Source organism: Pseudarthrobacter sp. HLT1-7, from assembly GCF_059383435.1.
Genome location: NZ_JBWZCH010000009.1, coordinates 1 through 115,343, shown reverse-complemented (window position 1 = coordinate 115,343; position 115,343 = coordinate 1). Strand labels below are relative to the sequence as shown.

Annotated in this window: 98 protein-coding genes and 2 pseudogenes; 56 read left to right on the top strand and 44 right to left on the bottom strand. The window is 66.5% G+C overall.

The window, feature by feature from the left end; all coding sequences use genetic code 11:
* The first annotated feature begins 351 nt into the window (after positions 1 to 351).
* From AC50X6_RS10915 to AC50X6_RS10870, 10 genes are all read left to right on the top strand, one after another.
* Positions 352 to 807 carry a hypothetical protein gene (locus AC50X6_RS10915; protein WP_494966229.1) on the top strand — a complete coding sequence of 152 codons (456 nt, stop codon included), beginning with the start codon at positions 352 to 354 and terminating at the stop codon, positions 805 to 807.
* A gap of 232 nt (positions 808 to 1,039) precedes the next feature.
* Entirely contained in the window at positions 1,040 to 3,547 is a 2,508-nt protein-coding gene (locus AC50X6_RS10910; RefSeq protein WP_494966228.1) for a heavy metal translocating P-type ATPase, read from the top strand.
* A 51-nt stretch (positions 3,548 to 3,598) separates the two neighbouring features.
* Positions 3,599 to 6,031, top strand: a complete 2,433-nt coding sequence (locus AC50X6_RS10905; protein ID WP_494966227.1) for a phosphoketolase family protein — start codon at positions 3,599 to 3,601, stop codon at positions 6,029 to 6,031.
* Position 6,032: 1 nt separating this feature from the next.
* Positions 6,033 to 9,296, top strand: coding sequence for a beta-phosphoglucomutase family hydrolase (locus AC50X6_RS10900; protein ID WP_494966226.1), 3,264 nt, complete (start codon positions 6,033 to 6,035; stop codon positions 9,294 to 9,296).
* The gene (locus AC50X6_RS10895) at positions 9,289 to 10,353 is read left to right on the top strand and encodes a type II glyceraldehyde-3-phosphate dehydrogenase (RefSeq protein WP_494966225.1); all 1,065 of its coding nucleotides are present in this window, start codon (positions 9,289 to 9,291) and stop codon (positions 10,351 to 10,353) included. Before AC50X6_RS10900 ends, AC50X6_RS10895 begins: the two co-directional genes overlap by 8 nt.
* Positions 10,350 to 10,655 (top strand): DUF2933 domain-containing protein, encoded by a 306-nt coding sequence (locus AC50X6_RS10890; RefSeq protein ID WP_494966224.1) that lies wholly within the window; start codon positions 10,350 to 10,352, stop codon positions 10,653 to 10,655. The genes AC50X6_RS10895 and AC50X6_RS10890 overlap by 4 nt, the downstream gene beginning before the upstream one ends.
* Positions 10,645 to 11,292 carry a methyltransferase family protein gene (locus tag AC50X6_RS10885; protein ID WP_494966223.1) on the top strand — a complete coding sequence of 216 codons (648 nt, stop codon included), beginning with the start codon at positions 10,645 to 10,647 and terminating at the stop codon, positions 11,290 to 11,292. The genes AC50X6_RS10890 and AC50X6_RS10885 overlap by 11 nt, the downstream gene beginning before the upstream one ends.
* 44 nt (positions 11,293 to 11,336) lie before the next feature.
* Positions 11,337 to 12,197: a DMT family transporter gene (locus AC50X6_RS10880; protein WP_494966222.1), complete on the top strand. Its 861-nt coding sequence runs from the start codon at positions 11,337 to 11,339 to the stop codon at positions 12,195 to 12,197.
* A 100-nt stretch (positions 12,198 to 12,297) separates the two neighbouring features.
* Entirely contained in the window at positions 12,298 to 13,956 is a 1,659-nt protein-coding gene (locus tag AC50X6_RS10875; RefSeq protein WP_494966221.1) for an ABC1 kinase family protein, read from the top strand.
* Between the two features lie 175 nt (positions 13,957 to 14,131).
* Positions 14,132 to 14,578 carry a hypothetical protein gene (locus tag AC50X6_RS10870; RefSeq protein WP_494966220.1) on the top strand — a complete coding sequence of 149 codons (447 nt, stop codon included), beginning with the start codon at positions 14,132 to 14,134 and terminating at the stop codon, positions 14,576 to 14,578.
* A gap of 139 nt (positions 14,579 to 14,717) precedes the next feature.
* Here the strand turns inward: AC50X6_RS10870 and AC50X6_RS10865 are convergent, their stop codons facing one another.
* The 6 genes from AC50X6_RS10865 to merA form a co-directional block, all read right to left on the bottom strand.
* A complete protein-coding gene (locus tag AC50X6_RS10865) occupies positions 14,718 to 14,900 on the bottom strand; it encodes a hypothetical protein (RefSeq protein WP_494966219.1) in 183 nt (60 codons plus the stop codon).
* A gap of 44 nt (positions 14,901 to 14,944) precedes the next feature.
* Positions 14,945 to 15,823 carry a F510_1955 family glycosylhydrolase gene (locus AC50X6_RS10860; RefSeq protein WP_494966218.1) on the bottom strand — a complete coding sequence of 293 codons (879 nt, stop codon included), beginning with the start codon at positions 15,821 to 15,823 and terminating at the stop codon, positions 14,945 to 14,947.
* 68 nt (positions 15,824 to 15,891) lie between these two features.
* Positions 15,892 to 16,512 (bottom strand): DUF305 domain-containing protein, encoded by a 621-nt coding sequence (locus AC50X6_RS10855; RefSeq protein ID WP_494966217.1) that lies wholly within the window; start codon positions 16,510 to 16,512, stop codon positions 15,892 to 15,894.
* A 139-nt stretch (positions 16,513 to 16,651) separates the two neighbouring features.
* Positions 16,652 to 17,146: a hypothetical protein gene (locus AC50X6_RS10850; RefSeq protein WP_494966216.1), complete on the bottom strand. Its 495-nt coding sequence runs from the start codon at positions 17,144 to 17,146 to the stop codon at positions 16,652 to 16,654.
* Between the two features lie 102 nt (positions 17,147 to 17,248).
* On the bottom strand, positions 17,249 to 17,509 hold the full coding sequence (locus AC50X6_RS10845) for an SHOCT domain-containing protein (RefSeq protein ID WP_494966215.1): 261 nt from the start codon (positions 17,507 to 17,509) through the stop codon (positions 17,249 to 17,251).
* Between the two features lie 292 nt (positions 17,510 to 17,801).
* Positions 17,802 to 19,244 (bottom strand): mercury(II) reductase, encoded by a 1,443-nt coding sequence (gene merA / locus AC50X6_RS10840; protein ID WP_494966214.1) that lies wholly within the window; start codon positions 19,242 to 19,244, stop codon positions 17,802 to 17,804.
* 182 nt (positions 19,245 to 19,426) lie between these two features.
* Here merA and AC50X6_RS10835 point away from each other — a divergent pair, with 182 nt between their 5' ends.
* Positions 19,427 to 19,816: a heavy metal-responsive transcriptional regulator gene (locus AC50X6_RS10835; RefSeq protein ID WP_494966213.1), complete on the top strand. Its 390-nt coding sequence runs from the start codon at positions 19,427 to 19,429 to the stop codon at positions 19,814 to 19,816.
* Here AC50X6_RS10835 and AC50X6_RS10830 read toward each other — a convergent pair.
* Genes AC50X6_RS10830 through AC50X6_RS10820 form a run of 3 tightly spaced genes read right to left on the bottom strand, consistent with a single transcriptional unit; the run spans position 19,807 to position 20,751 of the window.
* Positions 19,807 to 20,169 carry an XdhC family protein gene (locus AC50X6_RS10830; RefSeq protein WP_494966212.1) on the bottom strand — a complete coding sequence of 121 codons (363 nt, stop codon included), beginning with the start codon at positions 20,167 to 20,169 and terminating at the stop codon, positions 19,807 to 19,809. The two genes, AC50X6_RS10835 and AC50X6_RS10830, sit on opposite strands and share 10 nt — an antisense overlap.
* Positions 20,166 to 20,552, bottom strand: a complete 387-nt coding sequence (locus AC50X6_RS10825) for an XdhC family protein (RefSeq protein WP_494966211.1) — start codon at positions 20,550 to 20,552, stop codon at positions 20,166 to 20,168. The genes AC50X6_RS10830 and AC50X6_RS10825 overlap by 4 nt, the downstream gene beginning before the upstream one ends.
* On the bottom strand, positions 20,545 to 20,751 hold the full coding sequence (locus tag AC50X6_RS10820; protein ID WP_494966210.1) for a hypothetical protein: 207 nt from the start codon (positions 20,749 to 20,751) through the stop codon (positions 20,545 to 20,547). Before AC50X6_RS10820 ends, AC50X6_RS10825 begins: the two co-directional genes overlap by 8 nt.
* On the opposite strand from AC50X6_RS10820, the gene AC50X6_RS10815 reads away from it, so the two are divergent.
* Together AC50X6_RS10815 and AC50X6_RS10810 are read left to right on the top strand one after the other, a co-directional pair.
* The gene (locus AC50X6_RS10815) at positions 20,728 to 21,207 is read left to right on the top strand and encodes a LysR substrate-binding domain-containing protein (protein ID WP_494966209.1); all 480 of its coding nucleotides are present in this window, start codon (positions 20,728 to 20,730) and stop codon (positions 21,205 to 21,207) included. The genes AC50X6_RS10820 and AC50X6_RS10815 overlap by 24 nt on opposite strands.
* Before the next feature lie 130 nt (positions 21,208 to 21,337).
* Positions 21,338 to 21,655 (top strand): DUF6457 domain-containing protein, encoded by a 318-nt coding sequence (locus AC50X6_RS10810; RefSeq protein ID WP_494966208.1) that lies wholly within the window; start codon positions 21,338 to 21,340, stop codon positions 21,653 to 21,655.
* 160 nt (positions 21,656 to 21,815) lie between these two features.
* On the opposite strand, the gene AC50X6_RS10805 is transcribed toward AC50X6_RS10810, so the two are convergent.
* On the bottom strand, positions 21,816 to 24,167 hold the full coding sequence (locus AC50X6_RS10805; RefSeq protein ID WP_494966207.1) for an FdhF/YdeP family oxidoreductase: 2,352 nt from the start codon (positions 24,165 to 24,167) through the stop codon (positions 21,816 to 21,818).
* A gap of 342 nt (positions 24,168 to 24,509) precedes the next feature.
* Here AC50X6_RS10805 and AC50X6_RS10800 point away from each other — a divergent pair, with 342 nt between their 5' ends.
* The 3 genes from AC50X6_RS10800 (at position 24,510) to AC50X6_RS10790 (ending at position 32,716) form a co-directional block, all read left to right on the top strand.
* Complete coding sequence (locus AC50X6_RS10800; protein WP_494966206.1) at positions 24,510 to 30,038, top strand: peroxidase family protein; 5,529 nt, start codon at positions 24,510 to 24,512, stop codon at positions 30,036 to 30,038.
* 121 nt (positions 30,039 to 30,159) lie between these two features.
* Positions 30,160 to 31,848: a multicopper oxidase family protein gene (locus tag AC50X6_RS10795; RefSeq protein WP_494966205.1), complete on the top strand. Its 1,689-nt coding sequence runs from the start codon at positions 30,160 to 30,162 to the stop codon at positions 31,846 to 31,848.
* Between the two features lies 1 nt (position 31,849).
* Positions 31,850 to 32,716, top strand: a complete 867-nt coding sequence (locus AC50X6_RS10790; RefSeq protein ID WP_494966204.1) for a hypothetical protein — start codon at positions 31,850 to 31,852, stop codon at positions 32,714 to 32,716.
* Positions 32,717 to 32,773: 57 nt separating this feature from the next.
* On the opposite strand, the gene AC50X6_RS10785 is transcribed toward AC50X6_RS10790, so the two are convergent.
* Positions 32,774 to 34,528, bottom strand: coding sequence for a long-chain-fatty-acid--CoA ligase (locus AC50X6_RS10785; protein ID WP_494966203.1), 1,755 nt, complete (start codon positions 34,526 to 34,528; stop codon positions 32,774 to 32,776).
* Positions 34,529 to 34,767: 239 nt separating this feature from the next.
* On the opposite strand from AC50X6_RS10785, the gene AC50X6_RS10780 reads away from it, so the two are divergent.
* The 4 genes from AC50X6_RS10780 to AC50X6_RS10765 all read left to right on the top strand — a co-directional run bounded on the left by AC50X6_RS10780 (position 34,768) and on the right by AC50X6_RS10765 (position 37,830).
* Positions 34,768 to 35,640: a universal stress protein gene (locus AC50X6_RS10780; protein ID WP_494966202.1), complete on the top strand. Its 873-nt coding sequence runs from the start codon at positions 34,768 to 34,770 to the stop codon at positions 35,638 to 35,640.
* Between the two features lie 101 nt (positions 35,641 to 35,741).
* Positions 35,742 to 36,434: a hypothetical protein gene (locus AC50X6_RS10775; RefSeq protein ID WP_494966201.1), complete on the top strand. Its 693-nt coding sequence runs from the start codon at positions 35,742 to 35,744 to the stop codon at positions 36,432 to 36,434.
* Positions 36,435 to 36,868: 434 nt separating this feature from the next.
* Complete coding sequence (locus AC50X6_RS10770) at positions 36,869 to 37,210, top strand: hypothetical protein (RefSeq protein ID WP_494966200.1); 342 nt, start codon at positions 36,869 to 36,871, stop codon at positions 37,208 to 37,210.
* 68 nt (positions 37,211 to 37,278) lie between these two features.
* Positions 37,279 to 37,830, top strand: a complete 552-nt coding sequence (locus AC50X6_RS10765) for a dihydrofolate reductase family protein (RefSeq protein ID WP_494966199.1) — start codon at positions 37,279 to 37,281, stop codon at positions 37,828 to 37,830.
* Positions 37,831 to 37,901: 71 nt separating this feature from the next.
* Here the strand turns inward: AC50X6_RS10765 and AC50X6_RS10760 are convergent, their stop codons facing one another.
* Positions 37,902 to 38,369 (bottom strand): hotdog fold thioesterase, encoded by a 468-nt coding sequence (locus AC50X6_RS10760; protein WP_494966198.1) that lies wholly within the window; start codon positions 38,367 to 38,369, stop codon positions 37,902 to 37,904.
* Between the two features lie 223 nt (positions 38,370 to 38,592).
* On the opposite strand from AC50X6_RS10760, the gene polA reads away from it, so the two are divergent.
* The 3 genes from polA (at position 38,593) to rpsA (ending at position 44,344) form a co-directional block, all read left to right on the top strand.
* The gene (polA, locus tag AC50X6_RS10755; protein ID WP_494966271.1) at positions 38,593 to 41,232 is read left to right on the top strand and encodes a DNA polymerase I; all 2,640 of its coding nucleotides are present in this window, start codon (positions 38,593 to 38,595) and stop codon (positions 41,230 to 41,232) included.
* Between the two features lie 111 nt (positions 41,233 to 41,343).
* A complete protein-coding gene (locus AC50X6_RS10750) occupies positions 41,344 to 42,633 on the top strand; it encodes a GNAT family N-acetyltransferase (RefSeq protein WP_494966197.1) in 1,290 nt (429 codons plus the stop codon).
* Between the two features lie 229 nt (positions 42,634 to 42,862).
* A complete protein-coding gene (gene rpsA, locus AC50X6_RS10745) occupies positions 42,863 to 44,344 on the top strand; it encodes a 30S ribosomal protein S1 (protein ID WP_326968263.1) in 1,482 nt (493 codons plus the stop codon).
* Positions 44,345 to 44,602: 258 nt separating this feature from the next.
* Here rpsA and AC50X6_RS10740 read toward each other — a convergent pair whose 3' ends face one another.
* Together AC50X6_RS10740 and AC50X6_RS10735 are read right to left on the bottom strand one after the other, a co-directional pair.
* Positions 44,603 to 45,157 carry a GNAT family N-acetyltransferase gene (locus tag AC50X6_RS10740; RefSeq protein WP_494966196.1) on the bottom strand — a complete coding sequence of 185 codons (555 nt, stop codon included), beginning with the start codon at positions 45,155 to 45,157 and terminating at the stop codon, positions 44,603 to 44,605.
* Positions 45,141 to 45,842 carry an IMPACT family protein gene (locus tag AC50X6_RS10735; protein ID WP_494966195.1) on the bottom strand — a complete coding sequence of 234 codons (702 nt, stop codon included), beginning with the start codon at positions 45,840 to 45,842 and terminating at the stop codon, positions 45,141 to 45,143. The genes AC50X6_RS10740 and AC50X6_RS10735 overlap by 17 nt, the downstream gene beginning before the upstream one ends.
* 22 nt (positions 45,843 to 45,864) lie before the next feature.
* Between AC50X6_RS10735 and coaE the strand changes: the two genes are divergently transcribed.
* From coaE to AC50X6_RS10720, 3 genes are all read left to right on the top strand, one after another.
* Entirely contained in the window at positions 45,865 to 47,133 is a 1,269-nt protein-coding gene (gene coaE, locus AC50X6_RS10730; protein WP_494966194.1) for a dephospho-CoA kinase, read from the top strand.
* A gap of 40 nt (positions 47,134 to 47,173) precedes the next feature.
* Positions 47,174 to 49,255, top strand: a complete 2,082-nt coding sequence (uvrB, locus tag AC50X6_RS10725; RefSeq protein WP_494966193.1) for an excinuclease ABC subunit UvrB — start codon at positions 47,174 to 47,176, stop codon at positions 49,253 to 49,255.
* A gap of 105 nt (positions 49,256 to 49,360) precedes the next feature.
* A complete protein-coding gene (locus AC50X6_RS10720; protein ID WP_494966192.1) occupies positions 49,361 to 50,764 on the top strand; it encodes an MFS transporter in 1,404 nt (467 codons plus the stop codon).
* Between the two features lie 67 nt (positions 50,765 to 50,831).
* Here the strand turns inward: AC50X6_RS10720 and AC50X6_RS10715 are convergent, their stop codons facing one another.
* The 8 genes from AC50X6_RS10715 to AC50X6_RS10680 all read right to left on the bottom strand — a co-directional run bounded on the left by AC50X6_RS10715 (position 50,832) and on the right by AC50X6_RS10680 (position 61,018).
* A complete protein-coding gene (locus AC50X6_RS10715; RefSeq protein ID WP_494966191.1) occupies positions 50,832 to 51,731 on the bottom strand; it encodes a hypothetical protein in 900 nt (299 codons plus the stop codon).
* 40 nt (positions 51,732 to 51,771) lie between these two features.
* Positions 51,772 to 53,103 carry a wax ester/triacylglycerol synthase domain-containing protein gene (locus tag AC50X6_RS10710; protein ID WP_494966190.1) on the bottom strand — a complete coding sequence of 444 codons (1,332 nt, stop codon included), beginning with the start codon at positions 53,101 to 53,103 and terminating at the stop codon, positions 51,772 to 51,774.
* A 144-nt stretch (positions 53,104 to 53,247) separates the two neighbouring features.
* Positions 53,248 to 53,928 carry a hypothetical protein gene (locus AC50X6_RS10705; protein ID WP_494966189.1) on the bottom strand — a complete coding sequence of 227 codons (681 nt, stop codon included), beginning with the start codon at positions 53,926 to 53,928 and terminating at the stop codon, positions 53,248 to 53,250.
* Complete coding sequence (locus AC50X6_RS10700; RefSeq protein ID WP_494966188.1) at positions 53,925 to 55,085, bottom strand: Acg family FMN-binding oxidoreductase; 1,161 nt, start codon at positions 55,083 to 55,085, stop codon at positions 53,925 to 53,927. Before AC50X6_RS10700 ends, AC50X6_RS10705 begins: the two co-directional genes overlap by 4 nt.
* A 90-nt stretch (positions 55,086 to 55,175) precedes the next feature.
* Positions 55,176 to 56,234, bottom strand: a complete 1,059-nt coding sequence (locus AC50X6_RS10695; protein ID WP_494966187.1) for an Acg family FMN-binding oxidoreductase — start codon at positions 56,232 to 56,234, stop codon at positions 55,176 to 55,178.
* A 345-nt stretch (positions 56,235 to 56,579) separates the two neighbouring features.
* Positions 56,580 to 57,932 (bottom strand): alpha/beta fold hydrolase, encoded by a 1,353-nt coding sequence (locus AC50X6_RS10690; RefSeq protein ID WP_494966270.1) that lies wholly within the window; start codon positions 57,930 to 57,932, stop codon positions 56,580 to 56,582.
* Between the two features lie 22 nt (positions 57,933 to 57,954).
* Positions 57,955 to 58,452 carry a GNAT family N-acetyltransferase gene (locus tag AC50X6_RS10685; RefSeq protein ID WP_494966186.1) on the bottom strand — a complete coding sequence of 166 codons (498 nt, stop codon included), beginning with the start codon at positions 58,450 to 58,452 and terminating at the stop codon, positions 57,955 to 57,957.
* Between the two features lie 19 nt (positions 58,453 to 58,471).
* Positions 58,472 to 61,018 (bottom strand): DEAD/DEAH box helicase, encoded by a 2,547-nt coding sequence (locus tag AC50X6_RS10680; RefSeq protein WP_494966185.1) that lies wholly within the window; start codon positions 61,016 to 61,018, stop codon positions 58,472 to 58,474.
* Between the two features lie 138 nt (positions 61,019 to 61,156).
* Between AC50X6_RS10680 and AC50X6_RS10675 the strand changes: the two genes are divergently transcribed.
* The 16 genes from AC50X6_RS10675 to secG all read left to right on the top strand — a co-directional run bounded on the left by AC50X6_RS10675 (position 61,157) and on the right by secG (position 80,566).
* On the top strand, positions 61,157 to 61,936 hold the full coding sequence (locus tag AC50X6_RS10675; protein ID WP_494966184.1) for a trans-aconitate 2-methyltransferase: 780 nt from the start codon (positions 61,157 to 61,159) through the stop codon (positions 61,934 to 61,936).
* A 164-nt stretch (positions 61,937 to 62,100) separates the two neighbouring features.
* A complete protein-coding gene (locus AC50X6_RS10670) occupies positions 62,101 to 63,882 on the top strand; it encodes an ABC transporter ATP-binding protein (protein WP_494966269.1) in 1,782 nt (593 codons plus the stop codon).
* A gap of 86 nt (positions 63,883 to 63,968) precedes the next feature.
* Entirely contained in the window at positions 63,969 to 65,873 is a 1,905-nt protein-coding gene (locus AC50X6_RS10665; protein WP_494966268.1) for an ABC transporter ATP-binding protein, read from the top strand.
* An 8-nt stretch (positions 65,874 to 65,881) separates the two neighbouring features.
* Complete coding sequence (locus AC50X6_RS10660; RefSeq protein WP_326968813.1) at positions 65,882 to 66,271, top strand: GntR family transcriptional regulator; 390 nt, start codon at positions 65,882 to 65,884, stop codon at positions 66,269 to 66,271.
* A gap of 225 nt (positions 66,272 to 66,496) precedes the next feature.
* Entirely contained in the window at positions 66,497 to 69,337 is a 2,841-nt protein-coding gene (gene uvrA, locus AC50X6_RS10655; RefSeq protein ID WP_494966267.1) for an excinuclease ABC subunit UvrA, read from the top strand.
* 77 nt (positions 69,338 to 69,414) lie between these two features.
* The gene (locus AC50X6_RS10650; RefSeq protein WP_494966183.1) at positions 69,415 to 70,170 is read left to right on the top strand and encodes an HAD hydrolase-like protein; all 756 of its coding nucleotides are present in this window, start codon (positions 69,415 to 69,417) and stop codon (positions 70,168 to 70,170) included.
* A complete protein-coding gene (locus AC50X6_RS10645) occupies positions 70,157 to 70,825 on the top strand; it encodes a lysophospholipid acyltransferase family protein (RefSeq protein WP_326968802.1) in 669 nt (222 codons plus the stop codon). Before AC50X6_RS10650 ends, AC50X6_RS10645 begins: the two co-directional genes overlap by 14 nt.
* 131 nt (positions 70,826 to 70,956) lie before the next feature.
* Positions 70,957 to 72,978 (top strand): excinuclease ABC subunit UvrC, encoded by a 2,022-nt coding sequence (gene uvrC, locus AC50X6_RS10640; RefSeq protein ID WP_494966182.1) that lies wholly within the window; start codon positions 70,957 to 70,959, stop codon positions 72,976 to 72,978.
* 134 nt (positions 72,979 to 73,112) lie between these two features.
* Positions 73,113 to 74,036, top strand: coding sequence for an RNase adapter RapZ (rapZ, locus tag AC50X6_RS10635; protein ID WP_494966181.1), 924 nt, complete (start codon positions 73,113 to 73,115; stop codon positions 74,034 to 74,036).
* The gene (locus AC50X6_RS10630; RefSeq protein ID WP_494966180.1) at positions 74,036 to 75,055 is read left to right on the top strand and encodes a gluconeogenesis factor YvcK family protein; all 1,020 of its coding nucleotides are present in this window, start codon (positions 74,036 to 74,038) and stop codon (positions 75,053 to 75,055) included. Before rapZ ends, AC50X6_RS10630 begins: the two co-directional genes overlap by 1 nt.
* 10 nt (positions 75,056 to 75,065) lie before the next feature.
* Positions 75,066 to 76,046, top strand: coding sequence for a DNA-binding protein WhiA (gene whiA, locus AC50X6_RS10625; RefSeq protein ID WP_326967345.1), 981 nt, complete (start codon positions 75,066 to 75,068; stop codon positions 76,044 to 76,046).
* Between the two features lie 172 nt (positions 76,047 to 76,218).
* Positions 76,219 to 76,842, top strand: coding sequence for a superoxide dismutase (locus AC50X6_RS10620; protein ID WP_326967344.1), 624 nt, complete (start codon positions 76,219 to 76,221; stop codon positions 76,840 to 76,842).
* Between the two features lie 275 nt (positions 76,843 to 77,117).
* Positions 77,118 to 78,128: a type I glyceraldehyde-3-phosphate dehydrogenase gene (gene gap, locus AC50X6_RS10615; protein ID WP_494966179.1), complete on the top strand. Its 1,011-nt coding sequence runs from the start codon at positions 77,118 to 77,120 to the stop codon at positions 78,126 to 78,128.
* 10 nt (positions 78,129 to 78,138) lie between these two features.
* Positions 78,139 to 79,365 carry a phosphoglycerate kinase gene (locus AC50X6_RS10610; RefSeq protein WP_494966178.1) on the top strand — a complete coding sequence of 409 codons (1,227 nt, stop codon included), beginning with the start codon at positions 78,139 to 78,141 and terminating at the stop codon, positions 79,363 to 79,365.
* 78 nt (positions 79,366 to 79,443) lie between these two features.
* On the top strand, positions 79,444 to 80,259 hold the full coding sequence (gene tpiA / locus AC50X6_RS10605; protein WP_326967341.1) for a triose-phosphate isomerase: 816 nt from the start codon (positions 79,444 to 79,446) through the stop codon (positions 80,257 to 80,259).
* A gap of 49 nt (positions 80,260 to 80,308) precedes the next feature.
* Positions 80,309 to 80,566, top strand: coding sequence for a preprotein translocase subunit SecG (gene secG, locus AC50X6_RS10600; protein WP_494966177.1), 258 nt, complete (start codon positions 80,309 to 80,311; stop codon positions 80,564 to 80,566).
* Positions 80,567 to 80,614: 48 nt separating this feature from the next.
* Here the strand turns inward: secG and AC50X6_RS10595 are convergent, their stop codons facing one another.
* Entirely contained in the window at positions 80,615 to 81,223 is a 609-nt protein-coding gene (locus tag AC50X6_RS10595) for a GNAT family N-acetyltransferase (RefSeq protein WP_494966176.1), read from the bottom strand.
* A gap of 225 nt (positions 81,224 to 81,448) precedes the next feature.
* Between AC50X6_RS10595 and AC50X6_RS10590 the strand changes: the two genes are divergently transcribed.
* Positions 81,449 to 81,826, top strand: a complete 378-nt coding sequence (locus tag AC50X6_RS10590) for an RNA polymerase-binding protein RbpA (protein ID WP_494966175.1) — start codon at positions 81,449 to 81,451, stop codon at positions 81,824 to 81,826.
* Between the two features lie 194 nt (positions 81,827 to 82,020).
* On the opposite strand, the pseudogene AC50X6_RS10585 reads toward AC50X6_RS10590, so the two are convergent.
* The 4 genes and pseudogenes from AC50X6_RS10585 to AC50X6_RS10570 form a co-directional block, all read right to left on the bottom strand.
* Positions 82,021 to 82,347, bottom strand: a pseudogene (locus AC50X6_RS10585) (transposase); the annotation flags it as partial.
* A 138-nt stretch (positions 82,348 to 82,485) separates the two neighbouring features.
* Positions 82,486 to 83,076, bottom strand: a complete 591-nt coding sequence (locus AC50X6_RS10580; protein WP_494966174.1) for an NADPH-dependent FMN reductase — start codon at positions 83,074 to 83,076, stop codon at positions 82,486 to 82,488.
* Positions 83,077 to 83,111: 35 nt separating this feature from the next.
* A complete protein-coding gene (locus tag AC50X6_RS10575; protein ID WP_494966173.1) occupies positions 83,112 to 83,531 on the bottom strand; it encodes a DsbA family protein in 420 nt (139 codons plus the stop codon).
* On the bottom strand, positions 83,531 to 84,754 hold the full coding sequence (locus tag AC50X6_RS10570; protein ID WP_494966172.1) for an MFS transporter: 1,224 nt from the start codon (positions 84,752 to 84,754) through the stop codon (positions 83,531 to 83,533). The genes AC50X6_RS10575 and AC50X6_RS10570 overlap by 1 nt, the downstream gene beginning before the upstream one ends.
* Positions 84,755 to 84,827: 73 nt before the next feature.
* On the opposite strand from AC50X6_RS10570, the gene AC50X6_RS10565 reads away from it, so the two are divergent.
* Both AC50X6_RS10565 and AC50X6_RS10560 read left to right on the top strand, forming a co-directional pair.
* Complete coding sequence (locus tag AC50X6_RS10565; RefSeq protein WP_494966171.1) at positions 84,828 to 85,184, top strand: MerR family transcriptional regulator; 357 nt, start codon at positions 84,828 to 84,830, stop codon at positions 85,182 to 85,184.
* Positions 85,185 to 85,321: 137 nt separating this feature from the next.
* Positions 85,322 to 85,618, top strand: a pseudogene (locus AC50X6_RS10560) (IS3 family transposase); the annotation flags it as partial.
* A gap of 424 nt (positions 85,619 to 86,042) precedes the next feature.
* Here AC50X6_RS10560 and pgl read toward each other — a convergent pair.
* From pgl to tkt, 6 genes are all read right to left on the bottom strand, one after another.
* Positions 86,043 to 86,849: a 6-phosphogluconolactonase gene (gene pgl, locus AC50X6_RS10555; protein WP_494966170.1), complete on the bottom strand. Its 807-nt coding sequence runs from the start codon at positions 86,847 to 86,849 to the stop codon at positions 86,043 to 86,045.
* On the bottom strand, positions 86,839 to 87,780 hold the full coding sequence (locus AC50X6_RS10550) for a glucose-6-phosphate dehydrogenase assembly protein OpcA (protein ID WP_494966169.1): 942 nt from the start codon (positions 87,778 to 87,780) through the stop codon (positions 86,839 to 86,841). Before AC50X6_RS10550 ends, pgl begins: the two co-directional genes overlap by 11 nt.
* The gene (gene zwf, locus AC50X6_RS10545) at positions 87,777 to 89,351 is read right to left on the bottom strand and encodes a glucose-6-phosphate dehydrogenase (RefSeq protein ID WP_494966168.1); all 1,575 of its coding nucleotides are present in this window, start codon (positions 89,349 to 89,351) and stop codon (positions 87,777 to 87,779) included. The genes AC50X6_RS10550 and zwf overlap by 4 nt, the downstream gene beginning before the upstream one ends.
* Positions 89,352 to 89,366: 15 nt before the next feature.
* A complete protein-coding gene (locus AC50X6_RS10540; protein WP_494966167.1) occupies positions 89,367 to 91,001 on the bottom strand; it encodes a glucose-6-phosphate isomerase in 1,635 nt (544 codons plus the stop codon).
* Between the two features lie 5 nt (positions 91,002 to 91,006).
* On the bottom strand, positions 91,007 to 92,125 hold the full coding sequence (gene tal, locus AC50X6_RS10535; protein ID WP_494966166.1) for a transaldolase: 1,119 nt from the start codon (positions 92,123 to 92,125) through the stop codon (positions 91,007 to 91,009).
* A gap of 70 nt (positions 92,126 to 92,195) precedes the next feature.
* Positions 92,196 to 94,313 (bottom strand): transketolase, encoded by a 2,118-nt coding sequence (tkt, locus tag AC50X6_RS10530; protein ID WP_494966165.1) that lies wholly within the window; start codon positions 94,311 to 94,313, stop codon positions 92,196 to 92,198.
* A 530-nt stretch (positions 94,314 to 94,843) separates the two neighbouring features.
* Here tkt and AC50X6_RS10525 point away from each other — a divergent pair.
* Positions 94,844 to 95,806, top strand: coding sequence for a heme o synthase (locus tag AC50X6_RS10525; protein WP_494966164.1), 963 nt, complete (start codon positions 94,844 to 94,846; stop codon positions 95,804 to 95,806).
* Between the two features lie 133 nt (positions 95,807 to 95,939).
* Here AC50X6_RS10525 and AC50X6_RS10520 read toward each other — a convergent pair whose 3' ends face one another.
* From AC50X6_RS10520 to AC50X6_RS10510, 3 genes are read right to left on the bottom strand one after another with little or no spacing between them, the layout of a single operon-like run.
* Positions 95,940 to 96,881, bottom strand: a complete 942-nt coding sequence (locus tag AC50X6_RS10520; protein WP_494966163.1) for a COX15/CtaA family protein — start codon at positions 96,879 to 96,881, stop codon at positions 95,940 to 95,942.
* A 7-nt stretch (positions 96,882 to 96,888) separates the two neighbouring features.
* On the bottom strand, positions 96,889 to 97,698 hold the full coding sequence (locus tag AC50X6_RS10515) for an ABC transporter permease (RefSeq protein ID WP_494966162.1): 810 nt from the start codon (positions 97,696 to 97,698) through the stop codon (positions 96,889 to 96,891).
* Positions 97,695 to 98,663, bottom strand: coding sequence for an ABC transporter ATP-binding protein (locus AC50X6_RS10510; RefSeq protein ID WP_494966161.1), 969 nt, complete (start codon positions 98,661 to 98,663; stop codon positions 97,695 to 97,697). The genes AC50X6_RS10515 and AC50X6_RS10510 overlap by 4 nt, the downstream gene beginning before the upstream one ends.
* 157 nt (positions 98,664 to 98,820) lie before the next feature.
* Between AC50X6_RS10510 and AC50X6_RS10505 the strand changes: the two genes are divergently transcribed.
* The 6 genes from AC50X6_RS10505 (at position 98,821) to AC50X6_RS10480 (ending at position 104,037) form a co-directional block, all read left to right on the top strand.
* Complete coding sequence (locus AC50X6_RS10505) at positions 98,821 to 99,657, top strand: helix-turn-helix transcriptional regulator (protein ID WP_494966160.1); 837 nt, start codon at positions 98,821 to 98,823, stop codon at positions 99,655 to 99,657.
* Positions 99,657 to 101,120 (top strand): Fe-S cluster assembly protein SufB, encoded by a 1,464-nt coding sequence (gene sufB / locus AC50X6_RS10500; protein WP_494966159.1) that lies wholly within the window; start codon positions 99,657 to 99,659, stop codon positions 101,118 to 101,120. The genes AC50X6_RS10505 and sufB overlap by 1 nt, the downstream gene beginning before the upstream one ends.
* Positions 101,120 to 102,406: a Fe-S cluster assembly protein SufD gene (sufD, locus tag AC50X6_RS10495; protein WP_494966158.1), complete on the top strand. Its 1,287-nt coding sequence runs from the start codon at positions 101,120 to 101,122 to the stop codon at positions 102,404 to 102,406. Before sufB ends, sufD begins: the two co-directional genes overlap by 1 nt.
* 31 nt (positions 102,407 to 102,437) lie before the next feature.
* Complete coding sequence (locus tag AC50X6_RS10490) at positions 102,438 to 102,797, top strand: non-heme iron oxygenase ferredoxin subunit (protein WP_494966157.1); 360 nt, start codon at positions 102,438 to 102,440, stop codon at positions 102,795 to 102,797.
* A gap of 96 nt (positions 102,798 to 102,893) precedes the next feature.
* Positions 102,894 to 103,691: a Fe-S cluster assembly ATPase SufC gene (sufC, locus tag AC50X6_RS10485; RefSeq protein ID WP_494966156.1), complete on the top strand. Its 798-nt coding sequence runs from the start codon at positions 102,894 to 102,896 to the stop codon at positions 103,689 to 103,691.
* Positions 103,692 to 103,704: 13 nt separating this feature from the next.
* The gene (locus tag AC50X6_RS10480; protein ID WP_459317961.1) at positions 103,705 to 104,037 is read left to right on the top strand and encodes a metal-sulfur cluster assembly factor; all 333 of its coding nucleotides are present in this window, start codon (positions 103,705 to 103,707) and stop codon (positions 104,035 to 104,037) included.
* Between the two features lie 123 nt (positions 104,038 to 104,160).
* Here the strand turns inward: AC50X6_RS10480 and ypfJ are convergent, their stop codons facing one another.
* On the bottom strand, positions 104,161 to 105,048 hold the full coding sequence (ypfJ, locus tag AC50X6_RS10475) for a KPN_02809 family neutral zinc metallopeptidase (protein ID WP_494966155.1): 888 nt from the start codon (positions 105,046 to 105,048) through the stop codon (positions 104,161 to 104,163).
* A gap of 58 nt (positions 105,049 to 105,106) precedes the next feature.
* On the opposite strand from ypfJ, the gene AC50X6_RS10470 reads away from it, so the two are divergent.
* Positions 105,107 to 106,549, top strand: coding sequence for a class I adenylate-forming enzyme family protein (locus AC50X6_RS10470; RefSeq protein ID WP_494966154.1), 1,443 nt, complete (start codon positions 105,107 to 105,109; stop codon positions 106,547 to 106,549).
* A complete protein-coding gene (locus tag AC50X6_RS10465) occupies positions 106,542 to 107,774 on the top strand; it encodes a thiolase family protein (RefSeq protein ID WP_494966153.1) in 1,233 nt (410 codons plus the stop codon). Before AC50X6_RS10470 ends, AC50X6_RS10465 begins: the two co-directional genes overlap by 8 nt.
* 44 nt (positions 107,775 to 107,818) lie before the next feature.
* Here the strand turns inward: AC50X6_RS10465 and AC50X6_RS10460 are convergent, their stop codons facing one another.
* Genes AC50X6_RS10460 through AC50X6_RS10450 form a run of 3 tightly spaced genes read right to left on the bottom strand, consistent with a single transcriptional unit; the run spans position 107,819 to position 109,850 of the window.
* On the bottom strand, positions 107,819 to 108,451 hold the full coding sequence (locus tag AC50X6_RS10460; protein ID WP_494966152.1) for an energy-coupling factor transporter transmembrane component T family protein: 633 nt from the start codon (positions 108,449 to 108,451) through the stop codon (positions 107,819 to 107,821).
* Positions 108,448 to 109,167, bottom strand: coding sequence for an energy-coupling factor ABC transporter ATP-binding protein (locus tag AC50X6_RS10455; RefSeq protein WP_494966151.1), 720 nt, complete (start codon positions 109,165 to 109,167; stop codon positions 108,448 to 108,450). Before AC50X6_RS10455 ends, AC50X6_RS10460 begins: the two co-directional genes overlap by 4 nt.
* Complete coding sequence (locus tag AC50X6_RS10450; protein WP_494966150.1) at positions 109,164 to 109,850, bottom strand: biotin transporter BioY; 687 nt, start codon at positions 109,848 to 109,850, stop codon at positions 109,164 to 109,166. Before AC50X6_RS10450 ends, AC50X6_RS10455 begins: the two co-directional genes overlap by 4 nt.
* A 276-nt stretch (positions 109,851 to 110,126) precedes the next feature.
* Between AC50X6_RS10450 and AC50X6_RS10445 the strand changes: the two genes are divergently transcribed.
* Complete coding sequence (locus AC50X6_RS10445; RefSeq protein WP_494966149.1) at positions 110,127 to 111,725, top strand: ABC-F family ATP-binding cassette domain-containing protein; 1,599 nt, start codon at positions 110,127 to 110,129, stop codon at positions 111,723 to 111,725.
* Between the two features lie 65 nt (positions 111,726 to 111,790).
* Here the strand turns inward: AC50X6_RS10445 and AC50X6_RS10440 are convergent, their stop codons facing one another.
* From AC50X6_RS10440 to AC50X6_RS10430, 3 genes are read right to left on the bottom strand one after another with little or no spacing between them, the layout of a single operon-like run.
* Positions 111,791 to 112,675: an SURF1 family cytochrome oxidase biogenesis protein gene (locus AC50X6_RS10440; RefSeq protein WP_494966148.1), complete on the bottom strand. Its 885-nt coding sequence runs from the start codon at positions 112,673 to 112,675 to the stop codon at positions 111,791 to 111,793.
* Positions 112,676 to 112,924: a hypothetical protein gene (locus tag AC50X6_RS10435; protein WP_494966147.1), complete on the bottom strand. Its 249-nt coding sequence runs from the start codon at positions 112,922 to 112,924 to the stop codon at positions 112,676 to 112,678.
* Positions 112,921 to 113,385, bottom strand: a complete 465-nt coding sequence (locus AC50X6_RS10430; RefSeq protein ID WP_494966146.1) for a DUF3099 domain-containing protein — start codon at positions 113,383 to 113,385, stop codon at positions 112,921 to 112,923. The genes AC50X6_RS10435 and AC50X6_RS10430 overlap by 4 nt, the downstream gene beginning before the upstream one ends.
* Positions 113,386 to 113,536: 151 nt before the next feature.
* Between AC50X6_RS10430 and fabG the strand changes: the two genes are divergently transcribed.
* On the top strand, positions 113,537 to 114,262 hold the full coding sequence (fabG, locus tag AC50X6_RS10425; RefSeq protein WP_494966145.1) for a 3-oxoacyl-ACP reductase FabG: 726 nt from the start codon (positions 113,537 to 113,539) through the stop codon (positions 114,260 to 114,262).
* 442 nt (positions 114,263 to 114,704) lie between these two features.
* Here the strand turns inward: fabG and AC50X6_RS10420 are convergent.
* Positions 114,705 to 115,343: HNH endonuclease signature motif containing protein (locus AC50X6_RS10420; protein WP_494966144.1), on the bottom strand; the 639-nt coding region annotated here is incomplete at its 5' end.

Genomic DNA, 115,343 nt, shown 5'->3' with positions numbered 1-115,343 from the left:
TGCGAGGCAGGGGGCGGCTGGGCCGGTGATCCCGTCGGAGCTGCCGGCGTACCGAGCGGCGTGCCACCCCCGATGCCGCCAAATCTCCAGGATAGCGAGTCCGGGCTACCGGTTCCGGCCGCACTGTTCCACTGTGTCTGATCGGCCTGATCTCAAGCTACCCCCGCGCACGCTCCTGGTCCTTCAGGGTCCGGGGCTTTAGTGCATGCAGAAAATCACGGCGATGACCCGGCTTCGTTTGACAAGTACTTTAGGTTCCCCGGCAGCCGGCCCGGTATGATCGCCGCAGTGGGCGAAATCCACTGGCACTATTCGCGATGAACACGGGGGTGGGGAAAAGTGCGGCATTCCATGCGATGGCAGCATGATTTTTCCTACCTGGCTGCATTCATCGCGGTTCTGTCGTTGTTTGTCGCAATGACGGGGTCACTTGACCTGCCGATGACGGCTGCCGAAGAAGCGTCACCCGCCTCTACAGGACGCATCCTCGATTCGTACGACACTGAGGGCGCTGAATTTGCCGGCCCCCGGCTTGCCCCTCCCGGCGACGAGGCTGTCGTCGCGGTTTCCGGCCCGGGGAACCAACCCCTCCCGTTCCTTCCTGAACATTGCCCCATGAACCTGGGCTTGTCGGTGACGTGCCCGGATGTGCTGTCGTCAGCAGTCCTTGCCACCTCAGTCCCGGGACCTCCAGGCAGCCTCCCCTCCACCGAGGCAGCAGAACAGCCGGCCGGGGCGCTGCCTGAGGCTCCCGGGGCGCCCCTCCACCCTGTATCGCTCATCCGGCTGTCGATCAGCCGCGTGTAGGAGTCCTCTGTCCTCCGGACTCTGATCCGCGGGGGACCGACGTCCCCACGGCGTCCACGCACCGCAGGCCATACGTACTCCGGCGACAGCTGGACCGTCGGGCCAGACAAAACTCATTTCCAGGCCCACCACACCTCTGTTGCGCCCGGTGTGTGCGCCCTAGGAGCGACGACCGGACACTTTTTCAACCAGCAACTTCAACTACTAACGAGTCCCGAGAGGAATTTCCGGCATGAGTAATAGGACACAAATCGCGGTCATGGAGGTGGCAGGTGTTCACTGGGCCTCGTCCAAGAGCGTCGCTGAAGCCACGCTGTCGCGCCGGCCAGGCGTGCTCAGCGTGGAAGCGAATCCGGTCTCGCAGACGGCGAACGTCACGTTCGACCCGGCCAAGACCTCCATCGCGGACCTCACTACTTGGGTGCGAGACTGCGGCTACCACTGTTCCGGTCAGTCCGTGCCCAACCACATCTGTGATCCGATGCACGAAAGCGGTTCCGTGCCGTCGGTACGCCCCGGCCGCGGTGCCGCCGAGCGCCATCCGCCTGCCCCCGAAGGCCGCACCGGACCCGGGCCCGAAGACCACTCAGGTCATGAGGGTCATGAGGGTCATGGTGGCGGGGATGACGGCCATACCGCTCACCCCCAGCGCGCCCCCAGGGATGCCCAGGAAGTCATGGGCCACGGCGGCCACGGCGGCGACGGAATGTCGATGGAGTCGATGATCCGGGACATGCGGAACCGATTCGTTGTGGCAGCCGCACTGTCGGTGCCGATTACTCTCTGGTCACCGATCGGCAGGGATGTCTTCGGGTTCACGGTCCCGGCACCCTTCGGGTTGCGGGACGACGTCTTTGCCTTGATTCTGTCCGTGCCGGTCATTTTCTATGCGGGCTGGATCTTCTTCGACGGCGCCTATCGGGCGCTGCGTGCCCGGACACTGGACATGATGGTCCTCGTCGCGGTGGGTGTCGGGGCTGGCTGGGTTTACAGCTTGGTCGTCACCGTGACCGGCGGCGGCGAAGTCTTCTACGAGGCCGCCACCGTTCTGGCCAGCTTCGTCCTATTGGGGCACTGGTTTGAGATGCGTGCACGGGGCGGGGCGAACGACGCGATCCGGACGCTGTTGGAACTGGCGCCGGCCAAGGCGGTGGTGATCCGGGACGGGGAACCGGTGGAAGTTCCCACCTCCGATATCGTGCCCGGGGACCTGCTGCTGGTGCGCCCGGGGTCCAAAATCCCCACAGACGGAACCGTTGAAGACGGCGAATCCGATATCGATGAATCTATGGTCACCGGAGAGAGTCTCCCCGTTGCCAAGACCGTTGGCTCCAAAGTCACCGGCGCCACCGTCAACACCACCGGAACCCTGAGGGTTCGCGCCACCAAGGTCGGCGCCGACACGGCACTGGCACAGATCGTCGCGCTGGTCCAGGAAGCCCAGAACTCCAAGGCTCCGGGGCAGCGGCTGGCTGACCGGGCGGCGTTCTGGCTCGTCTTTGTCGCGCTCATCGGCGGCAGTGCCACCTTCGCCGTGTGGCTGCTGACCGGCGCAAGCTTCCAGACGGCGCTGCTCTTTGCCATCACCGTGGTGGTTGTCACGTGCCCCGACGCGCTGGGCCTGGCCACACCCACGGCCATCATGGTCGGCACCGGTCTGGGGGCCAAGCGGGGCATTTTGTTCAAGAACGCCACGGCCCTGGAAACGGCTGCCCGTATCGAAGCCGTTGTCATGGACAAGACCGGCACCCTGACCCAGGGCAAGCCGGAAGTCACCGACTTCATCGCCGTCGGCATTGACGAGGATGAACTGCTGGCTCTCGTGGCCGCCGTGGAACGGGAGTCCGAGCATCCCCTCGCCGCCGCCGTTGTCAATTATGCGAAGAGCAGGGGTGTGCCCACCCTGGCTGCAACGGCGTTCCGCAATGTTCCCGGACACGGCGCCGGAGCGACGGTCCGGGGACGCCAGGTGTTTGTGGGCAACCGCAAGCTTTTGGCCGCCCAGGGCATTGACATCGGCCCTGTGGCCGACCAACGCCAGGAACTGGCGTCAACGGGGCGAACGGCGGTCCTGGTTGCCGTGGACGGCAGGGCGGCAGGAGTCATCGCCCTTGCCGACGCAGTCCGCGCGACGGCAGCTGCGGCGGTCGCGGCGATGCACGAAGCCGGCATCGAAGTCATCATGCTCACCGGGGACAATGAGGCAACCGCCCAGCGCATCGCCTCGCAATTGAACATCGACACGGTCATCGCCGAGGTGCTGCCCGGTGACAAGACAGCAAAGATCGCAGAACTGCAAGCCGCGGGCAAGCGGGTCGCCATGGTCGGGGACGGCGTCAACGACGCCCCTGCCCTGGCACAGGCTGACCTGGGCATCGCGATCGGCGCGGGAACAGATGTGGCGATCGAGACCGCCGACGTGGTCCTGATGCGCTCTGATCCGCTGGATGTTCCCGTCGCCCTGCGCATCGGCAAAGGCACCCTGCGCAAGATGCGCCAGAACCTGGGGTGGGCCATCGGCTACAACGTCATCGCCCTGCCCATCGCTGCCGGCGTCTTCTTCGCCTCACTGGGCATCAGGCTCAGCCCGGAAATAGCCGCGATCTCGATGTCCGGCTCCAGCGTCATTGTCGCCGTCAACGCCCTGCTGCTCAAGCGCCTGCGCCTTCCGGAGCCCGGCGAGGCCACCGGACGCACTGTCAAAACCGAACCCGCCCCGGAGCCAAGCGACGTCCGTTAAACGCCGCCCGGCGGCCCGTCCCCCTTACTCTCAAAGACAGACAGGACCTCCATGACAAACCATCAGCTGCCGCAGACCCGGGAACCCGCCCTCAGCCCGGACCAGCTGCACCGCGTCCATGCCTGGTGGCGGGCCGCAAACTACCTCTCCGTCGGTCAGATCTACCTCATGGACAACCCGCTTTTGCGCGAACCGCTCCTGCCGGAGCACATCAAGCCGCGGCTGCTGGGGCACTGGGGCACCACCCCGGGCCTGAATTTCATCTACGCCCATCTGAACCGGACCATCATGGAACGGGACCTGGACATGATCTACATCATGGGCCCCGGCCACGGCGGACCCGGTCCGGTGGCGTCGGCCTGGCTGGAAGGCACCTACAGCGAGACGTACCCAAATATTTCCCTGGACCTCCAGGGGATGAAGCGGCTGTTCCGCCAGTTCTCTTTTCCCGGCGGCATCCCCAGCCATGTGGCCCCGGAGACACCGGGGTCCATCCACGAGGGCGGGGAGCTCGGATACGCGCTCTCGCACGCCTACGGCGCAGCATTCGATAACCCGGGCCTCATCGTGGCGGCCATCATCGGTGATGGCGAAGCAGAGACGGGCCCGCTGGCCGCCAGCTGGCACTCCAACAAGTTCGTGAACCCCGGCCGGGACGGCACCGTCCTGCCGATCCTGCACCTGAACGGCTACAAAATCGCCAACCCCACGGTCCTGGACCGGATCAGCCATGGCGAACTGGACTCGCTGTTGCGCGGGTACGGCCACACACCGTACTACGTGGAAGGTTCCGACCCGGAACAGATGCACCAGGACTTCGCCCGGACCCTGGATACCTGCCTGGAGGAGATTCGCGAGATCAAGCGCAGCGCGCGTGAGGACGGCCGGACGGAACGGCCCCGCTGGCCCATGATCGTCCTGCGCTCCCCGAAGGGCTGGACTGGACCGGTTGAAGTGGACGGGTTGAAGGTGGAGGGAAGCTGGCGTTCGCACCAGGTGCCCTTCACCCAGGCCCGCGAAAACGACAGCCACCGTGCCGTGCTGGAACAGTGGCTGCGCAGCTACCGCCCCGAGGAACTCTTCGACGACGACGGGGTGCCGGTGGCCGCTGTCCGCGGGTTGCATCCGGTCGGGGAGCGGCGCATGAGCGCGAACCCGCACGCGAATGGCGGCCTGTTGCTGCGCGACCTGCGCATGCCCGAATTTGCCGACTATGCCGTGCCCGTCGCCTTTCCGGGCACCGGTGCCGTGGAATCCACCCGGGTGCTGGGGACGTTCCTTCGGGACATCATGGCAGCGAACATGGATAGTTTCCGGGTCTTCGCCCCGGACGAAAACAACTCCAACCGGCTGGGGGCTATATTCGATGCGACAGACCGGGCCTGGAATGCCCGGACCGTTCCAGAGGACGACCATCTGGCCCGCGACGGTCGGGTCATGGAAATCCTCTCCGAACACACCTGCCAGGGCTGGCTGGAAGGCTACCTGCTCTCCGGCCGGCATGGATTCTTTTCCTGCTACGAGGCGTTCATCCACATCGTCGACTCGATGTTCAACCAGCACGCCAAGTGGCTGACCACGACCAACGACATCCCGTGGCGCCGGCCGGTAGCTTCCCTGAATTACCTGCTGACCTCGCATGTGTGGCGGCAGGACAACAACGGGTTCTCGCACCAGGACCCGGGGTTCATCGACCATGTGATCAACAAGAAGACCGACGTCATCCGCGTCTATCTGCCACCGGACGCCAACACACTCCTGTCTGTGGCCGATCACTGCCTGCGCAGCCGCCAGTATGTCAATGTCATTGTCGCCGGCAAGCAGCCGCAACTGCAGTTCCTGGACATGGAGCAGGCGATCGTGCACTGCACCAAAGGCATCGGGATCTGGGACTGGGCCAGTTCGGATGCGGACGGGGAACCCGACGTGGTCATGGGTTGTGCCGGCGACGTGCCCACAATGGAGACCCTGGCCGCCGTCGACATCCTCCGCGGGCGATTCCCGGATCTGAGGATCCGGGTGGTTAACGTGGTTGACCTCATGCGCCTGCAGGATGACACGGAACATCCCCATGGCCTGTCCGGGCGGGACTTCGACGCCCTGTTCACCACGGATAAACCGGTGATCTTCGCCTACCACGGCTACCCGTGGCTGATCCACCGCCTCACGTACCGCCGGACCAACCACGGCAACATCCACGTCCGCGGCTACAAGGAGGAAGGCACCACCACCACGCCGTTCGATATGTGCGTGCTCAACCAGCTCGACCGGTTCACCTTGGCCATCGACGTCATCGACCGCGTGCCCCGGCTGAAGGACGTTTCAGCGCATGTCCGTGAGGAGCTCAAGAACAAGCTCATCGAGCACCGCCAGTACATCCGCACCCACGGCGAAGACATGCCGGAGATCCGGAACTGGGAGTGGACGTCCGGAGCCGGTACCGGTAACCAGCCTGCGGATGAGGCAACGAAGGAACCCGCTTAGCATGGCAAAGGTCCATACGGGCGGCAGCCGCCCCGTCAGTGTTTCCCGGCATGGCGCAGAACTGCCGTATCGGGCGGTGCTGTTCGACATGGACGGGGTTGTCACGCAGACCGCCGCCTTGCACGCGGCAGCCTGGAAGCAGCTCTTCGACTCCGTCCTTCAGGATCCCCGGCTCGCCGGGGGTCCAAGGACAGATCCGTTCGACGAGGATGCGGATTACCGGCGGTACGTCGACGGCCGGCAGCGCGAGGACGGAGTCACCGCATTCCTGGCCTCCCGCGGCACCCGGGTTCCAGCCGGGAGCCCCGACGACGGGCCGGACACCTGGTCCGTCCATGGACTCGGCGCCCGCAAGAATGCCCTGTTTCTGGAAGCCGTGGCCCGCAGCGGCATCCAGGCCTACCCGGGGACTACCGCCCTGCTGGTCCGTCTGCGTGCAGCAGGCATCCCCGTGGGCCTTGTCACCGCCAGCCGCAACGCCCGCGCCCTGCTGAAGGCTGCCGGCCTTGAGACCGAATTCGACGTCATCGTCGACGGGCAGACCGCCGCGGAACAAGGCCTTCGGGGCAAGCCCGACCCTGCCATGTTCCTTGAGGCGGCCCGCCGGCTCGGCGTGGCACCCCGGCAGGCCGCGGTGGTCGAGGACGCCGCCGCCGGTGTTCAGGCCGCATGCCGCGGCGGCTTCGGGCTGGTGGTCGGCATCGACCGCACGGGGCAACGGGAACAGCTGGAGCTAGCCGGCGCCGACATCGTCCTCGGCGACGTCGCTGAGTTGGATTTGGGGGTCTCACGTACCGACCCCTGGACGCTGGTCTACGCAGGGTTTGATTCTGCCCACGAAGGCCACCGGGAGGCGCTGACCGCTCTGGGCAACGGGTACATGGCCACCCGCGGTAGTCAGCCGGAGCACCGTGACGACGGCGTCCACTATCCCGGCACCTATCTGGCCGGGGTCTACAACCGGACGATAAACACTATTCACGGCCGCGACCTGGAGGAAGAGCATCTGGTCAACGTCCCTAATTGGTTGCCGGTGGACGTGCGCATCGGCGCCGGGCCGTGGTGGTCAACGGGGGAGATCCCTGTCAGCGATGAGCGAAGCGAGCTCGATCTGCGCCGGGGCGTGTTGACTCGCCGCGTTACCCTCGCGGGCCCGGACGGCGGGCAGCTCACCGTCGTGCAGCGGCGGCTGGTCTCCATGCACGATCCCCATCTCGCTGCGCTGGAGACGACCCTGACCGCCTCCGGTTTCAGCGGAACCGTGGGCATCCGGGAGGGCATCGATGCCGGGGTGGCCAACACCAATGTCCGCGACTATGCCGGAACCGGCCAGCGGCACCTGACCGATCCTGAATTCGCCGAGGTGGACGGCGGCACCGTGCTGTGCGTCGTCCAGACCAGCCAGAGCAGGATACGGATCGCCCTCGCTGTCCGGACGGTGTTCGACGGTGTCCCGGCGGTAACGCCCCGGCATGCCGAGAGCGACCGCAGACGGCACCGGCGGCAGTTCGAGCTCCGGCTGACCGACGGACAGCCGGTCACCGTCACTAGGACCGCGTCGATGGCAACGTCCCGCGACGTTGCCATCTCCTCGCCTGAGGCCGCGGCCCTGGCAAGGCTTTCCCGCGTTGACACGGGCTTCGCCGAACTGTTCAACGACCACGAGGCGGCCTGGCGGCGCTTATGGGAGCGGTTCGGGATCAGCCTCGGCGGTGACCAGCAGTCCCAGCTGGTGCTCAACCTGCATGTGTTCCACCTGCTGCAGACGATCTCCGTGCATACCGCAGCCCTGGACGCCGGAGTGCCGGCCCGGGGCCTGCACGGGGAAGGCTACCGCGGTCACGTCTTCTGGGACGAACTCTTCATCTTCCCCGTGATCGGGCTCCGCCTTCCTGACATCAGCCGGGCGCTCCTGGAGTACCGCTGGCGCAGGCTGGATGCTGCGCGGGGCGCCGCACGCGCGCAAGGCCTCCAGGGGGCGCTCTTCCCCTGGCAGAGTGGCAGCGACGGACGGGAGGAGACGCCCCGCCAGCTCTACAACGCCCGGTCCGCCCGGTGGATGCCGGACAACTCCAGCCGCCAGCGCCACGTCGGACTCGCCATTGCCTACAACGCCTGGCAGCACTTCCAGGCCACGGGGGACCGGGACTGGCTGACGGCCCGCGGCGGGGAACTGATCATCGAAGTGACCAGGACGTTCGCCTCGCTGGCCACCTATGATCCGGTGCAGGACAGGTTCCACCTGTCAGGGGTGATGGGGCCCGACGAGTACCACGACGGGTACCCGGACACGCCCGGGACCGGCCTGCGAGACAACGCGTACACGAACGTGCTTCTCTCCTGGCTGTGCCAGCGCGCCGCCGATGTGCTGCGGGAACTTAAGGGCCATCCCGGCGATGACCTCATTGACCGGCTGCAGGTCACCGACGATGAAATCAGCCACTGGTCCAGGATGAGCTGCAGGCTCGCCGTGCCGTTCCATGCCGACGGGGTTCTCAGCCAGTTCGACGGATACGAAGACCTGGCAGAACTGGATTGGCCGCACTACCGTGCGACATACGGCAACATCGGGCGGCTCGATCTGATCCTCGAAGCCGAAAACGATGCCACCAACTGCTACAAACTCGCCAAGCAGGCTGACGTCCTGATGCTGATCTACCTGCTGGGACCCGCTGGCGTGATCAGGCAGCTGCACCAGCTCGGCTATCAGTTCGCGGAGCCTGACCTGGAGCGCACCGTGGAGTACTATCTGGCGCGAACCGCCAACGGATCGACGCTCAGCCGCGTGGTGCATGCCTCGGTACTCGCCCGGATTGATGAATCCCGGGCCTGGCAGGTCTTCCGTGAGGCCCTGGTTACCGACCTGGACGATACCCAGGGAGGTACCACCCGGGAAGGCATCCATCTGGGCGCCATGTCCGGGACGGTCGACGCCGTCGTCCGGGCTTTTGCCGGACTGCAGACAGAGGCCGACGCGCTGACCTTTTCCCCCCGGCTCCCCGCCCCGCTGGGAAGTGCCGGGTTTCAGATCCGGTACCGGGGCCACCGCATCGATGTGTTCCTGAGCGTGGACACCCTCCGGATCCAGCTGCAGCCCTGCAGCGCACCGGCTGTGCGGATCGGTGTCGAAGGAATCTATGTGCAGCTCGCCGGCGGGGAAGACATGGACTTCCCCCTGGTACCGAAGACTCCAAAATCAATCGGGGCCGGGAACGGCCATCGAGAAAACAACGCAACCGCACGTGGGAGGCATACCAATGAGTAAGACCAGAGTGGCTGTCATCGGATACGGAGTCATCGGCAAGCGGGTAGCGGACGCGGTCCTGTTGCAGCCGGACATGGAACTGATCGGCGTCGCCGACATCGTCACCGACTGGCGGATCCGGTCGGTCGCGGGACGATTTCCGCTGTACGCATCCACCGCCGAAGCGCAGGACGCCATGCGGCAGGCGGGCCTGAGCATCGCCGGCGGCATGGACGAACTGCTGGCGCAGGTGGACGTCGTCGTCGATGCGACCCCCAAACATGTGGCGGCCGGCAACCTGCCCCGCTACCGGGCGGCAGGTGTGAAAGTCGTCCTGCAGGGCGGTGAATCCCATGACACCACAGGGCATTCATTCGTGGCACAGGCCAACTATGGCAGCGCACTGGGCCGGGACATGACCCGGGTCGTCTCGTGCAACACGACCAGCATTGTCAGAGTTCTCGGCGCGCTGCAGGACGCGGGCCTGCTGGCCAAGGCCCGCGGAGTCCTGATCCGCCGTGCCACCGACCCCTGGGAATCTCATCTCGGCGGGATCATGAACACGATGGTCCCGGAACCGAAAATACCGTCCCACCAGGGCCCTGATGCCCGGACCGTCCTGCCCGACCTCGACGTCGTCACGATCGCAGCCAAAGGTGCCCACACCCAGACGCATAACCATTACTGGACACTCCAGCTCACCCGTGCCGCCAGCCGGGAGGAGGTCCTGGCGGCCCTGCGGGCCGCACCGCGGATTGCGTTCATCCGGATGGCTGACGGGCTCGTCGCGCTGAACTCGACCATCGAACTGATGAAGGATCTCGGCCGGCCACGCGGGGACATGTGGGAGGTCGCAGTCTGGGAGGAACTGGTCACCGTCGAAGGTGACGAGGCCTTCCTGACCTACCAGGTCTACAACGAGGCAATCGTCGTGCCCGAAACCATCGACGCCATCCGCGCACTGACCGGGTCCGCCCCGGACGCAGCGACATCGATGGCAATGACCGACTCAACTCTGGGCATGAGGCAGGACTTCCTTGCCGAGCATCTGCCTGTCCGGCCGGGAGGGCAGCCATGAACCACAACGAACACCCGGGGGGCGGCAGCCAGGGAGTGCCGCATCCTCCCGAGCAGCACGTTACCGGCCGCAGTGCCCAGTATCTGCGTGGCGGGATGACGGTCCTGATTATCATCGCCGTGGTCTACCTGCTGACCAGCCACTGGCTGCATGTGCTGGATGCACTGCCCTACGTTTTCGTGGTGGGGATGCTCGCAATGCACCTGTTTGGTCATGGCGGTCATGGCGGTCATGGCGGACATGGCGGACATGGCGGCAGCCACGGTGGAACTGACGAACGGAGTGCGGCCATTGGCAAGTGACTACGGGTACAACCTTTGGTTCCTGGTGATTCTGAACTCCGCAATTTTCATTGTTTTCGCGTTCAGTTTCGTCAAACCCCGAACCAAACTGGACTGGCGGGCCTTCGGGGGGTTCTCCGCGTTCATCGTCGCGTTGTTCACGGAGATGTACGGGTTTCCGCTGACCATCTATTTCATCTCCGGCTGGCTGGGCAACCAATTCCCGAATCTGGGTCTCCTGACCCATAATTCCGGACACCTGTGGCAGGACCTGATGGGATGGCAGGGCGATCCGCATCTGAACCCCCTGCACCTGCTGAGCAATGTACTCATCGCGGCGGGCTTCATCCTGCTCTACCAGGCATGGAAGGTCCTGTATGCGGCGCAGAAAGAGCGCCGGCTGGCAGTCAGCGGTGTCTACGCCCGGCTCCGCCACCCGCAGTACCTGGGATTCCTGACGATCATGTTCGGGTTCCTGCTGCAGTGGCCAACCCTCCTGACCCTGATCATGTTCCCGATCCTGGTTGTGGTCTACCACCGCCTTGCCAAACATGAGGAGCAGAACATGACCGCCGAATTCGGGGAAACGTACCTCGACTACGCGGGAAGGGTTCCGGCCTTCATTCCGAAGCGCCGGAACAAACGTCCCGTGCCTTGAGCGCATCCGGACCATCCCCGCTGCGTCGCCCCAAGCCCCTGCGCATGTTATGGATCACATTCGCCTGGGGCTCCTGCTTTCTGGCGATCAGCGTGGGTCTACAGGATGCCCCGCTGTTGTGGTTCGCCGCCCTGCGAGCGCTCATAGCCGGCGGTGCACTCCTCACGGCAGCGGGTTTCCGGCGGGAACCGGTGCCGCGCGGGACACAGACCTGGATTTTGATAACAGTGATGGGAGTTGTCAATGTCTCAGTGGCATTTGCTGCCATGTTCGGTGGTCTGGCCGGTCTCTCGACAGGAGCCGCCTCAGTCCTGGCCAACGCCCAGCCGCTGCTCATAGTGCTTCCGGCCTGGTGGATATACAAGGAACGCATCTCGGCGCGGACGCTGGCCGCGCTGGTTGCAGGCTTCACCGGGCTGATGGCTGTGGCCCTGCCTGGCGGCACGGGCACGGGCGCATGGCTTTCTATCACCGCGGCTCTGGCGATCACCGCAGGAACTCTGATTTCGCGGCAGGTCAAGGCCGCTGTTTTGCCGGTGATTGGCTGGCATTTCCTGATTGGCGGCGTCATACTAGCCCTCGTTGCCGGGCTGACAGAGGGGGCGCCTGCAATCAACTGGAGTGCGCGTTTCATCGGCATTCTCCTGTACGTATCCCTCGTGGGCACCGCGGCAGCTTTTCTCGGTTGGTTCATGGAAGTCCGGGACTGCCGCCTGGACGCGGTCTCAGCATGGACGTTCCTGGTGCCGGTGTTCGGCATCCTGTTGTCGATAGTCGTCCTGGGGGAGCGCCAGACCTTCTGGAGCATGGCCGGCATGGCCCTGGTCGTCGTGGCCATGCTTGCCCTCGTGCTGCCGGGAAGAAAACGTATCGTGCAGGGACCCGGAAAATTCTCCAGACCTTAAACCACCGTCCGGGTGTATGCAATGCCCGATTCAGTGTCAGGACGCACACGGCGTGGGTCTTCGGAACGTCCATCCTTCAAGGAAAAGTCAGGAATATGCAATGAAGCTTCATGTCCACCGCTATCAGCAGATCAGCGAGGTACTGGCCCGGCACGGGCTGGGATTCCTGGTGGGTATCACTGGACTGGAGCGGTGGGTCCCGTTCCACCATGGGCTCATGGGCCATGAACGCAGGACCCAGCCCTACACGAATCCGGACCACCTGCGGTTGGCCCTCGAGGAGCTGGGACCAACGTTTATCAAACTCGGCCAGCTCCTATCCACCCGCCCTGACCTCTTGCCGCCCCCCTACCAGACGGAGCTGGCTAAACTCCAGGACGCTGCCCCGCCGGTGGCAGGGGCAACGATCCGTCGGCTGATCCGCGAAGAGCTCGGGGCCGAGCCGGACGAAGTGTTTGCGGACTTCACGCTCGAACCTTTGGCGAGTGCCTCGATCGGTCAGGCCCATGCAGCAACTCTCCACGACGGAACACCGGTCGTTGTCAAAGTCAGGCGGCCCGACGTCATTCCCACGATCGAGGCTGACCTGGACATTCTGCAGAACCTCGCCGTCCAGATCAGCCGCCGCTGGGACGCGGCGGCTGACTATAATCTCCCAGGCATAGCCGCGGAGTTCGCACAGACGCTGAGGGCTGAACTCGACTATCTGCAGGAAGGCCGCAATGCGGAGCGGTTCGCCCACAACTTTGCTGCCGATCGCGGTGTTCACATTCCACGCGTCTTTTGGGAGACCAGTACGTCCCGGGTCCTGACGCTGGAGCGAATCGTCGGGCTGAAAGTCAATGACCTCGAGGCGTTGGACCGTTCAGGGATTGACCGTGCGGCGCTGGCCGTCCGGTCCGCCGGGACGGCAGTCAAAATGGTCTTTGAGGATGGGTTCTTCCATGCGGATCCGCATCCCGGCAACCTGTTCATCGAACCCGGCGGTCGCATCGGTCTCATCGACTTCGGCATGGTTGGTGAGGTGAACGACGTGCTGCGCGGCCAGCTCGACGTCCTGCTGAGTGCAGTGGCCCGCAATGACCCGGACCGTCTCGGGTCCGCTTTGCTGAATCTTTCCGTGACGCGGCAGCCTGTGGACCGGAGCCTGCTGCGCGCGGACATGACCCGGTTTATTGCCCTTTACGAGGGCCGCCAGCTAAGTCAGATCGAGATCGGGCCGCTGATCGTCCAGGCCCTCGCGCTGATGCGCACCCACCATCTGCAGATGCCGCAGGAACTTGCGAAGCTGGTGAAGATGATGATCATGGCCGAAGGAATCGGGGTTGAATTGGACCCCCGCTTCACCCTGAGCGAGGTCCTGGCACCCCATGCGAAGAAGCTGTTGGTCAGCCGCTTCTCGCCGCAGGCACTGGCCAGGCGCATGGCCGCAGCCGGTGCTGACGCAGCAGAACTGGCCGTGGACCTGCCGGACGTACTCCGCCGGGTGGTGGATAACCTCGACACCGGCTTGGAAGTCCACTTACGGGCCGCGGAGCTTGAACCCTTGGTCGGGCGGATGGAACGCGTCGGTAACCGCCTGGTGGCAGGCATGATTTCGGCAGCCCTAATCGGAGGCGTGGGAGCACTGGCGGCGGGGGACAGGGACCGCTGGGGCAGCTGGGAGAAACCGTTGATGAGGGCCGGGCTCGGTGCAGGCGGTGCGCTTGGCGCGTATCTGATCTGGACGTCACGGCATACCGGGGGTTCACACCAATGAGCGGACAACACTTCATATGCCGCTGCCGCGCCGGCAACGGACCAATGCCCCCGGCGGTATCGGGCCGGACGGTTCCTTCGGCCAGCCGGCCCCTTCCAGTCCAGCAAATGGATGTTCTGAGCGGCCTTAGACTGGCCTCAAAGTTCACTACGGACGAGCGAACGGACTGGACAGCATGACGGATAATCATTCACATCATTTGCATGAGTCTGGCGTCTCGAACTCCGGCATTGATGCCGATCCGACGGAACAACGGACGTGGCGCGGTTCGCTGCAGGCCCTTTGGCATTCTGTCGTCGCAGTCATGGGATTCGTCGTCGGCCTCCTGCCGCACGTCCTGCATCACGTCGGGATTCTCGCCGGCACGGCGCTGGTCGCTGGTTCGGGCGGCACCGCATTGTTCGGCGCGCTGGGTCTACTCGGTTCAATCCCGCTGCTCCTGCGCCTGTACCGGCGCTTCGGGACGTGGGTCGCGCCCGCAATCGGGCTGTTGATCTTCTCCGCAATGTTCGCGCTGTCCGCATTCGTAGTCGGCCCAGCGATCAGTGGCACCGGGGGCGACCTGAGCCCCGGGCCGGTACCGGGCGTGGACCACCCAACTGATCACCCATCGGGTCACTAGTCGTTTCCTGGCCGCGCTACGGTCCTGCCCATGGACGTCACCCGTTACTCACCCTTGGGGCGGGACAGGCTTTGGTTCAGACCCTTTGTGCTGCCAGACGACGTCGCGGCCGCGAGCCTGGCCCTTCCGGTCATCTTTACTATGTAGAGGTCGTCTTCGATGCTGCCCGGCGGCCGCTGAAAGTCCGCACGCCGGACATGGTGGTGTCCGTGACCAGATACACGGCGGCAGTATCGATCTGGACATCGACGACGGCCCCGGTGACCGGGGTGACGACCAGAGATGATCGCTGCCTGCCAGGACCGTCGGGGATTGAGGTCATGGCGTGCGTCTGGTCGTTGGTGTCCCGACTCTCTGGTATCCGGATCAGCCTGGCCGATACTGCGAAAAGGTCGCTCCGCCGTCGGTGGATGCCTCGACGCCGTCCGCGGTGGCTGCCCAGATCCGGAGGGTGCCGTCGGCGCTCTTGACTGCCGCAATTGCCTGCACGCCGCCGCTGATCCGACCCATGGCGGACCACGTCTCCCCGCTGTCGGCGGACACATGCACGCTGCCGTCGGGCTGGACCCCGACGACGTCGTTGCTGCTGGCAAACGCCGCGAACTGGACTACCGGAGCTGCCGTGTTCAGGACCCAGGTGCTTCCGGCATCGGTGGATCGTTGCAGGCCCTGGGCCGTGGTTGCCAGGACAGTGTCGCTGAGCGCGTGCCCTGCCAAAGCCGCTGGCTTAAACCCTGCTGCTACCGCTTTCCAGTCTTTTCCGTCCGGGCTGGTCAGCAGCATTCCGTCGAAGGCGACGATGCCGCTTTTCGTCGCCGCAAGTGCGTGAAAATCGGACTCGCCCTGCCGCGACAGCTGCTGCCAGGTAGTGCCGCCGTCGTCTGATCTGATCAGGCCGAGCGGGTTTGGCAGTGTGGACCCTTGTCCGGGATGTCCCGAGGCGTAAAAAATGCCGTGGTCAGATCCGGAGGTGAAACCCATCAGATCATTGCTCGGGCCGAGTTTCGTGGCCGGTGTGCGCGAAATGTCGAACAGGCCCTCGTGAGTTGCCATCAGCAGCTGCCCGGTCTTCTCGTTTGCAGCCATGCCGTGGATGTGTGCGCTGGGCAGATCTGTCGGGGCATCTCGCCCGGCAGACCCCGAGACTTCCGCGGTTGTCGGCGTGCAAGCAGCAAGAGAGAGCAACACCCCAGCGGCGGCAAGGATGCTCGCGTCCCGGGCCCGGGACGTGGAAGAACGAAGCATGGGAACTCCTAGTATGAGTAATCCGGGTAGGCCCCGGTCCCCGCAGAGGACCGGGGCCAGGCAGTTGCCTAGAGGCCGGCGAGCAGGCCTTTCATCTCCTGGATCTCGGCTTCCTGGGACGTCACGATGGCTTTGCTGAGGTTGACGGCGTCGGGGTTCTTGCCCTGGCTGCTTTCCGTCTTGGCCATCATCACCGCCCCTTCATGGTGGGCGATCATCTGGCTCAGGAAAAGCTTGGCTGCGTCGGTTCCCTGCGCGGCGTCCAGCTTCTTCAGGTCATCGTCGCCCATCATTCCGTCTCCCATGCCGTGGCCGCTGGCCATTTGGTTGGGTTCATTCCAGCTCTTCAGCCATCCGGTCATTTGCTCAATTTCGGGCGCCTGGGCGGCTTTGATCTTGGTGGCGAGGGTAATGATCCGGGCGTCGAGTCCCTGCTTCTTGAGGATCATGTTGCTCATCTCGACGGCCTGGGTGTGGTGCGGGATCATGCCTTGGGTGAACATAGTGTCTGCCGCGTTGTGGTCGGCGGAGGCAGAGTTCGAGGACATGCCCATACTGCCTTGGTTCATGCCGGGCACGGTGTTGGTGGTCATGGTGTTTGTGGGCGTGGTGCCGGTGGTGCCGGCACAGCCTGCGAGGGCAATTGCGGCCGCGATGCCCACGGCAGAGAGTGTCAGGTTGTTCTTCATAAGATTCTCGGTCCTTAATCAGCGTTCCTGCCCGGCGTTCTCAAACGACGGCAGGGCGCCCATGCCGGTCGAACCGGCAAATGGGCATGGAAAAATGGAGTAAGTCGGGGCGCCGGGGACGGACACGGCCTGCCCCTTCTTACGTGCGGCTGATTGAGAGTTCCTCCGGTGAAGGACTGGCGGGAAGATACGGATAGGGCTCAGAAGTTCCGGCCGGAGGTGTTACCGGCGGGTCCGCTGAGAGTGCCGCGGTCCCGGCTGGGGGCGCAGCCAGCGACGCCGCCGCTGCCGACGGGATACAGACCGAATGCAATGACGCCACGTCCGTGCAGTTCGACCGGCATTCACAGCCTGCGGAAGGTGCAAGGGATGCGCCGGTGGCCGCGGGTTGGGCGACGGCGCCGGGTGCGGTGTGGCCGGCAGGATGCGGTGGGTTGATTTCCCGGTGGGTTGCGACGTACCCGGTGGCCGTCCGGAAGGTTTCCGCCGCGGACGAGGACGCCGTAGACGCGTGGGCGGCGTGCATCCCGGTAATGACGTGCATGCCAAGGAATCCGGCAATGATGGCGAGCAGCCCGGCCAGCAGGAGGCCACGGCGGAGGACAGTGACGGCATGTCCTGCAAAGGCGGCCAACGGTTTCCCTCCGTGATTTCGTTCGGAACTCGATGACAGTTTATGCCTTTTGTCTGGGGGTTTGCTGGCCGGGGGTTACGCAGCCGTTTGGGCGCGCACAAATCAGTGGTCCTCGCCGAGAACCCTTGACTGTTCGCGGTATTGGTCCACTGTGAGCTCACCCCGGGCGAAGCGTTCATCGAGGATCTGGCGGGCCCTGCCCTTCCCCCCGTACGGTCCGGGCGGCCCGTAACCGCCCCCATGGCTCCCCCCGCCCGGAAACAGGCGCACCGCTACCAGAACGAGCACCGCAATTCCAACGATCAGGAGCAGGCCCCACAGCCACATCCACCAGCCCATGTCCATCCCGTAACCCCACATCATGACAGGCCCCTTTCAGATAAGGCTGTTGTTGACTCGATTTTCAGCCGGGATTGGCCGGAGCGGTAGAGCCGGAAGTCCTCCAAAGCGCGTGCGGCGCCGGCGGGCGGTGATTCCTGGACTCGCCCAAAAAGATGGCTAACACACCTGCTGGCGCAGCCCTGGACAGCGGCACTGTCTGGCGAGGCTCACTGTCGTGGCTTCTCCGTAGCTTCATTCGTCATGATCGGCTCCCTCACGTTCGTCCTGGTATCAGACGCTGCGGTTTTGCCGGCTCGATTGCGCCGGGGTTGAGTCATGAGGCGCAGCAGGAAAGCCTGGAGACATCGGTGGTGAATGACTGGGCGGCAATTCTTATGCCCTCGGCCATGGTCAGGTAGGGGCTCCAAAGGCTCGCCACCTGTTCGACGGTCATGCCCGCTGCCAGGATGTACACGCCGGCGGCTGCGAGGTCACCGGCTTCCTTGCCGACGGCGGTGATTCCCACGATCTTTCCGGAGGCGTGTTCGGCGACGATTTTGATGAAGCCACGGGTGTCGCGGTTTACGACGGCGCGGGGAACGTGCTCAAGCGGCAGGACCCGGCATTCGCACCGGATACCGGCGTCCTTGGCTTCCTTGTGCGTCATACCGACCGATGCCAGGGCCGGGCTGGTGAACGTGACACGGGGCAGATGCCGGTAATCGACGTCACGCCCGGCGTCGTTGAAGGCGTTCTCTGCCATGAGAGATCCGTGGGCGGCGGCGACGTAGACGAATTCGCGGTGCCCGGTCACGTCTCCGGCGGCCCAGATCCTGGGGTTGGAACTGACGAGCGTGTCCTGGACCAGGATCTCTCCGCGGTCTCCGGTCTTGACCCCGACGGTGTCCAGGTTCAGGCCCGAGCTCACCGCGCGGCGCCCGGTGGCGACCAGCAGCTTCGAGGCACGGAATTCCTGCCGGCCTCCGGCGACGGCGGCGGTCACGATCACTTCTGCGGTATCGGGGTCGGTGCTGACGGAAGTCAGGACTGCGCGGCGGACCACATGGATGCCCTCGTCGGCGAAGACGCCCATCAGGGCACGGGAGGCTTCGGGCTCCTCGGCCGACGCGAGGCGGGAGCGGACCAGCATGGTCACGCCGGATCCGAGACGGGCGAAGAGTTGCGCCTGTTCGAGGGCCACGTATCCGCCGCCGACCACGAGCAGGGACTCCGGCACTTCTTTCAGTTCCATGGCGGTGGTGGAAGTCAGGTAGTCCGTGTTCTGCAGGCCTGGCACCGGGGGCGCCCACGGGGTTGAACCGGTCGCGACCAGATAGTGGGCGGCACGGATTACGCTGCGGGCACCGTCCGGGGCGGTGATCTCCAGAACGGGTTCCGCCGGGGTGCCGGCGAACGCTGCGTTGCCCTCCCGCAGGTCCCAGCCGTACTCCCCGATCAGGTCTACGTATTTGTCCGAGCGCATGGTCTCGACCAAGGATTGTTTGCTGGTGATGAGCTCCGTCATGTCGACCGGGCCGGCCGACGTGCTGATGCCGGGGAATCTGCTGGTGGCGTCGAGTGCCACGTGGCGGGCTTCGGCGGCGGCCAGCAGTGCCTTGGAGGGGATGCAGCCGGTGTTCACACACGTCCCGCCGACGGTGGAGCGTTCGATCATCACGACCCGTTTGCCCAGTTTGGTGGCGCGGATGGCAGCGGCGAAGGCGCCGCCGCCGGAGCCGATAACGGCCAGATCAAAATCCGTTGCTGCCTCAGGCATGGATCCTCCATCGAGTCTTGTGTCCGTGCGCACGGCATGCGCCTCGGCGTTCCAGTTCGGATGCTGGCTTCAGTCTGCACCTTCCCCTAGGGTGGAAGGTCAAGACACCAGGGCCCGTCCGAGGCCTTCCAGCAAGGGCAGACTGATCTTGAAGGCTTGTCCAACGACCTGAAGGATGCAAAGTGCGAATCGGTGAAGCTGCATCCGCCGCCGGTCTGACGGCAAAGACGATCAGGTTTTATGAGGGCCGAGGGCTGCTCCCGGCGGCTGAACGCGCGGCCAACGACTACCGGGACTACGCCCTCGACACCGTCAGCCGTCTTGACTTCATCCGCCGCAGCCGGATGGCCGGGCTGACCCTGGCACAGATCCGGGACATCCTGACGATCCGGGACGCCGGCTGCACTCCGTGCGCCCACGTGCGTGATGTCCTGGCACGGCAGCTGACGGACCTGGACGGCCAGATCGCCGAGCTCACAGCCCTTCGGACCACTGTTGCCCGCTACCATGCTGGCGCCGAGGCGGCTGATCCGGATTCCTGCGATCCGGAGCGGATTTGCAGCTACCTCTGAGGGACCGGTGCCGGGCGCGCGGGAGTGGCGAAGATCGCCCTGGCATCACACACCGTGACGCGGTAACCCAGGAACGTTCCCAACCGGGCCAGTGCCGAGGCGGAGTCGATCGCCCCGAAGACCAGCATCCGCGGCGGCGGGGCGTAGCTTGCGAAGAAGACGCGCATCCCGGAGTCCAGCCGTTCGCCGTCGAGCCCGTAGCTCAGGATCCCGGAGCGGCCGGCCGCGAGCAGCCCCTGGGTGTCATCGCCCACGGCATGGTTGGCCCGTTCTGAGCCGAGGTTGCCCTCGAAACCGTCCGGCCGCACGACGAGGTTACGGCCGAGCCGGCTGCTGTCCGCGTGCTCGATCACGGTGGCGACCCCCCCACCCGCCGTCCGGCGGCGACGTGGTCCCTCATGGCGTCCAGTTCCGCGAAACTCTGCCGGGAGACCGGCTCGACGAAGATGTCGATGATCCCGCCGCAGGTCAGGCCGACGGCGTAGGCATCATCGTCGCTGATCCCGTAGCGCACCAGGACCGGTGTGCCTTCCGCTTTGACCCGGGTGACCAGCTCGAGCACGGCGGCCTCGACGCAGCCGCCGGAAACCGAACCGACGGCTTCGCCCTCCGCGGTGACAAGCATGGCTGCCCCGGGGAATCGCGGGGCGGACTTGAACGTGCTCACAACGGTGGCCAGGCCGGCGGTGCTTCCCTTCTGCCAGCCCGGCATTATTGCCGCGAGCACATCACGCACTGGCGGCCCGAAGCTTCCCGTACATTTTGATCAACCGGAAAGCCGACCGCCGGCCGGCCCAATAGGCCACGCAGGCCACCACCGCCTCGATGGCCAGGACCTTCCCGGGGCTGGAGAGCTGGTCCGCCGCGATGCCTTTTGCGAGGCTCAGCGCGTCCAGGCTGCCGGCGGCGCCGTGGGTGCGCGGCCGACGGCGCACGCCACCACCGCCGTGGGTGTGTGGCCGACGGCGCCCGCCGGCACCGCCGTGGGTGTGCGGCCGTGGTTTGGCGGGCCGGCCGGGATCCAGAACAGCACCGAGGAGGGCCGCTGGCTGGCGTCGATGGCGGTGGCGCCGGACATTATCCGGCTCAGCAGCGAGACCGATGCACTTGCCGCCGTGCGGGCGGGGAAGGGCATCATGCTGGCGCTCGGCCACGTTGTCCGCGCAGAGATCCAGAGCGGTGCCCTGGTCCGGCTCCCCGTCGTCGGAACACCTGTCTCAGGCCTGTGGTGGGCCAGCACACTGGACCACCGCAGGGCCACCACAATGGCGCAGACGCTGAAGCGCTTCGTCGGTACCGCCGACGCGACTGCGGCCATGGTCGCCCCCGGAGGCTCGCGCGGTCTCGAGCGCCGGGGCTCGAAGTTCCACGTCGCGCTGTGGAGCAAGTGAGGGTATCTGTTTCCTTCCGCCGGGATGCCCGGTGCCGCGTTGTCCGGTGTCGCGTTGCAGAACGCCCGCGTCGGTGCTACCCCTTGAGTGATAGACGATCGAATAACGCCCCCTACGAAGAGGAATAGCAATGACTTTGCCCCGGGATGAAGACAGCTCGCTGCGGCTCTGGAGCAGCCGACTGATCCAGGCACTACAGCTTCTTGATCTGGAAGTCGACCACGAGAAGATCGTCCAGGTCGCGGAGGAATCTGTTAAGGCCGTCGGGCCGCACGCGGATGCCATCAGCGCGTTCATCGTCGGCTACGCCGCAGGCACCGCCTCCACGAACGGCCGCAAGGGCACCAAGGAAGCCGTTCACGCCGCGTCCAACAAGGTACTTGAGCTGTGCGAACACGGCGAATCCGGCGGCCCCGATGAAAAGGGCTGGGCCAAGCGGGCCCAGTAGCAGGCCACGCGGCGCCGGACCGGATCTCGCCGCCCGCACGTGGGACCCCGGGGGGACATGTCCTGCCCTTGGTCCCGGGGATGGACATGTTGGCATTATGTCCGCCGGCGGCGACCAGGACTGGACATGTCCCCCCCCGGGGTCTGCGCAGAAATGTGCACTACCGCAAGTGGGCCGCCCCTGAGGTTGCGGTTGCGGAGCCGTCCGGGGTCTGGTCCGGGCTGGCTTTCAGCCGGACAATGACCGCCTTGGAAATCGGGGTGTTGCTGCCTTCGGCCGTGTGGTTCAGCGGCACCAGCACGTTGGCCTCGGGGTAGTAGGCGGCCGCGCAGCCGCGGGCGGTCGGGTAGGAGACCACCCGGAACTTGCGGAGTACCCGCTCGACGCCGTCCTTGTACTCGCCGCGGATGTCCACGAACAAGCCGTCGGCCAGGCCCAGCTCTGCGATATCCTCCGGATTCACAAAGACCACGTGGCGGCCCTTCTTGATGCCCCGGTAGCGGTCGTTGTGGCCGTAGATGGTGGTGTTGAACTGGTCGTGGGAGCGCATGCTCTGCAGGATAAGCGTGCCCTCGGGCTTCTCCACATGCTCCAGTTCGTTGACGGTGAGCACGGCTTTGCCGGTGGGGGTCGGGAAAGTACGTGAGTCCCGGGGGCCGTTCGCAAGGATGAACCCCCCTTCCTGCCGGATCCGTTCGTTGTAGTTTTCACAGCCGCCCACAACCCGCGAGATATGGTCCCGGATGAGGTCGTAATTCTTCTCGTAGCCGTCCCAATCGGCCTTGATCCTGTTCCCGACTACGGCCTTGCCGAGGCGGCTGACGATCGCCGGCTCGGACAGCAGGTGGTGCGAGACAGGCTCAACGGTGCCCCGGGAGGGGTGGACGGCGCAGACCGTGTCCTCCACGGAGACGAATTGCTGCCCCGACTCCTGGATATCGATCTCGGTCCGGCCCATGGTGGGCAGGATCAGGGCTTCCGTGCCGGTCACCGTGTGGGACCGGTTGAGCTTCGTGGAGATCTGGACGGACAACTCGGTGTTCTGCATGGCGGCCTCGGTGGCGTTGGTGTCCGAGATGGCGCCGACGAAGTTGCCGCCAAGCGCCACGAACGCCTTGATCCCGCCGTCGCGCATTTTGTTGATGGTCTCCACCGCGTCGACGCCGTGTTCGCGGGGCGGCTCGAAGTCGAATTCCGCGCCGAGGGCCTCCATGAAGGACTGCGGCATCTGCTCCCAGATGCCCATGGTGCGGTCGCCCTGGACGTTGCTGTGGCCGCGGATGGGGGAGGCGCCCGCACCCGGCTTGCCGATGTTGCCGCGCAGCAGGAGCAGGTTGATGATCTCCTTGATGGTGGCCACGCCCTTTTTCTGCTGCGTGATGCCCATGGCCCAGGTGATGATCACCTTGTCGGCCTTAAGATAGCGGGCGGCGAGCTCATCGATGTCCTCGGCGCGCAGCCCCGTCGCTTTCAGCACTGCCTGTTCGTCCAGTTGGCTGAGGTGCTCCTTGAGCTCCGCCAGGCCCTCGCAGTGCTCGGCCAGAAAGGCGTGGTCCAGCACAGTCCCCGGGTTCCGGTCCTCGGCGTCGAACACGCGCTTGGAGAGGGCCTGCAGCAGGGCCATGTCACCGCCGATGCGGATGTGCAGGAACTGGTCTGCGATATCCGTGCCGCGGCCGATGATGCCCTTGACTTTTTGCGGGTTTTTGTAGCGGCGCAGGCCCGCCTCGGGGAGCGGATTGACGGCGACAATCTCCCCGCCGTTCTCCTTGCACGCCTCAAGCTCGGTGAGCATACGCGGGTGGTTGGTGCCGGGGTTCTGGCCCATGACAATAATCAGGTCGGCTTTGGCATAATCGTCAAAGGAGACGGTGGCCTTGCCGATGCCGATGGTCTGGCCCATCCCCCAGCCCGAGGACTCGTGGCACATATTGGAGCAGTCCGGGAGATTGTTGGTGCCGTAGCCGCGGACCAGCAGCTGGTACAGGAAGGCGGCCTCGTTTGAGGTCCTGCCGCTTGTGTAGAAGGCTGCCTCGTCGGGGGAGTCCAGGCCGGCGAGTTTGTCCGCGATAATGCGGATAGCCTCGTCCCAGCTGACCGGCTTGTAGTGGTCCTCGCCTGCGGGCTTGAAGACGGGCTCTGTGAGCCGGCCCTGCATGCCCAGCCAGTACTCGGAGCGGGCGCGCAGTTCCGTGACCGAATGCTCCGCCCAGAAAGCCGCGGGGACGAGGACCGGCGTCGCTTCCCAGGTGACGGCCTTGGCTCCGTTCTCGCAGAACTCGAACGCCTTGCGGTGGTCCGGGTCCGGCCACGCACAGCTGGGGCAGTCAAACCCGTCCTTCTGGTTCATCGCCAGGACGGTCTTGCGCGTGCGGTTCAGGCCCATCTGTTCGATCGCGGGCTTCATGGAGTGCAGGACCCCCGGGATGCCGGCGGCCCAGTCCTTTGGGCCGTCTCCAACCACGAGGTCTCTTTCGTCGTTTTCCTCAACCTGCGGATTCTTACGGGTCACGTGAACTTCCCTTCTGCGGACACACGGGGGATGGATTGTGCGCCTATCTGCCACTACGCACCTTACCGTCAGGCCTGATACAGGCCTATCAGCTCCGCCGGAGCGCCGCAAGGAAACCAGAGTCGGCGGCGCCGCCGGACCGCGGCCCGCGTAGGCAGCCACGGGGACGGCCCTGGGTGAGCGCCCGGCCCTCCCAGTTTTCCCGAAGTGCGGCCCTGCACTCTTGCAGCATCATTCACTTCAAGAGGCAGGTGCGTTATGAATGTGTTCGCATGCACGAAGGCGGAGGGCCAGAGACGTATCTTTAGCACTCCGACCCGCTTAGTCGCGGCAGGGACAGCAATGGCTCTGCTCAGTTTCCTTGGACTCACCACGACGGCGGTGACGGCCAACGCCGTCGTGGCCCCGACGGGCGCGGGGTTCACTGTTACAGCGTCAGACCTGGCGTTCATCCTCAAGCAGATCAAAATCTCGGAGGCGCACGTCGCCAACACCACCTCGTTCACGGGCCCGTGTGGTGCGCTCGTGGGTACCGGGCCCGACCAGATCGCGAGTCCCCTTGTTTCCCGGGGTTTGCGGACGGTGGACGGCTCCTGCAACAACCTCCAGCCCGGCCAGGAAACGTTCGGCGCTGCTGACCAGACGTTCCCGCGCCTGACCACCCCGGTATTCACCAGCGCCGAGAGCTCACCTCCCGGCTTCGGCCCGTCCCAGTCATCGTCGTATGCGCAAAAGAAGGGCCTGGTCTTCGACTCTGAGCCCCGCGTCGTCAGCAACCTGATCGTGGACCAGACCTCAACCAACCCTGCCGCCGTGGCAGCGGCCGGTAACCCGGTCAGGACCCAAGGCAACCCCGGCGTCGTCCCGTGCACTACGGATCCGCAGCCGTTGGCCACGCCGCCGGTGGCTGAAGTTCCTACGGGCTGCGTGCCCTCGCGTCAAACCCTGTTCATCCCTAACGTGACCACTGACGTCGGGCTCTCGCCGCCCTACAACTCACTGTTCACACTTTTCGGGCAGTTTTTTGATCATGGCGTGGACCAGACCGTCAAGGGCGGTGGCACGGTGTTCGTGCCGCTGAAAGCCGATGATCCGCTGATCGCGGGCCCGGACCATGTCCTCGGCAACGGCGACGACCTGCCGCCGCAGAATCGGTTCATGGTGCTGACCCGGGGCAAGAACCAGCCCGGTCCGGACGGCGTCGCTTGGGACAATCCGGCGACTCCTGCTGACGAAAGTGCCGACGATATCCAGAACGCGCTCAATACGGATTCGCCGTGGGTCGACCAGAGCCAGACTTACACCTCGCACCCGTCACACCAGGTCTTTCTGCGGGAGTACATCAACAACTCCGACAGCAAGCCGGTTTCAACGGGCAAGCTGCTCGGTGGCGTCGCCGGCCCCACCGCGAACGGCATGGCCACGTGGGCCACGGTCAAGTCTCAGGCCGCCATCTTCCTTGGCCTCAAGCTTGAGGACAAGGACGTCACGAACGTCCCGATGATCGCCGCCGACGCGTACGGCAAGTTCCTCCCCGGCCCCAACGGACTTCCTCAGTACGTCACCGCGACGGGCCTCGTGGAAGGCAATATTGCCCTCCCCGTGCCGGTGCCGGCCAACGTGCGGTACATCGACACTCCGTTCCTGACGGACATCGCGCATAACGCAGACCCGTCCCCGCAGGACACGGACAACAATCCGGCCACTCCACGGGTAGCGCCGGCTCCGGATTCTGACAACGCGGCCTCCGCCGACTTCGCCAGCCAGCCCGCAGGTACCTACGACGACGAGATGCTCAACGCGCACTTCGCCGCCGGCGACGGCCGGGTCAACGAGAACATCGGCCTGACGGCCATCCACCAGGTCTTCCACTCGGAACACGACCGGCTCGTTGGTGACATCAAGGCCACCCTCACGAACGATACTTCCGCGAGCGGTGTCGCCGCCCTCGCCGAATGGCAGTCGGCGTCCGGTGCCAACGGCTGGAACGGAGAGCGCCTTTTCCAGGCGGCACGGTTCATCACCGAGATGGAGTACCAGCATCTGGTGTTTGAGGAGTTCGCCCGCAAGATCCAGCCGGCGATCAACCCCTTCGAGCCGTTTGCCTTCACCCAGACCGAAATCAACCCTGCGGTCAAGGCGGAGTTCGCCCATGCCGTGTACCGCTTCGGTCACTCCATGCTGACCGAGACGATCTCCCGCAGGAACGAGGACCGCCCCGGGCCCGACAATGAGTTCGGCACGTCCGACGACATCAGGGGCAGTCAGAACGACATCTCCTTGCTTGACGGCTTCCTCAACCCGCCGGAGTACACCAATGGTGGCACCGCCGGCGCGCTGACCTCTGAGGAGGCTGCCGGCAGCATCGTCGCCGGCATGTCCGACCAGGTCGGCAATGAACTGGATGAGTTCGTGACGGACACCCTCCGCAACAACCTCCTGGGCCTGCCGCTGGACCTGGCAGCGATCAACATGACGCGGGCCCGGTCCGAGGGCGTCCCCCGGCTGAACCCGCTTCGCCGGCAGCTGTTCGGCTCAACAAATGACAGCCAACTGAAGCCCTACACCAACTGGATCGACTTCGGAGAAAACCTTAAGAACCCTGAGTCACTGGTCAACTTCGTCGCCGCCTACGGCCAGCACCCGACCATCCTCACGAACGCCGGTCCGGACGCCACCCTGGGTACACCCGACGACGGCCCGGCAACCCTGGCCTCCCGCCGGGCGGCCGCACGGGCGATTGTCAGCCCCAGTGTCGCTGCCGGAGACGTTGCTCCTGCTGATGCTCCTGAGTTTATGAACAGCACCGGCGCCTGGGCCAACAACGGCACCCAGTCCATCACCGGCCTCGACAACGTCGATCTCTGGATCGGCGGCCTCGCCGAGCGGACGAACCTCTTCGGCGGCCTGTTGGGCAGCACGTTCAACTACGTCTTCGAGAAGCAACTGACTGACCTTCAGAACGGCGACCGCCTCTACTACCTGGCGCGGACACCCGGCATGAACCTGAGGACGCAGCTTGAAGGCAACTCCTTCGCCGAAATGATGATGCGGAACACGAATGCCAAGTCCCTCAAGGCGGATGTGTTCGCCACCGCGGACTGCAAGTTCGAGCTGAAGAATCTGGCCGGCACCTCTGCAGGCTTTGCGTCCTTTGGCAACACGGTCGCGGATGATCCGGCATCGGACTGCAGCGAGCCGGATCTGCTGATCCGCATGCCTGACGGCACCATCAAATACCGGGCGAGGAACAGCGTGGATCCCGCCGGCATCAACGGCCAGAGCGTCTTCAACGGCACTGCCGGCGTCGACCGCATCTACGGCGGCGTTGACAACGACACCTTCTGGGGCGGCCTTGGCAATGACGTCATCGAGGGTGGTGACGGAGCCGACGTCGCACTGGGCGGAGAAGGCAACGACATCATCAGGGATCTCGCCGGCGACGACGTCCTCAAGGGCGGTCCAGGCAACGATGCCATCGATGCCGGCCCGGGTCTCGACATCGTGATGGGTGGCGACGGCAAGGACTTCACGAACGGCGGAGCCAACGCCAATACGACGTTCGCTGGAGCCGGCGATGACTTCGTGATCCTCGGCGAGGGCATCGACGGAGCGCTCGGAGATAGCGGTGATGACTGGATGGAAGGCGGTAACCAGCCCGACGGCATGCAGGGTGACAGCGCCAACCTGTTCTTCACGGACGACAACGCTCCGGGAGACGACATCATGATCGGCCAGGGCGGCGATGACGACTACGACATGGAAGGCGGAAACGACGTCGGTGTCGCAGGACCCGGGATCGAGAAAAACGTCGGCGCCGCCGGCTACGACTGGACCATCGGTCAGGGCGACCCGCAGCCGCAGGATTCCGATCTGACCCTCCCGCTCGCCCCGCTGGACATCCTCACAGTGGGAGTTCGTGACAAGTTCAACGAGACCGAGGCGCTGTCCGGCTGGAAATTCGATGACAAGATCCGCGGCGACAACCTGGTTCCAAGCGCAGTCGGGGGCGGTGGCTTCGTAGGCTGCGATGCACTCGACCAGGAGGGGCTCGACAAGATCGCCGGCCTCGACGCCCTCGTTCCGCCCCTCGCCACCCCGGTGGGGCCGATCGTGGCCGCGTCGGTGACCAGTGACTGTTCACTGGCTGGTCCGTTCGTCTGGGGCGATGGCAACATCCTCCTCGGCGGAGCCGGCAGCGACGTCCTGGAGGGACGTGGCGCCGACGACATCCTCGACGGCGACCAGTACCTCAGCGTCCGCCTGAGTGTTCGGACTGACGCGAACAACCCGGCGACGGAGATCGGCAGTGCCGGCATCGAGGGGCCAGGACAAAGCGCCATGGCCAGCCAGTACCTTCGGGACGGCGCCGGAAACCTTACCGGGCCGACACTCCAGGAAGCCGTCTTCGCCGGCAAGGTCAACCCCGGAAACATCGTGGCCGTCCGTGAGATCCTGACCGGCTCCGGCGGAACTGACAAGGCAGTCTTCTCCGATGTGCAGGCGAACTACACTGTCACCACGACCGGTGGAAACGGCACCCTGGGCTCGCCCGGATCCGTCACCACCGTAGTCCACAACGGAGCAGGCATCGATGGTACGGACACCCTCCGCAACATCGAATTCCTTCAGTTCTCCGACACCGTTCCCCCGAACACACCGGTTATCGGCGTAGCAACCGCCGGCAACGGGCAGGCAACGGTCAACTTCGCGGCTCCGACCATCGGAACGGCCGGCGGCTTCCTCGTGAGGGTGCTGGACGCGGCCGGCGCACAGGTCGGGGCACTGCGTCCCGCTCCTGCCGGTGCCACCAGCCTGGTGGTTACCGGCCTGACCAACGGTTCCGCCTTCCGGTTCCAGGTCCAGGCGACCAGCGCCCTCGGAGACAGCCAGTTCTCGGCTCTTTCGAACGCTGTGACCCCGGCTCCGGCTCCGGTGCTGACCGCTCCGGGTGCCCCGACTATCGGTACGGCAACGGCCGGGGCGGCTTCGGCAACCCTGACCTGGACCGCTCCCGCTTCCAACGGCGGATCCGCCATCACGGGTTACACCGTGCGGGCCTTCGCGGGTGCTACCCTGGCCCGCACCCAGGCGGTCACCGGAAACGTGGGAACCGTCGTCGTCACCGGGCTCACTAACGGGACTGCGTACACGTTTGACGTGGCCGCAATCAACGCGGTGGGTACGGGGGCAGCCTCGGCCCGCTCGGCGGCGGCAACTCCGGTCGCCGGCGACACCACTGCCCCGGCGGTGACGGCGAGGACTCCGCTGGCGGCTTCACGTTCCATCAGCCAGACGGCCAACCTGACGGCAACGTTCAACGAAACGGTCACGGGACTCAGCGGAACCAATTTCCAGCTCCGGCTGGGCACCACTCTGGTTCCCGCAAGTGTCTCCTACAACGCGCTGACCAGGGTTGCCACCCTGAATCCGAGCGTAACCCTGACGGCCGACCGGGTGTACACGGCCAGCCTGACGGGCGTCCGCGACGCTGCCGGCAACATTATGGCGACGAGCACCTGGTCATTCACCACCGGCCCCGCCCCGCGGATCACTGCCCAGACTCCCGCTGCGGGAGCCACCGCGGTACGCCGGAACGCCAACGTGACGGCCACGTTCAGTGAAGCCATCACCGGCTTCGCGGTGGTCGGCAAGGTCCGCATCCAGCAGGTCTCCACCGGAGCGGAGATCAGCTCAGTGGAGTCGTTCAGCACCACCACCCGGGTGCTGACGATCAACCCCAGAGCCAGCCTCGCCTCGAACACCCAGTACCGGGTCACCATCACCGGTGGCACCACTGGGGTCCGGGACCTGGCCGGTAACCCGCTGACCACCCGTACGTGGACCTTCACCACGGGATCAGCTCTGTAACACCGTCACGACGGGAATGCCGGCTGGCGGGTCCCACCAGGCCCGCCAGCCGGCTTTTTCCATCATCCCAAGGGTGTCCTTCGGCACAATATCCAATCCCATCGCCCATTTTGGAGGGGCCATGACTACACGACGAGAAATTCTGAAGCTGGGCGCCGTCAGCGCCCTCGGACTGGCCGGGATGAAAAAAGGGGCCGACGACGTCCCGGCGGCGACGCCGCCACTCACATCCAGCCTGCTGGCTCCCGGGAACATGCCAGTCCCTTACGCAGCAGTCTTCCGCCGCCCACCGGAGCTGGTGCCGTTTGAGTCGGGCTTCGACGACGGCGACCCGACACGGCCATATGAGCGCTACGCACTCACCCAGAAACTCGGCCAGGCGCAGTTCGTGCCGGGGCTGAGTACCACGGTGGCAGGCTACAACGGCATATTTCCCGGGCCCACCATCCGGGTCAGCCAGGGGACCCGGACCGAGGTACGGATTCGCAACGCCCTGCCCGCGACGTCATTTCTCCATCCGGGCGCCTTTAATACGGTAACCCACCTTCATGGTTCGGCGTCGCTGCCACAGTACGACGGGTATGCCAATGACTCCACGAAACCTGGAGAGGTCAAGAATTACCATTACCCCAACTGGCAGCCAGCCCGGACGATGTGGTACCACGATCACAACCACCTCGTTACGGCCCAGGGGGTTTATTCAGGTCTGGCCGGAATATACCCTTTGTCCGACGCCTACGAGCGGGCCCAGCTGCCACAGGGGGAGTACGACGTGCCGCTGCTGATCTCGGATGCCATGTTCAAAGCCGACGGCTCCCTGGGCTACAACGACAACGGCCACTCCGGATTGTGGGGCGACATCATTATGGTCAACGGAGTGCCCTGGCCGACAATGAAGGTCAAGCCCCGGATCTACCGGTTCCGGGTCCTGATCGGTTCAATCTCGCGTTCCTACCGCCCCACCCTTTCCACGGGCGAGCCAATATACGTCGTGGGAACCGATGCCGGCATGGTGCCGGTGGTGCAACCGGTTAAGTCGTGGCGGCAAGGAACCGCCGAACGATACGAAGTCCTGATCGACTTCCGAAAGTACCGGCCGGGGCAGAGTGTCGAGCTGCGCAACCTGAGCAATAAGAACAACGTGAGCTTTGCCAACACGAACAAAATCATGCGCTTCCAGGTCGTGGAGGATTCGGGTCCGGCAGCTACCTTCACCAGTATCCCCACTGCGCTCGACGACGGTGGAGCCCCAAACGCAGTCCGCGGCGGAATCCCCACCATGAAGCTGACAAGGGACATGGCGGTGGTGAAGCGAAACCTTAGGGTGATCCGCGAGAAAGGCGAATGGACCATCAACGGTGTCACCTGGGCGGACGTGGAACAATCCGGCTTCACCCGGCTGTTCGGCAACCCCCAGCCCTACCAGGTCGAAGAATGGACCATTACGAACGCATCCGGAGGCTGGTTCCATCCTGTGCACGTCCACCTGATTGATGGCAAGATCATTGGCCGGAACACTAACGGGGGCAAGCCCTTTGCCTGGGAGACCGGGCCGAAAGACGTCTTCTACGCGGGCGAAAATGAGTCCATCACCGTGCTGATGCAATTTGATACCGGGGCCCACTCCGGCGGCAGATACATGGTCCATTGCCATAACCTCGTGCACGAAGATCACGACATGATGGTGCAATTCTCAGTCGGCGACCTGAACAACAATGATCCCGTGACTTCTGCCAGGCCCGTCCTGGACACGACACCCCTGGGATCCCATCCGCCGGTGTACAGGCCGGGCCTTCCGGCGGGGAGCTGAGATGGGGCGCATCATCAGGACGGCGGCGGCCAGCCTGCTGGTGCTGGCTCTGGGAGCCTGCACGGGCGGGGTGCCGGAGCCGTCGGCACAGGCTGCGGCACCCCCGGCCGGAACCCAGGCCACCATCAAAGCGACGCCGGCAGCCGCGGGGGATGTGGTTGGCGGGGAGGCGGTGGCCCTCAAATCGGGTGCGGATGTGGGGAACGGCCGGCCGGCCAGCAGCCATGACGGGCTGATGGTGCGGCGACGGACCGTCATCGTCGTCCATCCGGCCGGGGAGTCCGATCCGGCTGCCCTGCGCCGGCAGCTTGACGAGGCTGCCTCCCAGCAGGGCATCGAGCTGACCGACATCTCGCCGATGGTCCTTGACGCACTGCTCCTGGACCACCTCGTTCCGGAAGTCATCGTGGCACTGCCGGCAGGCCGGAGCCAAGAGGACGCGGCCCGGCTCGCGGAACGGGCCGTCGGCCAGGAGGGCACTAACGCCGAGGTGGAACACCTGCACGTCGGGGAAGTTCTGGTCCATGATCTGCAGTTCACGGTCGCTGCAGCGGATCCCGCCGCGCTGGCGGCATCGATTGCCGCGGAAGGGATCCTCTCCGACGCACTCGGCAACTATGAGGAAGTGCCCGACGGCGGGGCGCTGACGATCGGCTACACCGGACCGCTGCTCAGCGACGCGCTGGTGGAGTCCGTCCGGGACGCCATGGCCCGCAGTGCCGGAAAGCAGCCCGCCGACGTCGGGCTGGCGCCACGCTCAACGAGCGGAGAGGGAGCGGACCTGTCCCGGGAACCGGCTCCCGACGAAGCGGACAGCGTGGACGACTCGGGGCACCACGCTCCGGGATCTGACGACCCGGGGCACTAACCCAAGCATTGGCGGCGCCCGCCAGCCGGCCTCTTTTGTGCGCGCCACGGTCCAGCCCTACCGGCCGGCGATCAGGGTGTCGCGAATTTCGCGGCGCAGGACCTTGCCGATCAGCGAGCGGGGCAACGAATCGAGGACCACCACCCGGCGCGGCACCTTGTAGGCAGCCAGGTGCTTCCGCGCAAATACCTGGAGCGAGTCCGGATCGATGGTGGTCCCCGGAAGAGCGACGACGGCGGCGACCACATCCTCGCCGCCTCCCGGCCGGGGCAAACCGACCACGGAAACGTCGCTGATGCCGGGGAACGTCGCGAGAACGTCTTCCACTTCGCTGGGGGAGACGTTGAATCCACCGGTGATGATCAGTTCCTTGATCCGGTCCCGGATGGTGACGAAGTGGTCACTGTCCACCGAGACGATGTCCCCGGTGCGGAACCAGCCGCCTTCCAGCAGTGCATCCTCGGTCTCCTGCGGCCGGTTCCAGTAGCCGGAAAACACCTGCGGCCCGCGGATGAGAAGTTCACCCTCTTCGCCCGGGGCCCGGTCGATCAGGACATCCTTGGGATCAACCACCCTGATGTCGGTCAGCGGGAACGGCACCCCCACGGTGCCCGGCTTGCGGCTTGGTCCGAAGGGGTTTCCTATGGCGATGGGGGAGGTCTCCGTCAGTCCGTAGCCCTCGATCAGGTACCCGCCGGTCGCCTTCTCCCACGTCTCCACGGTCGCCGTCGGCAGGTTCATGGCCCCCGAGATGGAGAAACGGATGCTCTCCAGCCCGATCCCGCGTTCCGCCGCCGCGGCGGCGATCCGGTCGTAGATCGGCGGGACGGCCGGCAGGAAGGTGGCCGGCGACTTCTTGAGCGCCTTCAGCACCAGATCGACGTCGAACTTGGGGAACAGCACCAGCTTCGCGCCGATGCTCAGGGCGAAGGTCATGCATAACGTCAGCCCGTAGGCGTGGAACATGGGCAGCACCGCGTACACGGTTTCCCGGCCCTCCTTGAGCCCCGGCACCCAGGCGCGGCCCTGGGCGGCGTTGGCCTGCAGATTGGCGTGGGTGAGCATGGCGCCCTTGGGCAGCCCCGTGGTGCCGGATGTGTACTGCAGGACGGCGAGGTCCTGCGCGGCAGGGCGGGGGTGCTTCTTCTTCAGTTCCCCCGCCTCGAGGAGCTCCCGCCACGGCCGCACCGTGCGGCGGGCAGGCGCCGTGTGGGGCCGGTGCCCGTGCTTGCCGGCGGACAGGGCCGCGCGTGCCGTGCGGGCCGCGGGCACCGGTAGCCGCAGCGCGATCCGCTGGAGCAGCGGCATGGCCGGGATCAGCTCCACCGAGACGAGGTGGCGCAGACCGACGTCGGCGGGCAGCTGGCGGACCTGCTCCACCACCTTGTCCCAGACGATCGCCACCGTGGCGCCGTGGTCCTCGAACTGGTGTCGCAGCTCCCGGTCGGTGTACAACGGGTTGTGTTCCACCACGACGGCGCCGAGGCGCAGCACGGCATGGAACGCAATGATGTGCTGCGGGCAGTTCGGCAGCACCAGCGCCACCCGGTCACCGGCCTTGACGCCCAGCCTCTGGAGCCCGGCGGCAGCCCGGCTGATGAGCATGCCCAGGTCCCGGTAGCTGGTGCGGGCCCCGAAGAACTCCAGTGCGGTCCTGGACCCGTAGCGCCGCACGGATGACTCCACGAGATCCACGAGAGTCCCGTTCGGCAACTTCAGGTCCGCAGGGACTCCCGGTCCGTAGGCGGCCGTCCACGGCCGGGCCGGGGCCTGAACCGTACCTTTGGCCGTCCGCTGGAATTTTTTGTTCATCGTCTGTCCTTGCCACTGGAATGCGCCGAGCACGTTTCGCGTGCTGAGAAGCCTGCAAGAAAAATCCTACCGGTGCGGCGGCGGGGGTTCCTGCGGGGGCTTAAGGCCCTAACCGGCGGACGGCGGACGGACCACACTGAACTGTCAGCTGCGGACCAACTGTCTGCGGGCTATCGGTGCGGCTGGTCGGATCGCTTGGTGCCGGGCCGGTCACGCCACGGAGAAGAACAGGGTTCAGCATGAACAAACCAATCGTCGTCGGATTCAACGGCTCTGCCGGCAGTGCGGCCGCACTGACATGGGCGCTGCAGCGGGCGTCCCGGCACAAGCTCCCGGTGATAGTCATCCATGCGGTCGATGATCGCTGGATGTCCCCGGATTTCGAGTACCACGAACTCATCCGGAAAGCGGGGACGGAGATGCTCGGGAAGGCGCAGGCCAGTGCTAGCGAGCAGGCGCCCGATGTTGAGGTCGAGGCGCGGCTCCGGCATGGCAGCGCGGGGCGGGCCCTTCGCGAGGCCTCGAAGGAAGCATCGATGGTGGTCGTCGGCGCCCATGACAAGCACTGGCTCGACGGCGGACCTCTCACAGACCGGGCCCTGCAGATTGTCGCCGCCTCGGACTGTCCGGCCGCCATCGTCCCGGAAAAGCAGGGAACGTCGGGCCGCGGTGTGGTAGTCGGTGTGGACGGCTCGGAGGAGTCGCTTCAGGCCGTCGCGGTCGCGGCCGCCGAAGCGGACCTGGGCGGGGACGAGTTGACCGTCGTATTGGCATTCCGGAGTCCGGCCCGGTGGGTCGAGAACCAGTTGCCGGCCAGCGGGCTCGCCGAAACCTTGGTCGAAGAGGACCGGATTGTGCTCGCCGAGTCGGTAGCCGGCCTCGGCGACAAATACCCGGACCTCGTGATCCATCAGCGCCTTGAAACCGCTACCGAGCCGGCGAAGGCCCTCGTGGAAACTGCGGCGGCGGCCAGGCTGCTGGTGATCGGCAGCCGCGGACGCGGAGGCTTCTCCCGGGCCGTGCTCGGCTCCACGGCCCACGCCGTACTGTTGAACGTGCCGTGCCCCACCATCGTCACCCGGGTGCATAAGGTCAAGCACAGCCAGGACTGACGCCAACAGCGCCGGGCCGGGGCGGACCGGAAATTCGGCAGCGCTGCCGTCCACCGGGGGTGGGCATTTCGCTGCCGACCACGGGGTGGGAGTATGGTGCCGTGCAGCCTTTCTTCGATTTCGTCAGCCACTACTGGTGGCTCATCTTTCCGCTGAGCGGACTGTTCGGCGGCTGGGCGCGGTCATGGTCCAAAGCCTCCGAACGCCGGCACCGGCGACGGGTGGAGCTCTACAAGCTGAAGAATCTTGCAGCCGACGTGGAGCAGACCAGCCGCTCCGATGTGCAGGCCCTGATGGAGGGCCACGACGCCGTGAACCGGCGCTGGCTGGACTACGAACTGGACGTGGGAAAGCTCATCGACTTCCCGGCCATGACGGATGTCCGTGAACCGCTCACGGTCGCGTTCCTGCGGGCCAAACGGGAGGCCGACGGGCTGCGTCCCGCCGCGTCCGGTGACATCACGACGGCGGCCCGGCTGGAGGAGTACCGCTCGGCGGTGCGCGGGTTCGAGCTTGCGTTCGATGTTGCCGAGCGGGAGGCGCAGCGCGTCAGGGACAGCAACTTCACCGGCCCGGAACGCGGGCGGCTCGCGACGGCCCGGAAGCTGCTCCGGATCGCCTCCGACGCCGCTGCCACCCCGGCCGAGCGGCAGACGGCGTACAGGCGTGCCCGACGCGAACTGGACGGGTTGATTGTGCTGCCCGATGCCACGCTTGCCGCGCTGGAGAAGAAGTTCGCGGGGATACTCGGCGCCGGGCCGGCCCCGGATCAGCCGGGGCTCCAGCACGGCTGATCCGGAACCTCTGGTCCGGACCGTTGGCTCCTCGTGTCAATGCCTCCGGGAATGTTGGTTCCTTGCCTCACCCAGTACGCTCCGGCTTGGGTGGCTGACGGGCGCGTTTATGCTGTCCGCCACATGAGGACCAAGTTCATGTCACGGACAGGCCTGAGAAATCCCAGGGGAAAGCAACCTTCACCGAGCGATCAGGGGACGCACTAATCGCCTTTGGAATCGGGCAGCTTTGTCCCTGGCGCTCGAGCCTTCCGTGCCCTCGAATTACGCGGTCCACAGAGGCTTCAGGCAGGAACCGAGTTCGGGGCAGTCTTTCGTTTTCCAGGATGTCTTGAGTTCGGCACCCGGCAGTGGGAGGGAGGCAGCCTGCACTTCCAGGCCGCGGCTGGCCCTGCTGTAGGCTCGACGCCAGCACAGACTGAGGGGGCAGATCGGTGGAGCAGCGCGAACGAAAGCCAAAAACGGCCGACGAGCGTCAGTCCGTCAAGGTCGGGGCATTCATCGGAATCGGCATCGCCGTCCTTGTTATGGTCCCTGCGGTGTATCGGCTATCGACCAATCTATTTCATGGGGTTGACGCCGCACTGGTCACGGTCGGCGTCGGCCTGGTTATCTTCCATATCGCCCGTTTGGTCCGCCTGAGTCGGGCACCATTAGCCGCTTGCGCCAAAGAAAAGGGGGTTGGTCCGGCGGCGCCGTCCTTGGAAGGTCACACCCGAATTCTCCCGGACACACTTCGTCACCGGCGCCCCAGGAGCCGGGCCGAACAGCAGTAACGTCAGCACAGCCCGGGCCGGGCCGCCCGCGGGTGGGCAGCCCGGTGCGGATTGGCTAGGCTGGGCCCATGTCGAGCATCCAGTACTTCGTGGCATCTTCCCTGGACGGATTCATCGCCACTGCCGATGACAAGCTGGACTGGCTGCTGCAGTTCGACGGCTTTGCCGGCGGCAAGGAAAGCTACGACGCCTTCATGGCCGACGTCGGCGCCATCGTGATGGGCGGCGAAACCTACGCCTGGCTGATGGAGCACGAACCCGGCAACTGGCCCTACCCCAGTACGCCGTGCTGGGTCTTCACACACCACGAGCTCCCGGCGCCGAAAGGATCCGATGTGACCTTCGTGCGCGGGCCGGTGGGGGAATTCGCCCAGGACCTCAGGGACAACGCGGCCGGCCGGAACGTCTGGATTGTCGGCGGGGGAATCCTGGCGGCCCAGTTCGCGGATGCAGGCCTGCTGGATGAGCTCATCATCTCCATCATTCCCGTGATGCTGGGCAGCGGCAAAGCGGTGCTTCCGCTGGCACGCCCGACGGCGCCGCTGGAGTTAATCTCGTCCCACACCATGGGCCGCGGCATCATGGAGCTGCGGTACCGTTTCGCCGGGAAACGCGCCTGACGCAGCCTGCTGCCGTGTAAAACTGCGGCCCTGCGGCCGTGCTGCTTTGCGAACGCCGAAGGCGCCGGCCGCTACTCGTCCGCGTTCTCGCGGATCAGGTTGGTAATGCGTGCGGTCGAAAGCCGGCGGCCCTGCCCGTCCGTGATCACGATCTCATGCGTGGTGAGGGTCCGGCCGAGGTGGATCGCCGTGCAGGTGCCCGTCACAGTGCCCTCGGAGATCGCTCGGTGATGCGTTGCCCCGACCTCGATGCCGAGGGCCTGGCGCCCGGGGCCGGCATGCATCCCGGCGGCGAAGGACCCCAGCGTTTCGGCGAGGACCACGTGCGCCCCGCCGTGCAGGATGCCCGCCACCTGGGTGTTGCCTTCCACCGGCATGGTGGCCACCGTGCGTTCCGGGCTCATCTCCAGGAACCGGATGCCCATCTTCACCACCAGGGCGCCCACGCCGTAGCGGCCGAGCCAATCATGCATTTCCTCGGGTACACCGGCAGCCGTCAGCTCGGCCGCGAACGGGCCGGGCGTGAAATTGTCCATCATGGGAACTAGGCTGGCACCTGTGAGCGAAACTACCAAACCGGCCCTTGCCCCCTCTGTAGATGACTCTGCAGCAGACATCTTCCCGGCACCTGAGACCGAATCCGGCACTGCGGCCGGGCCCTCCCTGAGCTCCAGCCGGGCCGCGGAGCCGGTTCCCGCCACCGGGGCCCCCGTGATTGCAAGCACCGGCCAGCCCCGGCTGATGGTCCTGGACGGCCACTCCATGGCGTTCCGCGCGTTCTTTGCGTTGCCGGCGGACAAGTTCTCCACCGCCACGGGGCAGCACACCAACGCCGTGCACGGCTTTACATCCATGCTGATCAACCTCATCAAGGAACAGAAGCCAACCCACGTCGCCGTGGCCTTCGACGTCTCGGATGACACCACCCACCGGAAAGCCGAATACAGCGACTACAAGGGCGGACGCAACGAGACCCCCCGGGAAATGAGCGGCCAGATCGACCTGATCGACAAGGTCATGGGCGCATGGGGCATTAAGACCATTAAGATGCCGGGCTATGAAGCAGACGACATCCTGGCCACCCTCGCCACCATGGGAGACAAAGCCGGGTTCGAGGTACTCCTGGTCTCGGGTGACCGTGATGCCTTCCAGCTGATCACGGACAACGTGTTTGTGCTCTATCCAAAGAAAGGCGTCAGCGACATTCCCCGGCTGGACGCCGCAGCCATCCAGGCGAAGTATTTCGTCAGTCCCGCGCAGTATTCGGACCTCGCCGCCCTCGTGGGGGAGACCGCGGACAACCTTCCCGGGGTCCCCGGCGTCGGGCCCAAAACGGCCGCCAAGTGGATCAACCTCTACGGCGGGCTGGAGGGGGTTCTGGCCAACCTCGACACGATCGGCGGGAAGGTAGGGGACGCCCTCCGCGAAAATGTTGAGGGTGTCCTGCGCAACCGGCGGTTGAACAGGCTCCACACGGACCTGGACCTCCCCGTGACGCTGGACGAACTTGCGGAACCGCAGCCGGACCAGGCGGCCCTCGAGGAGCTTTTCGACACCCTCGAATTCAAGACCATCCGCACCCGCCTCTTCGCCCTCTATGGCAGTTCGGTGGCGGAAACGGAGCGGGAAAGCCTCGAAACCCCGGACTTCGTGATCCCGGCCGGAGCGGCCGAGCTGGGCGCCTTCCTTGCGGCGGGTGCCGGCAAGCGGTCAGCCGTCGCCGTCGACCTCGTGCCGGGCCGGATCGGGGAGGATGCCGCCGCCGTGGCGATCGTCCGCGATGATGCCGCGGCCTACATCGACCTGGCAAGCCAGGACGCCGACGCCGAAAACGTCCTGGCAGCGTGGCTGCGGGACGCCCGCTCAGCGAAGGTGATGCACGGTTTCAAGGCTGCCCTGAAAGCGCTGAGCGGCCGCGGGTTGGAACTGGCCGGCGTGGTCGACGACACCTCGATTTCCGGCTACCTCATTCAGCCTGACCGCCGCAGCTACGAAATTGCGGAGTTGGCGCAGCATCACCTCAACGTCGCCGTCTCGACCGAGGCCGCCAAGGCCGGCCAGCTTGAGCTGGCGTTCGACGGCGACGATGCCGCTGCCGCGGGGGCACTGGTCCACGTTGCCGCCGTCGTCCAGGCCCTGAGCCGGTTCTTTGAAACGGAACTGACGGAGCGCAAAGCCCAGGACCTGCTCACCACCCTGGAGCTGCCAGTCAGCCGGGTCCTCGCGGACATGGAACTCGCGGGAATCGCCATTGACCTGCCCCGCATGGACGAGCAGCTGGCGGACCTGGCCAAGGTGATCGAGAACGCCCAGGAGCTTGCCTTCGCCGCGATCGGTCACGAGGTCAACCTGGGATCCCCCAAGCAGCTGCAGACCGTGCTGTTCGCGGACCTGGGCCTGCCGAAGACCAAGAAGATCAAGTCCGGCTACACCACCGACGCCGCGTCGCTCAAGAACCTGCTGGAAAAGACCGGACACGAATTCCTGGTCCAGCTCATGGCGCACCGCGAATCGTCGAAGCTGCGCCAGATGCTGGAGTCGCTCAAGAAGTCCGTCACGGACGACGGCCGGATCCACACCACCTACGCGCAGAATGTCGCAGCCACGGGCCGGATTTCCTCCAACAATCCCAACCTGCAGAACATCCCGATCCGCAGCGAGGAAGGCCGGCGCGTCCGCGGCATCTTCGTGGTCAGCAAAGGCTACGACTGCCTGCTCTCCGCGGACTACTCGCAGATCGAAATGCGCATCATGGCCCACCTTTCCGGGGACGCCGGCCTGATCCAGGCGTACAAGGACGGCGAAGACCTCCACCGGTTCGTGGGATCCAACATCTTCCACGTGCCCACAGACCAGGTCACCAGCGCCATGCGCTCCAAGGTGAAGGCGATGTCCTACGGCCTGGCGTATGGTCTGACCTCGTTCGGGCTCTCCAAGCAGCTGGAGATCTCCGTTGACGAGGCCCGGACCCTCATGAAGGACTACTTCGACCGGTTCGGCGCCGTCCGCGACTACCTCCGCGGCGTGGTGGAGCAGGCCCGGATCGACGGGTACACCGCCACCATCGAGGGGCGCCGCCGGTACCTCCCGGACCTCACCAGCACCGACCGCCAGCTGCGCGAGAACGCGGAACGCATCGCGCTGAACTCGCCGATCCAGGGATCGGCGGCTGACATCATAAAACGCGCCATGCTGGGCGTCTCCGGCGCGCTTGCGGAACAGGACCTCAAATCGCGGATGCTGCTGCAGGTCCATGACGAACTTGTTCTGGAGGTCGCCGCCGGGGAGCGCGAGGCCGTGGAGAGGCTTGTGACTGAGCAGATGGGAGCGGCCGCAGAGCTGACCGTTCCGCTCGATGTCCAGATCGGCGTCGGCTCCAGCTGGTACGAGGCCGGGCACTAGCTGTTCGGCGCCAGCACTTCGGCACCAGCATTTCGGCACTGAGTTCGATTCGGCACTAAATTTTCGGATTCCGGGGCCGCCGGGACCGCAGCGATTCAGGGGGAGAAACACGTGGCAGAAAAGTACCAGATCCGGCGGTTCCGGGCGGCCGAAAAGGATGAGCCTGACTATGCGCTGGGGGCCGCCTGGCTGCGCGGCGTGGGCGTCGGGTTCTACGACGAGCGGCACAAGGACGAGTTCGTTGACAAGGTCATGGCCACGTACCGCGCGGACAACCGCGAGCTGACGGGGGTTTACCAGACCGGTACCGTTGCCGCCCACTCCCTGCCGGCAGACATTCCCGTGGCGACCTTCGGGACCCTGCGCAAGGAGCTCAACGTCGGCTACGGCCGGCAGCTCGAAACGCAGCTGATTACCGCCGTGACTGTCCGCGGAACCCACCGGCGGCAGGGTCTTCTGCGCCGGATGATGACCGAGGACCTCAACGCGTCCAGGGCCGACGGCCTGGCGATGGCTGCCCTGACGGCGTCGGAAGCTTCGATCTACGGGCGGTTCGGCTTCGGCGTCGCCACCTTTGAACGCAGCATCAAGGTGGACACCGGGCCGCGGTTCCGCGTGCGGCACGTGCCCGGCGGGACGGTGGAGATCGCGGACCGGAAGGTCCTGCTGGAACTGGCCCCGGCCGTGTTCGACCGCGTCCACCGGGCCACCCCGGGATCGCTGGTACGGCAGGACGCGTACCGGCAGCGCAGCTCGGGAACCCTCGGGAAGGACGGCGCAGAGGACGACGCGATCAGGTGCGCCCTGCACTATGACGCTGCCGGGAGCGTGGACGGCTATGTCTCCTACAAGTTCTCCGGCTGGGACACCAAACCCCATGCCATGGAGATCGTTGATCTCGTGGCGGCGACGGAGTCCGGCTACCTGGAGCTGTGGCAGTTCCTGGGCAGCATGGACCTGATCCAGCGGGTGAGCTGGAGTGAAGCGCCGGTTGAGGACCCACTGGTGTGGGCGCTCGAGGACCCGCGCTGCATCGACTCCGCCGATCATGGCGACATGCTCTGGCTCAGGGTGCTGGACACGGCTGCCGCCCTCGGCGCGCGGCGCTACTCCGCCGACGGAACCCTGGTCCTGGGCATAACCGACCCCCTGGGCTTCGCGGACGGTACGTTCGCGCTCACCATCAGCGGCGGCGAAGCCACCGTCACGGACGCTCCGGCGGGTACTGCGCCGGAGCTCGTCCTCGACGTCGCCGAGCTCGGTTCGATCTACCTGGGCGGCGTCTGCCCCGTGACGCTGACTGCGGCAGGGCGGATCGCCGAGCACAGCCCGGGGGCGGCGCTGAAAGCGCGGCTGATGTTCGCCGTCGAACGCGCCCCGCACTGCCTCACGCACTTTTAGCGGAAAAGCGGCCGCAATCCGGGCCTCATCAGCCCGGTTGCGCTTTGACCGGCGTTGACGTAAACGACTAGACTAGACGGGCGTGTACAACGTGCGCGCATCTACAATCCACAAATCAGGATGACCCGGCTGATCGAAGTTGAGACGCCGTGGTCTTCGCGTGCATTCCATAGTGCGGGCGAAGCGGTTTGCCTGACCGACTCACTATCCACAACGGAGCCCCTACTACATGACCATCACCTCCACCGAGAAGCCCGGTACCCCCGTAGTCGCCATTAACGACATCGGTACCGCTGAGGACTTCCTCGCAGCAGTCGACGCCACCATCAAGTACTTCAACGACGGAGACCTCGTCGAAGGTACCGTCGTCAAGGTCGACCGCGACGAAGTTCTGCTCGACATCGGTTACAAGACCGAAGGTGTCATTCCCTCCCGCGAGCTGTCCATCAAGCATGACGTCGATCCCTCGGAAGTTGTTTCCGTCGGCGATCTCGTCGAAGCTCTGGTACTCACCAAGGAAGACAAAGAAGGCCGCCTGATCCTCTCCAAGAAGCGCGCTCAGTACGAGCGTGCCTGGGGTGACATCGAGAAGGTCAAGGAAGAGGACGGTGTCGTCACCGGTACCGTCATCGAGGTTGTCAAGGGTGGTCTTATCCTCGACATCGGTCTGCGCGGCTTCCTGCCCGCATCCCTCGTCGAGATGCGCCGTGTGCGCGACCTCGCTCCGTACATCGGTCAGAAGATCGAAGCCAAGATCATCGAGCTGGACAAGAACCGCAACAACGTTGTGCTGTCCCGCCGTGCCTGGCTCGAGCAGACCCAGTCCGAGGTCCGCTCCACGTTCCTCAACAAGCTGGAAAAGGGCCAGGTCCGTCCCGGCGTCGTTTCCTCCATCGTCAACTTCGGTGCCTTCGTTGACCTGGGCGGCGTAGACGGCCTGGTTCACGTATCCGAGCTGTCCTGGAAGCACATCGACCACCCGTCCGAGGTTGTCGAGGTAGGCCAGGAAGTCACCGTCGAGGTTCTCGAAGTCGATCTGGACCGCGAGCGTGTTTCCCTGTCGCTCAAGGCCACGCAGGAAGATCCGTGGCAGACCTTTGCCCGCACGCACGCCCTCGGGCAGGTTGTGCCGGGTAAGGTCACCAAGCTGGTTCCGTTCGGCGCGTTCGTTCGCGTGGAAGACGGCATCGAAGGCCTGGTCCACATCTCCGAGCTCGCCGTCCGCCACGTAGAGCTGGCCGAGCAGGTTGTCTCCGTGGGTGACGAACTGTTCGTCAAGGTCATCGACATCGACCTCGAGCGTCGCCGCATCTCCCTCTCCCTCAAGCAGGCGAATGAGGGCGTTGACGCCGAGAGCACCGAATTCGATCCGGCTCTCTACGGCATGGCCGCTGAGTACGACGAAGAGGGCAACTACAAGTACCCGGAGGGCTTCGATCCGGAGTCCAACGAGTGGCTTGAAGGCTACGAGACGCAGCGCGCCGCCTGGGAGCAGCAGTACGCTGACGCCCAGACCCGCTGGGAAGCCCACAAGAAGCAGGTTGTCCAGCACGCTGCCGACGACGCTGCAGCCGCAACGTCCGGCGAGAGCGACTCGGGCACCACCAGCTACTCCTCCGAGCCGGCTGCGGCCGAGACCAACACCGGTGGCGGCACGCTTGCTTCCGACGAGGCTCTTGCAGCACTGCGTGAGAAGCTGACCGGCAACTAATTGCCTTTGTATCTCCGGGAGTCCGCTCCCTGGGACCAGGCGTTTAGTAGCTTGAAGTAGCACCGTGAAGGTGGCCGTCCCTGCGGGGGCGGCCACCTTTCGTTAAGGGACATGTCCAGCGGTCAGACTCCCGGCGGGACATGTCCAGTCCTCGCGTCGAACTGAGAGGGACATGTCCAGTCCTGGGCCCGGGGAATGCGCACAGTGGCATTGTGTCCGGTGGCCGCGGGGAAGGTGGGGCATGTCCCGCGGCGGGAATCAGTGCAGCGCGATCCTGGCCTTGACCGGGACCGAGCCCGGGACCCCGGCTTTCGCTGCTCCCGCCCCGGTCTCCAGCGCTGTCCCGGTCTCCAGCTCTGCCCCCGCCGACCGCAGGAGCGCCAGGGCACCGTGGTTGCCGGCCGTGGTGTCGGCCTCAAGTACCGTCGCCCCCGACTCGGCCGCGTGGGCCTTCACCAGCCGCAGCGCGTCGCGGCCCACACCCCGGCCACGGAAGTCCCGGGCCAGCCAGATCCCCGTTTCGAGGGTGCCCGGGCCCAGCCGCTTGAGCCGGATGGACCCGGCCAGCTCACCGTCGCAACTGATGGCCCAGCTCCGCTGCCGTGCCGGCCCGTCCAGCCCGGCCGTGGCGGCGTGGTGGTAGTCGCGGAACCAGCTGACCCGCTCGGGGTTCCAGCCCGTCGCGCTGCCAAGGGGCGGAGTGACCTCGTCGGCATCGGCGCCCCGGATCGCCACGGTAAGAAGCTGCTCCAGGACGTCCCCGGTCACGTCGAGCAGCGCCACCACGCCATAGGCCTCAACTGATGGGGACATCGATCCACTCCGTTTCTCCGGGCCGCAGCACGGCATGTCCGGCCGACAGGGCGGCGAGCCGCTCCGCCGCCTCGGCCAGCCCGGCCGGATCATCCGGCAGGGCAAGCCTGAGGACAGTGGTCTGCGCCTCGTAGCTGGTTGCAGCCATCACATAGCCTGCGGCGCGCAGGTCATTTTCCAGCCGGCCCGCCGCCGTATGCGGCACGTTGACGGCGCAAATCCGCAGCCGGCGCCGCTGCACCAGCGGCGCGTGATCCAGGGCGCCGGAGACGGATTCGGAGTACGCCCGGACCAGCCCGCCCGCGCCCAGCAGGATGCCGCCGAAATAGCGGACGACGACGGCGGTCAGGTCACTGAGGTCCGTCACCCCGGGCGCAGTCTCGCGTTTCAGCAGCGCCTCGAGCATCGGAGTCCCGGCCGTGCCGGCGGGTTCGCCGTCGTCGTTGGAGCGCTGCACCTCCCGGTCCGGGGTCAGAACGAAGGCGGAACAATGGTGCCGGGCATCGTGGAATTCCCTGCGCAGCCCGGCGAGCACGGCACGGGCGCTGTCCTCATCCCCGGTGCGGTGCAGCACGGTGATGAACCGGGAGCGTTTGACCTCGAGTTCGTGCCGGAACTCCGGCCCCGCGGAAAGCGTCGTATAGACGGTGGCCCTGCTGTCCGGGGAAACCGCGTCTTCTGCCACCGGATCAGTTTAGTCTGGTGGGATGCTGAAGATCGGGTTGACGGGCGGCATCGCCGCAGGGAAGTCAGTGGTTGCTGCGCGGCTGCGCGAGCTCGGCGCTGTGGTGATCGACGCCGACGCCCTGGCCCGCGAGGTGGTGGAGCCGGGAACGGCCGGACTGGCCAAGGTGGTGGAGGCCTTCAGTAAGGCTGTCCTGGCGTCCGACGGCGGCCTGGACCGGCCGAAGCTCGGCGCCCTCGTGTTCGGCAACCCGGAACGCCTGGCCGTGCTGAACGGCATCATTCACCCGCTCGTCCGGGAGCGTGCCGCCGCGCTGGCCGTTGCGGCGCCGAAGGACGGCGTCATAGTGCAGGACATCCCCCTTTTAGTCGAGACGGGCCAGGGTGCCAATTTCCACCTCGTGGTGGTGGTGGACGCCCCGGACGCCGTCCGGCTCCAGCGCATGATGCAACACCGGCAGATGAGCGAGGAGGACGCCCGCGCCCGGATGGCTGCCCAGGCCACGCGGGAGGAGCGGCTGGCGGCGGCCGACGTCGTGCTGGACAACTCCGGTTCCACGGCCGAGCTCCGCGACGCAGTGGACCGGCTCTGGAAGTTCCGGCTGGCGCCCTTCGCGGAGAACCTGGCCAGGCACCGCCTCGCACCGTGGACCGGCGGGCCGGTGCTGACGGATCCCAACCCGGACTGGCCCGCGCAGGCCGCCCGGCTCGTCGCGCGCCTGCGGGCGTCCGCAGCGCAGGACGACCTGACACAGGACATCCTGGCGCTGGACCATGTCGGGTCCACCGCCGTCCCAGGACTCGCCGCGAAGGACGTGCTGGACCTCCAGCTCGGCGTTGCGGACATGGCCGCCGCGGGCCGGATCGCGCCGCTGCTGGCCGAGGCGGGCTTCCCCGGCTGGCCCGGCATCGTAACCGACAACCCCAAGCCCTCGCACCCGGACCCGGCGGACTGGCTAAAGCGGCTGCACGGCAACGCGGACCCCGGGCGGGCGGTCAAACTCCACGTCCGGGCCGTGGGGTCCCCGGGCTGGCGGTTCGCGCTGTGCTTCCGGGACTGGCTGCGCGAGGACGAGGACGCCCGGGCCGACTACCTGGCCGAGAAACGCCGGGTCGCCACGCTGCACGGCGTGGACAAATCCACCGCGGGCTACGCCGCCGACAAAGAGGCCTGGTTCGCCGGGCATGCTGCAGCGCGGATGGAGGCGTGGGTACAGCGCACCGGCTGGCAGCCGCCGTCGTACCCGGAACGGGAACAGGAAACGGAGCCGGACCGTACCGCCGAAAGCTGAATCGGGGCAACCCGTCGGAGCCCGGCGGTAGATTAGATGCATGAGTCTTGCCCAGGAGATTAACCGTGTCGTGGCGCCCTTCGAGGTCATCAGCGATTTCCAGCCGGCAGGTGACCAGCCGGCCGCGATCGCCGACCTGACCGAGCGCGTCAATAACGGCGAGAAGGACGTGGTGCTGCTCGGTGCCACCGGTACCGGTAAAAGCGCGACGACGGCCTGGCTGATTGAGCAGGTCCAGCGGCCCACTCTGGTGATGGTGCAGAACAAGACCCTGGCCGCGCAACTGGCCAACGAATTCCGCGAACTGCTCCCGAACAACGCGGTGGAGTACTTCGTGTCCTACTACGACTACTACCAGCCTGAGGCCTACGTGGCGCAGACGGACACCTTCATCGAGAAGGACTCATCCGTCAACGAGGAAGTGGAACGGCTCCGGCACTCCGCTACCAACGCGCTGCTGACGCGCCGCGACGTGATCGTGGTGGCTACCGTCTCCTGCATCTACGGCCTCGGCACGCCGGAAGAGTACATCGCCGGCATGGTCACGCTCCGCAGGGGTGCCGAGATGAACCGCGATGATCTGCTCCGCAAGTTCGTTTCCATGCAGTACACCCGCAACGACATGGACTTTCACCGCGGCACGTTCCGCGTCCGCGGCGATACCGTGGAAATCATCCCGATGTACGAGGAGCTTGCGATCCGGATCGAGTTCTTCGGCGACGAGATCGAGAACATCCAGACTCTTCACCCGCTGACCGGCGAAGTGCTCCGGGACGAGACCGAGATGTACGTCTTCCCTGCCTCGCACTACGTGGCCGGTCCGGAACGTATGGGCCGGGCGATCAAGAGAATCGAAGACGAACTGGCCGAGCGTCTCGCGGTGCTGGAAGGCCAGAACAAACTGGTCGAGGCCCAGCGGCTCCGGATGCGCACCACCTATGACCTGGAAATGATGCAGCAGATGGGCTTCTGCAACGGCATCGAGAACTACTCTTCGCACATTGACGGCCGCGCCCGTGGGACCGCGCCGCACTGCCTCATCGACTACTTCCCGGACGACTTCCTCCTGGTGATTGATGAATCCCACGTCACGGTGCCGCAGATCGGCGCCATGTACGAGGGGGACATGTCCCGCAAGCGGAACCTCGTGGACCACGGCTTCCGGCTTCCGTCCGCGATGGACAACCGCCCGCTCAAGTGGGACGAGTTTCAGGACCGGGTGGGCCAGACGGTCTACCTGTCCGCGACCCCGGGCAAGTTTGAGCTCGGCAAATCCGACGGTTTCGTCCAGCAGATCATCCGTCCCACCGGCCTGATCGACCCCGAGGTGATTGTCAAGCCCACCAAGGGCCAGATTGATGACCTCCTCGGTGAGATCCGGACCCGCACCCAGAAGAACGAACGCGTCCTGGTCACCACCTTGACCAAGCGGATGGCCGAGGACCTCACAGACTATCTGCTGGGCCACGGCGTCAAGGTGGAGTACCTGCACTCCGACGTCGACACCCTCCGCCGGGTGGAGCTGCTCCGTGAACTCCGGATGGGCGTCTTCGACGTGCTGGTGGGCATCAACCTGCTCCGTGAAGGGCTGGACCTGCCGGAGGTTTCGCTGGTGAGCATCCTGGACGCGGACAAGGAAGGCTTCCTTCGCTCGGCCACCTCGCTGATCCAGACCATCGGCCGTGCCGCCCGGAACGTCTCCGGCGAGGTCCACATGTACGCGGACCGCATCACCGATTCCATGGCCAAGGCCATCGACGAGACCAACCGGCGCCGCGAAATCCAGGTCGCGTACAACACCGAAAGAGGGATCGATCCGCAGCCGCTGCGGAAGAAGATCGCGGACATCACTGATCAGATCGCCAAGGAAGACGCGGACACCCGCGAGCTGCTCGCCAACGCCGGCAAGGCGCGCGGCAAGGGCAAAGGCGAGTCGAGGATCCGGGCCGACGGGCTGGCCGCCGCTCCGGCGGAGGATCTCGTCGGACTGATCGAACAATTGACCGAACAGATGCACGCGGCCGCCGGGGAACTCCACTTCGAGCTTGCCGCGAGGCTCCGCGACGAGGTCGGCGAATTGAAGAAGGAACTGCGCCAGATGCAGGCCGCCGGGCACGCCTAGGCTAAGCCGGTGAGCGCAGCCAAGCTGGACGCCCCGGCTCGAAGCGGACTCCCGCGAGAGCCTGAGCGACGCGGGGTAGCCCTGCGGTTCGGCTAGGCTCGGACCGTGAAAACCTTTGGCGCTGCCGCAGCGGAGAGTCCGGCGCTGGATCCCCGCCGGGTACAGCGTCGGACCGTTTCCGTGCTCAGTGCCGCCCAGCTCCTCAGCGGCGTGGGCAGCGGCGCCAGTCTCTCCGTCGGATCCCTGCTGGCGGTCCAGCTCTCCGGCTCGAACGCCTGGGCCGGCTCGGTCACCACCACCATGACCCTCGGCGCCGCGGCGGCCGCCCTGCCGCTCGCAGGACTGGCCGGACGACGAGGCCGGCGGGCCGCCCTGGTGACCGGCCTGCTCTCCGCCATGGCCGGGGCAATGCTGGTGATCGTCGCCACGGTGACGGGCGGCTTCCCGGTGCTGCTGCTGGCCGCGGCCCTGCTGGGACTCGGCACGGCCGCCAATTTGCAGGCCCGTTTCGCCGCCGTCGACCTCGCCGAGCCGGAACACCGCGGCCGTTCCCTGGCGATCGTGGTCTGGGCCGTGACCATCGGCGCCGTCGCCGGTCCCAACCTGATCCGTCCGGGCGCCCTCGTGGGGGAGGCCCTTGGCCTGCCGGCACTGGCCGGTCCGTTCGTGTTCTCCACGGCGGGGCTGGCGCTGGCCGCGCTGCTGCTGATCCTTGGTCTGCGGCCGGATCCGCTGCTACTGGCCGCCCGGCTCCGTTCCGCCGGCAGCCCGCCCGCCGCCGCCGGCACCGCAGCCAGCCCGCCCGCCGCCGCCGGCACCGCCGCCAGTAGAGGCGCCGCTGCCGCCGGAGCCACCAACGCTGCCCGACGGCGGCACGGCCTCCGTCATGGTATGCGCGCCATCCGGGCCTCACCGCGGGCCCGGCTGGCCCTCCTCGCGGTCATCGCGGCGCACGGCTGTATGGCCGCCGTGATGTCGATGACGCCCCTGCACCTGCAATTGCTGACCGAGGGGCCCCTTGCCGATATGCCGGCCGGCCACGCCCACGCCGCCAGCACCGATGTACTTGTCCTGATCGGATTCACCATCTCGCTGCACATCGCCGGGATGTACGCACTCTCTCCGGTGATGGGCTGGCTGACGGACAAGGCAGGCCGGCTCCCGGTCATCATCCTGGGCCACGGCCTGATCCTGCTCTCGGTCCTCGTGGCCGGCTTCGGACAGGCCCAGCCGGTCCTGGTGACGGTGGGACTGGTGCTGCTCGGGCTGGGCTGGTCCGCGGCCACCATCGCCGGGTCCACCCTGCTCGCCGAAAGCGTCGGCGCCGACGACCGGGTCCTAGTCCAGGGCGTCTCGGACACCATGATGGGGGTCGCCGGCGCCGTCGGGGCAGGGTTCTCCGGACTCGTGATGAGCGGGGTCGGTTATCAGGGCCTCAACCTGGCGGCGGCCGCCGTCGCCGCGGTGGTGTTGGGGGCGGTCCGGAAAACAGAAAAGATCCCAGGCTGAGTCTCGGCCAGGGGTCGTAGTGACCCGAATTTTCCTGAGCCGATCCACTGCGAACCAGGCGGACTGGCTACGAGCCGCCAGCCGCACCCAGCCCGGGCGCGCCGGCACGGGGCGTTCGCAGCGTTCGAACCGTCGCCAGAAGCCAACCCAGTATTCCGAGGATGACCGCGGCCACGATGCCGATGGGGACCATGATGCCCCACGCTGCCGGCTCGCGGAGTGCCGTCTGCACAAACGGTGTGATCAGAATTGGCAGGGAGGTCAGGAGGAGAAAGACAAGGAAGGCCGCCGTGATGGGGAAGGCGAACGCGCGCCGTTGGAGTTGCCTGATACCGGCGCCGAGTGCGGCCGGGAGGAAGAAGGCATAGTCGAGGACGTGGACGGGGTTGGTCGGCAGGTCCATGTCGACCACACTTTGTGGTCTGCTGCCGTCGAGCAGGGCGGGCACGTCCTCGGAAAGCCAGAGCAGGCCGAACATCCCGGCAACTACCAGGAGAGTCCAAGCCGCGACTGTGACGGCGCGATTGCTTGTGAAGCGCTCAGCGGTCCTCTCCCTGTCGATAGACGTCAACCCGCCGATCAGGGCGAAGAGGCTGAGGCTGAGAACTGCGACCCATAGCGGGAAGACCGCACCGAACGGGACGGAGAAGGTGTAGATCACATAGCTGTACACCGTAAACGCGACAGCTCCCAACCAGATCAGATAGGCGCGATACGATCCGCGCAGTGCTAGAACAGCGCAGAGCACGACCAGCGGGGCGGCCACAACCGCATTGACAATGTCCTGTGCAAGCGCCTGGAACAGAAAAGCGGATGTCAGACTGTCATAGATACCGTTGACGGTGAGCCCGATTACGCTGCCGATGAAGGCCAGGACGGCGGCGGCGATCGAGAGGCGCAGCCATGACTTGGCCCCGCTGTCCGCACGTCGTTGGTCGACTTCGATGGACGAAATTTCCCTGTTCATTGCTCATCCTTTGTTGTTTTGCTACCGATGGTTCTGTTCATCAGGAGACGAACGGACCCTCACCAACTCCGGGCGACCCAGGGCTCGAGCTCAGCTGATCCAGCTCAAGCGCCAACAGCATGTGTAAGCGATCCAGGTCCGGGCACGTGTCGGGATCGGCGACCAGGGTGATCGTGAGCTTGCCCCGATAGGAGAACACAGCGAAGGACACGGTCACGTTCCCGATGACAACGGTGAGCGGAACAATGTCTACGACGGGAAATCCCCCGATGGTCACCATCGATTGGGGCCCGATGAGGTTGGTCACGAAGGTGTGGATAACCCGCTGATGGTCGACGAAGCGTTGAAGGAGTCCAATGGTCGCCAGCAGGCGGAAGAGGGGACCAAGCACCGCGGTGGAACTGCCGGGCGGGGAAGCTCTTGCCGCCTTGGTGATGCCGGCGATGGCCCGGAGCCGTTCTCCGGGTTCTTCGGTTGCGGGGAGCCGAAGGGGGATGGCGCCGCTCCGGTTACCCAACAATCTCGCCGTCGTGCGATCTCGGGAGGAGAACGGGATCGAGGCAATGATGTCGTCCGTTTTCTCACTTCGTTCCGCGAGGAGGTGGTGAAGCGACCCGGTAATGGCGGTCAGGACGACGTCGTTGACCGTTGCGTTATGGCTATGAGCCACCTCGCGGATGACTGACAGGTCGCGGCTGAGTATCTCGAAGCGCTGCCGGGTGCCGGTGGGACGATTCAGGGAGGTCCGGCTCGCTTTACCGCCAATTGACGAACGCAGCTGGCGAAGTGCCTGGCCGACCCGCGCGATCGTTCGGGGGAGCTGTCTTGCCGTGCCCAGACCACGTTCGGCAGCATCACGGGCAAGTTGAGTTCGGGTCGGTGCAGGGCGTGGGAACCCCGCGTCGCTGGATTCCGCCCCTTCCCCCGCGAGTTCGCCCAGGATAGCGAGGCCCGCGACACCGTCCGCGAGCACGTGGTGGAACACAACGACCAGGGCAGACCTGCCCTCACCAACCCCCGTCACGATCGAGGCCGACCAGAGAGGGCGACCGCGGGGGAGGCGAACTCTCACCAATCCGGCTGCAACCGACAGCACCCCGTCCATCCCTCCCGGTCCGGGGCACGCCACGACAGAAACATGATCGGTGATCGTGAAGTTAGCTGAGTCCACCCAGATCGGCCGCCCGCATCCGATCGGTACCTTCACGAGGAGTTGACGAAGCCGCGGGATGCCCGGCAGACGCCTGCCGATGGCGGCGACAAGAAGTGTCGGGTCGAGGCCCGCGCTGGTGTCCAACAGGAGCACGACGCCCACCTGCATCGGTGAAGTTCCGTGGTCGCTGGCCAGGGACATAAGGTCATCAGTGCTCACGCGCTCGATCGGCGGGCTATCATCCGGAAACCGGCTTCCGTCGCCAATCTGGTGCCGTAGCGGCGCCGTCGGAGCAGGGCTGTCGTTGCCGCCAGTTGGGTTCCACCGGCGACGTGAGATCGAGAATCGTGGGTGCTTCATGGACTACGGGACCCGTCCCGTGATCAGGGCCGGAGTTCTCCGCAGGGTGCCGCTGGCGCCGAGTCCGAGAGCAACGACGGCGAGTAGCGGGCTCGCGATGCTCCACCAGGTAAGGAGTGCGAAGGGCACGGCGCCCAGGATGATCAGCGTCATTCTGGGCAGCGTAGGGGAAACCCAGGGGGCGACGACCACGGCGAGGCTGCCAACGATTCCAATTGCGGCAATCCACCCCACACCCGTGCCCGCAGCCAGCATCAATTCGAGCAGTCCGAGAATGCTCACCAGTCCGGCAAGCCACTGCGTCAGAACGAAGCGGCGTGACGCACGGCTTGCACCCGCGCTGACTGCGAGAGCCGTCGCTGCCAGCAATATTCCGCCGGGTAGGTACCACAGAGTTCCGACCGTCGTAAAGCACAGCAGCCCCGGGATGAGCAGTCCCGTCGCCGCCGCCAGCCGATGCGGTGTGGACAGCGGAGTTCGTCCTAGAGTGAGCGCGCTGAGCAGCGCGACGAGAGAGAGAATCAAAGTGAGCGTGCCCAGTGCAAGGGGACTGTTCTTGTCGCCGGTCCACTGCGGGATCCGGGCTCCTACGGTGGCTTGAATTGCCCCCGCGACCAGGCCGAGAACTGCGCCCGCGATGCCGAGCCACCGTGCGATTCGCTGGCGTCGCAGGATCCCGTTCACCGGAGCACCTCATGCAGCGGGCGCCGGGGGCTGGGTCGGGATGCCCGCACGGGAGTCCCGAGTCGGAACGCGACCAACGGCACAACTCCGGCGGGCAGAAGCTCCCGCAGGCGCGGGGCAAATGACGCGGGAAGACTCTGGTCGCGTTCGCGATCCATCCTTTCGGTGACCTGGTTCATGTGCTGCAAGCCCAATCCCCGTGAGGTGGCACCAAGGTGAACCCGCTGCAGAAGCCGTCCGCCGGCAAGCCGCAGCCGCGGGTCATCGGCATCCGCGACGGTGACCACACCGAAAGCGGCCGCCGTCGCGGTGTGAATGGTGCGGGTCTGGTCAAGCCAGAACTGGTCACCCTCAGCACGTGAATAGGCGGGCAGAAGCTTGGCGAGGGTGAGGGTGAACGGCGCAAGCCCCTGCCCGTCGAGCGTGACGCCGTCGCGGAACCGGTCTATGTCGTCACGGTTGTTCCTGAACCGGATGAAGAACTCCTCCGACTGGCCGCGATCATCGATAATCGCCCGGGTGGCATCAATCACGATCGTACTGAATGCCTTTGTCTCCTTCGGTGAGGTGAGCCAGTGAACCCGGACACCGCTATCTCCGGTGGGGCCAGCCAGGTCGCTCAGCACGCCGTCCGGAACGGCCGTGCTTTCGTACGGTCCACGATTTGAGTGTCGGTCGCCGATGGCGTCGTGCAGAGAGGTAGACGCCGCCTCCACAGAGATCAACGTAACCGACGCCACGTGGGTGGGATCAGCGGCGGAGGGCATCAGAATCACCTCGGGCCGATACCCGCGGGCCAGCAGCCCGAGTGCCAGATTCTCGAGGGCACAGCCGAGGCCGACGTGATGTTCCCGCAAGAATGGATCCGTCATCGGCATCTCCCGTGTCGGATCCGCAAACACGTCGACAGCCTGAGCGGTCACGCGGAAAGTCCAGCCCTGCTGATTGTGGGGACTCGCGGCCAGGATCGCCGCCCCGACCGCCCCGAGCGGTGTCGGGTCGGTACGCCAGTGCGTCCACGCGTCGTAGGGAGCGCCGGATCCAGCATTCATCACCCCGTTATCGAAAGCGCGGTAGCTGACGAGGCCCGCGGCAGTCACCACGATTGTGGCGCTCCCCAACCCGAGCCCCCGCACCACTGAGCGGCGCGAAACCATGCCGTGTGAGTCAGTAACCATGGCGCTACACCGGCTGCAGGCGAAACACGGGAAGGCTATGCGGTTGCACCGGACAGCCAGTCGTGATGGTCATGTAGCGGCCGTGCCGGGCAGTGGCCCTGCCTGTACGGAGCTGCTGACGAGGACGTCGTGGACGGGTCGGCGCAGGCTGTAGGGAAGCTTCGGGCCGTGACCGAAGCGCACGGCGAGTTGCGCGCGTTCGTGGGTGAGGCCCAGCCAGGATTCGAACTCGAGGCGCAGCCCGGGTACTTCCATCGGTTGGTTGACGAAGGCTGAACGGATGTCGAGGGCCTCGGCCTGAAGGGCGAAGCGCTGGTAGGCGCGGCCGGCCGCCACCCAGGACCGCGCGTCGTTGCCGGTGGTGGCGAAGATCGCCACCCCGGGGGAGCTCGAGAGGTGCTCCGCATCTTTTCGCGCCTGTGCTCCGGCTCTGATCAGCGCCCGGGAGAAGAGCTTTCCGACCGGTGCCGGGATTGGCGGCTGATCCGTGGTGAGGCCGGCGAGTCCGTCTCCGCGGCGCAGCGCGGCGGCGGGGTTGAAGCGGATCCAGGACACGAGCTCGCGACGGAAGGCCTTGTTATTCAATTGCGTGAGGTTGCCGCGTGTCACGAAACCGGCCACAGTGTCGATTTGCCCCCGGTCGCAGAGGAGGATGCACTGCACACCTTCAATGCTGCCGGCCTGTTTGAGGGCCGCGAGGTCTTTGCTGCTGACGGGCTGGCCGTCATACGTTCCGCGGGTGCACTGACGTGTCTCGATCGCGGACGAGAGCCTGGTCGGCCCGAGAGTGCTGGACGGTTTGAGGCGCACGACGATGACCTGTCCGGCCGGATCAAAGGAGACTTCGGCGGCCTGGCCCCTGGCGTTGGCTGCTTGGACGAGGTTCTCGGCCGCGCAGCCGAGACTCTTGAACAGGTGCGCGTCGTCGGGGTCGACGACGGCGCAGCTACGGGTGCGGTCGGGCTGGATCGTAATTGCATCTGGCGTAACCAGGAACTTCCATGGCTGGGTGTTGTGGCTCGACGCAGCCAGGGACGCCAGACGGACCAGCTCAAGGCTGGCGGTGGAGTGTGGATCCGGCTGCCGGAGCAACGCAGCCGTGTGGTCATATACGCGCCTTTGGGACATTGCTTTCCTTTCGCGGGAGGGGACGAGCCCCCACACCCCGTTCACCCCGATGACAACGCCGGTCCACGCAAGCGCGCGCGACGGTTCGAGTGCCCACGCTCAGCCGGCCGGTTTCTCCCGTCCGCCCGTGCTGTTTGATCCGGGCCATCAGGGGTGTGCTTCCCTGCCGGCAAATCCCATGTGCTCGACCTACCCTATGGTGCTGCCCCGGCCGGGCGCCGGCAAGGGGCCAAAGACCCAGAGGTATCGACGAGGCCCTGTAGCAGCGCCCTTTCCCTCGGCTGAAGCGTAGCCGGCGGATTGACCCGCCTTCGGGCGGCCCAAGGGCAGGCGACCCGGGGCAGGTCAGCCGCGGACGGAGCGGGTCATGCCAAGCAGCCGGGCGAAGATCCCTTCGCCGTCGTCTGCGATGCCGTCATGGTGGAAATCCGCGGATTCCCAGACCTGGAGGCCGCGGACCGCCGCAGCGGTCTCCAGCGAGAGCTCCCGGTCCACGTAGATGTCGTCGGTGTAGACGGCAGCGGCGACCGGGACGGTGTTGCGGGCGAGCCGTTCCGGATCGTAAAGCGGCGGCCAGCCGCTTTTTTCGGCCAGCAGCCGGGCGACGTTGCGCAGCGGGCGGAGCGCCGGGTCCTGTTCGAAGTACCAGGGGTAGACCATTTCCCCGGTCAGCAGCGGTTCAGCGGCGTCCGGGTGGAACGCCGGGAAGTCCCGCAGGACGCGCTGGGCGGCCCAGCCGGTGGACCCGCCCTGCGCGTAGATGGATTCATGCATCAGTGCGTAGAGCGGATTGGCGGACCGGGAGACAAGCCCGCGGACCTGTTCCAGGAAAGTGTCCGAGAGGCGGTGGCCGTCGGAGGTGCCGACGAAGGCGTCCTCCAGCAGATGGTGCAGGGCATCCACCCGGGTGTTGCCGCCCAGGAAGGATCCCACCATCTGGAAGCGCTCCACCGTGAGCCGGACGCCGTCGGGCAGGAATTCTTCCGTTTCGCGTAGGTGCCGCGCGATTCGGGTGACCGTTTCGCGGTCTTCGGGATACCAGCCGAAGTACTCGGCATTGCGGGCCGCGACGCGCCGGAAAGTGGCCTGGTAGACCCGGTCCGCGGGGCCGGTCAGCGGGGCCAGCCCGCCGGTGACCAGCACCTCGCGCAGGCCCCCGGGGGCAAAGGAGAGATAGCTGAGCGCGCAGAAGCCGCCGTAGCTTTGGCCGTAGACGGTCCATGGCCCGGATCCCAGGGCGTGCCGGACGGCCTCGGCGTCCGCGACGATGGAGTCCGCCCGGAAGCAGGAGAGGTACTCCACCTGGCCGGCGTCGTTCCCGCGCAGCGGCAGGGTGTTGCGGTCAATCGGGGAGGACAGGCCGGTGCCGCGCTGGTCCAGCATGAGGATGCGGAAGTCCTGGGCGGCGGCCTTGCTCCAGCCGGCCAGCGCCGGGAGCCGGGTGCCGCGGCCGCCGGGCCCGCCCTGCAGGTACAGCAGCCAGGGCAGCTGCGCGGCCTGCTCCGGGCTGTGGTCCGTGGAGACGTACTCGCGGGCGAACACCGTGATGGTCTCGCCGGACGGGTCGCCGAAGTGGTCCAGCGGCACCTCGAAATAGTGTTCCGCGGTGCGCATGTCGCGGAATTCGTGCCGCGCTTTGATGGTGTGGCGGACCCGGCTGTCCGCCTCGAGCAGGTCCGCGGCACCGGGGCCGGTCATCGGCAGGTCAGCGGCGTCCCGTTCAGCCACGGGATTCGGCCGTCCGGGCGCCGAAGGCTTCCAGCGCGCCGCCGGTGAGGCGGAAAGTGGACCATTCCTCCATCGGGGCCGCGCCGAGCTTCTTGTAGAAATTGATCGAGGGTTCGTTCCAGTCCAGGACGCTCCATTCGACGCGCGCATAGCCGCGCTCGAGGGCGGTCGCCGCAAGGTGCTGCAGGAGCGCCTTGCCGTGGCCTTCGCCGCGCGCCTCCGGCCGCACGTAAAGGTCCTCGAGGTAGATGCCGTGGACGCCCTCCCAGGTGGAGTAGTTCAGGAACCAGAGGGCGAAGCCGCGGACCTGGCCGGCCCCGTTCTCGGCCATCGCAGCGAACACCCGCGGATTGTCGCCGAAGAGCGCCGCGGTGAGCATCTCCGGGGTGTTCCGGACGGCGTCGGGTTCCTTCTCGTAGCTGGCCAGGTCATGGATCATCTGCAGGATTACGGGGACATCGGTTGCCGTCGCGGGCCGGATTAGATTCATTGTTGAAGTTTACGTGCGGTTACAGCCTGTTAACGTCCGTCACCCGCACGACGGCGGTGCCGGTCTCATCCGACGCCCCGAGGTCCACCTCGGCCGAGATTCCCCAGTCGTGGTTGCCGGCCGGGTCCTCGAAAATCTGCCGCACTTTCCACGCTCCGGGCTCCTCGGTGATGATCAGCAGGCCAGGGCCGCGGGCGTCCGGGCCGGTGCCGATGTCGTCGTGTTCGTCGAAGTAGTCATCCAGCACGTCTTCCCAGCGCCCGGCGTCCCAGCCGGATCCGCCGTCGAGCTCGCCCAGAGCCGTGGCTGCCTCGTCCGCGAACAGTTCCACGCGGCGGAACATCTCGTTGCGCACCATCACCCGGAACGCCCGGACGTTGGAGGTCAACGACGGCGGCGGCGGCGGGGGAGCGTTGTGCGGGGTCGGCGGGGCACCGGAGGTGAGCTCCTCCCATTCGTCCAGCAGGCTCGAGTCCACCTGGCGGACCAGTTCACCGAGCCAGGCGATGAGGTCCTCGAGATCCTCGCGGAGGGCGTCCTGCGGCACGGTCTGGCGCAGGGCTTTGAAGCCGTCCGCGAGGTAGCGCAGCACTATGCCTTCGGAGCGGGCCAGCCCGTAGAACTGGACGAATTCGCCGAAATTCATGGCGCGCTCGTACATGTCCCGGATGATGGACTTGGGTGCAAGTTCGAAGTCCCCGATCCACGGGGCGGCCTTCCGGTAGACGTCGAACGCCCCGCCCAGGATCTCCGCGAGAGGCATCGGATAGGTGACGTCCTCGAGCATGGCCATCCGCTGGTCGTAGTCGATGCCGTCGGACTTCATCGCCGCGATCGCCTCGCCGCGGGCTTTCTTCTGCTGTGCGGAGAGGATCTGCCGGGGCTTCTCCAGCGTCGACTCAATGACGGACACCACGTCCAGGGCGTACGACGGCGATTCCGGGTCCAGCAGGTCGAGAGCCGCGAGGGCGAAGGGGGACAGTGGCTGGTTCAGGGCGAAGTTGGGCTGCAGGTGGACGGTGAGCCGGACGGTGCGGCCGTCCCGGCCCTGCTCGTGAAGCGGGATCCGCTCCACGACGCCGGCCGCCAGCAGTTCGCGGTAGATGCCGAGGGCCTTCTTCATCAGCTGCAGCTGGGAGGAGCGCGGCTCGTGGTTCTCGGTGAGCAGCCGCCGGGTGGCCGTGAATGGATCGCCCGGGCGTTCCATCAGGTTCATCAGTATTGAGTGGGTCACGGTGAAGCTGGAGGTCAGCGGGTCCGGGACGGATTCCACGAGGCGCGTGTAGGTGGGCTCGCCCCAGGACACGAAGCCCTCGGGCGGCTTCTTTTTGACCACCTGGCGGAGTTTCTTCTGGTCGTCGCCGAACTTGGCGGTGGCCTTCGCCATTGCCTTGACGTTCTCCGTTACGTGCTCCGGCGCCTGGACCACCACAGTCCCGGCGGTGTCGTAGCCCGCGCGGCCAGCGCGGCCGGCGATCTGGTGGAACTCGCGGGAGTTCAGCACCCGGGTGCGGACGCCGTCGTACTTGCTCAGTGCCGTGAACAGCACGGTGCGGATGGGCACGTTGATGCCCACCCCGAGGGTGTCCGTGCCGCAGATGACCTTAAGCAGTCCGGCCTGTGCCAGCTGCTCGACGAGGCGGCGGTACTTCGGCAGCATCCCGGCGTGGTGGACGCCGATGCCGTGCCGGACCAGCCGGTTCAGGGTCTTGCCGAAGCCGGCAGCGAACCGGAAGCCGGCGATCAGCTCCGCGATCCTGTCCTTCTCCTCACGGGTGCAGACGTTGACGCTCATCAGGTTCTGGGCCCGCTCGATCGCCTCGGCCTGGCTGAAGTGCACCACGTAGACCGGGACCTGCTTCGTGGCGAGCAGCTCCTCGAGGGTCTCGTGCACGGGCGTCTGCTCGTAGTAGTAGTGCAGCGGGATGGGGCGCTCCGCGGAACTGACGGTCGTCGTCGGGCGTCCGGTCAGTTCGCTGATGCCGGCCTCGAAGCGGCTGACGTCGCCCAGCGTCGCGGACATCAGCAGGAACTGGGCCTGCGGGAGTTCCAGCAGCGGCACCTGCCAGGCCCAGCCGCGCTGCGGGTCGGCGTAGAAGTGGAACTCGTCCATAACGACGGCGCCCAGCCCGGCGGCCGCTCCTTCACGGAGCGCAGTGTTGGCGAGGATCTCCGCGGTGCAGCAGATGATCGGGGCGTCCTGGTTGACGCCGGAGTCCCCGGTGATCATGCCGACGTTCTCGGCGCCGAAGATCTCGCACAAGGCAAAGAACTTCTCGGACACCAGCGCCTTGATCGGCGCCGTGTAGTAGCTGCGCTGCCCGCGGGCCATGGCCTGGAAGTGCAGCGCGATCGCGACGAGCGACTTCCCGGAGCCGGTGGGCGTCGCCAGGATGACGTTGGCGCCGGAGGCCAGCTCCATGATGGCTTCGTCCTGCGCGGTGTAGAGGGCCAGGCCGCGGCTCTCCGTCCACTCGACGAAGCGGGTGTACAGCTCGTCCGGATCGGGGCCGTTCCGGCCTGGGACGCGGGCGGCCGGGGCGGGGAGCTGATCATCGAGTTTCATTACTCTCCAGCTTAGTGGCCGCAGGCTCGCCCCGGGGGCCCCGGGGGGCGGGCTGCTCCGCCCGGGGCCCCGGGGGCGGGCTGCTGTGCCGGGGTTAGGCTACGAGTGTTGCGTGCGTGCCGGTGACTGGAGGAAAACGTGAAATGGGATCCAGCCAAATATGTGCAGTTCGGCGATTACCGGGACAGGCCCTACTTTGACCTGACGGGCCGGATTCATGCCGACGCCCCGCGGCACGTGGTCGACCTCGGCTGCGGTCCCGGCAACCTGACGGCCACGCTCGCGGACCGTTGGCCCGAGGCCCGGATTGTGGGTCTGGATTCCTCGCCGGAGATGCTTGCCAGGTCCGGCGCCTATGCCGGGACGGCGCCCAATCTGTCGTTCAGCCTCGCCGACATCGCCGGGTGGACGCCGGCCGGGGGGACCGACGTGGTGGTCACCAACGCCGCCCTGCAATGGGTTCCCGGCCACCGGCAGCTGCTGCCGCGCTGGCTTGCCGCGCTGAAGCCCGGGGCCTGGTTCGCGCTGCAGGTTCCCGGCAACTTTTCGTCCCCCTCGCACACGCTGATGAGCGGGCTGGCCGAGTCCGGGGTCTGGTCCGGCCGGCTCGCCGGGGTGCTGCGCCATGAGGACGTCGTGGGGGAGCCCGCTGACTACCTGAAGATCATGCTCGACGCCGGCTGTGACGCCGACGCCTGGGAGACCACCTACCAGCAGCTGCTCCCGGGCGAGAACCCCGTACTGGAGTGGGTCCGCGGCACGGGACTCCGCCCCGTCCTTGCGGCCCTGTCCGCCGGGGATGCCCGCGAGTTCGAAGCCGAATATTCGGCCAGGCTCGCCGAGGCATACCCGGCCGGCGCGCACGGAACGGTGTTCCCCTTCCGGCGGATTTTTGCCGTCGCCCGGAAACGGGGCTGAGCAGTGTCGGGGTCATTCACGGCCGGTGGAAAATCCCGGCAGCCGTGTGACACCAATGCACACCGTGGCGGGGCTAGAATGACGGGGCGGCGTGGGGGCGGCCGCCACGCGTATCCGGATCCGGGCCCTGGTCTATTGATGGAGGTTCGGTGCTACTTGGCCTGATGGGGCGGCTGTTATCCGCCCGTAAGGTGACCGTACTGGTGATTGTCCTGCTGCAACTCGTCCAGACCACCGCCAACCTGCTCCTCCCCACCCTGAACGCGGCCATCATCGACGACGGGATCATCGGCGGCAATACCGCGGAGATCCCAAAACTCGGTTCCTGGATGGCCTGCATTGCCGCGGTCCAGGTCCTGGCCGCCGTCGCGGCCGGCTATCTGGGCGCCATCGTGGCCATGGAGATGGGCCGGAAATTACGCGAAGAACTGTTCGACAAAGTGCAGTCCCTGTCCTCCCAGGAAGTCGCGGCCTTCGGCGCCCCGAGCCTGGTCACCCGGGCAACCAACGACGTCGCGCAGATCCAGAACCTCGCGGTGCTCGTCTTCACCATGCTCATCGCGGCGCCGGCCATCTTCCTCGGCGGCATCGTGCTGGCCATGAACCAGGACATTGCCCTTTCCGGCCTGGTGGCGGCGGTAGTGCCGGTGCTCGCGGTCATCATGGCCGTGATCGTCCGCCGTCTCATTCCGCTCTACCGGCAGGGCCAGGAACTTATCGACCGGATCAGCCGGATCCTTCGGGAGCAGATTGTCGGCGCCAACGTCATCCGAGGCTTTGTCCGCCAGGGCCATGAGATCCGCCGCTTCGACGGTGCCAACAAGGTCCTCACCAGGAACAACACGCAGTCGGCGCTGCTCGTTGCCGGGATGATGCCGCTGATCATGCTGGTGGTCAATCTGTCCTCCGTCGTCGTCGTCTGGTTCGGTGGCTTCCGAATCCAGTCCGGCGAGATGCGGCTCGGCGCCCTCACGGCGTTCATCGCCTACATCCTGCAGATCCTGATTGCGATCATGATGGCCATGTACGTGTTCATGACGGCCCCGCGTGCCGCCGCCTGCGCCGAACGCATCCAGGCCGTGCTGGACACGGCCCCCGCCATCACGGATGGCCCCGGTGCGGCCGATGCCGGTGCAGCCGATGCCGTTGCGGTCGACGCCGGTGCGGTCGACGCCGGCAGGAGCCCGGACAACGGCCCCGCCAAAAACATCGTGGAGTTCCGGGGCGTCACCTTTGCCTACCCCGGCGCCGAAGCGCCCGTTCTTGAAGGCGTAACGTTCACGGCGGAGCCCGGCACCACGACGGCGATCATTGGTGCCACCGGCAGCGGCAAGACCACGCTGCTGAATCTGCTGCCCCGTTTCCTGGATGCCACCGGAGGCGAGATCCACGTCGGCGGCCGCAACATCCGTGACTTTCCGCTGGCGGCGCTCCGCGGACTCATCGCCCTCGTGCCGCAGCATTCATACCTGTTCACCGGGACCCTGGCGGAAAACCTGCGCATGGGGGCGCCGGGCGCTACCGACGCGGAGCTCTGGCGGGTGCTGGGAACGGCGCAGTCCGGGGAGTTCGTCCGCGGGCTCCCCCAGGGGCTGGACTCGCCCGTGAGCCAGGGCGGCACCAATTTCTCCGGCGGCCAGCGGCAGCGGCTGTGCATCGCCCGCGCCCTGCTCCGCCAGGCCCCCGTCTACCTCTTCGACGACAGTTTCTCCGCGCTGGACTACGGCACGGACTATCGGCTCCGGGAATCCGTGGCGCCCCTGCTGGGTTCGGCGACCGTGCTGATCGTGGCCGAGCGGGTATCCACGATCGTGGACGCCGGCCTGATCCTGGTGCTGGACAACGGGCGCGTTGTGGCGCAGGGAACGCACAGGGAACTGATGGAGTCCTCCACGAGCTATCAGGAGATTGCTGCCTCCCAACTCGTCCCGGAGGGGACTCTGTGAGCCGGGAACCGGCCCTCGAGGCCGGGACCCTTCCGTCGGCCGAGGCGTTGGCCGATGCCGGGTCGCCGGCCGTCACCTCCACAACCATGAAGGCCGTGGACCGGCCCCTGGCCGCTGACCTGGCCGTGGGCAGGGCCGCGGACAGGGAACCGTCCGGCTTGGGTACCACCGGCAGGCTGCTCGGTCTCCTGCGCCCGTCGAAATGGCGGATGGCCGGCGCCGTCGCGGCCACCTGCGCCTTTGTCGCGCTCAACGTGGCAGCACCCAAGCTGCTGGGTGACGCTACCGACGTCGTCGTCGACGGCGTGATGGGCGGCACCTTCAACCAGGAGAAACTCGCGGTGCTGCTGGCAGTGGTATCCCTGATGTACCTCGGCGCCTCCCTGTTCAGCTGGATCCAGGGTGCCCTGACGGCCAGGGCCGTCCAGCGCCTCAGTTACGGTCTCCGGGCTTCGGTCGAGGAAAAGCTGCATGTGCTGCCGTCCAGCCACTTCGACGAACAGCACCGCGGGGACGTGCTGAGCCGCGCGACCAACGACGTCGACAATATCTCCCAGGCGCTCAGCCAACTGCTCAACCAGCTGATCATGTCCCTCCTGATGCTCTCCGGCGCACTCGCCATGATGCTGTGGATTTCACCGGTCCTGGCCGTGATCGCGCTGGTGTCCGTCCCGGTCTCCACCCTGATCACCGTGCTGGTGGCCCGTAAATCGCAGCCGCATTTCACCGCGCAGTGGGCGAGTACCGGGGAGTTGCATGCCCAGCTGGAGGAGTTCGTCACGGGCCATGAAGTGATCAAGGCGTTCGGGCGGCAGGACGCGTCCGCCGCCAGTTTCAAGGACAGCAACGACAAGCTCAACCGGGCCAGCGCCCGCGCCCAGTACATGTCCGGCGTCGTGCAGCCGCTGATGGTCTTCGTTTCCAACCTCAACTACATCGCCGTCGCCGTGGTCGGGGCGCTCCAGGTCACCGCCGGGGCCATGACGATCGGCGGCATCCAGGCATTCATCCAGTTCAGCAGGCTTTTCAGCCAGCCGATGGGGCAGATCGGCGGCATGCTGACCCTCCTGCAGTCCTGCCTGGTCTCCGCCGGGCGCGTTTTTGCCCTGCTCGACGCGCCGGAGATCCCGGCCGAGCGCCCCGCCACGGCCGCCGGGTACCGCCCGGCCCCAGCGCAGAGACCAGCGCAGATACCCGCGCCGATCCCGGCGCGCGACGCCGGCGCCGAGGGCCGCGTCTCCTTCGAGCACGCCACCTTCGGCTACAGCCCGGACACGCCGGTCGTCCGGGACCTTTCCTTCACTGTGGAGCCGGGGCAGACCGTGGCGATCGTCGGCCAGACGGGCGCCGGCAAGACCACGGTGGTGAACCTCCTGATGCGGTTCTACGAGCTGGATTCGGGCCGGATCACCGTCGACGGGGCGGACATCGCAGGGCTGCCGCGGGATGAGCTGCGGGCCGCCTTCGCCACGGTGCTGCAGGACGCCTGGCTCTTCACCGGCAGCATCCGGGAAAACATCGAGTACGGCCGCCCCGGCGCCAGCGATGCCGAGATCGTCGCAGCGGCGCAGGCCAGCCACGTGGACCAGTTCGTCCGGGCCCTGCCGGCCGGCTACGCCACGATGCTCGGCAACGACGGCGACACGCTGAGCCGCGGGCAGCGCCAGCTCATCTCAATCGCCCGGGCGCAGCTGGCTGCGCGCAGCATCCTGGTTCTCGACGAGGCCACCAGCTCCGTTGACAGCCGGACCGAGGCCCAAATCCGCCAGGCGATGCATCGGCTCCGGCAAGGCCGGACCAGCTTCGTGATTGCCCACCGCTTGTCCACCGTCCGCGACGCTGATCTAATTCTGGTCATGGACCAAGGACAGATCGTTGAACGCGGAACCCATCGGCAGCTCTTGGCCGGGGGCAGGCTTTACCCGAAATTGTATGAGGCGCAGTTCGCTGGCCGCGAACAGCCGCAAGGGCCCGGAGGGCCGGAACAGTGAGCCCCGCAGTGACCTCGGCGACACCTTTTCCCGGTGCCTGGCGGCCCAACCCGGCCAGCTCCGTGCCCCTCTTCGAACAGCTCAGGCTCACCGTCATTGAACGGGCAGACCGCGGAACACTGCCGGCCGGAACCAGGCTCCCGGCGGTGCGCAGCCTCGCCGGCGAGCTGGGCGTCGCCCCGCATACCGTGGCGCGCGCCTACAAGGAACTCGAGGGTGCCGGCGTCGTGATCACCCGGGGCCGGAACGGGACGGTGGTCTGCGCCCGGGACGAGGCCTGGAGCTCCCTGTCCGCCGCCGCGGCCGAGTTCGCCGCCGCGGCGAAGACCCGGGGCGCGAGCTTCGCTGAGGCCGTGCAGTTGCTCGCGGCGGCGTACGACCGCGAGCAGCACCGGTAGCACACGGGGCGGGTTTCCCCGGCCCGGGACACAGCCGGGAATGGATATTCGAAGAAGTTTTCGATTAGCATTAGTAGCGTGCCTAAAGCCGTAGCTGAACATCCAGCCGTTGATTCCCAGACCCCCGCAGTTCCGGAGAGCGCAGTTCCGATGGGCGCGGTTCCGGTGGGCGCCGCAAAACCGGGCCGCGCGATCGACGCCCGCCCCGAGGTGAAGCGACCGGACATGTCCCGCCTCATCGTCAAGGGCGCGCGCGAGCACAACCTCCGCAACGTGGATCTCGACCTGCCGCGCGACTCCATGATTGTCTTCACCGGGCTCTCAGGATCCGGAAAGTCTTCTCTCGCCTTCGACACCATCTTCGCCGAGGGCCAGCGCCGCTACGTCGAATCGCTCTCTGCCTACGCCCGGCAGTTCCTTGGCCAGGTGGACAAGCCCGACGTCGACTTCATCGAGGGCCTCTCTCCGGCGGTGTCCATCGACCAGAAGTCCACGAGCAAGAATCCCCGCTCCACGGTGGGCACCATCACCGAGATCTACGACTACATGCGCCTGCTGTGGGCCCGTGTCGGCCGCCCGCACTGCCCCATGTGCGGGGAACCCGTCGCGAAGCAGACACCTCAGCAGATCGTGGATCAGTTGCTGGAGTTGCCGGCGGGAACCCGTTTCCAGGTCCTGGCACCCGTCGTCCGGGGCCGTAAGGGTGAGTTTGTCGAGCTGTTTAAGGAGCTTACGGCGAAGGGCTACTCACGCGCCCGGGTTGATGACAAGCTGATCCAGCTGAGCGATCCGCCCAAGCTCGGCAAGCAGTTCAAGCACACCATCGAAGTGGTGGTGGACCGGCTCGTGGTGAAAGACGGCATCAGCCAGCGCCTTACCGACTCGGTGGAAACCGCCCTTGGCCTGGCGGAGGGACGGATCCTTGCCGAATTCGTCGATCTGGACGCGGACCACCCGGAACGGATCAGGGCGTTCTCCGAGCACCTGGCCTGCCCCAATGAGCACCCCCTCGCGATCGACGAGATCGAGCCCCGCTCCTTCTCGTTCAACAACCCCTTCGGTGCCTGCTCCGCCTGCAGCGGCATCGGCACGAAGCTCGAAGTCGATGAGGAACTCATCATTCCGAACGGCGAGCTGTCCCTCGCTGAGGGCGCCATCGCGCCGTGGTCGCTCGGGACGGCGACGACGGAATACTGGAACCGGCTGCTCGGCGGACTTGCCAAGGAACTCGGGTTCTCGATGAAGACCCCGTGGGACACGCTTTCCGAGGATACCCGCCAAACGGTGCTGCACGGCAAGGACCACAAGGTGGTGGTGCAGTACCGCAACCGCTTCGGCCGCGAGCGCAAGTACAGTACCGGCTTCGAAGGCGTCATCCAGTACGTCCACCGGAAGCACCTCGAAACCGACTCCGACAAGGCCCGGGACCGTTATGAGGAGTACATGCGGCAGATCCCGTGCCCGGCCTGCAACGGCGCCCGGCTGAACCCGGCGTCGCTCTCGGTTCTGATCAACGGGAAGTCCATTGCCGCCGTCGCGGCCTTGCCGATGCGCGATTGTGCGCACTTCCTCGACAACCTGGTGCTCACCGGCCGCGAATCCCAGATCGCCCACCAGGTCCTCAAAGAGATACAGGCCCGCCTGACCTTCCTGCTCGACGTCGGCCTGGAGTACCTGAACCTGGAACGGCCCTCCGGCACCCTGTCCGGCGGCGAAGCCCAGCGCATCCGGCTGGCCACCCAGATCGGCTCCGGCCTCGTGGGCGTGCTCTACGTCCTCGACGAGCCCTCCATCGGGCTGCACCAGCGGGACAACCGACGCCTGATCGAGACGCTCACCCGGCTGCGGGACCTCGGCAACACCCTGATCGTGGTGGAGCACGACGAGGACACCATCCAGGAAGCCGACTGGGTGGTCGACATCGGACCGGGCGCCGGCGAACACGGCGGCATGGTGGTGCACTCCGGTTCCTACCAGGGACTGCTGGAGAATACCGAATCCCTCACCGGCGACTACCTCTCCGGCCGCAAGAAGATCGAGATCCCCAAGAAGCGGCGCAAATACGACAAGAAGCGCGAGCTCAAGGTGATCGGTGCCAAGGAGCACAACCTCCTGAACGTGGATGCCACGTTCCCGCTGGGCCTGTTCACCGCGGTGACCGGCGTCAGCGGCTCCGGCAAGTCCACCCTGGTCAACGAGATCCTGTACAAGGTCCTGGCCAACAAGCTCAACGGCGCCAAGCAGGTGGCCGGGCGGCACAAGTCCATCCAGGGCCTCGAGCACCTCGACAAGGTGGTGCACGTAGACCAGAGCCCCATCGGCCGCACCCCGCGTTCCAACCCGGCCACCTACACGGGCGTCTTTGATAACATCCGCAAGCTCTTCGCCGAGACCACAGAGGCGAAGGTCCGCGGTTACCTGCCGGGCCGGTTCTCTTTCAACGTCAAGGGCGGCCGCTGCGAGGCCTGCTCCGGCGACGGCACGCTGAAGATCGAAATGAACTTCCTTCCGGATGTCTACGTGCCCTGCGAGGTCTGCCACGGCGCCCGCTACAACCGCGAAACCCTGGAAGTCCACTACAAGGGCAAGACCATCGCCGATGTCCTGAACATGCCCATCGAGGAAGGCGCCGAGTTTTTCGCGGCGTTCTCTCCGATCGCCCGGCACCTGTCCACCCTGGTCGACGTCGGACTCGGCTATGTCCGGCTGGGCCAGCCTGCCACCACGCTCTCCGGCGGCGAGGCCCAGCGCGTGAAGCTCGCGGCGGAGCTGCAGAAACGCTCCAACGGGCGCAGCATCTACGTGCTGGACGAGCCCACCACGGGCCTGCACTTCGAGGACATCCGGAAGCTCCTCCTGGTGCTCCAGGGCCTCGTGGACAAGGGCAACACCGTTATCACCATCGAGCACAACCTCGACGTCATCAAGAGCGCGGACTGGGTGGTTGATCTCGGGCCCGACGGCGGGTCCGGCGGCGGCCGCATCGTGGCCACGGGCACCCCGGAGCAGGTGGCCAGGTCCACGGAGAGCCACACGGCAGCCTTCCTGGCCGACATCCTCGCTTAGGCCGCAGAATCCCCGGAAGTATTCCCGTTGAAGCATGCGAGTTACCGGCTTACGTTCACACATGAGAAACTAGGCCGGTGAACCCTTCAACTGTGCCCGTGATCTTTGACCTGGACGGCACTCTTGTCGATCCGGCGCAGGGCATTGCGGACGGAATCGCGGCGGCCCTCACTGAGCTCGGGCTCAGCGTGCCGGACAAAGCCCTGATGGATACGATGATCGGCCCGAAACTCAGTCATGCCCTGACGGAGACCGCCGGGGTTCCGGCGGCCCTACTGGACGACGCCATCCGGATCTACCGGGCGCATTACCGCTCCACCGGCATCGCGCAGAGCCGGCTCTACCCGGGCATCCTGTCCCTGCTGGAAGCCTTCGTAGCGGCTGGCCGTCCCATCGCCGTCGCCACCCAGAAGCCCGAGGGCCTCGCCCGCACCGTGCTGGACCACCACGGCATCGCCGGTCTCTTCCACTCCATCCGCGGCTCGGCCGCCGACGAGGCAGCAGCGGCCGGGACTTCAGGCAAGGCCGGCATTGTTGCCGCCGCACTGGCCGACTTGAAAGCGGTGTCCGGTCCGCACACAGAACATGCCGTCATGGTGGGGGACCGTGCCCAGGACGTCGCCGGCGCCGCCGCCAACGGCCTTGACTGCATCGGGGTAGGCTGGGGCTTTGCGGCCGACGGCGAACTCCGCGGGGCCGGCGCTGTGGCGGTCGTTCCTGACACCGCCGCAATCCACGAGACCATTGTCAGGCGGGACTCCATCCTGGCTGTTGCCCTGGACACCGATGCCCTGCAGACCCTGAACGAGGTGCCCATCAATGGCAATGTTTGACGCGATCCGCTGGACCACGCGGGGGCTTGTCGCCTCGACCTGCCGCCCCACGGTCATCGGACTCGAAAACGTGCCCAAAGAGGGCCCGTTCATCGTGGCGCCGAACCACCTCTCCTTCCTGGACAGCGTGATCGTCCAGGCCCTCATGCCCCGCCCGGTAGCGTTCTTCGCGAAAGCGGAGTATTTCACCACCGGCGGTGTCAAAGGCCGGGTCATGAAGTCCTTCTTCGAGGCGGTCGGCTCCATCCCGGTCGAGCGCGGCGAGCAGGCGGCCAGCGTCCAGGCGCTGAAGACCCTGCTGGAGATACTGGACGCCGGCAAGGGCATCGGTATCTATCCCGAGGGCACCCGTTCCCGCGACGGGATCCTGTACCGCGGCCGCACCGGCGTCGGCTGGCTGGCCCTGACCACCGGGGCCCCGGTGATCCCGGTGGGCCTGATCGGCACCGAGAACCTCCAGCCGGCGGACAGCAAATCGGTCAAACCGCAGCACTTCACCATGAAGGTTGGCGAACCGCTGTACTTTGACAAGACCGGCCCGGACCATTCGCTCCCGGCCCGCCGCCAGGTCACCGACCGAATCATGGATGCGATCGCCGGGTTGAGCGGCCAGGAGCGGTCCTCGAGCTACAACCAGAGCAAAACGGCCGAATAGCCCGGACGGGTAAGCACGGCCGTCCCGCAGCGGGCGCCCGCCGCGGCCCCGCCCGGGACGGCCCGCCCGGGACGGCCCTGCCCGGGTCAGCAGTGTAAGAGAGACCGCAGCCGGCTCAGTAGACTTGGATTGTGGCAGATCCAGCGAGTTACCGACCCCAGACGGGTGAGATTCCGACCAATCCGGGCGTCTACCGCTTCCGCGACCCGCACGGGCGCGTCATCTATGTGGGCAAGGCCAAGAGTCTCCGATCCCGGCTGAATTCCTACTTCGCCAACCCCGCCGGGCTGCTGCCCAAAACCTATGCGATGGTCCACACGGCGAGCAGCGTCGAATGGACCGTCGTCGGGAGTGAACTGGAGTCCCTGCAGCTCGAATACACGTGGATCAAAGAGTTCAAGCCCCGATTCAATGTGATGTTCCGGGACGACAAAAGCTACCCCTACCTCGCTGTCACCATGGGCGAGAAGTACCCCCGGGTCCAGGTCCTGCGCGGGGAGCGCCGCAAGGGCACCCGGTACTTCGGCCCCTACACCGCCGGCGCCATCCGGGACACCATGGACACCCTGCTGCGGGTCTTCCCGGTCCGCAGCTGCAGCGCCGGCGTCCTGAAACGCGCCGAGGCCAGCGGCCGGCCCTGCCTGCTCGGCTACATCGACAAGTGCGCTGCCCCGTGCGTCGGCCGGATCTCGGCGGCGGACCACCGCGCCCTGGCCGAGGACTTCTGCACGTTCATGGGCGGCGAGGCCAAGCCCTTCGTCACGAGGCTGGAAAGGGACATGGCCGCCGCCGTCGCGGAACTCGACTACGAGCGTGCCGGCCGCATCCGGGACGACATCGTGGCGCTCAAGAAGGTCTTCGAGCGCAACGCCGTTGTCCTCGCCGAGGGCACCGACGCGGACGTCTTCGCCCTGCACGAGGACGAGCTTGAGGCCGCCGTCCAGGTCTTCCACGTCCGCGGCGGCCGGATCCGCGGCCAGCGCGGCTGGGTGGTGGAAAAGGTCGAGGACTCCACCACCCCGGACCTCGTGGAGCACCTGCTCCAGCAGGTGTATGGGGAGGAAGCCGGGCTGCAGGGCCGGCTGCCCCGCGAGGTCCTGGTTCCCACGGACCCCAGCAACGCCGTGGAGCTCGCCGAATGGCTCAGCGGCCTGCGCGGGGCCCGCGTGGACGTCCGCGTCCCGCAGCGCGGGGACAAGGCCGCTCTTCTGTCCACCGTCCGGGACAACGCCGAACACGCCCTCATGCTCCACAAGTCGCGGCGCGCGGGTGACTTGACCATGCGGTCGCAGGCGCTCCAGGAACTGCAGGAGGCGCTGGAGCTGCCGGTGGCGCTGCTGCGGATCGAATGCTTTGATATCTCGCACATCCAGGGCACCAACGTGGTGGGGTCCATGGTGGTGGTCGAGGACGGTCTGCCGAAAAAGTCCGAGTACCGGAAGTTCTCCGTCACCGGCGCCGCCGCGAACGACGACACCGCCGCGATGCATGACGTGCTGACGCGGCGATTCCGCAACTACCTCCAGGAAAAAGCCGGGCAGGCGGACGCCGCCCGGACGCCGGGGCATCAAGCGTCCCAGGAGGCCAGGGTCAGCGCGGCCGTGGCGGTTGCGGTTGCAGATACTACGACGCCGGCGCCGCGGACCAGGTTTGCCTACCCGCCGAACCTCGTGGTGGTCGACGGCGGCCAGCCCCAGGTGAACGCTGCGGCCCGGGCCCTCGCCGAGCTCGGCATCGAGGACGTCTACGTCGTGGGGCTCGCCAAACGGCTCGAGGAGGTCTGGTTGCCGGACAGCGGCTTCCCGGTGATCCTGCCCCGCGCCTCGGCCGGGCTCTACCTGCTGCAGCGCATCCGGGACGAGGCCCACCGCTTCGCCATCTCCTTCCACCGGCAAACGCGCGGCAAGGCGATGACGGTCTCCGCGCTCGACGGCGTGCCGGGCCTCGGCGAGTCCAAGCGCAAGGCGCTGCTGGCCCAGTTCGGCTCGGTCCGGAGCATCAGGGCTGCTTCCGTGGAGGAGCTCACCGGCGCAATGGGGATCGGGCCGTCCCTGGCCGCGGCGGTGGTCCGGCACTTCACCGACGACGACGGCGGGGCGGCCGCAGCCGTCCCCGCCGTCAACATGACCACCGGCGAAATCCTCGAAACTTAGCTAGCACCGGCAAACTTAGCTAGGGTTAGGACGTGGGAAGCGGCCTGCGCGGGGCAGGACACCCGTGCGGCTGCGCCCCGGCAGGGCCAGAAGCAGGACACAGCAGAGACGCACAGCAGAATGGGGCTTCACCGATGGCAGAGTCGACGGCAGGATCCGGACCGGACACGGACGGCATGACGCCGGTCAAACCCGTTGAGGCGGAACTGCTCGTGGTGACCGGCATGTCAGGGGCAGGCCGCAGTACTGCGTCCGACGCCCTCGAGGACCACGGCTGGTACGTTGTGGAAAACCTGCCGCCGCAGATGCTCGGCACCCTCGCCGAACTCGTGTCCCATGCGCCGGGTTCCATTTCCAAGCTCGCCGTCGTGATGGATGTCCGCAGCAAGGACCTCTTCGCCGACATCCGGGCCGCCCTCCGCAACCTGGCGGCGAGCGGTGTCACCTTCCGGGTGCTGTTTCTCGACGCGAACGACGACGTCCTGGTCCGCCGCTTCGAACAGGGCCGGCGGCCCCACCCGCTGCAGGGCGGCGGCCGGATCCTCGACGGCATTGCCGCCGAGCGTGAACTGCTGCACGAGCTGCGGAACTCCGCGGACATCGTCCTGGACACCTCGCCGCTGAACGTCCACGGCCTCGCCACCGCGATCACCGAACTGTTCAGCGAGACCGGGCCCGTGGCCCTCCGGCTGAACGTTATGAGCTTCGGCTTCAAATACGGCCTCCCCGTGGACGCGAACTTCGTCGCGGACGCCCGCTTCATCCCGAACCCGCACTGGGTCCCGGCGCTGCGGCCGCATACCGGTCTGGACAAAGACGTCAGCGACTACGTGCTTGAGGCACAGGGCGTCAGCAGCTTCGTGGAACGCTACGTCCTGGCCCTCGAACCGGTCCTGGACGGCTACCGGCGCGAGAATAAGCACTATGCGACCATCGCCGTCGGCTGCACCGGCGGGAAACACCGCTCGGTGGCCGTCGCCGTCGAACTGTCCCGCCGGCTCGCGCAGTACCCGCGCGTCACCGTGACCACCACGCACCGGGACCTGGGCCGGGAATAATGGTGCTGCTTACCGGGCCGCTGCCCCTGGTCTCGCCTGCCAGCGCGGCTTTCGCCAGCCAGCAGGACAAAGGCCCCTCCGTCGTCGCGCTCGGAGGCGGCCACGGCCTCTCCGCCTCGCTGTCCGCGCTGCGACTGCTGACCTCCGAACTGACCGCGATCGTCACCGTCGCGGACGACGGCGGCTCCTCCGGCCGGCTGCGCGAGGAGTACGGTGTCCTCCCGCCCGGAGACCTGCGCATGGCGCTGTCCGCGCTGTGCGATGACTCCGACTGGGGCCGCACCTGGCGCGACGTGATGCAGCACCGCTTCGAGCCGGGGAAGGGCCGCGGCGGCTCCCTCGACGACCACGCCATGGGCAACCTGCTGATCGTCACCCTGTGGGAACTGCTCGGCGACACCGTCGCCGGACTCAAATGGGCCGGTGCCCTGCTGGGGGCACGCGGCGAGGTCCTGCCCATGTCCAGCATCCCGCTGACCATCGAAGGGCAGGTCCGCGTCACCGCGCCGGACGGCGGCAGCAGACTGCAGACCCTCAGTGGCCAGGCGAAATGCGCCGTCGCCGGCTCGCTGGAACACGTCCGGCTGCTGCCGGCGGACGCGCCCGCCTGCATCGAGGCGCTCACCGCGATTGAACTGGCCGACTGGGTGATCCTCGGCCCCGGATCCTGGTACACCTCGGTGCTGCCGCACCTGCTGCTGCCGGAAATGCGGGAGGCGCTCTGCAACACGGCCGCCCGCCGCTGCCTCACCATGAACCTCGCGACGGACACCAAGGAAACCCTGGGCATGTCCGCCGCGGACCATCTGCGGGTGCTGCGGGAGTACGCGCCGGACTTCACGGTCGACGTCGTCCTGGCCGACCCGGCGTCGGTGCCGGACCTCCCCGAGTTCGAGCAGGCCGCCGGGATGCTCGGTGCCGAGGTGGTGTTGGGTAAAGTGGGGGCGTCGAGCCGCCGGCCGATCCACGACCCGCTGCGTCTGGCAACGGCGTACCACGACATTTTCGGGAACAGGTAGGAGAGGTGCCATGGCACTGACAGCATCGGTCAAGGAAGAACTTTCCCGGCTGGACATCAAGAAGTCCTCGGTCCGCAAGGCTGAAGTGTCCGCCATGCTCCGCTTCGCCGGCGGACTGCACATCATCTCCGGCCGGATCGTGATCGAGGCCGAAGTCGACCTCGCCTCGACCGCGCGGCGGCTGCGCGCGGCCATCGCCGAGGTCTACGGGCACCAGAGCGAGATCATCGTGGTCTCCGGCGGGGGACTGCGCCGCGGCAGCCGCTACGTGGTCCGGGTAGTGCGTGACGGCGAATCCCTCGCCCGCCAGACCGGGCTGCTGGACGCCCGCGGACGCCCCGTCCGCGGTCTCCCCTCGGCCGTGGTCAACGGATCCGCCGCCGACGCCGAGGCTGTCTGGCGCGGCGCGTTCCTCGCCCACGGCTCGCTTACCGAGCCGGGCCGGTCCTCCGCCATGGAGGTCACCTGTCCGGGGCCGGAGTCGGCCCTGGCCCTCGTTGGCGCCGCACGCCGCCTCGGCATCCAGGCCAAGGCCCGCGAGGTCAGGGGAGTGGACCGCGTTGTCATCCGCGACGGCGACACCATCGCCGCGCTGCTGACCAGGATGGGCGCCCACGACGCGCTGATGGTCTGGGAGGAGCGGCGCATGCGCAAGGAAGTCCGCGCCACCGCCAACCGGCTGGCCAACTTCGACGACGCCAACCTGCGCCGTTCCGCGCAGGCCGCCGTCGCCGCCGGAGCCCGCGTGGACCGCGCGCTGGAGATCCTCGGCGACGACGTCCCGGACCACCTCAAATACGCCGGCGAACTCCGGGTCGCGCACAAGCAGGCCAGCCTGGACGAGCTTGGCCGGCTCTCGGATCCGTTGATGACAAAGGACGCCATCGCCGGCCGCATCCGCCGGCTGCTCGCCATGGCGGACAAACGCGCCCAGGACCTCGGCATCCCCGGCACGGAGGCCAATGTGACCCCAGAGATGCTGGACGAGTAGCCGCACCCTGGCAGCAGGGCCAGAATCGGGTCCGGCGGCCGGGAATACCTCCGGGGGACCGGAGGCTATGCCCACTGGATTCCGATCCAGAGATTTCCGGGTGCCACACCATCCGGATGCACAATCCGAGAGATACCAACCGGACAACCAGTCCACGACATTGGAGGATTTTGTGACCGAGTACGTACTGCCAGACCTCAGCTATGACTATGCCGCGCTGGAGCCGCACATTTCCGCACGGATTATGGAGCTGCACCACAGCAAGCATCACGCCGCCTACGTGGCCGGGGCCAACAACGCCTTGAAGCAGCTGGCCGGGGCGCGCGAGACGGGCGATTTTGCCAACATCAACCGCCTCTCCAAGGACCTTGCCTTCCACACCGGCGGCCACATCAACCACACTGTGTTCTGGAAGAACCTCTCCCCGGACGGCGGCGACAAGCCCGAGGGGGAGCTCGCAGCCGCGATCGATGATGCATTCGGCTCCTTTGACGCCTTCCGCGCCCACTTCAGCGCGGCGGCCCTGGGCCTGCAGGGCTCCGGCTGGGCCTTCCTGGCCTACGAGCCGATCGGCGGCAACCTGGTGATCGAACAGCTGTACGACCAGCAGGGCAACGTGGCGGTGGGCACCACCCCGCTGCTGATGCTGGACATGTGGGAGCACGCCTTCTACCTGGACTACGTCAACGTCAAGGCCGACTACGTCAAGGCGTTCTGGAACATCGTGAACTGGGCCGACGTCGCCGGGCGCTTCGACGCCGCCCGCAAGAACGCGACCGGCCTCATCACGCTCTAAGGCTGTTCCACTGCAGGGCGGCGTTCACACGGCTGTAACAAAGCGCACACAGCGCGCCGTTCGGCCCGAATCGTGGACGGTCTGCCCCCGCACTTGCGGGGGCAGACCGTGTTAAACGTAAGATAGATCACGGAAGGCGGTCAGCCTTCAGCAATGTGGCTGGTCGCCCTCCGATCTGTAGATCATCTCTGCCCAATGGCGTGCGGGATTTGTTAGTTGGCTTGAACGCCTTCTCAACTAGTCGTGCTCGCAAGAGCACCAAGGAGACTGAAAAAGTGACTACCCGTATTGGTATCAACGGCTTCGGCCGTATTGGCCGCAACTACTTCCGCGCCGCACTCGCTCAGGGCGCAGACCTCGAGATCGTGGCAGTCAACGACCTCACCAGCCCGGAAGCCCTCGCCCACCTGCTCAAGTACGACTCCGTCGGCGGGCGCCTGCAGGCGAGCATCGAGGTCAAGGACGGCAACATCGTCGTCGACGGCAACATCATCAAGGTCCTCGCCGAGCGCGATCCGGCAAAGCTCCCCTGGGGCGAGCTCGGCGTCGACATCGTGATCGAGTCGACCGGCTTCTTCACCAAGGCCGCCGACGCGCAGAAGCACATCGACGCCGGCGCCAAGAAGGTTCTGATCTCCGCTCCCGCCTCGGACGAGGACATCACGATCGTGATGGGCGTCAACCAGGGGCTCTACGACCCGGCCGCGCACCACATCATCTCGAACGCTTCCTGCACCACCAACTGCCTCGGCCCGCTGGTCAAGGTGGTCAATGACGCGTTCGGGATCGAGCGCGGCCTGATGACCACCATCCACGCCTACACCGCCGACCAGAACCTGCAAGACGGCCCGCACAAGGACCTCCGCCGCGCCCGCGCCGCAGCCATCAACATGGTCCCCACCTCCACGGGGGCGGCCAAGGCGATCGGCTTGGTCCTGCCGGAACTCAAGGGCAAGCTCGACGGCTACGCCATCCGCGTCCCGGTACCCACCGGCTCGGCCACGGACCTGACCGTCGTCGTGTCCCGCGAAACCACCGTCGCGGAAGTCAATGCCGTCCTCAAGGCTGCCTCCGAGTCCGACGAGCTGCTGGGCCTGCTGACCTACACCGACGAGCCGATCGTCTCCTCGGACATCGTCGGCGACCCGGCGTCCTCCATCTTCGACTCCGGCCTCACCAAGGTGATCGGCAACCAGGTCAAGGTTGTTGCCTGGTATGACAACGAATGGGGCTACTCCAACCGCCTCGTGGACCTTACGGAGCTCGTCGCAGCCAAGCTGGGCTAGGGTAAGACCCATGACATTCCACACCCTCAACGAACTGATCGCTGATGGTGTCCGCGGGCGGTACGTTCTGGTCAGAAGTGACCTGAACGTGCCGCTCGACGGCTCTTCAGTGACTGACGACGGCCGGATCAAGGCCTCCCTCCCAGTGCTGGCGAAGCTCACGGACGCCGGTGCCCGCGTGCTGGTCGCAGCGCACCTCGGCCGCCCCAAGGGCGCCCCCGATGCCAAGTACTCACTGACGCCCGCCGCGGTCCGGCTGGCGGAGCTGGCACCGTTCGCCGTCTCCCTCGCGGAGGACACCGTCGGAGCGTCCGCGCGGGCCCTCGCCGGCTCGCTGCAGGACGGCGAAGTGCTGGTCCTGGAAAACGTGCGCTTTGACGCGCGCGAGACGAGTAAGGACGACGCCGAACGCGGCGCGTTCGCGGACGAACTGGCGGCTCTCACCGGATCCGACGGCGCCTTCGTGGACGATGCCTTCGGTGCTGTGCACCGCAAACACGCCAGCGTGTACGACGTCGCCACCAGGCTGCCGTCCTACCAGGGCGACCTTGTGCGCACGGAGGTGGAGGTGCTGCGCAAGCTCACCACCGACACCCGGCGTCCCTACGTTGTTGTACTCGGCGGCTCCAAGGTCTCGGACAAACTCGCCGTGATCGACCGGCTGATCGGCAAGGCGGACACGATCCTGGTGGGCGGCGGCATGCTGTTCACCTTCCTCGCAGCCGCGGGCCATAAGGTGGCCGGCAGCCTGCTGGAAGCCGACCAGATCCCAGTCGTGCAGGACTACCTCAAGCGCGCCGCGGCCGCCGGCACCGAGTTCGTGATCCCCACAGACGTTGTGGTGGCCGCCACGTTCGCCGCCGACGCGGACCACGAAACAGTCCCTGCCGAGGCGATCGAGGGCAGCAGCTTCGGCGCCCAGGGAATCGGCCTGGACATCGGACCCGAATCGGCAGCAGCCTTCGCGGAACGGATCAAGGACGCGAAGACTGTGTTCTGGAACGGCCCCATGGGCGTGTTCGAGTTCGCGGCGTTCGCGGCCGGCACCCGGGCCATCGCCCTGGCGCTGACCGAAACTGACGCGTTCACCGTCGTGGGCGGCGGCGACTCCGCTGCCGCGGTCCGGACACTCGGCTTCGCCGATGAGGCGTTCGGCCACATTTCCACCGGCGGCGGCGCCAGCCTGGAATACCTTGAAGGCAAGGAACTCCCCGGCTTGAGCGTGTTGGACCGCTAGACCCCCCGGCCGGCAGGGCGCCCGTTACGGCGGGCATCCTGCCGGCTGTTCCACTGCTACGAACCTTTTGGAGATCACGTGACCACGTCAACCAACGGCACATTCGACCGCACGCCCTTCATCGCAGGCAACTGGAAGATGAACATGGACCATGTCCAGGGCATCACCCTTCTGCAGAAGCTGGCCTGGACTCTGTCCGACGCCAAGCACGACTACAGCCGGGTGGAGGTGGCCGTTTTCCCGCCGTTCACGGATCTCCGCGGCGTCCAGACGCTCGTTCAAGGCGATGAACTTCAAGTCGTCTACGGCGGCCAGGACCTGTCCCAGTTCGATTCCGGCGCCTACACCGGCGACATCTCCGGCCAGTTCCTGGCTAAGCTCGGCTGCCGGTACGTCCTCGTCGGCCACAGCGAACGCCGCAGCATCCACCACGAGTCCGACGCGGTTCTCAACGCCAAGACCCTGGCCGCGTTCCGCCACGGCATTACCCCCGTGCTGTGCGCCGGCGAAGGCCTGGAGGTCCGGCAGGCAGGCACTCATGTGGAGCACACGCTCGCGCAGGTGCGGGCCGGCGTCGAAGGCCTCACCCCCGGGCAGGCTGCCGAACTCGTCGTCGCCTACGAGCCGGTCTGGGCGATCGGAACCGGCGAAGTTGCCGGGCCCGGCGACGCGCAGGAAATGTGCGCCGCCATCCGTGCCGAGCTCGCAACCCTCTTCGGTGCGGACATTGCCGCTAAGACCCGGCTGCTCTACGGCGGCTCGGTGAAGGCCAACAATGCGGCCTCGATCCTCAAGGAACGCGACGTGGACGGGTTGCTTGTTGGCGGTGCCAGCCTGGATGCGGCCGAGTTTGCTAATATTGTCAGGTTCGAGAGTCACCTGCTGACGGATTAGTCCGGAGACAGGCTGGGCCCCCGCAATCCAAATCTTCTGAAAGGCCGTCGTGGACGTTCTTCATGTCATTCTGCAGGTACTCCTGGGCATCACCAGCCTCCTGCTGACCCTGCTCATCCTGCTCCACAAGGGACGCGGCGGCGGCCTGTCCGATATGTTCGGCGGCGGGATGAGCTCCGGGCTGAGCTCCTCCGGCGTGGCGGAGCGGAACCTGAACCGCTTCACCGTCATCCTCGGCGTGACCTGGGGCGCGGTAATCATCGCTCTCGGCCTGATCATGCGCTTCAGCAGCGGCGGCGACTCCTAGCCTGGATCCACCGACCCGCCGATCTACCGTCCCGCTGGGCCGGATGACCTAGATCTTGTTTTGGCGGGTTGAAGGCGTATCTTCCATGCGCCGGAGGCGGGAAAGGTCAGCCCATTCATCCATGGTGATCGCGTACTCGACGTCGCCATGCTCATCGCCAGGAATGGACACCGGCCAGTCGGCGACGAAGGCCCGTACTAGCCGCATCCCGGACTTCTCCATCACCCTTCGGGATGCCGTGTTGACTGCCATAGTCGAGGCCACAACACGCTGCACCCCAAACTCGGTGAACCCCTTGGCGATCAGCGCCCGCGATCCCTCCGTCGCGAACCCCTTTCCCCACGCCGCGCGACGCAGCCGGTAGCCGAGTTCCGGCTGATCGTGTGGATCGTTGGGGCCCGGCCGGAAATGGTACCAGCCGAGAAATTCCCCGGTCGTCTTTTCGAGCGCGGCCCAGAACCCGTAGCCGGGAAAGCGCCGGTAGTAGTCGAGGAATGCCGGGAGTACGTCACCTTGAATTTCTTCCCGGGAGGTGGGGGTGCCGCCGGTGATGTACCGCATCACGCGCGGATCGCTGTCCAGCTCCACGAGTAGCCCGCCGTCGTCGGCGGTGAACTGACGCAGCAGAAGCCGTTCGGTCGCCAGGAAGGTGAGCATGCAGACATTCTCGCACCGGGGTGAAGATCCGTCACCCCGATCGGGGCGATCGGAATACCGTCGCGGGATGACATGCCACCGGCGAAGATCCGGTGCGGCGCTGAAGCAGATGCGGGGGTCAGAACATGTCCGCCGACGCGGGCACTGCCCGTAGCGGGAAGTGAAGAACTACACTGTGGCTGATGGCATTAACCATTCCCGCCGCCGCGTAGCCAGGAGTTCCCGATGCTGCATGCTGTCTCCGGATTCAAGGGCCTCCGCGTCGGAGCCACGGAAGGGGCATCGCCCCGCCAGGAGCCCCCCGGCGGCGCCGGCGCCCGGCAGCCCCGCATCAAGGTCTCGTACCGGTGCGCCAAGGGGCACGAAACGCCGCTGGTGTTCGCCCGGCTTCCCGAAGACCAGATCCCCGGGGTGTGGGACTGCCGCCGCTGCGGAGGCACGGCCACCCGGGACGAGGCGCAGTTCGCCCTTGAGGACTTCCCGCCGGAAGGCTACAAGAGCCACCTCGAATACGTTAAAGAGCGGCGCTCCGGACAGGACGCCGAAGACGTACTGGCCGGAGCCCTTGAGCGGCTGCGGGCCGCCCGGACCCTGCCGGACTAGCGGGCTGCCGGGCTGGCCCGGATTTTTCATCGGACGGCGGTCGGGGCGCTGGATGCGGGTTTGCCGTCCCGGTGGGCTGAATCGGATTTCGGGCGTGGCTGTCCCTGGGCCGCCGGGGTGGGCGCGGGCTTCCACTGATCCCGTTGGTGTTCTTTTTTCCTGCTCGTGATCTTCCGTCGGCTGCCGTGTAAGGCCCGCAGGAGGGCCGCTGGACGGTCCGCGGCCGCTGCGATTCTGCTGATGGCTTCGAGCAGGGTGCTGATCGGGGGTTGCTCCGGCGCGGCGGCGGGCAGCAGGAGACGGCTTTTACGGGCGCGGCTGATGATCTTCCCGGCGGTGGCGAAGAGCCGGTAGCGCCAGCGTTTGATGTTCCAGGCCCGTGCCCTGTGGCCCTCGGGCAGGGCGGCGAGCTGGAGCCGGGAGACCAGGTCTGCGGCCAGGACCGCGAGGTTCGCCCAGGCCTGGTTCGCTGTGAAATCGAAGAACGGGAGCATGCCCATGCCGGCGTATTCCAAGGGTCGTTGCAACACCCTTCAGCCCAGCTCCGATGAAAGCGCTGGACTAGCACTGAGGGCGACCGGTCGCCGTTCCCCAAACGCAGCGCAAATCCCACCTGGGTGTTTCGATGTCACCCTGTGGAGCGCAACCACCGACGCTCTTTAGGCTTCGACGAACGATGCCGCGTCTATCGGGGCATCACGGAGCTGGCCCAAGGCACTGCTCCAGCTCAATAGTTGATTAAGCATTTGATTCGCGGTGTCCACATTGTGGTCGCCGGGATTGAGAATCTCCATGTCGACAAAGTCGGTAAAGAGAGATATTGCGACCTGCGCCCGGACATCGGCGAGCATCAGTTCTGCGGAGATGGTTCGCAGGTGCTCAACCGCTCGGGCGCCGCCCAATAGCCCATATCCAACGAAGCCAACGGCCTTGTTGTGCCACTCGCCAAACAGGTAGTCCAAGGCGTCCTTCAGAACTCCCGGAATCGAGTGGTTGTATTCGGGGGTGACGATGATGAAGCCGTCGCAGGACGCGACTGATTCGGACCATGCGCGTGTGTGGCCTTGTTCGTACGGTTTCCCCATGGCTGCGGGGATCGCTTCGTTGAGGTGGGGGAGGTTGTAGTCGAGCAGGTCTAGCAGGGCGAAGTCGTGTCCTTGACGTCTGTCTGCAATGGATTTCACCCATTCGGCGACCACGATGGATCGACGTCCCGGGCGGGTGCTTCCTACGATGATTCCGATTTTCATTGAATTCCTTTGTCCATAAAAAATGTGGTTGCGGGTCAGAGAATCAGGAACAATGGGTCGGCGATGTTCTCTCCCTCGCTGAAATGAGCCCGGAAAAGCGCCCGCACCATGGATGTGCCGCGCCCGGCTTGGCTGGCATCGTAGATCGCCCGATGAGCGCCGAAGGTGTTGGAGTGAATGCCGTTTTCATAATCGAGAGCGATTCCCTCCTCCACGGCTATCGCTCGCACGCGCTCATTCTCCAGGTCCACGCCCGGCCCAAACCGTTCATGGAGCATGCGAAGGAGTGGCTCGCCGGTCGTTGTCGCTGATAGGTCGAGCTGGTGCGGCAAATACCCAAGCCGGTAGGTGTCTGGATCCCAGCCCTTGTCGTTGATCACACTCGTCACGCGCCCGAATGCGATGTGTGACCAGGCGCAGGCGACATCAATTATGAGGGAAACCCTGGGCTTCATTATTTCTTGGCCTTCTTTCGTGAGGCGGATCGCCGGATGTTGGCAGTGGAAATGGCGAGGACGGCGATAGCTGCCACCAGTGAGAGCAACCCCGCGGCAAGAAAAGCCGGAGCTGTGTTGCCTCCCCGAATGACCAGCTCCGCGATGAGGGGTGAAACGAATTGCCCCAGGAACATGGCGGAGATCAACGCTCCGATCGCGCGCGCTCGATTCGCAGACGAGGTGTGGTTCGATATCCAAGAGTTGAGATTTGGCATGACGAGACCGACTCCGAGGGCTGAGATCGTCAGGCCCACCAAAACCTGGGCGGTAGCGCCTGAGGCGCCGACCGTTGTCATACCGGCCGACATCAGAACCATGCTGACCAACGCGACATGGCGGAACCCTAGGCGGGACACCCATCGGAAGCTCAAGCTGGCGAGGGCCTGAACCAGGACCATCCACCCGATCACGAGGCCCGTGGTCGGGGAATTGCCGCCCATCTCGCCGAGGAGAAAGGGCAATTGAGTCGGCACGACATAAAAGACGATCTGGATCACAAACGCCAGGACCACGATTCCCAAAATCAGACCCGTGGCATTACTGCGCGTCACCGATTGAAGCTCAGCGTCGAATTTCGGCGCCGGAGGAGGGTCGGTGACTTTCCATGCGACAAGGATCGCGACTGGCAGTGACAAGAGGTAGACGGCGAAAGACGCATTCCAGCTAACGGCCGCCAGTGCTCCACCCAGGGACAGGAACACCGCCCCGCCGAGCCCGCTCGCAGCGGCTTGAAAGCCAAACATCCTGGACCGTCGCTCGCCGGTGAACCATTCGGAGATCAGCGCAGTAGACGACGTCATTGCACCAGCCACCGCGATACCGAGGATTGTTCGGGAGACCATGAGCGCCGGCAAATTGTCAATCCACAACCCTGCCGAACCCGCTATCACGTAGAGGGCAACAGAGACCCTGAGGACAAGGGATCGACTGAGCCGATCGTTGAGCCAGCCAAGAATGGGAGCTGAGATAGCTATTGACAGCGCGGTGATGGTGACAACGAGCCTGACGAGGAAGCCGGAATTCTCAACCCCAGCGAAGTAGTCGGCCATCTTCGGCAGCGCAGGGGAGATCGTCGCTCCAGCCATGACAGTGAGCATGCTCGCAGCAATAAGTGCCACCGAACTCCCGGCAATGGGTCCTCTGTGCACGTGGAGGGTATCGAGCTGGTTGCGTTGGGTCATGCATCGATGCTAAAAGTTGAACAAAGGTTGAAGTCAATTGGAGAGGTTCCACGAAACAATGCCCACAAAATCCATGACAGTTTCGGACTTGGCCCGCGCCAGCAAGGTGAACTCGTCGGCCGTGCGATTTTACGACAAACATGGTCTTATCGCCGGCGAGCGAACACCTGGCAATCAACGTCGCTTCAACGAAGAAGATGCCTGCCGGATCAAGGTGATTCGAGTGGCTCAACGGGTGGGAATGTCCGTCATTGAAATTTCAGAACTCCTGATCGATCTTCCTTCAAACCCGACCTCGGCGGACTGGGCCGTCGTAGGCACCAGGCTCAGAGCAGCCGCACAGGAACGAATCGATCATCTCAACCACGCCCTTGACGACCTGACCGGGCCCGTGCAACTGTGCAACGTCGTGGCCTCGCCTGAGATGTAGCCCTCTCCCCGACCGAAGGGAAACTGAACTGCTACGGAGTTCTCGGACAGTGGGCCCTCCTAAAATGGGGTCCACTGAAAGTGGCGGAGACTCTATTCCTGAAAATGCAGCCACTTACTTCGCGCGGGAGCAGCGGCAGTGTGCGAGCCGCTCGCCGGAAGGCCCTGACAGCGCGGATCCAACACTATTTCGAGGAGTCCGAAGATACCTACGGGTATCGTCAAATCCACGCCGAACTCGCGGCGGAACAGACTGAGTGTTCGCCCGAGCTGGTGCGGCAGATCATGCGCCAGGAGGTCTCGTGGCCTGCCAGTCGCGGCCATTCCGGGTGACGACCAAGGCTGATGCCTCGGCCGCGGCGAACATGCCTGACCTGGTCAAGCGTGACTTCACCGCCCCGCCCCCGGGTGAAGTTTGTCGGCGACATCAACTATTCGGCTCAGTCTACGATTATGGGCCGTCCGGTCGCGTGAGCGGGGCGCCAGCCTGTTCCGGCTGCGTGTGAGGCCCTCGCATACTGCACATAATCGGGACACTTCTTGTATCCGATCAGCTTGGAAAACAGCTTGGAAAACAAGGAGCGGTCCGATGAATATTGATGATGAAATGACGGTGGGCCCGCTACTGGCGGCCTACGATGGGCATCTGCGCCAGTTCCGCGGCGTGCGGCCGGGAACGCGGCGCAACTACGCCAGGTATGTCTAAGAATTCCTGTGTAACGGTGTTCACCGATGGTTCGGTCGATCCCAGGCAGATCCACCGCTCGGACGTTGTCGCGTGCAGACCGCCCGGACCCTGCCGGATTAGGTCTGCCGGACGAGCCCTGACTGCCTGGCTCTGCCGGATCAGCCCCCCGGATTAGCCCTTCCGGACCAGCTGTGCCGGGACCCGGGCCGCCGCGTTTTCGTCGATGAGCCACAGAGTTTCATTCCGGCCGCGCGGGCCGGCCGCCGGGACCTGGACCGGGTTAGCGCCCGCCAGTGCCAGCCCCACGGCGCCGGCCTTGTCCTCCCCGGCCACCACCATCCAGATCTCCGACGCCGTGTTGATCGCCGGCAGCGTGAGGGACACCCGGCCCGGCGGGGGCTTGGGCGAGTTGCGGACGCCCACCACCATCAGTTCCTTCTCGCGGATGCCGGCCTGCTCGGGGAACAGCGACGCCACATGCGCGTCGGGGCCGACCCCCAGCAGGACGATGTCGAATCGAGGGAGCCGGCCCGGTGTCTCCGGACGGTCGTCGGACGTGTCGGCGGCGTGCTCCGCCGCACCGGCCTCGGCGAGCCGGGCGGCGTAGTCCGCGGCAGCCTCTTCCGGCGTGCCGAAGTCGTCGGCGGAACCGGGCACATGGATGCGGGCCGGGTCTGCGCCGATGTGCGAAAGCAGCGCCTCATGCGCCTGCCGGGCGTTGCGCTCGGCGTCGTCCTCGGCGACGAAGCGTTCGTCGCCCCACCAGAAGTTGACCTTGGACCAGTCAACGGCCGGTGCCGCCGGCGACTCCGCTACGGCCCTCAGCGAGCCGATCCCCATCGTGCCCCCGGTCAGCACCACCGTCGCCTCGCCGTGTTTGTCCTGGATATCCACAAGCTTGGTTATCAGGCGTGCCGCGATGGCGGCCATGAGCACGGTCGAGTCGGGATGGATGCTTACTCTGGGGTCAGCGCTCACTGGGACGGACACTCCTTAGGTTGGTACGGGGCAGTCCAATAGTAATCACTTCACCAAATACTTCGTCGGGATCCAGCCGGCGCAGTTCTTCGGCGAGGCAGTCCTTCAGGCTCCGGCGCGGCAAGGAAATGCGCTGCGACGGCTGGCCCGGCTGGGTCAGCTCGGCTACGGTCAGGCCCGGACGGAACAACTGCACATCGCCCCCGGACCGGGAGAGACGAACGCGCCGGATTCCGGTTCCGGCGGGGTCCGCCACGATGGTCACCGGTGCGTCCAGGGCGAGGGTGAGCCAGGCCGCGAGCAGGATGGTGCTGGGGGAGTCGGAGGCGCCCTCGACGGCAACGGCCGTCACCGGTGCGTCATCCACCTGGTCCAGGGCCGCGGCCAGCTGGATGCGCCAGTTGGTCAGGCGGGTCCACGCCAGGTCCGTGTCGCCGGCCTTGTAGGTGCGGCGGATGTTGTCCAGGGCGCGCTGCGGATCGGACTCGTTGGCCGAGTCCGTGATCCGGCGGTGCGCGATCCGGCCGATGGACGTCTCGCAGGCGTTCTTCGGGGCGCCGTGCGGCCACCACGCCACAATCGGGGCGTCCGGCAGGAGCAGGGCCGCCACGAGGGATTCGCTTTCCTCGGCGAGTTCGCCGTAGCCGCGGAGCAGGATGACCTCGGAGGCACCGGCGTCGCCGCCCACCCGGATCTGGGCGTCCAGCCTGGTCGCGGCCTTGGCGCCGGCGTCGGCAAGCACAATGATCCGGCAGGGGTGCTCGCGGCTGGCCTCGTTGGCGGCCTCGATGGCCTCCTCTTCCAGTCCGGACTTGGTGACCACCACCAGGGTGAGCACCCGGCCCAGCGCAATCACGCCGCCCTGCTCGCGCAGGGCCATGAGTTTCTTGGAAATCTTGGAAGTGGTGGTGTCGGGAAGATCTACAATCATGGCCTTCTCCAGGTTCGTCCGTCACGGGCAAGCAGTTCGTCGGCAGAGGCGGGCCCCCAGCTCCCGGGCGCGTAGGGTTCCGGCTGAGTGCCGAGGCTGGCCCAGTAGTCCTCGAAGGGATCCAGGATCTTCCAGGACAGTTCGACTTCCGCGTGCCGGGGGAACAGCGGCGGCTCGCCGAGCAGCACATCCAGGATCAGCCGTTCGTACGCTTCGGGGCTGGATTCCGTGAAGGAGTGGCCGTAGCCGAAGTCCATCGTCACATCGCGGACTTCCATCTGGGTGCCCGGCACCTTGGAGCCGAAGCGGATGGTGGCGCCCTCGTCGGGCTGGACCCGGATGACGACGGCGTTCTGGCCGAAGTCATCCTCGCCGTGGTCGGTGAAGAGCAGGTTCGGCGCCCGTTTGAGCACGACGGCGATCTCGGTCACCCGGCGGCCCAGCCTTTTGCCGGCGCGCAGGTAGAACGGGACGCCGCTCCACCGCCGGGTGTTGATGTCCACCCGGATCGCGGCGAACGTCTCGGTGGTGGAGTCGGCGGGAATGCCGTCCTCCTCCAGGTAACCCACCACCTCCTCGCCGCCCTGCCAGCCGCCGGTGAACTGCCCGCGGGCAGAGTGGGTGGACAGGTCCTCGGGGAGCCGGACTGCGGCGAGGACCTTTTCCTTCTCCGCACGCAGGTCATCGGCGTTGAAGGAGATCGGTTCCTCCATTGCGGTCAGCGCCAGGAGCTGGAGCAGGTGGTTCTGGATGACGTCGCGGGCCGCACCGACCCCGTCGTAGTAGCCAGCCCGGCCACCGGTGCCGATGTCCTCGGCCATGGTGATCTGGACGTGGTCCACGTAGTTGGCGTTCCAGAGCGGTTCGAACAGCTGGTTGGCGAAACGCAGCGCCAGGATGTTCTGGACCGTCTCCTTGCCCAGATAGTGGTCGATCCGGAAGACGGCGTCCGGCGGGAAGACCGATTCGACGATGTCGTTCAGCTGGCGGGCCGACGCGAGATCGTGGCCGAACGGCTTCTCGATCACCACGCGCCGCCATTTGCCGCCCTCGGCCTGCGCCAACCCGTGCTTGGAGAGCTGCCGGCAGACCAGTTCGAAGGCGTTCGGCGGGACGGACAGGTAGAAGGCGTGATTCCCGCGTGTTCCGCGCTGCTCGTCGAGCTCATCGATGGTGGCGCTGAGCCGCGCGAAGGCGTCGTCGTCGTCGAATTCCCCTTGCACGAACCGGATGCCCTCGGAGAGCTGCTTCCACACGGCTTCGTCGAACGGTGTGCGGGCGTGTGCCTTGACGGACGCCTTCACCTCGGCGGCGAAGTCATCGTCGTCCCATTTCCGCCGGGCGAAGCCGACGAGGGCGAAGCTCGGCGGGAGCAGCCCGCGGTTGGCCAGATCATACACGGCCGGCATGAGTTTCTTGCGGGCGAGGTCCCCCGTGACCCCGAACAGGACCAGCGACGACGGTCCGGCGATACGGTTCAGGCGGCGGTCCCGCGGGTCCCGGAGCGGGTTGCGGGCAGACCTTCCCGAACGCGTCGCGGACTTCCGGCCGCCGGTTTTTGTGTCTGGCATGGTTGCGTGGGTGCCTTAGCTTCTCGTGGAGGGTGCGGTCTGGCCGGCCAGCGTCGAGACGATCTCCTGGAGCTGCCGGACGCCGGCGGCGCGGTCCGTGAGGTGCAGTCGGAGGACCGGGCGGCCGTGCTCGGACAGGACCTGGGCGTCCCCGGCGGCCTGCGCCGAGATCAGCTCGCCGAACGTGAACGGGCGGTCCGGGATGGCCAGATCGGTGGCAGCGGCGGCCGTGACCTGCAGGAACGCGCCGATCGAGGGTCCGCCCTTGTGGAACTGACCGGTGGAGTGCAGGAAGCGCGGGCCCCAGCCGAAGGTGACGGGACGTCCGCTGATGGCCGCCAGCTGATCCCGGACGCCCTCCAGCGGGGCGTAAGCGAGCCGGTCGAGGTAGGCCTGGACGCTGAGGTAGCCGTCCGTGCCGAGTTCGGCGAGCAGCGCGCTGACGGCTTCCGCTGCGGTTGCCGCAGCGCCGAGCCAGTCGCCGCCGCGGACCTCGATGGCGCCGTCGGTGAAGGCCGCCGGTGACGGTTCGGGCTGGGCGTCCAGCAGACCGCGGGCGGCCACCTTGGCGGCCTCGACGTCGGGCTGGTCGAAGGGGTTGATGCCCAGCAGTCGTCCGGCCACGGCCGTGGCGAACTCCCACGCCATCATCTGGGTGGGGAGCCCGCCGGCAATAGCCACTTCGTTGTCCCCGAGCTCGACGTCGGCATCGGCCGAGACGAGGCGTATGACGAGGACATCGGGGGCGCCGAGGGAGGCCTCCGGCGAGTCCGGCCCGGCGACCACGGGCAGCACACCGGTGCCGAGCTTGCCGGTGGATTCGGCGATGAGCTGTTCGGCCCAGTCGGCGAAGCCCACCATCCCGGAGCCGTCCTCGGCGATGACGATCTTGTTGCGCAGGGGGTTGGTGCCGCCCAGCGCGGAGCCGAGGGCCAGACCGATGTTCTCCCCGGCGTCCTCATTCAGGACCTCCGCGGCTTCCTCGGCCTCGTCCAGGAACGCCTGGATGTCCACGCCGGCCAGGCCGCACGGCACCAGCCCGAACGCGGTGAGCGCCGAGTAGCGTCCGCCGACGTTCGGGTCCGCGTTGAAGACGGCGCGGTAGCCGGCCTCGCGGGCCGCTTTGTCCAGCGGGGAGCCGGGATCCGTGACGATGATGATCCGGCTCCTGGCGTCGAGGCCCGCCCCGGTGAAGGCGTGCTCGAAGATCCGGCGCTGCGAGTCAGTTTCCAGGGTGGAGCCGGACTTCGAGGAGACCACGATCGCGGTCTCCGCGAGCCGGTCCGCCAGGGCCGCCGCGACCTGTTCGGGGTCGGTGCTGTCCAGCACGGTCAGCTCGACGCCGGCGGTCCCGGCAATGACCTCGGGGGCCAGGGAGGACCCGCCCATCCCGCAGAGGACAATCCGGTTGACGCCCTCGGAGCGGAGGGCCTCCCGGAGTGCCAGGATGTCCGCCACGAGCAGTTGGGAGACGGTGGCCGCCTCGACCCAGCCGAGCCGGACCGACGCCTCGGCCTCGGCGTCGGGACCCCACAGGGTGGAGTCCTTGGCAAAGATCCGGGTGGCAACCTTGTCCTCCAGCAGGGCCGGGAGGTGCTGTTCGTGGGCCAGACGGGCTGAGCCCGTGGCGTCGTAGCTGAGAGTGGTCATGCGGACTATGCGTCCTTCCGTGCAGCGGCGAGGGCTCCTTCGACGTCGGCCAGCAGTTCCTTCCAGCTGGCCACGAACTTGTCGAGCCCCTCGGATTCGAGCAGCGTGACGACCTCGTTGTAGGAGATGCCGAGGGCATCGAGCGCGTTGAGCGTGGCGTTGGCGGCGTCGTAGCCGCGGCTGATCGTGTTGCCCGTGACCGTGCCATGGTCGAAGGCCGCGTCGAGTGTCTTTTCCGGCATGGTGTTCACAACGCCGGGGGCGACGAGTTCCGTGACGTACAGGGTGTCCGGGTAGGCCGGGTCTTTGACGCCGGTGGACGCCCACAGCGGACGCTGCGGAAGGGCACCGGCGTCGGCCAGCAGGCCCCAGCGTTCGGTGGAGAACAGCTCCTCGTAGACCTGGTAGGCCAGGCGGGCGTTGGCCAGGCCGGCCTTGCCCTTGAGTGCGCGGGCCTCGTCGGTGCCGATCGCGTCGAGGCGCTTGTCGATTTCGGCGTCAACGCGGGAGACGAAGAAGGACGCCACCGAGTGGATCGTGGCGAGTTCGTGGCCGTTGTCCCTGGCCTGCTCGAGGCCGGACTGGAAGGCGTTGATGACGGCGCGGTACCGCTCAAGGGAGAAGATCAGCGTCACGTTGACGCTGATGCCGGCCGCCACGGTGGCGGTGATGGCTTCCAGGCCTTCGAGCGTGGCGGGGATCTTGATCAGGACGTTGTCCTTGTTGACCCGCTTATATAGGTGCTTAGCTTCGGTGATGGTGCCGGCGGTGTCCCACGCAAGGCGGGGATCCACCTCAATCGACACGCGGCCGTCGACGCCCCTGGTGGCTGCTGCCACCGGCGCGAAGACATCACAGGCGTCGGCTACGTCGGTGGTGGTAATTTCGAAGACGGTCTCTTCGACGCTGGCGCCGGCCGCGGCCTGGGCGGCGATGACGGCGTCGTAATCGTGGCCAACGGTGATGGCCGCGTGGAAGATGCTCGGGTTGGTGGTGACGCCGACAACGTTCTTCTCTTCGATGAGCTTGCGGAGGGTGCCGGTGTCAAGGCGTCCGCGGGACAGGTCGTCGAGCCAGATGGAAACTCCGGCGTCGGAGAGCTGCTGCGTGGGGGTGGTGGTCATGTCTAACTCCTGGAAGTCTGGGGCCGCCGCCGTTGGTTGGGGCGGCAGCCCGGGAAGCGTGAAGTTTGGGTCAGGCCGTGAGGCCGGCGAGGGAATCCTTGGCGGCTGCGGCCACAGCCTCTGCGGTGATGCCGAACTCCTGGAAAAGCCGCTTATAGTCCGCCGAGGCGCCGAAGTGCTCGAGACTGATGGAACGTCCCGCGTCACCGACGAATTCCCGCCAACCCAGCGCAAGTCCGGCTTCGACGGAGACCCGGGCCTTGACCGTGGCGGGCAGGACCGATTCGCGGTAGGCGGCGTCCTGTTTGGTGAACCACTCCACGCAGGGCATGGAGACGACGCGGGTCGGGATGCCTTCGGTCTGCAGGGCTTCGCGGGCATTGACGGCCAGCTGGACCTCGGAACCGGTGCCGATCAGGATGACCTGCGCCCTGGCGGTCGCACCGTTGGCCGATGCCTCGGCCAGGACGTACCCTCCCTTGGCGACGCCGTCGGTGGAGCCGAAGGTATCGCCGTCGGCGTCGGACGCTCCGCGGGCGTAGGTGGGGATGTTCTGCCGGGTCAAGACGATGCCGGCCGGGTTCGCGTGGTTTTCCAGCATGACTTTCCAGGCTGCCGCGACCTCGTTGGCGTCGCCCGGGCGGACAACATCCAGGCCGGGGATGGCGCGGAGTGAGGCGAGCTGTTCCACCGGCTGGTGGGTGGGTCCGTCTTCGCCGAGGCCGATCGAGTCGTGCGTCCAGACATACAGCGACGGGACACCCATCAGCGCGCCGAGGCGGATGGCCGGGCGCTGGTAGTCGCTGAAGATCAGGAACGTGCCGGAAAAAGCGCGGGTGCGGCCGTGCAGGGAAATGCCGTTGACGATAGCGGCCGCTGCATGCTCGCGGATGCCGAAGTGCAGGACGCGGCCGTACGGGTTGCCCTTCCAGGCGTTCGTGGAGCGCGACGCCGGAATGAACGACGGCGAACCCTCGATAGTGGTGTTGTTGGACTCGGCGAGGTCGGCCGAGCCGCCCCACAGCTCGGGCAAGACCGGACCTATGGCGTTCAGGACTTTGCCGGAGGCGGCCCGGGTGGACACATCTTTGCCGGCCTCGAAGACCGGGAGGGCGGCGTCGAGCCCGGCCGGGAGCTTGCGGGCCTCGACGCGTTCAAGCAGGGCCGCACCCTCGGGGTTGCCGTCCTGCCACGCCTCGAAGGAGGCCTGCCAGCCGCTGCGGGCCGCCGCGCCGCGGACTGCGGCTTCCCGGGTGTGGGCCAGGACATCGTCGTCCACCTGGAAGGAGCGGGCCGGGTCGAAGCCGAGGACCTTCTTCAGTGCGGCGACTTCCTCGGCGCCGAGGGCGGAGCCGTGGATCTTACCGGTGTTCTGCTTCTTCGGGGCAGGGTAGCCGATGATGGTGCGCAGCGAGATGATGGACGGTTTGCCCGTCTCGGCCTTGGCGGCGAGGAGGGCGGCGTGGAGTTCCTGCACGTCCTCCTTGTATTCGCCGGTGCGGGTCCAGTCGACGCGCTGGGTGTGCCAGCCGTAGGCTTCGTAGCGCTTGAGGACATCCTCGGTGAAGGCGACGTCGGTGTCGTCCTCGATGGAGATGTGGTTCTCGTCGTAGATGACCACGAGGTTGCCGAGCTCCTGGTGGCCGGCGAGCGAGGAGGCCTCGGAGGTGACGCCTTCCTGCAGGTCGCCGTCGGACGCGATGACCCAGATGGTGTGGTCGAACGGGCTGACGCCGTCGGCGGCGTCGGCGTCGAACAGTCCGCGCATCCGGCGCTGGGAGTAGGCGAAGCCGACCGCGGAGGCGAGGCCCTGGCCCAGCGGGCCGGTGGTGATCTCCACACCCTTGGTGTGCCGGTATTCCGGGTGGCCTGGGGTCAGCGATCCCCACGTGCGCAGCGCCTGCAGGTCGTCCAGCTCCAGGCCGTAGCCGGAGAGGAAAAGCTGGATGTACAGCGTGAGGGAGGTGTGGCCGGGGGAGAGGACGAACCGGTCCCGGCCCAGCCAATCAGGGTTCTTCGGGTCATGCCGCATCAGCTTCTGAAAGAGAAGGTACGCGGCCGGAGCCAGGCTCATAGCCGTGCCGGGGTGGCCGTTGCCGACTTTCTCCACGGCGTCGGCGGCGAGAACGCGGACAGTGTCCACGGCGCGCTGGTCCAGGCTGGTCCATGACAGGTCTTGCTCTTCCAAATGTGGCACGAAAACCGGGCCCCTCTCTGTGCTGACGGCGGGAGGTATGGTCAGTCCCGTCCGGGCACAGTTCGGTGCCCGCTGCGGTACGTACCAGCCGTTCACCATCGAAACGTTGATCTATTCATGTTGATCTATGCATTCAGTCGCGCGGGCTGGTGCACCTATGCCGGGACGGCCGTTCCGGCTGTCACCCGTGCGCGCTGATCTGCAGACAGCTTAGCCCTATTCCATCTGCCGGGCAGTGTATATCTCACCAAATGGACGGGATTTGGGCATATCCGAATCACCGGCGTCCGCAGCGGCGGTGAGCCCGCGTTTACCTGGCCGAACCACGGCAGCACTGCAGGGCCTCCGCGGGGGCCCTCCGCAGGGGCCCTCGTACCAACCCGGCGCGGCGTAGGTCCGCGGTATGATGGTGCGTGGCTACCAACGGGGGCGAGGATACGCCTGTGCGCTCCGCGTGGACCCCTTCGACATGCAACTCGCGTTGCGACAACAAGCCGGACTGAACAGCCAGACAGAACAGAGTGACTGCCACCGTGAGCACAACAGATACGCCGCTAAATGCCTCTTCGATCACCGGAAGAATGCGCTTCGCCCGCAAAGCCAAGGCCTACCTGGCACTCACGAAACCCCGCGTCATCGAACTCCTGCTGGTCAGCACCCTGCCCACCATGATCTATGCGGAGCGCGGGTTCCCCCCGATCGGGCTCATCCTGGCGACCCTCGTGGGTGGCGCCTTTGCCGCCGGCAGCGCCGGGTCTTTCAACTGTTACATCGACCGCGACATCGACAAGCTGATGCACCGGACCGAGAACCGGCCGCTGGTCACCGGCGAGGTCACCCCGCGCGAAGCCCTCATCTTCTCCTGGCTCCTGGGCGCGGCAGCGATCGCGATCCTCTGGTTCGGGGCCAACCCGCTGGCAGCCTGGTTGGGACTCGGCGCCATCGTCTTCTACGTGGTCATCTACACAATGATCCTCAAGCGCCGCACCGCGCAGAACATCGTCTGGGGCGGAGCCGCAGGCTGCTTCCCGGTGCTGATCGCGTGGGCCGCCGTGACCAACACCGTGGAGTGGCCCGCCGCCATTCTCTTTATGGTGATCTTCCTCTGGACGCCGCCGCACTACTGGCCGCTGTCCATGCGTTACGGCGAAGACTACCGCAACGCCAATGTGCCGATGCTCGGCGCCATTGCCGGCGCCAAGGTGGTTTCGGTCCAGGTTGTCCTGTACGCGTGGGCCATGGTGGTGTGCTCCCTGCTGCTGGTTCCGGCCGGCGGGGCGGGCTGGGTCTACACCGTGACCGCCGTCGTCGCGGGTGCCTGGTTCCTGTACGAATCCCATGCGCTGTACACGCGGGCACACAACGGCGATGTGTCCGACAAGGGCGCAATGAAGGTCTTCCACGGCTCCATCAGCTACCTGACCCTGCTCTTCATCGCCCTGGCCGTGGACCCGTTCATCGGTTCCCCGGTCATGGGCGGCTGACCCAGGGGCGACGCCCCCGACCGGCCCGCATCCCCTTCTCAACAGCAACGCGGGGTCACTTACGGCCCATCCAGAAGGCCGGGATGGGCCGTAAGTGACCCCGCGTTGTTTGGTTCTTGCGGGGCCGGTGCGGTTACTTCACCGGGCTGTGCCGGGCAAGGTCTGCGGCGTTGACGGCTGCGCTCATCAGCAGGGCGGCGCCGAGCATATGCGCTCCGACGAGCAGGGCGGGGATGCCGTTATAATACTGCGTGAAGCCGATGACGCCCTGCAGCACGGTGACGCCCAGGAGCATCACCACGGCGGTGCGGAACGGCCCGGTGATCCCGCCACGGAGCACGAGGAACACTGCGAACAGGGCCCCGGCCGTCACGAGATAGGCCGGCACGGCGTGGATGTGCGCGAAGAGGTCCCAGTCCAGGTTGTTGCGCGGAGCATCGGCGTCGCCCGCGTGGGGCCCGGCCCCGGTGACCACAACGCCCAGGCAGACTGCCACCGCGGAGAAGAGTACGACGGCGGTCATCACCGGGCGTGCGGCGCCCGGCAGCGCGGCCAGCCAGGTAGTCCTGGCCCTGCCGGTGCGGCCGTAGGCACGGTTTACGAGCAGGGTCGCGAGGACCACGAGCGCCATCGAGACCAGGAAATGCAGGCCGACAACCCACGGGTTCAGCTGGGTCAGCACGGTGATGCCGCCGATGACGGCCTGGGCCGGGATGCTGGCCAGCAGTCCCAGGGCCAGCAGGAAGAGGTCGCGGCGTTCCTTGCGCAGATTCCACAGGTACACAAGCATCATCACGGCGACGGCGGCCAGCGCGAAGGTCAGTAGCCGGTTGCCGAACTCGATGATGCCGTGGATCCCCATCTCCGGGGTGTTCATAAGGGAGGTGTCCGTGCACCGCGGCCAGGTGGGGCAGCCGAGGCCGGAGGAGGTGAGACGGACGGCGCCGCCGGTCACGATCAGCAGGGTCTGGCCGATCAGCGACAGGACGGCCAGCCGCCGCACCGTCTTGTCGACGGTGACGGGCAGCCGGGAGGTCATCCGGGACACGATCCGGGGGCGGGACGCCGTACTCACAGTATTCTCAATTCCACTTGAACCAACGGGTTGCTGCGCCGCCGGCGAGTGCCGTCCAGAGCAGCAGGACAAGGACGGCACCGGTATTGACGCTGCCCTCCAGGAAAGCATCCCGCAACGCCTGTCCCAGCGCGCCGGAGGGGAGGAACTGCACAATCGCCTGCACCAGGGCAGGCAGCCGTTCGGCAGGGATCACGATGCCGCCCAGGGCGCCCAGGAGAATCCAGAGCAGGTTGGTGATCGCGAGCGTCGCCTCCGGCCGGACCGTGCCGGCCACCAGCAGGCCCAGTGCCGTGAAAGCGACGGCGCCCAACACCAGCAGGGCAAGTCCCGGCAGCCAGCCCAGCGGATCGGGCTGCCAGCCGAGAAGCAGGGCCGCCGCAGTGACGACCAGCATCTGCAGTGACAGCACCACCAGCACGGCCAGGACTTTTCCGGCGATCAATCCGGTGCGGCCGAGGGGAGTGGTGGAGAGGAAACGCAGCACGCCGTAGCGGCGGTCGAAGCCGGTGGAAATGCCCTGGCCCGTGAACGCGGTGGACATGGCGCACAAGGCCAGGATGCCCGGCACGGCGACGTTGATCCGGCTCGAGCCAAGCCCGTCCAGCAGCGGTGTCACGGTCAGGCCAGCCATGGCAAGCAGCGGCAGCACGATCGCGAGGATCAGCTGCTCGCCGTTGCGGAGCATGGTGACGGTCTCGTATTTGCCCTGCAGCACGATCCGGCGCAGGAGCGGAGCGGGGGCACTGCCAAGAGCGGCGTGCGCGTTCCCGGGCTGGTTGTAGCCGGGCTGGGCGCTGCCCGGAACAGCAGTCATCGGATCTCCCGTCCGGAGATGTCCAGGAAGACGTCCTCAAGGCTGCGGGCTTCGAGGCTCAGGGAGCTGGGCATGATCCCGCGCGCTGCCCACCAGACGGTGATGGCGGCCAGATCGGCGGGGGTGAGTGACCCTGTGGCGGCGTAGCTGCCGGCGCGGGCTTCGGTGACGTCGACGCCGTCGGGCAGCACCCCGGTGAAATCGAGTCCCGGCTCGGTCTCGAACAGCAGGGTGCGGATGTGTTGCTCCCCGGTGCCGGGCGGCAACGGGTGCGCCAGCAGCTGCGCGACGGTTCCTTCGGCGACGTTCCGGCCGGAGTCGATGATATAGACATAGTCGGCGAGGCGCTGGGCGTCGTCCATGAGGTGGGTGGTCAGGACGATCCCCATGCCGCGGTCGCGGAGTCCGGAGATCAGCTCAAACACCAGCTGGCGCGACTGCGGATCAAGGCCCGCGCTGGGTTCGTCCAGGAAGAGCACCTCGGGCCTGCCGACGAGGGCGGCGGCGAGGGCGAGCCGCTGCTTTTGTCCGCCGGACAGGCGCCGCACGGAGGTCCGGCTGAAGGTATCGATGCCGAGCCGGGCGATGAGCTCGTCAACCGGCCACGGGTCCTGGTACATACCGGCAATGTGCCTGAGCAGGGGGACGGGCCGGGCCGACGGCGGCAGCCCGCCGTCCTGCAGCATCACGCCGACGCGGGCCCGCAGCCCGGCTCCGGCGGTGTCCGGATCCTGCCCCAGCAGGCTGATGCTGCCGGCGGTGCGCTTCCGGAGTCCCTGGGCGCACTCGATGGTGGTGGTCTTGCCCGCACCATTGGCTCCCAGCAGCGCGGTGACCTGTCCGCGTTCGGCGACGAGGGAAATGCCGCTGACCACCCGCAGCATCTTGCCGTCAAGGGCGGGCAGCGGACCAACGTCCTTGATGAGCCCGCTGATGGTCAGGACCGGGGATTCGGGAGATCGCACCCAAGCATTCTACGTGATGTAGTACGTCGCGGACCGGTCACCCGCCGCGCACTGCCCGTGACGACGGCGTCCGACGGCGGCACCGGGGGCCGGGGAGGGTAGCCATGCCTTACTGGATTGGGGGACTAAATTACGACATGATTGTGTTGTGTATTCCATGAGCTCATCCTCCGCTGTTGCCGTTGCGCGGCGCGGCACGTCAAACGTGCCTGCCGCCGCTGCGGGCACTGTGGCAGCAGTGCCGGCGTCCGACGCCGACGAACGCACCCGGGACCGTGTGCTGAACGCGGTGCTGGAGCATGGGCCGATCAGTGCCGCCGAACTCGGCGAACTGCTTGGTTTCACCCCCGCCGCCGTGCGCCGGCACCTGGACCACCTCTCACGCAACGGCGTGATCGAAGTCAAGCGGGTTGCCCGCGCAGGGGCCGGAGCGGGACGCCCCGCGCGCCGCTATGTGCTCAGCTCCCAGGGCCAGTCCACGCTCGGCAACGACTACCTCGACATCGCCACCCTGGCGCTGCAGCGGCTCAATGAAACGGCCGGTCCCGAGGCGGTTCGCCAGTTCGCCGTCGAGCGTTTCGCCGAGATGGAACGCCGCTACGCGCCCGGCATCGAGCAGGCGGGCACTGACATCAGCGCCCGCGCCCGGGTGCTGTCCGAGGCCCTGAACCGGGACGGCTTCGTCGCTTCCGCGGCCTCAATCGAGGCGAAGGCGCCCCTGCCGGCGTCGCTCTCGAGTGTCCAGCTGTGCCAGGGTCACTGCCCCATCCAGCAGCTGGCCGCGCAGTTCCCCGTGTTCTGCGAGGTGGAGACCGAGGTGTTCTCCCGGCTGGTCGGCGTCGACGTCCGCCGGCTGTCCACACTGGCCCGCGGCGGCCATGTCTGCACCACCCACATACCTACAGGCCGGCCGGCGGCCGCGGTGCCCCGCGGCACTGCGGCGGCACCGGGCAACCTGGACGAAGTATCCAACCATCTGCAAGAAAGGCCGTGATGACGGACCAACTATCAGAGAACAAGGTTGCTGGATCTACTGTGATTTCGGAGATTCTGGAGAAGAATCCCGAGTTGCACGGAATCGGCACCTACGAGTACGGCTGGTCTGACAAGAACGACGTCGGCGCCAACGCCCGCCGCGGCATCAACGATGACGTGGTCCGCGACATCTCGGCCAAGAAGAACGAGCCGGAATGGATGCTCGACCTCCGGCTCAAGGGCCTGAAGTACTTCGACCGCAAACCCATGCCCACGTGGGGTGCGGATCTCTCCGGCATCGACTTCGACAACATCAAGTACTTCGTGCGCTCCACGGAGAAGCAGGCCAAGACGTGGGAAGACCTGCCCGAGGACATCCGGAACACTTACGAGAAGCTGGGCATCCCGGAAGCCGAGCGCAGCCGCCTCGTCTCCGGCGTCGCGGCCCAGTACGAGTCCGAGGTTGTCTACCACCAGATCCGCGAGGACCTGGAAGAGCAGGGCGTCATCTTCCTGGACACGGACACCGCATTGCGCGAACACCCGGAAATTTTCCAGGAGTACTTCGGCACCATCATCCCGGTGGGCGACAACAAGTTCGCCTCGCTGAACACGGCCGTGTGGTCCGGCGGGTCCTTCGTGTACGTGCCCAAGGGCGTCCACGTGGACATCCCGCTGCAGGCGTACTTCCGCATCAACACCGAAAATATGGGCCAGTTCGAGCGCACGCTGATCATCGCGGACGAGGACTCCTACGTCCACTACATCGAAGGCTGCACCGCGCCGATCTACACCTCGGACTCGCTGCACTCCGCCGTCGTCGAAATCATCGTGAAGAAGGGCGCCCGGGTCCGCTACACCACCATCCAGAACTGGTCCACCAACGTGTACAACCTGGTCACCAAGCGCGCCATCTGCGAAGAGGGCGCCACCATGGAGTGGATCGATGGCAACATCGGCTCCAAGGTCACCATGAAATACCCGGCCGTTTACCTTGTTGGCGAAGGCGCCAAGGGCGAGACCCTGTCCATCGCCTTCGCCGGCGAGGGCCAGCACCAGGACACCGGCTCCAAGATGGTCCACATCGCGCCGAACACCAAGAGCTCCATTGTCTCCAAGTCCGTGGCCCGCGGCGGCGGCCGTGCCGCTTACCGCGGCCTGGTCCAGGTCCGTGAAGGGGCCAAGCACTCAGCCAACACGGTCCGCTGCGACGCCCTGCTGGTGGACACCATCAGCCGCTCGGACACCTACCCGTACATCGATATCCGCGAGGATGACGTCACGATGGGCCACGAGGCCACGGTCTCGCGGGTCAGCGAAGAGCAGCTGTTCTACCTGATGTCCCGCGGCATGCGCGAAGACGAGGCCATGGCGATGATCGTCCGCGGGTTCATCGAGCCGATTGCCCGCGAACTGCCGATGGAATATGCCCTCGAGCTGAACCGACTGATTGAACTGCAGATGGAAGGATCGGTCGGTTAATGACTGACATCACTACTGAAAAGGCCCGCATCGGCGCCCCCTCAGCCAAGCCGTTCATCAACGGTTTCACCGAGGAGGGCGAGAGCCTTTCGCCGCTGAACGCGGCCGAATCCAAGTCACCGCTGGCCGGCGAGGCGGTCAAGCGCCACTCGCACGGCGGCGGCGTCGGCATTCCGGACAGCTCACGCGCCGGCCGCCTGACCTCCTACAAACTGGCGGACTTCAAGCCGCTGACCGGCATGGAGGAGGACTGGCGGTTCACCCCGCTCAAGCGCCTCCGCGGCCTGCACACCGACGTCCTCAACGGCGCCGCTCCGGCCGTGAGCGTCACGGCTCCGGACAGTGTCACCGTGGAGACCGTCGGCCGGGACCACCGCCGGATCGGCTCCGCGGCCATTCCCGAGGACCGCGTCTCGGCGAACGCCTGGGAAAACTTCACCGAGGCCACCGTCATCACGGTTCCCGCCGAGGTCCAGGTCGACGGCGAGGTCAACGTCCTGCTGACCGGCCAGGGCACGCAGGCCGCCGCGCAGCACCTCGTGATTGTGGCGGAGAAGTTCTCCAGGTCCGTCGTGGTCCTGGACCACCAGGGCACCGCCGTCGTCTCGGAAAACGTCGAGATCCTGGTTGAGGACGGCGCGCAGCTGACCGTCATCTCGCTCCAGGAATGGAACGACGACGCCGTGCACGCCTCCTCGCAGCAGGTGAAGCTTGGGCGCGACGCGAGGTTCAAGCACATCGTCGTCAGCCTCGGCGGCGACCTCGTGCGCGTCACGCCCTCCGCACGCTTCACCGCCCCGGGCGCCGAAGTGGAACTGTTCGGCCTGTACTTCGCCGACGCCGGCCAGCACCTCGAGCAGCGCCTGTTCGTGGATCACGCCGTCGCCAACTGCAAGTCCAACGTGCTGTACAAGGGCGCGCTGCAGGGCCGTAACGCGCACACCGTGTGGGTGGGTGACGTCCTGATCCGCAAGGAGGCAGAAGGCACCGACACCTATGAGGCTAACCGCAACCTGGTTCTCACCGACGGCGCCCGCGCGGACTCCGTGCCCAACCTCGAGATCGAGACCGGCCTGATCGCCGGCGCCGGACACGCCAGTGCCACCGGACGATTCGATGACCAGCACCTGTTCTACCTGATGGCCCGCGGCATTCCGGAAAAGGTGGCCCGCCGTCTGGTGGTCCGCGGCTTCCTGAACGAGATCATCCAGCAGATCAGGGTTCCCGCCATCGAAGAGCGGCTCACGGCCGCCGTCGAGCGCGAACTCGCGGCAACGGACAACTAGTGCGCAGCACTGGAGAACACGGAAACTTTTCATGACTGAACAGCCAAAGGGCGAGCTGGTCTGCAACGCCAGCGAAATCCAACTCAAGCAGGCGCTGCGGATCCTGATCGACGACTACCCCGTAGCGATCGTGAAGGACTCCATGGGCGAGATCCACGCCATCGGCGATACCTGCTCGCACGCGGACATCTCGCTCTCCGAAGGAGAGGTTGAAGGCTGCAAGATCGAGTGCTGGGGGCACGGGTCCCAGTTCGACCTGCGCAGCGGCGAACCGCTCCAGCTCCCGGCCTACGATCCCGTCCCTGTCTTTGCCGTGACCGTCCTGGATGACGAGGTCTACGTGGACTTCACCAACGTCCTGAACGGTGCCGCGGCTCCGAACTTCAGCTAGCCGCCGGCACCACGTCGCCGGCAACCCGCATCACAGAACTTATCGCCAAGAAACCGCACAGTGCCGGAGGGTACGGTGCAGAGGAGAACAAGACACATGTCTACTCTTGAGATCAAGGACCTGCACGTCAGCATTGACACCGAGCAGGGCACGAAGGAAATCCTGAAGGGCGTCAGCCTGACCATCAGGACCGGCGAAACGCACGCCATCATGGGCCCCAACGGCTCCGGCAAGTCCACCCTGGCATCCACCGTAGCCGGGCACCCGCGCTACAACGTCACCTCCGGCACCATCACGCTGGACGGCGAAGACGTCCTCGCCATGACCGTGGACGCCCGCGCCCGCGCCGGCCTGTTCCTGGCCATGCAGTACCCCGTCGAGGTTCCGGGCGTGAGCATGACGAACTTCCTGCGCACCGCCAAGACCGCGATCGACGGCGAAGCCCCCAAGCTGCGCACCTGGACGAAGGATGTCAAAGCTGCCATGGCCCAGCTGCGCATCGACGCCGACTTCACCCAGCGCAACGTCAACGAAGGCTTCTCCGGCGGCGAGAAGAAGCGCGTCGAGATCCTCCAGCTGGAGCTCTTCAAGCCGAAGTTCGCCATCCTCGACGAGACCGACTCCGGCCTTGACGTGGACGCGCTCAAAGTTGTCTCCGAGGGCGTCAACCGCGCCCACGCCGAAGGCAACATGGGAACCCTGCTCATCACGCACTACACGCGGATCCTGCGCTATATCAAGCCGGAATTCGTCCACGTGTTCGTTGACGGCCAGGTTGTGGAAGAAGGCGGCCCGGAGCTGGCGGACCGCCTTGAAGAAGAAGGCTATGACCGCTACGCCACCGGCGCAGGGGCGGCCGCCATCGCTGCCGCCGACGCTGCGGCCCAGGCTTAGTAAGGACTCCGCCATGACCGAACTGAATGTGGCCCGCACGGGCCTTGAGGATGTCGAAGAGGCGCTCAAGGATGTGATCGACCCGGAACTTGGGGTCAACATCGTTGATCTGGGCCTGCTGTACGGGCTGAAGTACTCAGACGACGACGGCGCCCTGCTCATCGACATGACGCTCACCACGGCCGCCTGCCCGCTCACGGATGTGATCGAGGAGCAGGTCGGTAAGTCCCTGGACGGCGTCGTCGACGAGTGGCGCCTCAACTGGGTGTGGATGCCGCCCTGGGGTCCGGAACGGATCACCGAAGACGGCCGCGACCAGATGCGCGCCCTCGGCTTCAACATCTAAATCCCGCTTACGACGACGCCGGCCCCGCCTCTGAAAGGCGGGGCCGGCGTCGTCGTTTCATCGATTGCTCCGCAAGTGCCCCAAAGGCACGTCAAAACGGCAGATATGGAGCGGTCGATGGGGCTACGGCGCGGCGACGGCGAACGTGTCGCACTGGTTGATGTCGCCCGTGGTATAGCCCTGGTAGAACCACTTCTGCCGCTGGGCGCTGGAGCCGTGGGTCCATGACTCTGGTGAGACCCGGCCGGTGGCTGCCTTCTGGATCCGGTCATCACCCACGGATGAGGCGGCGGACAGTGCGTCCTGGAGATCCTGCTGCGTCAGCGGTTCCAGGAACGGCTGGCCGGTGGCGGGGTCGCTCGTGGTGCTTGCGTGCCGCGCCCACAGGCCCGCATAGCAGTCGGCCTGCAGCTCCACCCGGACCGCGCCCGACTCCGGCCCCTGGGGATCCTGCTGCGCGCGGTCCAGGTTGCCGAGCACGTTCTGGACATGGTGGCCGAACTCGTGGGCGACGACGTACTCCTGCGCCAGCGGGCCGCCCGAGGATCCGAAGCGGTCAACGAGTTCCTGGAAGAAGCCCGGGTCAAAGTAGGCTGTCGAGTCGGCGGGGCAGTAGAACGGACCGATCTCTGACGTCGCCGCGCCGCAGCCGGTGCCGGTGCCGCCGGCGAAGATCACGGTCTGCGGCTGGGGATACTTCTTGTTGTACTGGGCCAGGTAGGCCGGCCAGAAAGCGTTGAGGCTATTCACGGTGCCCGTGATCCTGCAGTCGAGCCGGGCATCGGCATCGGCACCGGTCTTGCATGCCGGGCCGGTGCCCTGGCTCTGCGAACCCGGATCCTGCGTGCTGCCGGTGAGGCCCTCGAGCAGCTGCGGATCGACCCCGAGCAGGGCGGCGATCAGCAGCACAATGCCGCCACCGATCCCCACTCCCACCTTGCCGCCGCGGCCCATGCCCCGCCGGTCCTGGACTTGTGAGGGGTCCAGCTGGACGTTGTCATTGAAACTCATGCTGTCACAATATCGGTTACCGGGAACGGGAGCGCCAACGGCCGGTAAAGTTGATCCGATGCCCTTTCTCGACAGACTTCAGCGCTGGGCCGATGAGCGCCCCGACGGTACCGCCGTCGTCGTGGCCGGACAACGGCTGGGCTGGGCCGAGCTGCGGGATGCCGCCGCTGCGCTCGTTCCCGCCGCACCGGCCGTCGCTGTCCTCTCCGAACGCAACTCCGTGCAGTTCGCCGGTGCCTTCGCCGCGGCCGTCGCGGGCGAACGGCAGTGCGCCGTGCTGGATCCGGCCTGGCCGCAGCACCTGCAGGACGGGATCACGGACAAGATCCGGAAGACAGTGCCGTCAGCTCGCCCGGGAGCCTTCCCGGCTGGAGCTTTCCCGCCTGGCGTCGAACTGGCCGGCGTCGATCTGGCGGACGGACCGCCCGATTCGCCCTTCCTGATCGGGCTCACCTCCGGCACCACGGCCGTCCCGAAGGCCTTCACCCGGACGCGCCGGTCCTGGCAGCAGTCCTTCGACGCTTCCATCGAATTCTTCGGCCTGGCCCCGGAAGACAAGACGCTGGCCCCCGGGCCGCTGGCTGCCAGCCTGAACCTCTACGCCCTGGCCGAGTGCCTGTACGCTGGCTCCGAATTCCACACGCTGGAGCACTTCGACGTCGGCGATGCGCACGCCGCCGTGGTCCACGACGGGATAACGCGCCTGGTCCTGGTTCCCACGATGCTGCGGCTGCTCAGCGAGCGGGGCCTGATCGGCGGCGTCGACGCCTCGGGGATCCGCTCCATCATCTGCGCCGGATCAAAGCTCGACGCCCGGACCCTGGAAGCGGCGCGGCGCTGGGCGCCCAACGCAACGATCTTCGAGTACTACGGCGCCTCCGAGCTCAGCTTCGTCTCCGGTGCCGGCCTGCGCCCCGGACAGCAGCGGGAGCCGGGCGGAACCGGCATCGGGAAACCTTTTCCGGGCGTCGCAATCCGGATCCTGGATGACGATGGCGCGGAACTGCCGGACGGCCGTGACGGCACCATCTGCGTCCGCAGCGGAATGGTCAGCAGTGGCTACCTGTGGGGCGACGACGGCCATGCCCTCCGCTGCTTCGACGGTTGGTACACGGTGGGGGACCAGGGCCATCTCGACGGCGGAACCCTGCACATGCTGGGCCGCCGCTCGGACATGATCATCACCGCCGGAACCAACGTTTACCCCCACGAGGTGGAGCTCGCGCTGGCCTCGGTGCCCGGCGTCGCCTCCGCGGTGGCCGCCGGCCTGGCCGACGACATCCGCGGCCAGCGGGTGGTGGCCGCCGTCGTGCCTTCCCACGGCGGGATCACCGCGACCCAGCTGAAAGCGGGCGTCGAGCACGTGCTTGCACGGAACAAGCGGCCGCTGGAGTACTTCGCGCTGGCTGAGCTTCCGCTGACTGACCGCGGCAAGCTCAGCAGGCAGCTCCTGCTCGACTGGATCGCCGGCAACGACCCCCGGATCCGGCGACTTGGCTGAGCTCCGGACGACTGTTCCGGACGGACGGGCCGGGCCGGAGAATCAGCCCCCTCCGGACGACCGGCAGCCCGTCATCATTGCCGCACGCCGCACCCCGGTCTGCCGCGCCAACGGCGCCCTGAAGACCCTTCGCGCCCACGAGCTGCTGGCCCCCGTACTGCTCGGCCTGCTTGGGGACGCCGGGGTTTCGTCCTCGGCGGTGGCGGATATCGTGATCGGCAATGCCGTGGGCGGCGGCGGGAACGTGGCCAGGCTCGGGGCACTCGAAGCCGGGTTGCCCGTCAGTGTCCCTGGCATCACGGTGGACCGCCAGTGTGGTTCCGGGCTGGACGCAATTGTCCTGGCGTCCCGGCTTGTGGCGGCAGGCGGGTCCTTCGGCGGCGGCGTATATCTGGCCGGCGGGGTTGAGAGCATCAGCACGGCACCGCTCCGGGCCCACCGTAGTGCCCGGGGGGATCCCGAGTTCTTCTCGCGGGCGCAGTTTGCCCCGCTCAGCCACGGCGATCCGGACATGGGGGTGGCCGCAGAGAACGTGGCGGCCCGCTACGGTATCAGCCGGGTGCGGCAGGACGACTTTGCGCTGCGCAGCCACCGGCGTGCCATCGCGGCGGCCGCAGCCGGAGCGTTCGGCCGCGAGATTGTCCATCTGGCCGGGGCGAACGGTCCGGTGACAGGGGACAATGGCCCGCGCCGCGGCCTGTCCGGGCCGGTGCTGGCGCGCTTTCCCTCGGCTTTCGTGGCGGACGGTACCGTCACCGCCGGCAACTCCTGCTTCGACGCCGACGGTGCCGCCGCCGTCGTCATCACCTCTTTGCGTCATGCCCGCGAGCTCGGCGCCGCCGACGGGTTACTCGTGCTGGGCACGGACACCGCCGGAGTGGATCCGCAGCTCCCGGGAATCGGCGCGGCAGCGGCGGGAGACCGGCTGCTCGCGGCGTTGCACGTAACAACAGCCGAGCTGGATCTGGTCGAATTCAACGAAGCGTTCGCGTCGCAGGCCATAGCCTGCCTGGAGCAGCTGGGAATTGACCCCGAGCGTGCCAACCTCGACGGCGGGGCCCTGGCTTTGGGTCATGCCTACGGGGCCTCCGGCGCGGTGCTGGTTACGCGGCTCCTGGCCCAGGCACGCCGCCGCGGAGTGGAGGGACAGCTGGCCCTGGCCCTGATCAGCAGCGCGGGCGGCATGGGCACCGCCGCGCTGCTGGAATACCGCACGTTCCCCTGACCCCCGCGGGACATGTCCATTCCTGGTCCGCGGGAGGCGAAGCGTCAGGTGGCCCGGTCCTCAGCGTCACCCAGCCCCCGGGCGGCGAGGGCCTCCCCGGTCTGGCGGGCGAAGGCCACCGCGGTGATGAACACCGGCAGCACCAGGGCCCTCGGGTTCCGTTCCAGCCCGCGGGCCCGGGCGGAGTCCCGGACATCGGCGAAGGCTCCGGCGATGAAGGGGATACTGCGCAGCATGATGGCAATCGTCAGCGCGAAGCGTTCAGGATCCGCGCCGAAGCGCTCGAAGGGGCGGGCCAGGGAAGCCACACCGTCCAGGAGCGCCTGGACCGGAGTCGTCGCGGTCAGGATCGACGCCGCCACAACGCAGACCAGCACATTCAGCACAATCCGCGCCGCCGTGGGTCCACCGAGTTGCCACCACTGGAACAGGCCGATCGCCACGAGCACGGGCACAACAGGCCGGAGGGCCCGGACCAGCCGCGCAACGCCGGCCCCGCTGAGCAGGAACAGCGCGCACATGAGCACCAGCACCGCGGCGGCGGCCGTCCAATCGGAGATCAGGAACGACGCCATGCCGGATCCCAGCACCAGCAGGAACTTCAGCCACAGCGGAGAGAGGTGGACCACCGATGTGCCGGGCACATAGTTGGCGAGCAGGAAACCATGTCCGCTCATGGCCGCCCCGGCGCCATTCCCGCCGTGCACAGCGCACGGTAATGGGCCACGGCGGCCGCGGGCCCGCCGTCGAACACCACCTTCCCGGCGTCAACCACGAGAACCCGGTCCATGTCCTGGGCGAACTCAAGGTCGTGCGTGGACAGGATGATCTGCTGACCCAGCCCGGCCAGGGTCCGGCGCAGCAGCTCGCGGTTGCGCAGGTCCAGCAGGGTGGAGGGCTCGTCCAACACCAGCACCTCGGGGGCCACAGCCAGGACGGCGGCCAGTGCCAGGAGCTGGCGTTCCCCGCCGGAGAGCTCGTAGATGCTCTGGTCCGCCAGTGCCAGCAGCCCGAAACCCTTCAGGGCCGCCTCAGCACGGGCGCGGCGTTCCTGCGGGTTCCGCACGGACCGCCGCAGGGACAGCTCCACGTCCTCGCGACCCGTGGGCATCACCAGTTGGGAAAGCGGATCCGTGAAGACGAACCCAACGTGGCGCCGGACATCCCGCACCGCGCGGACGGTGTCGCGGCCGTCCACCATGACGGTGCCTGCACTCGGGGCTACCAGCCCGTTGAGGAGCCGCAGGAAGGTGGATTTGCCCGAGCCGTTCGCGCCGATCACGCCGATCCGCGGCTCCGCAAGGTCCAGTGACAACCCCTCGAGCAGGGTCTTGGGCTCGGCACGGCCGTCAACGGTCACGCGGACGGCCACCCGGTCCAGGACGACGCTCACGGGCGGGAGCTCACCGGCCCGGCAGCTGCCGTGCGGACGCGGCGGAGCAACAGGTCCGGGAAGGCCTTGTGCAGGGACAGTGCGATCGTCACGGCCAGTGCGTTCTTGATCACATCGCCGGGGTAATAGGCGAGGTCGGCGAGGAAGGCCGCGGACAGGCTCAGCTTGGCGTTGACCATCATGCCGAGGACGCCGAGGCCGTGGACGAAGATGATGCTGCTCACCATCGCTGCGGCGAAGAGGAGAACGCCGCGGATCTTCCCGGCGCGGCCCGCGGTCCGGCGGAGTACGACGACGGTCAGCCAGCCCGCCGCTGCGGCGGCGAGCGGGAAGGCCAGGATGTAGCCGGCTGACGGGCCGGCCAGGACCCCGAGTCCGGCGCGTCCGCCGCTGAAGATCGGCAGCCCGGCCAGTCCCAGGAGGACGTACAGTCCGACGGCGGCGAAGGCCCGGCCCGGGCCGAGCGCCAGCCCGGTGAGCATAACGGCGAGGGTCTGCAGCGTGATGGGGACCCCGAGTCCGCCGACGGGGATGGCGGCGATCAGCGCGGAACCGGCAACCAGGGCGGCGAAGACGGCGATCAGGCCGAGGTCGGTGGCGTTCCAGCGGTTGCGCCGCCCGGTTGCGGCGGCGGTGGCAGTGGCAGTGACGCTGGCCGGGACAACTTTGTCAATCTTGGTCATGGGTTTTCCTGTCGCATGGAACGGGGAAGCGGGTCCTGGCTGCCACGATACGGCGGCGGCGGCGGTGCGTTTTTGTAGGAGCCCCACTAGCGGGCGGCCCGGATGATGGAGACTGCCGCCAACGGCGGACGGGGCCCACCGGCAGGCTCTTGTCATCCGGCAGGGGCAAGGCCGGTAGACTGGTCGAGGCCGAACTCTCGGCCGCACTGCCCCGGCCCCTTCCAGATTCCATCCGTTGTGCCGCGGTGTTCCCTGTTGTGAAAGGCCTTAGCTGCATTGATTACCGTCCAGGATCTCGAACTGCGCGCCGGCGCCCGCCTCCTTATGGACCAGGTGAGCTTCCGGATCGACAAGGGCGACAAGATCGGCCTTGTGGGCCGTAACGGTGCAGGCAAGACCACACTGACCCGGGTGCTCGCGGGTGAGGGCCTGCCCGCCGGCGGCAAGGTGACCCGCAGCGGCGAGATCGGCTACCTGCCGCAGGATCCCCGGACCCCGGACATGGAGCAGCTGGCCCGCGACCGGATCCTGGCCGCCCGCGGCCTGGACATCGCCGTCAACAAGCTCAAGCAGACGCACGAGGACATGGCCAGCGAGGACGCCGAAGTCCAGCGCAGGGCCATGAACCGCTACGACCGGCTGGAATCGGAGTTCCTGGCCGCCGGCGGCTACGCGGCCGAGGCCGAAGCCGCCGCGATCTGCTCCAACCTGGCGCTCCCGGACCGTCTGCTGAACCAGCCGCTCAAGACCCTGTCCGGCGGCCAGCGGCGCCGTGTGGAGCTCGCCCGGATCCTGTACTCGGACGCCGAAACCATGCTCCTCGATGAGCCCACCAACCACCTCGACGCGGATTCCATCGCCTGGCTCCGCGAGTTCCTGAAGAACCACCAGGGCGGCCTGATCGTGATCAGCCACGACACGGAGCTGCTCGAGGCCACGGTGAACAAGGTGTTTTTGCTGGATCCCAACCGCGCCAAGGTCGACTTCTACAACATGAACTGGAAGCGCTACCTCCAGCAGCGCGAAACGGACGAGCGTGCCCGCAAGCGGGAGCGCGCCAACGCGGAGAAGAAGGCCCAGGTCCTTACCGACCAGGCCAACAAGATGCGCGCCAAGGCCACCAAGGCCGTTGCAGCGCAGAACATGGCAAAGCGGGCCGAGCGTCTGCTGGGCGGGCTCGAAGCCGTGCGTGCGACCGACCGTGTGGCGGCCCTGCGCTTCCCGGATCCGTCACCCTGCGGCAAGACCCCGCTCACCGCGGACGGCCTCAGCAAGTCCTACGGTTCACTCGAGATCTTCACCGACGTTGACCTTGCCATCGACCGCGGCTCCAAGGTGGTCATCCTGGGCCTCAACGGCGCCGGCAAGACCACGTTGCTGCGGATGCTCGCCGGCGTCGATAAGCCGGACACCGGCGAAGTCGTGGCGGGCCACGGCCTGAAAGTGGGCTACTACGCCCAGGAGCACGAGACGCTGGACGTGGACCGCACCGTCCTGCAGAACATGCGCTCCTCCGCCCCGGACATGAATGACGCGGAAGTACGCAACATCCTGGGCTCGTTCCTGTTCTCGGGCGACGACGTCGACAAGCCCGCCGGTGTGCTGTCCGGTGGCGAGAAGACCCGGCTGGCCCTGGCCACCATCGTTGCTTCGAGTGCGAATGTGCTGCTCCTCGACGAGCCCACAAACAACCTCGACCCCGCCAGCCGCGCCGAAATCCTCGGGGCCCTGAGCAACTACACCGGCGCCGTCGTGCTGGTGAGTCACGACGAGGGCGCCGTTGCGGCGCTGAACCCCGAGCGGGTCGTGCTGCTGCCCGACGGCATCGAGGACCATTGGAACGAAGACTACCTGGACCTGATCACGCTGGCGTAGCACCACCTGGGATCAACGGACCGCCAGGACTTCGGCGCCGGTGATCCAGCCAGGATGTCCGCTCCTCAGAGCCCCTGGGCGTCCAGGATGGCGTCTTCCTCTTCTTCCGCGGTCGCGTTCTTCCGCGTCCGGGGGACCGGCCGACGGCGGAGTGCCGGGCCGCTCGAATGCATGAAACCGCCATCTGCCCCGGCACCCTCGGCTTCTGCATCCTCGGCGTCAATGGCCGCGTTCCGCGCCTGCTGCCGGGCCGCGTAGCCGAAGCCGATGAACATCAGGACACCGAATGCGAACCACTGCAGCGAGTAGGACAGATGCGTTCCCTCAACTGTGGTCGGCTTGGGGAACGGGAAGGGCATCTCTGCCACGGCAGGGGTTTCCTCGGCGAGCCGGCCGTAGGCGCCGGTGAGCAGCGGATATCCCAGCTGCGCAGAGTAGGCAGGAAGGTCAATCGACGCCAGCTGGCCGTCAGGGGCGCCGCGCTGGAGCTCCGGCTCGGCAGGCTTCAAGCGGGCAATGACGGTCACGGTGCCCTCCGGCGGCGCAGGAACCGAGTCGGGCCGGCCCGGGTTCCTGTTGCCGATCGGCAGCCAGCCACGGTTGATGACGACGGTTTCGCCCGTTTCGAGGCGAAGCGGTACCACCACTTCGTAGCCGGGCTGGCCGTTGAGCGGCCGGTTGCGGACGATGCGCTGGCCGGACGGTTCGTAACTGCCCTTAAGTTCCACTTGGGTCCACTCGCGGTGCGCTTCCAGTGAGCTGAACTGGTCCGCGACCTCCGCGAACGGAACGGGCGTGGCGGAATAGTTGGAGGTGACGCGGTTAATTTCGGCCAGCGTCTCGGCCCGGCGGTCCATCTGCCAGCGGCCCAGACCCACACAGGCGGCGGCGAAGATCGCGGCCAGCAAAAGGTAGCCAAGCCATTTACTGGAGAAGAGAAAACGGTACATTCAGCGTGCCCTGCCTGCGGTGTCCAGCGCCGCGGTTTCTTTCCAGAGCCCGCGGGTCTGGAGATAGTCCTCGAGCCAGTCCCGGTGCTGTCCGCAGGCGAGCCAGATTTTGCGCCGCTCCGGCGGGTGGATTTTGGGATTGTTCCACAACAGCTGCCATTCGGCGCCCGCCCGGCAGGCCTTGCGGGAGCAGACCGCAGCGGGCGGCCCGGCCTCCGCGCCGTTTCCGGCCAGGTCAAGCAGGTTCATGAAACTGCCCGTCCGTGTTCGCCGTCGTCGGCACGTTCTGCGTCGTCCACCAGCTCACCCTGCAACAGTGTCAGCGACGGGTCCTCCGGCACGGGGAGCCCGGAACCGCCCACCGACGTGGACGCGGCGGCCGAGGCGTCGAGTTCGGCCAGCGGAGCGGAGTCCAGCAGGGACTCGCTGTGGATCTCGGCTTGGTCGCCGCCGTTGGCGACGATGACGGCAACCCAGGGCAGGAACACCGCGCCGATGATCGGGATCACCTTGAACCAGCCGTCCACCACAAAAATCAGGACCAGGCACACCATGCGGATCCCCATGGCTACGGCGTACTTGATCATCCGCTGGCGCATCTCTTCAGAGTGCGCGGTGGCGGCGTCAGTAATGCTGTGCACCTCGATGTCACCGGACGCTGCATCCGGGTCCCCGGGCATCGGCACACCTGATCGGTTGTTGATTGTCAAGACTGTCAGATCACGCTCCCAAGGCTTACTCCAATTCTCTCACCATCGGGGGTGCCGCCCAAACACAGGGCTGCCGGGCGCTAAGATCGAAGGCAGGAAAATCCAGCCCCCAGCGCGGCATTGTCCCGCCGCAGAATCCCGGAGCAGCAACATGCCTGAAACAGCAACCACCGGCCGCAGCGTCCTGATCACCGGCGGCAACCGCGGAATCGGCCTCGCCATCGCCGAGGCCTTCCTAGCCAACGGGGACAAAGTGGCCGTGACCTACCGCAGCGCATCGACGCTCCCCGCGGGCATCCTCGGGGTCACTGCGGACGTCACCGATGAAGACTCCGTGGACGCCGCGTTCGCCGCGGTTGAGGCCGCGCACGGCCCCGTCGAGGTGCTGGTGGCCAACGCCGGCATCACGAAAGACACCCTGCTGATGCGCATGAGCGAGGACGATTTCACCTCCGTCATCGACACCAACCTCACCGGCGCCTTCCGCGTCATCAAGCGGGCCTCCAGGGGCATGATTCGAGCCCGCAAGGGCCGAGTGGTCCTGATTTCCTCCGTCTCCGGCCTCTACGGCGCGCCGGGCCAGATCAACTACTCGGCTTCCAAGGCCGGCCTCGTCGGCATCGCCCGTTCCCTGACCCGCGAACTCGGCGGCCGCGGCATCACCGCGAATGTGGTGGCACCCGGCTTCATCAACACGGACATGACGGCGGAGCTGCCCGAAGCAACCCGGAAGGATTACCTCGATAAGGTCCCGGCCGGCCGCTTCGCCGAAGCCTCCGAGGTGGCAAACGTCGTCCGCTGGATCGCCAGCGATGAGGCCGCCTACATTTCCGGCGCCGTCATCCCGGTCGACGGCGGCCTCGGCATGGGCCACTAGGCCTCCGTGCGGTCGGCTGGTGGCTAGGTGACCTGAGGGATCCTGTAGTTCCTGGGGATCCTGGAGTCGATCTGTTCCCAGGTTCCGTCGTAATTGACGCGGCGGTGGCAGTTCCGAGCGGTTAGCCGCAGGCCGGAGGTCGCTGACGGGGGCACGCCGACGATCGCCCGCCCGCAATTGACCTGTTGTGGCTCCGACGACGGTGATCTTGGACCGGCCGTCGCCGAGTCCGTCCCCGGCTCCTGTCGGAACCGGACATCGAAGATTCAATCAACTTCCGCTGCAAGGCCGTCACGGCCATAGGCGGCAACATGGTTCCGTCATGCCAATCAGGTCAGGACCCACTTTGGACACAGGCGCTGATACCTGCAGGCCACCAACGTGGATGGGTCGCAGCCAGCAAAAGTGCGGCTCGAACCTGCGCGATCAGTCGCCGCGGCAATCAGGCATGTAAGAGGAATAGCTCGGGGACGGCTTCATAGGCGGGGTCTGGCCAACGCGGAACGTCGGTGCCAGCGGCTGGGAGTTTGTGCCCGGCCGTGAATGAGTGCCAGTCCGGGCCGGGGTCCGGGGGCAGTTTCAGGTCCGGGTCCGGGCCGGGGTCCGGGGGCAGTTTCAGGTCCGGGTCCGGGCCGGGGTGCCCGGTGGGCGGCGGGTCGGGATGATGGCCTGGTTCTGCGGGCAGGCTGTGGTCCGGGAGTGTGTCCGTGGTCATGGTCGCGGTCATGTCTGTGGTCGCGGTCATGTCTGTGGTCGCGGTCATGGCGAGGGACCAATCGGGCCAGTGGGGTGGTTCCCAGTCCTGGTGTTCGCTGGGGTAGTGCCTGTTTGTGGGTGAGGTCCATCCTGGCGGGTGGTTTTTGCTGGCGCCGGCGGGTGTCCAGGCGGTGTTGTGTTTGAGGCGGTGGTGGCGGGGGCATGCTTGTCCGAGGTTGGCGATGCCGGTGGTGCCTTCGTCGGCCCAGGCCAGGAGGTGGTCCGCGTCGTTGTCCAGGGAGTGGTTGTTGCAGCCGGGGAAGAGGCATCTGCCGTCGCGGAGCCGGAGCCATTGACGCTGGGCTTTGGTGAGGCGGTAGCTGGT

Bases quoted from the DNA above. Each gene is read 5' to 3' on its own strand.
- AC50X6_RS10855 (WP_494966217.1), bottom strand. From the start codon at position 16,512: ATGAAGAACAACCTGACACTCTCTGCCGTGGGCATCGCGGCCGCAATT.
- AC50X6_RS10575 (WP_494966173.1), bottom strand. From the start codon at position 83,531: ATGAAGCCCAGGGTTTCCCTCATAATTGATGTCGCCTGCGCCTGGTCA.
- AC50X6_RS10740 (WP_494966196.1), bottom strand. From the start codon at position 45,157: ATGTCCCCATCAGTTGAGGCCTATGGCGTGGTGGCGCTGCTCGACGTG.
- sufB (WP_494966159.1), top strand. From the start codon at position 99,657: ATGACGGACCAACTATCAGAGAACAAGGTTGCTGGATCTACTGTGATT.
- AC50X6_RS10450 (WP_494966150.1), bottom strand. From the start codon at position 109,850: ATGACCAAGATTGACAAAGTTGTCCCGGCCAGCGTCACTGCCACTGCC.
- AC50X6_RS10550 (WP_494966169.1), bottom strand. From the start codon at position 87,780: ATGATTGTAGATCTTCCCGACACCACCACTTCCAAGATTTCCAAGAAA.
- sufC (WP_494966156.1), top strand. From the start codon at position 102,894: ATGTCTACTCTTGAGATCAAGGACCTGCACGTCAGCATTGACACCGAG.
- coaE (WP_494966194.1), top strand. From the start codon at position 45,865: ATGCTGAAGATCGGGTTGACGGGCGGCATCGCCGCAGGGAAGTCAGTG.
- AC50X6_RS10570 (WP_494966172.1), bottom strand. From the start codon at position 84,754: ATGACCCAACGCAACCAGCTCGATACCCTCCACGTGCACAGAGGACCC.
- AC50X6_RS10870 (WP_494966220.1), top strand. From the start codon at position 14,132: ATGACGGATAATCATTCACATCATTTGCATGAGTCTGGCGTCTCGAAC.
- tal (WP_494966166.1), bottom strand. From the start codon at position 92,125: ATGACCACCACCCCCACGCAGCAGCTCTCCGACGCCGGAGTTTCCATC.
- AC50X6_RS10845 (WP_494966215.1), bottom strand. From the start codon at position 17,509: ATGATGTGGGGTTACGGGATGGACATGGGCTGGTGGATGTGGCTGTGG.
- AC50X6_RS10610 (WP_494966178.1), top strand. From the start codon at position 78,139: ATGACATTCCACACCCTCAACGAACTGATCGCTGATGGTGTCCGCGGG.
- polA (WP_494966271.1), top strand. From the start codon at position 38,593: ATGGCGTTCCGCGCGTTCTTTGCGTTGCCGGCGGACAAGTTCTCCACC.
- ypfJ (WP_494966155.1), bottom strand. From the start codon at position 105,048: ATGAGTTTCAATGACAACGTCCAGCTGGACCCCTCACAAGTCCAGGAC.
- AC50X6_RS10690 (WP_494966270.1), bottom strand. From the start codon at position 57,932: ATGACCGGCCCCGGTGCCGCGGACCTGCTCGAGGCGGACAGCCGGGTC.
- AC50X6_RS10565 (WP_494966171.1), top strand. From the start codon at position 84,828: ATGACAGTTTCGGACTTGGCCCGCGCCAGCAAGGTGAACTCGTCGGCC.
- uvrA (WP_494966267.1), top strand. From the start codon at position 66,497: ATGTCCCGCCTCATCGTCAAGGGCGCGCGCGAGCACAACCTCCGCAAC.
- AC50X6_RS10470 (WP_494966154.1), top strand. From the start codon at position 105,107: ATGCCCTTTCTCGACAGACTTCAGCGCTGGGCCGATGAGCGCCCCGAC.
- AC50X6_RS10800 (WP_494966206.1), top strand. From the start codon at position 24,510: ATGGCTCTGCTCAGTTTCCTTGGACTCACCACGACGGCGGTGACGGCC.
- AC50X6_RS10670 (WP_494966269.1), top strand. From the start codon at position 62,101: ATGGGGCGGCTGTTATCCGCCCGTAAGGTGACCGTACTGGTGATTGTC.
- AC50X6_RS10895 (WP_494966225.1), top strand. From the start codon at position 9,289: ATGAGTAAGACCAGAGTGGCTGTCATCGGATACGGAGTCATCGGCAAG.
- AC50X6_RS10630 (WP_494966180.1), top strand. From the start codon at position 74,036: ATGGTGCTGCTTACCGGGCCGCTGCCCCTGGTCTCGCCTGCCAGCGCG.
- AC50X6_RS10595 (WP_494966176.1), bottom strand. From the start codon at position 81,223: ATGCTCACCTTCCTGGCGACCGAACGGCTTCTGCTGCGTCAGTTCACC.
- AC50X6_RS10890 (WP_494966224.1), top strand. From the start codon at position 10,350: ATGAACCACAACGAACACCCGGGGGGCGGCAGCCAGGGAGTGCCGCAT.
- AC50X6_RS10440 (WP_494966148.1), bottom strand. From the start codon at position 112,675: ATGTACCGTTTTCTCTTCTCCAGTAAATGGCTTGGCTACCTTTTGCTG.
- AC50X6_RS10900 (WP_494966226.1), top strand. From the start codon at position 6,033: ATGGCAAAGGTCCATACGGGCGGCAGCCGCCCCGTCAGTGTTTCCCGG.
- AC50X6_RS10695 (WP_494966187.1), bottom strand. From the start codon at position 56,234: ATGTCCCAAAGGCGCGTATATGACCACACGGCTGCGTTGCTCCGGCAG.
- uvrB (WP_494966193.1), top strand. From the start codon at position 47,174: ATGAGTCTTGCCCAGGAGATTAACCGTGTCGTGGCGCCCTTCGAGGTC.
- AC50X6_RS10785 (WP_494966203.1), bottom strand. From the start codon at position 34,528: ATGAACAAAAAATTCCAGCGGACGGCCAAAGGTACGGTTCAGGCCCCG.
- merA (WP_494966214.1), bottom strand. From the start codon at position 19,244: ATGCCTGAGGCAGCAACGGATTTTGATCTGGCCGTTATCGGCTCCGGC.
- sufD (WP_494966158.1), top strand. From the start codon at position 101,120: ATGACTGACATCACTACTGAAAAGGCCCGCATCGGCGCCCCCTCAGCC.
- fabG (WP_494966145.1), top strand. From the start codon at position 113,537: ATGCCTGAAACAGCAACCACCGGCCGCAGCGTCCTGATCACCGGCGGC.
- AC50X6_RS10460 (WP_494966152.1), bottom strand. From the start codon at position 108,451: ATGAGCGGACATGGTTTCCTGCTCGCCAACTATGTGCCCGGCACATCG.
- AC50X6_RS10680 (WP_494966185.1), bottom strand. From the start codon at position 61,018: ATGAAACTCGATGATCAGCTCCCCGCCCCGGCCGCCCGCGTCCCAGGC.
- zwf (WP_494966168.1), bottom strand. From the start codon at position 89,351: ATGCCAGACACAAAAACCGGCGGCCGGAAGTCCGCGACGCGTTCGGGA.
- AC50X6_RS10875 (WP_494966221.1), top strand. From the start codon at position 12,298: ATGAAGCTTCATGTCCACCGCTATCAGCAGATCAGCGAGGTACTGGCC.
- AC50X6_RS10435 (WP_494966147.1), bottom strand. From the start codon at position 112,924: ATGAACCTGCTTGACCTGGCCGGAAACGGCGCGGAGGCCGGGCCGCCC.
- AC50X6_RS10860 (WP_494966218.1), bottom strand. From the start codon at position 15,823: ATGCTTCGTTCTTCCACGTCCCGGGCCCGGGACGCGAGCATCCTTGCC.
- AC50X6_RS10880 (WP_494966222.1), top strand. From the start codon at position 11,337: ATGTTATGGATCACATTCGCCTGGGGCTCCTGCTTTCTGGCGATCAGC.
- AC50X6_RS10540 (WP_494966167.1), bottom strand. From the start codon at position 91,001: ATGACCACTCTCAGCTACGACGCCACGGGCTCAGCCCGTCTGGCCCAC.
- AC50X6_RS10790 (WP_494966204.1), top strand. From the start codon at position 31,850: ATGGGGCGCATCATCAGGACGGCGGCGGCCAGCCTGCTGGTGCTGGCT.
- AC50X6_RS10865 (WP_494966219.1), bottom strand. From the start codon at position 14,900: ATGACCTCAATCCCCGACGGTCCTGGCAGGCAGCGATCATCTCTGGTC.
- AC50X6_RS10715 (WP_494966191.1), bottom strand. From the start codon at position 51,731: ATGAACAGGGAAATTTCGTCCATCGAAGTCGACCAACGACGTGCGGAC.
- AC50X6_RS10490 (WP_494966157.1), top strand. From the start codon at position 102,438: ATGACTGAACAGCCAAAGGGCGAGCTGGTCTGCAACGCCAGCGAAATC.
- AC50X6_RS10780 (WP_494966202.1), top strand. From the start codon at position 34,768: ATGAACAAACCAATCGTCGTCGGATTCAACGGCTCTGCCGGCAGTGCG.
- AC50X6_RS10505 (WP_494966160.1), top strand. From the start codon at position 98,821: ATGAGCTCATCCTCCGCTGTTGCCGTTGCGCGGCGCGGCACGTCAAAC.
- AC50X6_RS10810 (WP_494966208.1), top strand. From the start codon at position 21,338: ATGACTTTGCCCCGGGATGAAGACAGCTCGCTGCGGCTCTGGAGCAGC.
- AC50X6_RS10910 (WP_494966228.1), top strand. From the start codon at position 1,040: ATGAGTAATAGGACACAAATCGCGGTCATGGAGGTGGCAGGTGTTCAC.
- AC50X6_RS10685 (WP_494966186.1), bottom strand. From the start codon at position 58,452: ATGAATCTAATCCGGCCCGCGACGGCAACCGATGTCCCCGTAATCCTG.
- AC50X6_RS10580 (WP_494966174.1), bottom strand. From the start codon at position 83,076: ATGAAAATCGGAATCATCGTAGGAAGCACCCGCCCGGGACGTCGATCC.
- AC50X6_RS10515 (WP_494966162.1), bottom strand. From the start codon at position 97,698: ATGACTGCTGTTCCGGGCAGCGCCCAGCCCGGCTACAACCAGCCCGGG.
- rpsA (WP_326968263.1), top strand. From the start codon at position 42,863: ATGACCATCACCTCCACCGAGAAGCCCGGTACCCCCGTAGTCGCCATT.
- AC50X6_RS10765 (WP_494966199.1), top strand. From the start codon at position 37,279: ATGTCGAGCATCCAGTACTTCGTGGCATCTTCCCTGGACGGATTCATC.
- AC50X6_RS10905 (WP_494966227.1), top strand. From the start codon at position 3,599: ATGACAAACCATCAGCTGCCGCAGACCCGGGAACCCGCCCTCAGCCCG.
- AC50X6_RS10480 (WP_459317961.1), top strand. From the start codon at position 103,705: ATGACCGAACTGAATGTGGCCCGCACGGGCCTTGAGGATGTCGAAGAG.
- AC50X6_RS10795 (WP_494966205.1), top strand. From the start codon at position 30,160: ATGACTACACGACGAGAAATTCTGAAGCTGGGCGCCGTCAGCGCCCTC.
- AC50X6_RS10760 (WP_494966198.1), bottom strand. From the start codon at position 38,369: ATGATGGACAATTTCACGCCCGGCCCGTTCGCGGCCGAGCTGACGGCT.
- AC50X6_RS10645 (WP_326968802.1), top strand. From the start codon at position 70,157: ATGGCAATGTTTGACGCGATCCGCTGGACCACGCGGGGGCTTGTCGCC.
- rapZ (WP_494966181.1), top strand. From the start codon at position 73,113: ATGGCAGAGTCGACGGCAGGATCCGGACCGGACACGGACGGCATGACG.
- AC50X6_RS10915 (WP_494966229.1), top strand. From the start codon at position 352: ATGCGATGGCAGCATGATTTTTCCTACCTGGCTGCATTCATCGCGGTT.
- AC50X6_RS10700 (WP_494966188.1), bottom strand. From the start codon at position 55,085: ATGGTTTCGCGCCGCTCAGTGGTGCGGGGGCTCGGGTTGGGGAGCGCC.
- AC50X6_RS10665 (WP_494966268.1), top strand. From the start codon at position 63,969: ATGAAGGCCGTGGACCGGCCCCTGGCCGCTGACCTGGCCGTGGGCAGG.
- whiA (WP_326967345.1), top strand. From the start codon at position 75,066: ATGGCACTGACAGCATCGGTCAAGGAAGAACTTTCCCGGCTGGACATC.
- AC50X6_RS10590 (WP_494966175.1), top strand. From the start codon at position 81,449: ATGCTGCATGCTGTCTCCGGATTCAAGGGCCTCCGCGTCGGAGCCACG.